At 62.0% G+C, this 93,978-nt stretch carries 88 protein-coding genes, 1 other RNA gene and 1 pseudogene (1 of these 90 only partly in view); 32 read left to right on the forward strand and 58 right to left on the reverse strand.

The window, feature by feature from the left end; genetic code table 11:
• Both VM94_RS21125 and prsT read right to left on the reverse strand, forming a co-directional pair.
• A pseudogene (locus VM94_RS21125) lies at nucleotides 1-1,398 on the reverse strand (hypothetical protein); the annotation flags it as partial.
• Between the two features lie 3 nt (nucleotides 1,399-1,401).
• Complete coding sequence (gene prsT, locus VM94_RS21130) at nucleotides 1,402-4,185, reverse strand: XrtA/PEP-CTERM system TPR-repeat protein PrsT (RefSeq protein ID WP_046685204.1); 2,784 nt, start codon at nucleotides 4,183-4,185, stop codon at nucleotides 1,402-1,404.
• 253 nt (nucleotides 4,186-4,438) lie between these two features.
• Between prsT and VM94_RS21135 the strand changes: the two genes are divergently transcribed.
• Nucleotides 4,439-5,755, forward strand: coding sequence for a nucleotide sugar dehydrogenase (locus VM94_RS21135; RefSeq protein WP_260687157.1), 1,317 nt, complete (start codon nucleotides 4,439-4,441; stop codon nucleotides 5,753-5,755).
• Nucleotides 5,755-6,978: an SDR family oxidoreductase gene (locus tag VM94_RS21140; RefSeq protein ID WP_046685206.1), complete on the forward strand. Its 1,224-nt coding sequence runs from the start codon at nucleotides 5,755-5,757 to the stop codon at nucleotides 6,976-6,978. The genes VM94_RS21135 and VM94_RS21140 overlap by 1 nt, the downstream gene beginning before the upstream one ends.
• Before the next feature lie 195 nt (nucleotides 6,979-7,173).
• Here VM94_RS21140 and VM94_RS21145 read toward each other — a convergent pair whose 3' ends face one another.
• Genes VM94_RS21145 through VM94_RS21155 form a run of 3 tightly spaced genes read right to left on the reverse strand, consistent with a single transcriptional unit; the run spans nucleotide 7,174 to nucleotide 11,815 of the window.
• Nucleotides 7,174-8,643, reverse strand: a complete 1,470-nt coding sequence (locus tag VM94_RS21145; protein WP_046685207.1) for a SpoVR family protein — start codon at nucleotides 8,641-8,643, stop codon at nucleotides 7,174-7,176.
• Complete coding sequence (locus VM94_RS21150) at nucleotides 8,640-9,857, reverse strand: DUF444 family protein (protein WP_082127831.1); 1,218 nt, start codon at nucleotides 9,855-9,857, stop codon at nucleotides 8,640-8,642. The genes VM94_RS21145 and VM94_RS21150 overlap by 4 nt, the downstream gene beginning before the upstream one ends.
• Before the next feature lie 2 nt (nucleotides 9,858-9,859).
• On the reverse strand, nucleotides 9,860-11,815 hold the full coding sequence (locus VM94_RS21155) for a prkA protein (protein WP_052755860.1): 1,956 nt from the start codon (nucleotides 11,813-11,815) through the stop codon (nucleotides 9,860-9,862).
• A gap of 254 nt (nucleotides 11,816-12,069) precedes the next feature.
• Between VM94_RS21155 and VM94_RS21160 the strand changes: the two genes are divergently transcribed.
• On the forward strand, nucleotides 12,070-13,251 hold the full coding sequence (locus VM94_RS21160) for a S1 family peptidase (protein ID WP_235432974.1): 1,182 nt from the start codon (nucleotides 12,070-12,072) through the stop codon (nucleotides 13,249-13,251).
• Between the two features lie 176 nt (nucleotides 13,252-13,427).
• On the forward strand, nucleotides 13,428-13,760 hold the full coding sequence (locus VM94_RS21165; RefSeq protein ID WP_138829080.1) for a hypothetical protein: 333 nt from the start codon (nucleotides 13,428-13,430) through the stop codon (nucleotides 13,758-13,760).
• 111 nt (nucleotides 13,761-13,871) lie between these two features.
• On the opposite strand, the gene VM94_RS21170 is transcribed toward VM94_RS21165, so the two are convergent.
• The 7 genes from VM94_RS21170 to VM94_RS21200 form a co-directional block, all read right to left on the reverse strand.
• Complete coding sequence (locus VM94_RS21170) at nucleotides 13,872-15,308, reverse strand: catalase (protein WP_046685210.1); 1,437 nt, start codon at nucleotides 15,306-15,308, stop codon at nucleotides 13,872-13,874.
• Between the two features lie 282 nt (nucleotides 15,309-15,590).
• Nucleotides 15,591-16,295 carry a tetratricopeptide repeat protein gene (locus VM94_RS21175; protein WP_046685589.1) on the reverse strand — a complete coding sequence of 235 codons (705 nt, stop codon included), beginning with the start codon at nucleotides 16,293-16,295 and terminating at the stop codon, nucleotides 15,591-15,593.
• 56 nt (nucleotides 16,296-16,351) lie between these two features.
• A complete protein-coding gene (locus VM94_RS21180; protein WP_046685211.1) occupies nucleotides 16,352-18,448 on the reverse strand; it encodes a bifunctional 2',3'-cyclic-nucleotide 2'-phosphodiesterase/3'-nucleotidase in 2,097 nt (698 codons plus the stop codon).
• Nucleotides 18,449-18,537: 89 nt separating this feature from the next.
• Nucleotides 18,538-18,987: a TlpA family protein disulfide reductase gene (locus tag VM94_RS21185; protein WP_046685212.1), complete on the reverse strand. Its 450-nt coding sequence runs from the start codon at nucleotides 18,985-18,987 to the stop codon at nucleotides 18,538-18,540.
• Complete coding sequence (locus tag VM94_RS21190) at nucleotides 18,984-19,451, reverse strand: DUF3299 domain-containing protein (protein ID WP_052755861.1); 468 nt, start codon at nucleotides 19,449-19,451, stop codon at nucleotides 18,984-18,986. The genes VM94_RS21185 and VM94_RS21190 overlap by 4 nt, the downstream gene beginning before the upstream one ends.
• A 10-nt stretch (nucleotides 19,452-19,461) precedes the next feature.
• Nucleotides 19,462-20,640, reverse strand: a complete 1,179-nt coding sequence (locus tag VM94_RS21195) for an FtsX-like permease family protein (protein WP_046685213.1) — start codon at nucleotides 20,638-20,640, stop codon at nucleotides 19,462-19,464.
• Entirely contained in the window at nucleotides 20,637-21,293 is a 657-nt protein-coding gene (locus tag VM94_RS21200) for an ABC transporter ATP-binding protein (RefSeq protein ID WP_046685214.1), read from the reverse strand. The genes VM94_RS21195 and VM94_RS21200 overlap by 4 nt, the downstream gene beginning before the upstream one ends.
• A gap of 137 nt (nucleotides 21,294-21,430) precedes the next feature.
• On the opposite strand from VM94_RS21200, the gene zigA reads away from it, so the two are divergent.
• Genes zigA through VM94_RS21220 form a run of 4 tightly spaced genes read left to right on the forward strand, consistent with a single transcriptional unit; the run spans nucleotide 21,431 to nucleotide 25,023 of the window.
• Nucleotides 21,431-22,657, forward strand: coding sequence for a zinc metallochaperone GTPase ZigA (zigA, locus tag VM94_RS21205; protein ID WP_046685215.1), 1,227 nt, complete (start codon nucleotides 21,431-21,433; stop codon nucleotides 22,655-22,657).
• Nucleotides 22,658-22,676: 19 nt separating this feature from the next.
• A complete protein-coding gene (locus VM94_RS21210; RefSeq protein WP_046685216.1) occupies nucleotides 22,677-23,675 on the forward strand; it encodes a CobW family GTP-binding protein in 999 nt (332 codons plus the stop codon).
• Nucleotides 23,672-24,460: a HoxN/HupN/NixA family nickel/cobalt transporter gene (locus VM94_RS21215; RefSeq protein ID WP_052755862.1), complete on the forward strand. Its 789-nt coding sequence runs from the start codon at nucleotides 23,672-23,674 to the stop codon at nucleotides 24,458-24,460. The genes VM94_RS21210 and VM94_RS21215 overlap by 4 nt, the downstream gene beginning before the upstream one ends.
• Nucleotides 24,461-24,504: 44 nt before the next feature.
• Nucleotides 24,505-25,023 carry a GNAT family N-acetyltransferase gene (locus tag VM94_RS21220; RefSeq protein WP_046685217.1) on the forward strand — a complete coding sequence of 173 codons (519 nt, stop codon included), beginning with the start codon at nucleotides 24,505-24,507 and terminating at the stop codon, nucleotides 25,021-25,023.
• Between the two features lie 6 nt (nucleotides 25,024-25,029).
• Here VM94_RS21220 and VM94_RS21225 read toward each other — a convergent pair whose 3' ends face one another.
• The 9 genes from VM94_RS21225 to VM94_RS21265 form a co-directional block, all read right to left on the reverse strand.
• On the reverse strand, nucleotides 25,030-25,455 hold the full coding sequence (locus VM94_RS21225) for a Fur family transcriptional regulator (protein WP_034787417.1): 426 nt from the start codon (nucleotides 25,453-25,455) through the stop codon (nucleotides 25,030-25,032).
• Between the two features lie 103 nt (nucleotides 25,456-25,558).
• The gene (locus VM94_RS29375) at nucleotides 25,559-26,899 is read right to left on the reverse strand and encodes an alpha/beta hydrolase (protein WP_046685218.1); all 1,341 of its coding nucleotides are present in this window, start codon (nucleotides 26,897-26,899) and stop codon (nucleotides 25,559-25,561) included.
• 108 nt (nucleotides 26,900-27,007) lie between these two features.
• Entirely contained in the window at nucleotides 27,008-27,886 is an 879-nt protein-coding gene (locus VM94_RS21235; protein ID WP_034748331.1) for a peptidase, read from the reverse strand.
• Nucleotides 27,887-27,977: 91 nt separating this feature from the next.
• Nucleotides 27,978-28,787, reverse strand: coding sequence for a transglutaminase family protein (locus tag VM94_RS21240; RefSeq protein ID WP_034748328.1), 810 nt, complete (start codon nucleotides 28,785-28,787; stop codon nucleotides 27,978-27,980).
• Nucleotides 28,787-29,731, reverse strand: coding sequence for an alpha-E domain-containing protein (locus VM94_RS21245; RefSeq protein WP_046685219.1), 945 nt, complete (start codon nucleotides 29,729-29,731; stop codon nucleotides 28,787-28,789). The genes VM94_RS21240 and VM94_RS21245 overlap by 1 nt, the downstream gene beginning before the upstream one ends.
• On the reverse strand, nucleotides 29,725-31,179 hold the full coding sequence (locus tag VM94_RS21250; RefSeq protein ID WP_046685220.1) for a circularly permuted type 2 ATP-grasp protein: 1,455 nt from the start codon (nucleotides 31,177-31,179) through the stop codon (nucleotides 29,725-29,727). The genes VM94_RS21245 and VM94_RS21250 overlap by 7 nt, the downstream gene beginning before the upstream one ends.
• Before the next feature lie 173 nt (nucleotides 31,180-31,352).
• Nucleotides 31,353-32,480 carry a sensor histidine kinase gene (locus VM94_RS21255; RefSeq protein WP_046685221.1) on the reverse strand — a complete coding sequence of 376 codons (1,128 nt, stop codon included), beginning with the start codon at nucleotides 32,478-32,480 and terminating at the stop codon, nucleotides 31,353-31,355.
• An 83-nt stretch (nucleotides 32,481-32,563) separates the two neighbouring features.
• Nucleotides 32,564-33,520: a hypothetical protein gene (locus VM94_RS21260; RefSeq protein WP_052755863.1), complete on the reverse strand. Its 957-nt coding sequence runs from the start codon at nucleotides 33,518-33,520 to the stop codon at nucleotides 32,564-32,566.
• Nucleotides 33,521-33,534: 14 nt separating this feature from the next.
• Nucleotides 33,535-35,745, reverse strand: a complete 2,211-nt coding sequence (locus VM94_RS21265) for a TonB-dependent receptor (protein ID WP_046685222.1) — start codon at nucleotides 35,743-35,745, stop codon at nucleotides 33,535-33,537.
• Between the two features lie 233 nt (nucleotides 35,746-35,978).
• Here VM94_RS21265 and VM94_RS21270 point away from each other — a divergent pair, with 233 nt between their 5' ends.
• From VM94_RS21270 to VM94_RS21280, 3 genes are all read left to right on the forward strand, one after another.
• On the forward strand, nucleotides 35,979-36,656 hold the full coding sequence (locus tag VM94_RS21270; protein ID WP_138829081.1) for a hypothetical protein: 678 nt from the start codon (nucleotides 35,979-35,981) through the stop codon (nucleotides 36,654-36,656).
• 302 nt (nucleotides 36,657-36,958) lie between these two features.
• Entirely contained in the window at nucleotides 36,959-37,912 is a 954-nt protein-coding gene (locus tag VM94_RS21275; RefSeq protein ID WP_046685224.1) for a 2-hydroxyacid dehydrogenase, read from the forward strand.
• 52 nt (nucleotides 37,913-37,964) lie between these two features.
• Nucleotides 37,965-39,149: a low temperature requirement protein A gene (locus VM94_RS21280; protein WP_409929625.1), complete on the forward strand. Its 1,185-nt coding sequence runs from the start codon at nucleotides 37,965-37,967 to the stop codon at nucleotides 39,147-39,149.
• Nucleotides 39,150-39,156: 7 nt separating this feature from the next.
• Here the strand turns inward: VM94_RS21280 and VM94_RS21285 are convergent, their stop codons facing one another.
• Nucleotides 39,157-39,687, reverse strand: coding sequence for a GNAT family N-acetyltransferase (locus VM94_RS21285; RefSeq protein WP_046685226.1), 531 nt, complete (start codon nucleotides 39,685-39,687; stop codon nucleotides 39,157-39,159).
• Nucleotides 39,688-39,778: 91 nt separating this feature from the next.
• Between VM94_RS21285 and VM94_RS21290 the strand changes: the two genes are divergently transcribed.
• A complete protein-coding gene (locus tag VM94_RS21290) occupies nucleotides 39,779-40,348 on the forward strand; it encodes a helix-turn-helix domain-containing protein (RefSeq protein WP_046685227.1) in 570 nt (189 codons plus the stop codon).
• Nucleotides 40,349-40,350: 2 nt separating this feature from the next.
• Here VM94_RS21290 and VM94_RS21295 read toward each other — a convergent pair whose 3' ends face one another.
• The gene (locus tag VM94_RS21295; protein WP_046685228.1) at nucleotides 40,351-41,247 is read right to left on the reverse strand and encodes a LysR family transcriptional regulator; all 897 of its coding nucleotides are present in this window, start codon (nucleotides 41,245-41,247) and stop codon (nucleotides 40,351-40,353) included.
• 63 nt (nucleotides 41,248-41,310) lie between these two features.
• On the opposite strand from VM94_RS21295, the gene VM94_RS21300 reads away from it, so the two are divergent.
• The 3 genes from VM94_RS21300 to VM94_RS21310 all read left to right on the forward strand — a co-directional run bounded on the left by VM94_RS21300 (nucleotide 41,311) and on the right by VM94_RS21310 (nucleotide 44,818).
• Nucleotides 41,311-42,807 (forward strand): MFS transporter, encoded by a 1,497-nt coding sequence (locus tag VM94_RS21300; protein WP_046685229.1) that lies wholly within the window; start codon nucleotides 41,311-41,313, stop codon nucleotides 42,805-42,807.
• Between the two features lie 92 nt (nucleotides 42,808-42,899).
• The gene (locus VM94_RS21305) at nucleotides 42,900-44,468 is read left to right on the forward strand and encodes an EAL domain-containing protein (protein ID WP_046685230.1); all 1,569 of its coding nucleotides are present in this window, start codon (nucleotides 42,900-42,902) and stop codon (nucleotides 44,466-44,468) included.
• The gene (locus VM94_RS21310) at nucleotides 44,465-44,818 is read left to right on the forward strand and encodes a hypothetical protein (RefSeq protein WP_046685231.1); all 354 of its coding nucleotides are present in this window, start codon (nucleotides 44,465-44,467) and stop codon (nucleotides 44,816-44,818) included. Before VM94_RS21305 ends, VM94_RS21310 begins: the two co-directional genes overlap by 4 nt.
• Before the next feature lie 3 nt (nucleotides 44,819-44,821).
• On the opposite strand, the gene VM94_RS21315 is transcribed toward VM94_RS21310, so the two are convergent.
• The 3 genes from VM94_RS21315 to VM94_RS21325 all read right to left on the reverse strand — a co-directional run bounded on the left by VM94_RS21315 (nucleotide 44,822) and on the right by VM94_RS21325 (nucleotide 48,661).
• A complete protein-coding gene (locus VM94_RS21315) occupies nucleotides 44,822-46,174 on the reverse strand; it encodes a serine hydrolase (protein ID WP_052755865.1) in 1,353 nt (450 codons plus the stop codon).
• Between the two features lie 125 nt (nucleotides 46,175-46,299).
• Complete coding sequence (locus VM94_RS21320; RefSeq protein ID WP_052755866.1) at nucleotides 46,300-47,667, reverse strand: serine hydrolase; 1,368 nt, start codon at nucleotides 47,665-47,667, stop codon at nucleotides 46,300-46,302.
• A 10-nt stretch (nucleotides 47,668-47,677) separates the two neighbouring features.
• Nucleotides 47,678-48,661: a VirK/YbjX family protein gene (locus VM94_RS21325; protein WP_052755867.1), complete on the reverse strand. Its 984-nt coding sequence runs from the start codon at nucleotides 48,659-48,661 to the stop codon at nucleotides 47,678-47,680.
• Between the two features lie 188 nt (nucleotides 48,662-48,849).
• Between VM94_RS21325 and VM94_RS21330 the strand changes: the two genes are divergently transcribed.
• Genes VM94_RS21330 through VM94_RS21345 form a run of 4 tightly spaced genes read left to right on the forward strand, consistent with a single transcriptional unit; the run spans nucleotide 48,850 to nucleotide 50,921 of the window.
• The gene (locus tag VM94_RS21330; RefSeq protein ID WP_046685232.1) at nucleotides 48,850-49,458 is read left to right on the forward strand and encodes a hypothetical protein; all 609 of its coding nucleotides are present in this window, start codon (nucleotides 48,850-48,852) and stop codon (nucleotides 49,456-49,458) included.
• 30 nt (nucleotides 49,459-49,488) lie between these two features.
• Complete coding sequence (locus tag VM94_RS21335; protein ID WP_046685233.1) at nucleotides 49,489-49,923, forward strand: DUF1801 domain-containing protein; 435 nt, start codon at nucleotides 49,489-49,491, stop codon at nucleotides 49,921-49,923.
• Nucleotides 49,920-50,471, forward strand: coding sequence for a hypothetical protein (locus VM94_RS21340; RefSeq protein ID WP_046685234.1), 552 nt, complete (start codon nucleotides 49,920-49,922; stop codon nucleotides 50,469-50,471). Before VM94_RS21335 ends, VM94_RS21340 begins: the two co-directional genes overlap by 4 nt.
• Before the next feature lie 21 nt (nucleotides 50,472-50,492).
• A complete protein-coding gene (locus VM94_RS21345; protein ID WP_160309313.1) occupies nucleotides 50,493-50,921 on the forward strand; it encodes a GNAT family N-acetyltransferase in 429 nt (142 codons plus the stop codon).
• Between the two features lie 44 nt (nucleotides 50,922-50,965).
• Here the strand turns inward: VM94_RS21345 and VM94_RS21350 are convergent, their stop codons facing one another.
• The gene (locus tag VM94_RS21350; protein ID WP_235432975.1) at nucleotides 50,966-51,988 is read right to left on the reverse strand and encodes a DNA-binding protein; all 1,023 of its coding nucleotides are present in this window, start codon (nucleotides 51,986-51,988) and stop codon (nucleotides 50,966-50,968) included.
• Nucleotides 51,989-52,209: 221 nt separating this feature from the next.
• On the opposite strand from VM94_RS21350, the gene VM94_RS21355 reads away from it, so the two are divergent.
• On the forward strand, nucleotides 52,210-53,229 hold the full coding sequence (locus VM94_RS21355; RefSeq protein ID WP_046685236.1) for a tyrosine-type recombinase/integrase: 1,020 nt from the start codon (nucleotides 52,210-52,212) through the stop codon (nucleotides 53,227-53,229).
• A gap of 598 nt (nucleotides 53,230-53,827) precedes the next feature.
• Here VM94_RS21355 and VM94_RS21360 read toward each other — a convergent pair.
• From VM94_RS21360 to VM94_RS21380, 5 genes are all read right to left on the reverse strand, one after another.
• Nucleotides 53,828-54,130 (reverse strand): hypothetical protein, encoded by a 303-nt coding sequence (locus VM94_RS21360; RefSeq protein WP_046685237.1) that lies wholly within the window; start codon nucleotides 54,128-54,130, stop codon nucleotides 53,828-53,830.
• A 94-nt stretch (nucleotides 54,131-54,224) separates the two neighbouring features.
• Complete coding sequence (locus tag VM94_RS21365) at nucleotides 54,225-55,229, reverse strand: alpha/beta fold hydrolase (RefSeq protein WP_052755869.1); 1,005 nt, start codon at nucleotides 55,227-55,229, stop codon at nucleotides 54,225-54,227.
• Nucleotides 55,230-55,396: 167 nt separating this feature from the next.
• Entirely contained in the window at nucleotides 55,397-55,849 is a 453-nt protein-coding gene (locus tag VM94_RS21370) for a PaaI family thioesterase (RefSeq protein WP_046685238.1), read from the reverse strand.
• A 33-nt stretch (nucleotides 55,850-55,882) separates the two neighbouring features.
• Nucleotides 55,883-56,374, reverse strand: coding sequence for a MarR family winged helix-turn-helix transcriptional regulator (locus VM94_RS21375; protein WP_052755870.1), 492 nt, complete (start codon nucleotides 56,372-56,374; stop codon nucleotides 55,883-55,885).
• Between the two features lie 45 nt (nucleotides 56,375-56,419).
• The gene (locus tag VM94_RS21380) at nucleotides 56,420-57,595 is read right to left on the reverse strand and encodes a citrate synthase family protein (RefSeq protein WP_046685239.1); all 1,176 of its coding nucleotides are present in this window, start codon (nucleotides 57,593-57,595) and stop codon (nucleotides 56,420-56,422) included.
• A 91-nt stretch (nucleotides 57,596-57,686) separates the two neighbouring features.
• Here VM94_RS21380 and VM94_RS21385 point away from each other — a divergent pair, with 91 nt between their 5' ends.
• Nucleotides 57,687-58,229 carry a GNAT family N-acetyltransferase gene (locus VM94_RS21385; protein WP_046685240.1) on the forward strand — a complete coding sequence of 181 codons (543 nt, stop codon included), beginning with the start codon at nucleotides 57,687-57,689 and terminating at the stop codon, nucleotides 58,227-58,229.
• Nucleotides 58,230-58,251: 22 nt separating this feature from the next.
• Nucleotides 58,252-59,304 (forward strand): NAD(P)/FAD-dependent oxidoreductase, encoded by a 1,053-nt coding sequence (locus tag VM94_RS21390; protein ID WP_046685241.1) that lies wholly within the window; start codon nucleotides 58,252-58,254, stop codon nucleotides 59,302-59,304.
• A gap of 17 nt (nucleotides 59,305-59,321) precedes the next feature.
• Here the strand turns inward: VM94_RS21390 and VM94_RS21395 are convergent, their stop codons facing one another.
• The 3 genes from VM94_RS21395 to VM94_RS21400 form a co-directional block, all read right to left on the reverse strand.
• Nucleotides 59,322-59,834, reverse strand: coding sequence for a hypothetical protein (locus VM94_RS21395; protein ID WP_235432976.1), 513 nt, complete (start codon nucleotides 59,832-59,834; stop codon nucleotides 59,322-59,324).
• Nucleotides 59,785-60,402: a hypothetical protein gene (locus VM94_RS28330; RefSeq protein WP_138829082.1), complete on the reverse strand. Its 618-nt coding sequence runs from the start codon at nucleotides 60,400-60,402 to the stop codon at nucleotides 59,785-59,787. Before VM94_RS28330 ends, VM94_RS21395 begins: the two co-directional genes overlap by 50 nt.
• Before the next feature lie 198 nt (nucleotides 60,403-60,600).
• The gene (locus VM94_RS21400) at nucleotides 60,601-61,482 is read right to left on the reverse strand and encodes a LysR family transcriptional regulator (protein ID WP_046685600.1); all 882 of its coding nucleotides are present in this window, start codon (nucleotides 61,480-61,482) and stop codon (nucleotides 60,601-60,603) included.
• 97 nt (nucleotides 61,483-61,579) lie between these two features.
• On the opposite strand from VM94_RS21400, the gene VM94_RS27420 reads away from it, so the two are divergent.
• On the forward strand, nucleotides 61,580-62,164 hold the full coding sequence (locus tag VM94_RS27420; RefSeq protein ID WP_052755871.1) for a GNAT family N-acetyltransferase: 585 nt from the start codon (nucleotides 61,580-61,582) through the stop codon (nucleotides 62,162-62,164).
• Nucleotides 62,165-62,291: 127 nt separating this feature from the next.
• A complete protein-coding gene (locus VM94_RS21410) occupies nucleotides 62,292-63,776 on the forward strand; it encodes an MFS transporter (RefSeq protein WP_409929626.1) in 1,485 nt (494 codons plus the stop codon).
• A gap of 4 nt (nucleotides 63,777-63,780) precedes the next feature.
• Here VM94_RS21410 and VM94_RS21415 read toward each other — a convergent pair whose 3' ends face one another.
• The 3 genes from VM94_RS21415 to VM94_RS21425 all read right to left on the reverse strand — a co-directional run bounded on the left by VM94_RS21415 (nucleotide 63,781) and on the right by VM94_RS21425 (nucleotide 68,696).
• The gene (locus VM94_RS21415) at nucleotides 63,781-64,833 is read right to left on the reverse strand and encodes an alpha/beta fold hydrolase (protein ID WP_200899247.1); all 1,053 of its coding nucleotides are present in this window, start codon (nucleotides 64,831-64,833) and stop codon (nucleotides 63,781-63,783) included.
• Nucleotides 64,834-64,861: 28 nt separating this feature from the next.
• A complete protein-coding gene (locus tag VM94_RS21420) occupies nucleotides 64,862-66,307 on the reverse strand; it encodes an alpha/beta fold hydrolase (RefSeq protein ID WP_046685243.1) in 1,446 nt (481 codons plus the stop codon).
• An 85-nt stretch (nucleotides 66,308-66,392) separates the two neighbouring features.
• Nucleotides 66,393-68,696, reverse strand: coding sequence for a heavy metal translocating P-type ATPase (locus VM94_RS21425; RefSeq protein WP_046685244.1), 2,304 nt, complete (start codon nucleotides 68,694-68,696; stop codon nucleotides 66,393-66,395).
• A 98-nt stretch (nucleotides 68,697-68,794) separates the two neighbouring features.
• On the opposite strand from VM94_RS21425, the gene cadR reads away from it, so the two are divergent.
• On the forward strand, nucleotides 68,795-69,226 hold the full coding sequence (gene cadR / locus VM94_RS21430; protein ID WP_034748257.1) for a Cd(II)/Pb(II)-responsive transcriptional regulator: 432 nt from the start codon (nucleotides 68,795-68,797) through the stop codon (nucleotides 69,224-69,226).
• An 11-nt stretch (nucleotides 69,227-69,237) separates the two neighbouring features.
• Nucleotides 69,238-70,344 (forward strand): hypothetical protein, encoded by a 1,107-nt coding sequence (locus VM94_RS21435; protein WP_046685245.1) that lies wholly within the window; start codon nucleotides 69,238-69,240, stop codon nucleotides 70,342-70,344.
• On the opposite strand, the gene VM94_RS21440 is transcribed toward VM94_RS21435, so the two are convergent.
• The 7 genes from VM94_RS21440 to VM94_RS21470 all read right to left on the reverse strand — a co-directional run bounded on the left by VM94_RS21440 (nucleotide 70,338) and on the right by VM94_RS21470 (nucleotide 75,339).
• Nucleotides 70,338-71,891, reverse strand: a complete 1,554-nt coding sequence (locus VM94_RS21440) for a methyl-accepting chemotaxis protein (RefSeq protein WP_235432977.1) — start codon at nucleotides 71,889-71,891, stop codon at nucleotides 70,338-70,340. The two genes, VM94_RS21435 and VM94_RS21440, sit on opposite strands and share 7 nt — an antisense overlap.
• A gap of 84 nt (nucleotides 71,892-71,975) precedes the next feature.
• Nucleotides 71,976-72,443: a cache domain-containing protein gene (locus VM94_RS21445; RefSeq protein ID WP_082127837.1), complete on the reverse strand. Its 468-nt coding sequence runs from the start codon at nucleotides 72,441-72,443 to the stop codon at nucleotides 71,976-71,978.
• A 237-nt stretch (nucleotides 72,444-72,680) separates the two neighbouring features.
• Nucleotides 72,681-73,118, reverse strand: a complete 438-nt coding sequence (locus VM94_RS21450; protein WP_046685247.1) for a hypothetical protein — start codon at nucleotides 73,116-73,118, stop codon at nucleotides 72,681-72,683.
• Between the two features lie 13 nt (nucleotides 73,119-73,131).
• Nucleotides 73,132-73,518, reverse strand: a complete 387-nt coding sequence (locus VM94_RS21455; RefSeq protein WP_046685248.1) for a hypothetical protein — start codon at nucleotides 73,516-73,518, stop codon at nucleotides 73,132-73,134.
• Nucleotides 73,519-73,629: 111 nt separating this feature from the next.
• Nucleotides 73,630-74,181, reverse strand: coding sequence for a DUF4142 domain-containing protein (locus tag VM94_RS21460; protein WP_052755872.1), 552 nt, complete (start codon nucleotides 74,179-74,181; stop codon nucleotides 73,630-73,632).
• A gap of 100 nt (nucleotides 74,182-74,281) precedes the next feature.
• A complete protein-coding gene (locus VM94_RS21465) occupies nucleotides 74,282-74,935 on the reverse strand; it encodes an SMI1/KNR4 family protein (RefSeq protein ID WP_046685249.1) in 654 nt (217 codons plus the stop codon).
• Nucleotides 74,932-75,339 carry a MerR family transcriptional regulator gene (locus VM94_RS21470; RefSeq protein WP_046685250.1) on the reverse strand — a complete coding sequence of 136 codons (408 nt, stop codon included), beginning with the start codon at nucleotides 75,337-75,339 and terminating at the stop codon, nucleotides 74,932-74,934. The genes VM94_RS21465 and VM94_RS21470 overlap by 4 nt, the downstream gene beginning before the upstream one ends.
• Before the next feature lie 70 nt (nucleotides 75,340-75,409).
• Here VM94_RS21470 and VM94_RS21475 point away from each other — a divergent pair, with 70 nt between their 5' ends.
• Nucleotides 75,410-76,204: an SDR family NAD(P)-dependent oxidoreductase gene (locus VM94_RS21475; RefSeq protein ID WP_046685251.1), complete on the forward strand. Its 795-nt coding sequence runs from the start codon at nucleotides 75,410-75,412 to the stop codon at nucleotides 76,202-76,204.
• Between the two features lie 3 nt (nucleotides 76,205-76,207).
• Here VM94_RS21475 and VM94_RS21480 read toward each other — a convergent pair whose 3' ends face one another.
• Nucleotides 76,208-77,509, reverse strand: a complete 1,302-nt coding sequence (locus VM94_RS21480; RefSeq protein WP_046685252.1) for an NRAMP family divalent metal transporter — start codon at nucleotides 77,507-77,509, stop codon at nucleotides 76,208-76,210.
• 64 nt (nucleotides 77,510-77,573) lie between these two features.
• Nucleotides 77,574-78,470, reverse strand: a complete 897-nt coding sequence (locus VM94_RS21485; protein WP_046685253.1) for a LysR family transcriptional regulator — start codon at nucleotides 78,468-78,470, stop codon at nucleotides 77,574-77,576.
• A 101-nt stretch (nucleotides 78,471-78,571) separates the two neighbouring features.
• Between VM94_RS21485 and VM94_RS21490 the strand changes: the two genes are divergently transcribed.
• Nucleotides 78,572-80,011 carry an amidase gene (locus tag VM94_RS21490; protein ID WP_046685254.1) on the forward strand — a complete coding sequence of 480 codons (1,440 nt, stop codon included), beginning with the start codon at nucleotides 78,572-78,574 and terminating at the stop codon, nucleotides 80,009-80,011.
• A gap of 113 nt (nucleotides 80,012-80,124) precedes the next feature.
• Here VM94_RS21490 and VM94_RS21495 read toward each other — a convergent pair whose 3' ends face one another.
• Nucleotides 80,125-80,553: a DUF2061 domain-containing protein gene (locus VM94_RS21495; protein WP_052755873.1), complete on the reverse strand. Its 429-nt coding sequence runs from the start codon at nucleotides 80,551-80,553 to the stop codon at nucleotides 80,125-80,127.
• Between the two features lie 124 nt (nucleotides 80,554-80,677).
• Between VM94_RS21495 and VM94_RS21500 the strand changes: the two genes are divergently transcribed.
• Nucleotides 80,678-80,857 carry a hypothetical protein gene (locus VM94_RS21500; RefSeq protein ID WP_046685255.1) on the forward strand — a complete coding sequence of 60 codons (180 nt, stop codon included), beginning with the start codon at nucleotides 80,678-80,680 and terminating at the stop codon, nucleotides 80,855-80,857.
• A gap of 36 nt (nucleotides 80,858-80,893) precedes the next feature.
• Here VM94_RS21500 and VM94_RS21505 read toward each other — a convergent pair whose 3' ends face one another.
• Complete coding sequence (locus tag VM94_RS21505; RefSeq protein WP_235432978.1) at nucleotides 80,894-82,249, reverse strand: chitinase; 1,356 nt, start codon at nucleotides 82,247-82,249, stop codon at nucleotides 80,894-80,896.
• Nucleotides 82,250-82,599: 350 nt separating this feature from the next.
• Between VM94_RS21505 and VM94_RS29195 the strand changes: the two genes are divergently transcribed.
• Nucleotides 82,600-82,959 (forward strand): hypothetical protein, encoded by a 360-nt coding sequence (locus VM94_RS29195; protein ID WP_235432979.1) that lies wholly within the window; start codon nucleotides 82,600-82,602, stop codon nucleotides 82,957-82,959.
• Nucleotides 82,946-83,539, forward strand: coding sequence for an NAD(P)H-binding protein (locus VM94_RS21510; RefSeq protein ID WP_235432980.1), 594 nt, complete (start codon nucleotides 82,946-82,948; stop codon nucleotides 83,537-83,539). The genes VM94_RS29195 and VM94_RS21510 overlap by 14 nt, the downstream gene beginning before the upstream one ends.
• Nucleotides 83,540-83,673: 134 nt before the next feature.
• On the opposite strand, the gene VM94_RS21515 is transcribed toward VM94_RS21510, so the two are convergent.
• The 9 genes from VM94_RS21515 to VM94_RS21530 all read right to left on the reverse strand — a co-directional run bounded on the left by VM94_RS21515 (nucleotide 83,674) and on the right by VM94_RS21530 (nucleotide 93,857).
• The gene (locus tag VM94_RS21515; RefSeq protein WP_046685256.1) at nucleotides 83,674-83,979 is read right to left on the reverse strand and encodes a cyclic-phosphate processing receiver domain-containing protein; all 306 of its coding nucleotides are present in this window, start codon (nucleotides 83,977-83,979) and stop codon (nucleotides 83,674-83,676) included.
• A gap of 1,049 nt (nucleotides 83,980-85,028) precedes the next feature.
• Nucleotides 85,029-85,715, reverse strand: a complete 687-nt coding sequence (locus VM94_RS28335) for a hypothetical protein (protein ID WP_138829084.1) — start codon at nucleotides 85,713-85,715, stop codon at nucleotides 85,029-85,031.
• Nucleotides 85,678-86,136, reverse strand: coding sequence for a Mov34/MPN/PAD-1 family protein (locus VM94_RS29420; protein WP_082127838.1), 459 nt, complete (start codon nucleotides 86,134-86,136; stop codon nucleotides 85,678-85,680). The genes VM94_RS28335 and VM94_RS29420 overlap by 38 nt, the downstream gene beginning before the upstream one ends.
• Complete coding sequence (locus tag VM94_RS27895; protein WP_082127839.1) at nucleotides 86,133-87,827, reverse strand: ThiF family adenylyltransferase; 1,695 nt, start codon at nucleotides 87,825-87,827, stop codon at nucleotides 86,133-86,135. The genes VM94_RS29420 and VM94_RS27895 overlap by 4 nt, the downstream gene beginning before the upstream one ends.
• Nucleotides 87,827-88,969 carry a CBASS cGAMP synthase gene (locus VM94_RS27900; protein WP_082127840.1) on the reverse strand — a complete coding sequence of 381 codons (1,143 nt, stop codon included), beginning with the start codon at nucleotides 88,967-88,969 and terminating at the stop codon, nucleotides 87,827-87,829. The genes VM94_RS27895 and VM94_RS27900 overlap by 1 nt, the downstream gene beginning before the upstream one ends.
• A complete protein-coding gene (locus tag VM94_RS27905; protein WP_082127841.1) occupies nucleotides 88,963-89,988 on the reverse strand; it encodes a CBASS cGAMP-activated phospholipase in 1,026 nt (341 codons plus the stop codon). Before VM94_RS27905 ends, VM94_RS27900 begins: the two co-directional genes overlap by 7 nt.
• 236 nt (nucleotides 89,989-90,224) lie before the next feature.
• Nucleotides 90,225-90,818, reverse strand: coding sequence for a hypothetical protein (locus tag VM94_RS28340; protein ID WP_138829085.1), 594 nt, complete (start codon nucleotides 90,816-90,818; stop codon nucleotides 90,225-90,227).
• On the reverse strand, nucleotides 90,815-91,306 hold the full coding sequence (locus VM94_RS28345) for a hypothetical protein (protein WP_138829086.1): 492 nt from the start codon (nucleotides 91,304-91,306) through the stop codon (nucleotides 90,815-90,817). The genes VM94_RS28340 and VM94_RS28345 overlap by 4 nt, the downstream gene beginning before the upstream one ends.
• Nucleotides 91,307-91,508: 202 nt before the next feature.
• Complete coding sequence (locus VM94_RS21530; RefSeq protein ID WP_221937627.1) at nucleotides 91,509-93,857, reverse strand: AAA family ATPase; 2,349 nt, start codon at nucleotides 93,855-93,857, stop codon at nucleotides 91,509-91,511.
• Nucleotides 93,858-93,881: 24 nt separating this feature from the next.
• Between VM94_RS21530 and ssrA the strand changes: the two genes are divergently transcribed.
• Nucleotides 93,882-93,978, forward strand: a transfer-messenger RNA (tmRNA) gene (gene ssrA / locus VM94_RS29425); it runs 187 nt beyond the window's last position.

Consider the following 93,978-nt stretch of genomic DNA (forward strand, 5'->3'; position numbering starts at 1 on the left):
TCCGTTGCACAGCATCAGCATGGCCAGCAGCACGACCAATCCGGCCGGCAGCAGGGCCCGCGGTCCGGCCCAGTGCCAGCCTATCCAGGCGAGATTGCACGCCAGCATGGTCCACGCCATCATCGCCAGGCCCAGCCTGGCCGTTCCATTACCAGCCTTGCCGCCCGGCCACATTGCACCCGCCAGCAGCACGGCCGCCAGCAGGAACAGGAAATACGGGCCTTTCAGCCAGCCGGCCGTTTGCTGGCCTGCCCCTTCCGGCCACCAGGCGGCCAGCAAACCCTGCAGACACAGCGCGCATAGCAGGCTGGCCGGCGCCAGGCGCCACGGCAACGGTCGGGCCGCCAGCACGAAGCTGGCCGCAAGCAGGACGACGGCGGCGAGCAAGCCCCGGTAGCCGGCCAGGCTGAACATGTACACGAGCAGGATGGTGCCCAGGCCGGCCAGCAGCAGCCTCAACAAGAGTTTGCGCATGGACGGCTGGCCGAGCGGCTGCCTTGCCGCGCCGGGCGCCGTCCGCAGGGTTTGCCAGAATCCCAGCAGCATGGCCGCCGCCAGGGCCGCGTACAGGCCCCGTGAAAAGGTCGTGAACGCCGCGTGCAGGGCCAGGGCCAGCAGCAACATGGCCAGCGCCGCCTGCCAGCGGCTGCCGGCGCGCGCCAGCCACAGTGCGGCAAACGGCAGGCTCAGGGCCAGGTAACCGTCCAGCGCGGCGCCGCCCGTGTGCATGGCGGAAAACGGCGCCGTGATGCGGTAGTCGCTGGACAAGTTCGACAGGCCGGGAAACACGGCCCGTTCCCATAGCGCGAACAGCGACACCATGGCCAGCCCGGCCAGCATGCCCGGCAGCGCGTAGCGGCGCAGGGCGGAAGGGTCCGCGTCGCGCAGCAGCAGCGGCAACAGCAGCATGCTCCAGGCCCAGGCCTTGCCCAGCCGCAAGCTGTTGTAGGGGCTCAGGTAGTTATCCCAGGCATTCAAGTCGAGGGGCGCCAGCGGCAGGACGCCGCGCAGCAGCGCCGCCAGCCAGGCCAGGCTGCACAGCAGCAAACAGGCGCGGGCGGCGGGCGAGAGCCGCGCCGCTGCCGCTTGGGCCGTTCCGCCCAGGCGCCAATAGCCGCAAGCTACCGTCAGCAACAGCAGCACGTCGATTTCTTCGAGGAAGAACCAGCCCGTCCACGGTGCCAGGTCCAGCACGGGCAGCAGGGCGGGCACGCAAAACAGCCAGCTGGCGGGACGCCAGCACAGCAGCAGGAAATACGCGGGCAGCAGAGCGGCAAACAGCAGGCCGGGCCAGCCGTGACCCAGCGGATAGTGGCGCAAGGCCAGCACGCAGCCCGCGCCCGCCAGCAGGGCCAGCGGCCGCGCTGCCAGGCCGGGCATGGCAGCGTGCACAGCCATGACCTACAGCTGGGTCAGCAAGGCTTGCGCCTCGGCCCGTTGCGGAAAGTCCTTGTTGGCGGCCAGCAGTTGTTCCAGCTGCTTGCGCGCGCCGCCCTTGTCGCCCGATTTCGCCAGGGCCGCGCCCAGGTGGTACTGTACTTCGGGCGACTTCGGCGCCAGCGTCGCCGCCTTGCGCAGCAGGACCGTGGCGCGCTTGACGTCGCCTTGCTGCAGCACGATCCAGCCCAGGGTGTCGAGCACGGCGGGATTGTCGGGCGACAGCTTGAGGGCCTGCTCGGCAGTGGCCTGCGCACGCGGATCTTTTTCCTGCTGATACGCCCAGGCCAGGTCGTTCAGCGCCACCACGTTGTCCGTGTCCTTGGCAACAACATACTGGAAGTGCTCGATAGCGGCGCGGTATTGCTTGGCCGCCAGCCGGGTGCCCGCCAAGTAGGTGCGCGTCGGCAAGTCTTCCGGATGCTCCTTCAGCCAGGTGGCCATGCGCGCATCGGCTTCGCGCTCTTGCCCGGCCGCCTGCAAGGCGCGGTACAGCTGCACCTGCAAGGGGCCGATGGGGCTGATGCCGAAGGCGTGCTGGTACAGCTTGACAGCTTGCTGCGGCTGCTTTTGCTCCATCAGCACGTCGCCCTCGAGCTTGTAGCCGGCCGCTAGTTTCGGCTGCTGCTCCTGCACTTGCCGCGCCACGGCCAGCGCCTCGCGCTGCCGGTTCAGGGTCAGCAGCATGGCCACTTCGACCACGTGCGCTTCGAGCAGGGTCGGGTCAAGCACTTGCGCCCGCTTGACGGCTTGCAGCGCATTATGGTGGTCGCCCAGCGCCAGGTGCAGGCTGGCGATGCGCATCTGCAAGGGCGCGGATGTGGTCTGTATGCTGGCCAGCTTATTGTAGCTGTCGAGCGCGGCCGGCGCCTGGCCCGCGCTGTACTCCACCTGGGCACGTAGGGCCAGCGCATCGGCGTCGCCCGGATGGCCCGTCTGCAAGGTGCGCGCCAGTTCCAGCGCCTTGTCGGGCGCGCCCGTCTTCAGGTAAAAATTACTCAGCAGCAGGGCCGGCGCAACGGCGTCGGGATTGTCGCGGTGGGCCCGCTCCAGCCAGCGCCGCGCCTCGTCCGTCTTGCCTTGCGACGCGGCCAGCTTGGCCAGCGCCGCGCCCAGGTCGGCATTTTTCGGCGCCTTCGTCAGCGCCTTTTCGAAACGCTGTTTCGCCTGCTCCGGCTTTTTCTCGGCCAGGTCGATCTGCGCCAGATTGTTCAAGGCGGGTAAATACACGGGGTCCATGCTCAATGCTTGCTCGAAACTGGCGCGCGCGGCAGGCAAGTCGCGCAGGGCCAGGTAGACACCGCCTTTCAGGTTCAGCAGCAAGGGATTCGTGCCTTTCTGCTGTTCTTCCATCATCTTGACGCTGGCCAGGGCCTTGTCGTTCTGCTTGTTGCGCAGCAAGGTCATCACCAGCATGGTGCCCGCTTGCGGCGTGCTCTTGTCGAGCATGCTGGCGCGCTCCAGTTCATTGATGGCGCGGCTGTTTTCGCCCATGCCCAGGCGGCTGATGCCCAGCGCCGCGTGCAGTCTGGCCGTGTCCGGCGCCAAGGTGCTGGCCTGTTCGAAATACGCCGTCGCCTTGTCGTAGCGGCGCGCGCGCAAGTGGGCTTCGCCGGCCAGCGACAGCAATTCCACATCTTCCGGGAAGGCGGCCAGCATCGGTTGCAGCAACTCGATGGCGGCGTCGGTCTTGCCACGCATCAATTCGATCGAGGCCATCATCTTGACGGCATACAGATGCCTGGGATACACGGCCAGGAAGCGCCGCAAATAGTTTTCCGCCTGGGGCGGCGAGCCGAGCGCCAGCTGCACGGCGCCGGCGAGCAGGATGGACGGCATGTGGTCGGGCGCCGCCTTGAGCACCAGTTGCAAGGCTTGCAAGGCCGCCTTGTTCTTGCCTTGGCGAAAATCGAGCAGCGCCTGGGCTTGCAGCAGGCCCAGGCTGTTGGGCGCCGTCTTGCGCGCCGTGGCCAGTTGCGCACCCGCTTCCGCGTAGCGGTTTTCCACGATGTCGAGGTTGGCCAGGTCGATATGCGCCTGGGTATTGTCCGGTTTTATCTTGAGAATCTGCATGTAGGCCAGCCGCGCCGCCGCGTTCTTGCCTTGCAGGCGCAGCAGGTCGCCCTGCAGGCGCAAGGCGTCGAGGTTGGCGGGTGCGCTTTTCAAGGCTTGCGCCAGCAGCAGCTCGGCCGCCGGCACCTGGTGGTCGAGCGCCGACAGGCGCGCCAAGCCCAGCAAGGCCTCGACCTGGTCGGGATGGGCTTCCAACAAGCGCGAGTACAGGGCGCGCGCCTCGTCCTGGCGCCCCAGGGCCAGCAGGGCGTCGCCGCGCAGGGCCAGCACGCTGGCGGGCTGCGCCGCATCGTTGGCGATTTCGGCCAGCACCTTGTCGAATTGGCCCAGCATCAGCCAGGACTTGCCCAGCAGTGGCATCACTTGCTGCGATGCGAGACCCAGCGACTTTGCCTTGCGCAATTCTTTCTCGGCCGATAGCGCTTCGCCCGTGTCGATATAGATGCTGCCCAGCAGCAAGCGCGCGGCCGCGTTGTCCGGTTCCTTTTGCAGCAGGTTCTTCAACTGGATGATGGCGGCCCGCGCTTCGCCTTTCTGCCGGTACTGCTGCGCGTCGGCCAGCAGAGTCTCGCTGCTCTGCGTGCCGTGGCAAGCCGTCAGCAGGGGCAGCAGCAGGGTGCAGCACAGCGCGGCGGCCGGCAGGCTGGGGAAAGGGCGGGGCAGGGAACGGGCCATGGAAGTCTCCGGTAGCGGCGTGCGTGGACGATGAGCCGATTCGCGATGGGCGACGGACATGGCCTAGCTTAAAAAGATGGCCGCCGCTCTCATTGATTGCGCTCAACAAGCGGCCGATTGTCCGCGCGCATGCTGGCCGCCGCCCCGTGTTTCTTGTTCCCGCTCAAGAATGGCCAAACCGACAACCGTAGAATTTCCCGGACGGCGATGCGCAGGCCGCAACCATTCGGAGCACAGGCATATGGACAGCAAGGTGAATAGCAATGTGAAGAGCAATGTGATTGGCAAGGGCGGCGTGGTGGCCGTGGTGGGGCTCGGTTACGTGGGCTTGCAACTGGCCGTGGCGTTCGGCATGCGCCAGCGCACGATCGGCTTTGATTTGTCGGCGCGCAAGGTGGAAAGCTACCGCAGCCATGTCGATCCCACGGGCGAAGTCAGCACGGAACAGCTGCGCGCGGCGCAATGGCTGAGCGTCGGCTGCGACCCGGCCGAGCTGCAACTGGCCGATTTCATCGTCGTGGCCGTGCCCACGCCCGTCGACAGCGCACACAATCCCGATTTCTCGGCCCTGGCCGGCGCCAGCGCGGCCGTCGGCCGCCACATGCGGCGCGGCGCCATCGTCATCTACGAGTCCACCGTGTATCCGGGCGCGACCGAGGAAATCTGCATCCCCATCCTCGAGCAGCATTCGGGCCTGCGCTGGAAGGAAGACTTTCATGTGGGCTTTTCACCCGAGCGCATCAACCCCGGCGACAAGGACCATACCCTGCACAGCATCCGCAAGGTGGTCTCGGGCGACGACGACGCCACCCTCGACAAGGTGGCCGCCCTGTACGAAGGCGTGGTCGAGGCCGGCGTGCACCGGGCGTCGAGCATCAAGGTGGCCGAGGCGGCCAAGGTGATCGAAAACACGCAGCGCGACCTGAACATCGCGCTGATGAACGAACTGGCCATCATCTTCGACCGCATCGGCATCGACACCCTGGAAGTGCTGCAGGCGGCCGGCACGAAATGGAATTTCCTGCCGTTCCGGCCCGGTCTGGTGGGCGGGCACTGCATCGGCGTCGACCCCTATTATTTGACGCACAAGGCGGAAATGCTGGGCTACCACCCGCACGTGATCCTGGCCGGGCGCCGCATCAACGATGGCATGGCCAAGTTCGTGGCGGAAAAGACCATCAAGGAAATGGTGCGGGCCGGCTTCAAATTGAAAGGTTCGCACGTCAACGTGCTGGGCCTGACGTTCAAGGAAAATTGCCCGGACCTGCGCAACTCGAAAGTGGTCGACATGATCCACGAACTGCAGTCGTACGGCGTGCAGGTGCACGTGCACGACCCCGTCGCCGATGGCCGCGAAGCGCTGGAAGAATACGGTTTATTGCTGGAAAGCTGGGAGCAGCTGCCGCAGGCCGAGGCCATCATCAGCGCCGTCTCGCACCAAGCCCTGCTGGCCCGCCCGCTGGCCGACTTCCAGGCCAAGGTGCTGGAAAACGGCTGCTTCATCGACATCAAATCGCATTTCGACCCCCGTCCGCTGGAGGATGGCGGCTTGCACGTGTGGCGGCTGTGATGGCGGCCGATACTTTCGATCATGCCGCAACCGCGGCGCGAGGCGCTTCCGCTGCCGGCGCGTACGCGCAAGCCTGCGCGCAACTGGCCAAGGAACCTCGGCGCTGGCTGGTGACGGGCGTGGCCGGCTTCATCGGCTCGCACCTGCTGGAAACCCTGCTGAACCTGGGGCAGGAAGTGCGTGGGCTCGACAATTTCATGACGGGCCACCGCCACAACCTGGAACAGGTGCGCGCCAGCGTGGGCGAGCAGGCGTGGCGGCGCTTCACCTTCATCGAAGGCGATATCCGCGATCCGCAGGCGTGTGCGCGCGCGTGCGGCGCGTCGGCGCAGGCCGCCAGCATTGGCGGCGGTGAGGCAGGCGGTGAAGCAGGCGCTACCGGTGGCATCGGCAGCGACGGCCTCGGCTTGGTCGGGCGCGGCCGTGCCGATGCGGGCGGCCCCGTCACCGATGCCGCCGTCGATTTTGTGCTGCACCAGGCGGCGCTCGGTTCCGTCTCGCGTTCGCTGGACGACCCGCTGCTGTGCCACGCCGTCAATGTCAGCGGCTTCCTGAACATGTTGGCCGCCGCGCGCGCCGCGGGCGTGCGGCGCTTCGTGTATGCGGCCTCGAGCGCCACGTATGGCGACCATCCGGCCTTGCCGAAAGTGGAACAGCACATCGGCGCGCCATTGTCGCCGTATGCCTTGAGTAAATATGTCAACGAACTGTATGCGCAGGTGTACGCACGTTGCTACGCCATGCAGACGGTGGGGCTGCGCTATTTTAATGTCTTCGGTCCGCGCCAGGACCCTCTGGGCGCCTACGCGGCCGTCATTCCCCGCTGGATTGCCGCCATGCTGGACAACCAGGCCGTGCACATCCACGGCGACGGCGCCACCAGTCGCGACTTCTGCTTCGTGCACAATGCCGTGCAAGCCAATATCCTCGCCGCCACCGGCACCGATCCGGCGGCCGTCAATCAGGTCTACAACGTGGCCGTCAATGCCCGCACGAGCCTGACCCAGTTGCACGCCACCATGCAGCAGATGCTGCTGGCCGCCCGCCCGCAGCACGTGCCGCTGGCGCCGCAATATGGCGAGTTCCGCGCCGGCGACGTGCGCCATTCGCAGGCGGACATCGCCAAGGCGGCCCGCCTGCTCGGCTATGTCCCCACGCACAACCTGGCGCAAGGCTTGCGGCAAACCATCGCCTGGTACGTGGCGCAGGCTGGCCGGGCGTAAGGTACAAGTCAGCCTGACGCGCAATATGCACTGGACCGGCGTAAGTACTAGCGCCTCAGGCGTGAGCGAGATACAAACGCGCCAGGCGTGCGATATACCGCTGGCCATGCGCGAGGTGCTGGCAGGCCGCCCGCTGCGGTGCGCACGCAGGCGGCCTGCGTAAATTCTGTGCAAGGGTTATGGAAGATTCTCCACTCAACGCCGCACGGGTGGCGCCGTCGGTGCAGGCGATGCGGGAGGCTCGGGCACGCCGTCGGCCTTGCTGCGCAGAACCCGCGGCGTGCCGCGAAAATCGGCCGTATGCAGGGTGACGGGGCGGCGCCAGACACGGGCGATGTAGGCCAGCACATGTTCCGCCCGCTCCAGGTCGAGGCCGCGGCCATCGCGCTGGTGATCGTGGCGCAGGACCAGGCTGCCGTCGTCGTTGAGCAGGGTGACGGCGATGCACGGCGCGCCATAGTTGTATTTGGGCGCCAGGATGGCTTCGCGGATGGCCAGCAAGTCGCGGCTGGCCATCCGCGTTTCGCCGTCGAGCCGGCTTTCATGCACGAACAGGCCCAGGCGATCAGCCAGTTCCCCGTCCAGATAGTTGCGTATGAAACTGCAGTCATCGTCGTCGCGGCAAATCTGGCGCGCCCGCGCCAGTCCTTCGCGTTCGATGATGTGTTCCCACATGCAAAAGCCCAGGTGATAAGGATTGACGGCCAGCGCCTGCTGGTGCTGGCCCGCGTAGGGGCGCACCACGTCCGAGTGCGACTTGATGGCGGAAAGATAAAGGGTCGGCGGCAGGAAGTCGGCTTCGCGCAGCAGCCGCGCATGCCAGTACGAGGCCCAGCCTTCGTTCATGATCTGGCAGGCATACACGGGATAGAAGTAAAACGACTCTTCGCGCACGGCCAGGAAAATGTCACGCTCCCAGTCGGCCAGCTCCGGCCCATGTTGCGCAATGAACCAGAGTAGATCGTATTCGGGCTGCGGCGGCACGAGCGGGCGCTGCGTCACGCGTGCCCGGTCCGCCTCATGCGCCGCCAGCGCGGCCGCTTCGCCGGGCAAGCGCCGGTAGCGCCGCGCGAAAGGATCGTTCGCGCTGGTCCCGTCTGGCGTGCCCGCCAAGCTCGCTGGCCCGGATGGCGCGGCATAGGACGGGCGGTGCAGCTCGGCATGGATGTCCACATGCTGTTCCAGCGCCAGTGCCGCATCGAGCACGGCTTCCACCTGCTCCTGCCCGTGGCGTTGCAGCGCCATTTCGAGACGCTGCGCCCGCGCCGCGCTTTGCTCCAGGATGTGCTGGCCCGCCATGGCGCCGAAACGCAGGAACAGCGCATTACGGCTGGCAAAGTCGGCATGGCCCAGCACGTGGGCTGTGACGAGGGTGTTTTCCGCCACGGAATTATGTTCGGCCATATAGGCATGGCAAGGGTCGCCAGGGAACATGACTTCGAATATATGCGAATTACCCATCTTTTGATGCACGAGCTGGTGGATGTAGCGCACGCCGAACGACCAGTGGCGCATGCGCACGGGCAAGCCGTAGATGGCGATCTCGGCCATGAAACTGTCCGGCACCATCTCGAACTCGACGGGAGCAAACTCCAGCCCCTGTTGCCGCGCCAGCGCTTCGATGCGTGCTGCGTAGCCGTCCAGGTTGACTGTATCAGGCGTCATGCGGTTTCCTCCGTATCGGCCGCCTCGTGCTGGAAAAAGGTGCGGATGGCCGCCCAGATATCGTCATTCCTGCTGAGGATACTGCTATGCAAGGGCAAGCCGCGCCGTTCCTGCTCGGCAAATAAGCTGTGCATTTCCGTTTCCAGGCTGCGCGGCACGCCGGGCACGGTTTCCATATAGCCCATATAGTTGAGCAAGGCGGCCAGTTCGCCTAGGGCCAGGCTGGCCGCTCCCCGGTCTTCGCTGAAATTCTCGCCATCGGAGGCATAGAACAGATAGGCGTTGTAGCGGCCCGGCGCGTAGTGTTCCTGCAGCAGGTCCCGGCTCAGGCGAAAGGCGGTGGAAGCCATGGTGCCGCCCATGCCGTTGACCTGGAAGAACTGGGCTTCGGAAAACTCCCAGGCCCGCGTCGTATGCGCGATAAAGCGCGTTTCCACGCGCGCATACCTGCGGCGCAAGCCCTGCAAGGCAAAGAAAAAGAAGGATTTGGCCAGCTTGCGCTCGGTCTGCGCCATGCTGGCCGACACGTCCAGCACGAAAAACACGACGGCATTCGTGCTGGGCCGGGGCTGTTGCACCACCTGGCGATAGCGCAAGTCATCATTGGTGAAGGGGACTGGCTGGGCTTGCAGGGCGCGCCGCTTGATCGCTTCCTTGACGGTGCGCCGGCGGTCCAGGCGCGAACGGGCGCCATGACGGTCCAGGCCGCTACGCACGAGCCGTACGTCGTCGATCGGCCCCAGGTGGCGCGGTTTCAGGTGCGGCAGCTCGAAGGCGTCCCACAGCCAGTCGAGTATGTCGTCGATGGCAAACTCGAGCAGCAGGCGCACTGCCCCTTCGCCATCGCCGCCTTCGCCTTGCTCCCCCGCTTCGCCTGTGGTGGCGGGGCGTGATGCGCGCAGGATGTCGCCGGGCTGGCCGTCACCCTGGCCCGCGCCCACGCTGTTGCGCGCGGGCGCCAGACGGAAATGCGCATGTTCGAGCAGGCGCATGGGCACTTGCACCGTGCGCTGCTGCGGCCCGCCGATCAGGTCGGGCGTGGCAATCAGTTCGGGCAAGTGCGCCTGCACGGCGTCGCGCACTTTCTGATTGTGGCGCAGCCAGTCGCGCGCACCGCGCGAAAATAGCCCGTACCAGGGCTGGGCCAGGGCCGGAGCGGATGATCCCGCTGGACCATCCTGCTTGCCGCTGCCTGGCGAGGTCGTGGCGGACATGGCTATTCCTGCGCCAGCAAGGTGGTCACGTAATTGAGCGCTTCGCGCGCACTGTGGGCGTCATAGCCATATTCGTCGACCAGGCGCTGTTCGACGGCGGAGATCCTGGCCCGCACGTCGTCGTCGGGGCGCTTGGCCGAGCCCACCAGCCGCAGCACGTCGCGCCGCTGCTCGAACAGATATTGCTGGATGGCGTCGTGCAATTGCGCATGGCTGCCCAGGCCAAACGCTTCGCCCCGTTTGAAGGCGCTCATGGCCTTGCGTACCACTTCTTGTCGGAAAGATTGCTTGCCCGAGTCGCTGATGTGGATTTTTTCTTCCACGGCGCGCAGGAAGCGCTCGTCGGGACGGCGCTCTTCGCTGGTGATGGGATCGCGGATCTGGCGGTTGTCGAGCATGGCTTCGACTTCATCGAGATATTTGTTCAGCAAGTCTTGCGCTTCCTGCTCGAACGACACGAACAGGGCCTTGTGCACGTCGGCCTTGACCCAGCGGTTATAGAAATCCTTGCGCGTGAGCACCAGGTAATCGACCCACTGGCGCTTGCGCCGCGGTTCGATGCGCGCATCGCTTTCGATGCCATCCTTCAGGGCCAGCAGCACGTCCATGGTGGACAGGCTGTTGCGCTGGGCGGAAATGATGGCGTGCGACAGGGCATTGATGACGAAACGGGGCGACACCCCTGACAGGCCCTCGTCGGGCGCCTTGTCGCGCTCGCGCAGGCGGCGGATATCGGCATGCTGCAAGTCGTCGACGTCTTCGTCCGCGTACACGCGCAGTTTCTTGACCAGCTCGGCTTCCTTGTCGTCGCCCTCCGGCAAGCGGCTGAGGATGGCAAACACGGCTGCCGCATGCAGCACGTGCGGATCGAGGTGCACGTCGCGGAAAGCGGGCGCGGCTGACTGGATCAGCTTGCGGTAGATGCGCGCCTCTTCGCGGTAGTTGAGCGTATACGGCACTTGCACGATGACCATGCGGTCGAGCAAGGCCTCGTTTTCGCTTTCTTGCAGGAATTTGCGAAATTCGGCCAGATTCGTGTGCGCGAGGATGGTTTCATCGAGGTAAATCAGGGGAAAGCGCGACACCTTGACATTCTTTTCCTGTGTCAGGGTCAGTAGTAGATAGAGGAATTCCCGCTTGACCTTGAGGATCTCGATCATTTCCAGCATGCCACGGCTGGCCGCATACACGGCGCCTGACCACGACCAGGCGCGCGGGTCGCCTTCGTCGCCGTACTGCGCCACTTTCGACAGGTCGACGGAACCCACCAGGTCGGCCAGGTCGGCCGTGGTGGGATCGTGCGGCGCATAGGTGCCGATGCCGCAGCGGCCCGCCTCGGACAGGTGGATGCGCTCGACGGGCATGCGCAGGAAGTCGCCCGCGTACTGTTCTTCCAGGCGGGCGCGGCAATGGGGACACAGTTCGCCGTGCAGCTCGGCATCATAGCTGGCGCGAAAGTCGGCGCGCATGCTGTGCGGCACCAGATGCAGCGGCGATTCGTGCACGGGACAGCCGGCGATGCCGTACAGTGCGCCTTCGCTGCTGTGGCTGTACTCTTCCAGCCCCCGCTTGAGCAGGATCACCATGGTCGACTTGCCGCCCGATGGCGGCCCCAGCAACAGCAGCATGCGCCGGCCCACTTCGGAGCCGGCGGCCGCTGCCTTGAAGTAGGCGGCGACCCGGTCGATCGCTTCGTCAATGCCGAACAGCTCGTCGTCGAACAGACGGCAGCGGAAGCGCCCGGCATCGTCCGTCTGGCCGTTCCAGCGCATCATGTCCCACAGGTACTGGTGCGCGCTGCGTGTCAGCAGAGCTGCGCGGCCGGGCAGGATTTGCTCGATGAAGTCGGCAAAACTGCCGCGCCAGGGACTGATGCGGTGTTTTTCCGCCCAGGCCGCCATACCGTGCACAAAATCGGCATGCTGGTCCGCAGGCGCGTCGTCGGGTTGGCGTGTCATACCAGGGCTCGTCATTGTTCCCCCATCCATACCGTTGCTGCCGTGAAGCAGGCCCAGTTCCAGCCTGCCAGTCAAGTATACGGCGTCGCCTCTGGCCGCACGCCTGATCTCGCTCAACCTTGACGATGGAACTATTTTTATCCTCGCTGCCGCCGTCGGGATAGGCCAGCCATGTGTCGGCGCGGTTCAATCCAGATCAATACCGGCCCGCGCGGCCCGTCCACACTGGTCTTGCGACGACCCACGAGGAGAACATGATGATAGGCAATGAGAATGGTTTCAGCGCCCCGCCAGGCGGCAGCGGCAGGGGACAAAGCGCGGACGATGAAGAGGCCGTCGGCCAATTTTCCGCCCCCGGCGAAGACGACAATACGATCGAGAGCGCGTCCGTCTCGGACGTGCCCGACGCCTTGAGCGGTGTCAGCATGGAATTGCTGGAAATCAAGCGCAGCATCGAAGACGGCATGCGCCAGTCCATCTCCCAGGTGGGCGGCGTGCGCGCGGCCGATGCCTTCAGCGACGGCGGCAATATCCAGGGCGTGTCCATCGGCCTGGGCGAGGGCGCCAGCGACAGCTCGTCCGGCGAACCGGGCTTGCCAGCCCTGACCCTGTACGTGGCCGAGCCCACTTCCGTGGACCGCGCCAAGGCCGCCATCGTGGGCGCCATGGGCGTGCGCGCCGTGTCCAGCGACAGGGTGCCCGTCAACATCGTCGTCACGGGCGTGATCGATGCGCAACCGCATCGTTTCCGCTTGCGCCCGGCGCCGGGCGGCGTGTCGGTCGGGCATTTCCGCATCACGGCCGGCACCATCGGCTGCCTGGCCGTGGGGCGCAGCGCGCCGCGCAACAGCCGCTTGATGATCCTTAGCAACAATCACGTGCTGGCCAATTCCAACGGCGGCGTCTTTAACGACTGCATCGTGCAGCCTGGCCCCATCGACGGCGGCCGCTGTCCGCAAGACCAGGTGGCCGTGCTCGAGCGCTTCGTGCCCATCAATTTCAGTGGCGGCGTCAATTTTGTCGATTGCGCCACGGGCTGGGCCTGGCCAGACCGCGTGCGTCCCGAACTGGTCTACCTGAGCGGTGGCGTGCCCGCGTACTTCCGCATCAGCAATGCGCTGGTGGCGCCCGCGTTGGGCATGATGGTCGGCAAGTCCGGCCGCACGACGCAATTGACGCAGGGCCGCATCACGGGCCTGGGCGCCACCATCAACGTCAATTACGGCGGCGGCAGGATCGCGTTGTTCCAGGATCAGATCGCCATCACGGGCGTGAGCGGGGCGTTCAGCGCGGGCGGCGATTCCGGTTCGTCCATCTGGACCTGGAACCAGCAGCGCAATCCCGTCGGCCTGCTGTTTGCCGGCGGCGGCAATATTACGTTTGCCAACCAGATGCGGCGGGTGGTGGTGGCGCTCGACATCAATTTGTACACCTGAACGCCGCGAGGACACGGCGTGGCGTTGGCGCCGCGCCGCCTCGTCCTTGTATAACGTTGTTTTTTGCACGATGATGATGGTATGAGGGGCCGCAGCCACGCATGGTTGTGCCCGGCGAAGGGTGCGGCGACGCCCGATGGCCGGGTGTATCATGGATGGCATCAGGAGGGTGTGTCATGTCAAACAGTAAATTCGCACAATCGCCTCATGGCGTCTTCGAGGACGCTGCCATGCCGTATTTGCCGGATGAGGCTACTGGACAGGGCATGGGGCAATATGCGCCTGCCGCGCCACCGGGCCGCCTGGAAGCGGCGAAGCGTCGTAACGAGCGGGCGCTGATGGCCATCGACGGCGTGGAAGGCGTCAGTTTGGGGCAGACGGCCGTGGGCAAGGATGCACTCGTCGTGTATCTGCGCGACTCGTCCGTCAAGCGGCGCGTGCCATCGCAGGTCGAAGGCTATCCGGTGGAAACGAGCATCACGGGCCAGATCGATATCCAGCGCTGGTAGGCGGGCGGGCCCGGCAGCTTGGCCGCCATGCCGCGGATCGCTGCGGAGGAAGGCCTGTTGCCAGGCCTTCCATGCAGTGTTTGAGCCTGCCTTACCTAGTTTGAGCCTGGCTTATTTGCTCAGGCGGCCGATCGCTTCGGCCACGCCCGCGCCATAGGCGGGGTCGCACAGGGTGCAGTTGCCGATGTGGCGTTGCTTGACCTGCTCCGAGGCGCCCGAGATGGCGCGCGCCGTGTTGTCGAACAAGGCTTGCTGCTGCGCCGCGGTCATCAGGCGGAACAGGGCGCGCGGCTGCGAATAGTAATCCTCGTCGACCCGGTGGTTCCAGTGGTCGGCCGCGCCTTCGATGCTCAATGGCGGCTCGCGGAAATCGGGCTGCTCTGCCCATTCCTGCTCGCTGTTCGGTTCATAGCCCAGGGTGCCGCCCATATTGCCGTCGACGCGCATCTGGCCGTCGCGGTGGTAGCTGTGGAACGGGCATTTCGGCGCATTGACGGGGATATGGCTGTGATTGACGCCGAGGCGGTAGCGCTGCGCGTCGCCATACGAGAATAAGCGGCCTTGCAACATCTTGTCCGGCGAAAAGCTGATGCCGGGCACCACGTTGGCCGGGTTGAAGGCTGCCTGTTCCACTTCCGCGAAGTGGTTGTCGGCATTGCGGTTCAGTTCCAGCACGCCCACTTCGATCAGTGGATAGTCGCCGTGCGGCCACACTTTCGACAGGTCGAACGGGTTGAGGTGATACGTGCCTGCCTCTTTTTCTGGCATGATCTGCACGTACAGGGTCCAGCGGGGGAAATCCTTGTTTTCGATGCTCTCGTACAGGTCGCGGTGCGAGCTTTCGCGGTCCTTGCCGACCAGTTCTTCAGCTTCGGCATCCGTCAGGTTTTGAATCCCTTGCTGGGTCTTGAAGGTGAACTTGACCCAGAAACGCTCGTTTTGCGCATTCAGGAAGCTGAAAGTGTGACTGCCGAAGCCATGCATGTGGCGGAAGCTGCGCGGCAAGCCACGGTCGCTCATCACCACCGTGACCTGGTGCAAGGCTTCGGGCAGCGAAGTCCAGAAATCCCAGTTGCTGTTGGCGCTGCGCAAGCCCGTGCGCGGGTCGCGCTTGATGGCGTGATTCAGATCGGGAAATTTCAAGGGGTCGCGCATGAAGAAGACGGGCGTATTGTTGCCGACCAGGTCCCAGTTGCCTTCTTCCGTGTAGAACTTCAGGGCGAAGCCGCGGATGTCGCGTTCCGCGTCCGCCGCGCCCCGTTCGCCGGCCACCGTGGAAAAGCGCGCGAACATCGGCGTTTTCTTGCCCACTTCGCCAAAGATTTTTGCCCGCGTGTAGCGCGTGATGTCATGCGTGACGGTAAACGTGCCGTGCGCGCCGGAACCTTTGGCATGCATGCGGCGCTCGGGGATGACTTCGCGGTCGAAGTGGGCCAGCTTTTCCAGGAACCACACATCTTGCAGCAGGGCGGGGCCGCGTGGACCGGCCGTCTGGATGTTCTGGTTGTCGGGAACAGGCGCGCCAAAGGCGGTGGTCAGCTTTTTCATTGGACTCTTTCTTTCATGGCTAGGCAGAGCAATGGACGCACCGGCGCTACTCAAACACTGGCTGGGTTGAATGAACACTCACCGGGGCTGGTCCAGAGTAAAATTTCTAAAATGCAAACCAGTGTAAACTTTTTTGTGCGGGATGGTTTGCCACGCCGCCCGAGCAAGCTCAGCCGGCGTCCTTGCATCATAAGCGCTGAATAGCTGTCGCTCCCGCACGCTTGCAAGTTGCAAGTATATAAAGTCAGGCTTCGATCACGCCACTGGCCTTTTGCCCAGTTTTTAAAACTTGTTCCAGTTGTTATGCCGGTGCTCCGTCGCTTCCTTCATCAGGTGGCTGGCGCGCAGCGCGTCGTCCGCTTGCACCGTCATGGCCAGTTCCTGGATGGCGGGCGGGTATTCGTGGTGGGCCGCTTCTTCCAGCAGCGCATGGCCCTTGGCCAGGTCGCGCGGCACGCCGCGGCCCTCGCGGTAGGCGTTGTAGAGCAAAAACATGGCATGCGGATTGCCCAGCTCGCTCGACTTGGCCAGCCAGTGCGCGGCGATCACGGGGTCTTGCGGCACGCCTTCGCCATTTGCCGCCAGCAGGCCCAGCATCAGGGCCCCCTTCGCATGGCCTTGCTGCGCCGCTTGCCGGTACCACAGCCAGGCCTGGCCGGGCGTGGCCGCGCGCAGCATCTGGCCCAGCTCGAATGCCGCTTCCGTGTCGCCGGCGCGGGCCGCCTGTTCGAACAGGCTCAAGGCATCGGCGCGGCGTTCGGGACGGGGCTGGTAAATCAGCGCCAGTTCGCGCTCGGCGACGGGCATGTCCTTGCTGGCCCAGCTGCGCACACGGCGCTCGGCCTGGTGGTCGCCCGCCTGGCGCGCATGCATGGCGACGGCTTCGATTTCGGCCGCCGTGGGCGGTGGCGACGACTGGCAGGCGGCCAGGATAGTGGCCAGGACAGGGGCCAGCACGACGGCAGGGAGGGAGAGTGCACGTTTCATATTGATCACCTTTCATCAAGACAGGCCGGAACCACCGCAGTCCCGGCCTGTGGACCTTATTTGCTCAGGTCGATGCGGTACTTGGCGAAACCGCTGGCGTCGAGGCCGCCTTCGGCCGCCACGTTGGCGATGCCGCTGCCTTGCGCCAGCGCCAGGTGGCCCGGTGCCGAGCGCAGGATCACGGGGCCGGCCGTGGCCGTCTTGACGAAGCTCCAGCTGCGCGCGCTGCCATTGGCCGCCAACCTCACCTTGCCGCCCTTGGTGCTGAGCGACGCCAGGTAGTTGCTGACCACGGCCTGGTTCGCATCGGGCGACTTGATGATGGTCTTGCTGCCGTCGATGCCAGGCACGGCGCCGCCGCCACCGGCGCGGTAGTCGTTGGTGGCGACGATGAAGTCATCGCCGTCGGCCACGGGCGCGCCCTTGTACGTGAGGTTGACGATGCGGCTGCCCGGCTTTTTCGTCACGTCGATCTGGTACGTCAGCGCATTGTTTTCCGCATAGAACACGTCATAGTTGTAGATCGTGCCATACGAGGGCACCAGGTCCTGCTCGGCCGTGGTGCTTGGGTCGATCTGGGCAAATTGCCTGGCCGACGTTTCCAGCCATGCCTTCAAGTCCGAGCCCTTGATTTTGACGGCTTGCAGGTTGTTATTGCTATACAAATACAAGTCGCCCGGATTGCGCACTTGCAAGCCGACCGGTGCGGCCGGCGTCGCGCCTGCGGCCACGTCCGTGAAGTCGGACGGTCCGTTGCGGCCCGCCTTGAATGGCGCGCTGCAGGAAATGACGGGGATATTCTTGTAGCTGGACAAGGTGGCGTCCGTGCTGGTGGCGATGAAATTCTTCACGTAGTCGAGCTGCGCCTGGTTGACCAGCTGGATGGCGCTCACGTCGCCCACCAGCGCGAAATAGGCCGACATCTCGAAATCCGTGCTGATGCCCAGCGGCTGCTTGGCGTAGGCGATGGTGGCCGCGTGCTCGTTGGCCACCAGCGGCGCGATGGCCGGGTCGGCTTTCACGAGGGTCGTGCCATCCGTGTACTTGAAGCCGCGCGATTCCACCGTCGTCTTGGCCGGCTGCACCACCCATTTTCCACCCTGATACACCATCGTCAGCTTGATGATGCCCAGGCGGCGGCCCCAGCTTTGCGCCATGACGGTCGGCACGCCATTGACGAAACCGTTGACGGCGTCGATCTTGGCGCTGGCGGGGAAAGCGGCAAACGAGGCGTCCAGCGCGGCCGCGCCTACTTCCTTGCCTTTCGGGAAGATCAGATGCGAGTGGCCGATCATCAGCGCGTCGATGCCCGTGGTGGTCAAATGATAGCTGCCGTTTTCCATCTTCGGGCTGTAGGCGCTCGTGTCCAGGCCGCCATGCGACAGGGCCACGACGAGGTCGGCGCCCTTGTTGCGCAATTCCGGCACGTACTGTTTTGCCGCTTCCTGCACGCCCGTCACGCTGACCTTGCCAGCGAGTACTTTCTGGTCCCATTCAAGGATTTGCGGCGGCACAAAGCTCAGCACGCCCACATTGATTTTGACGGTCAGCTTGCTGCCATCGGGCGCCGTGGCGGCGAAGTCGCGCGGCAGCACAGTGTAGGGCTGGAAGATGGGCTTGCCGCTGGACACGCCGACGACATTGCTCAGCACGGACGGGAAGGCGGGCGCGCCGCACGTGCCCGTCGGCTTGGCCACCCCGGGAATGCCGAAATCCGTATTGGTGATCTGGCTCAGGTAAGGCAAGCCGTAGTTGAATTCATGGTTGCCCATGCCGCCCGCGTCGTATTTCAGCGCGTTCATGGCTTTATGCACGGCCAGGGTGCCGGAGCACGGAACGGGCGCGGCCACGGCCTGCAGGTCGGCCAGCAAGGTGCCCTGGATGACGTCGCCATCGTCGAGCAGCACGTTGTTCGGATTTTCCGCGCGCGCCGCCTGGATCAGGGTCGACGTGCGCTCCAGGCCCAAGCTCGTGTCTTCGGCCAGCGCATAATAGTTATAGCTCAAGACATTCGAGTGGATATCGGTGGTTTCCAGCAATGCCACGGTGACCGTCGTGCCCTCGGGAATGGCCGGCGCCGTATTCGAACTGCCGTTGCAAGCAACGAGACCCGCACTTGCCAGCGCCGCCAGCATGACCCTATTTGTTTTCATTACCGCCCTCGGAAAGATTCAAAGGACGCGACTGTAACGCCGCCATGTGACGCGGCGATGACAGCCGTGCATGGCGCATGGATACAGGCTTACGCGCAGGTGGCCACGGCCTTGGCCAGCCAGGCCGCATCGACGGGGCCCAGGCGCCGCGTGCAGATTCGATGTTGAGAAGTCAGAATCACTGTGTACGGCAAGCCCTTGATTTGATTGCCAAAGGTGGGCAGCAAGGCGGGCGAGGCCAAGGCTTGGGGATAGCTGGCTGGGTGCAGCCGCAGGAACGCTTGCGCGGCCGCCCGCGTGTCGATGGCGATGCCGATGAAGGGCAAGCCGGGCTGGCGGGCGGCGTGGGCATGCAATATCGGCAGTTCCCGGAGGCAAGGCTGGCAGTTGCTGGCCCAGAAGTTCAGCACCACGGCCTGGCCCTGGAACTGGCCGAGCTTCAGGCGGCCATCGCCATCGAGCCGGGCCAAGTCGAAGGACAGCGGTGCGGCAGTTGCCTGGCCGGCCAGCAACAGCAATAGCGCCGGCCAGCGCGTCATTGCGGCACCACCGTGGCATCCGTCATGCGGTAATACAGGCCCATGGGGTCGCTGGCCAGCACTTTCAGCTTGCCTTGCACGATGAAGGGCGCATAGCTGAATTTCACGGCTGTGTGGCTTTTGATCTCCACCACGCCTTCCGGGCCGGCTGGCAGGCAAAATGGGCAGCTGGCCGAGGTGACTGTCAGCAGGAAGTGTTTCTGCTTTTGGCCCGGTTCCAAGGGCATCATGAAACCTTGCACTTTCACGTCCGTGTTGTCGAGTGCGCTGATTTCCGGCGTGTATTTCGGCACCATGCGGCCTTTTTTTGCCTTGACGGTGGTGGCCTGGCCCAGCAGTTTCCACGACACGACGCCGGGCAAGTCCGTCAACGGAGCGAAAAACGACGGTGGCTCGTCGGCGGGGGCGGCGCAGGCAGAGCCGGCCAGCAGCAGTCCCGCGCTCAAGATCATGATTTTCAACATTTTTTTCCTTTCAGGGGCGCGCCAGGGTGGCGGCGATATCGGTGCGGTAGGCGCGCGCGGCGGGAATGGCGGCGGCCAGCAAGCCGACCGCCACGGCGATGACGGGCAACCACGCTTCACCGGGCGCGACGCGCCACGCTTGCAGATTCAGTTGCTGCATCGATTCCAGCAAGCCAACACCGGCATGGCCCAGCAGCCAGCCCAGCGCCGCGCCCGTCAATGACAGCAGCAAGCCTTGCGCCAGCAGCAAACGCAGCAGTTTGGCGGGCGAGGCGCCCAGGGTGCGCAGGATGGCCAGGTCAGTCTTGCGCTCTTCCAGCGCGCCGTACAGGGCCACGAACAGCGACAGGGCCGCCACCAGCAGCACGCCGGCGGCAATTGCCCGCAACACATCGATGCCGACGCCCAGCAAATTGAACAGCCGTGCCGCCTCGAAAGCGGGCTGGGCCGCTTGCAGGCGCGGCTGGCCATTCACCCAGCGCGGCAGGCTGATGGCGGCCAGGGGCGAAGCGTATTGCACCAGCACTGCCGTCAGTTCGCGTTCAGGTGCGGCCGCCACCGGTTCATCGGGGTCCGTTTCGTGCACTTGCCACACGGAAGCGACAGGCGTGATGATCAATCGGTCGAGCACGGTGCCCGTGGGCATCAAAATACCCGTCACCGTGTAGGGGGCGTGGTCGTGCACTTCGCCGCCGGAAGCCAGCCCGTGCGAGCCGGCAAAGCGTGCGCCCACAGTGGCGCCCGTTTCGCGGGCCGCCTGGGCGCCGAACACGGCTTGCATCGGCTGCGTGAACAACTTGCCTTGCGCCAGGTGCCCGCCGTAATGGTCGAGCAGCGCCGTGGTGCTGCCGGCGATGCGAAAACCGTGGAAATTGTCGCCCAGCGCAAGCGGGATCGCCGATTGCACCAGCGGCTGCGCGGCCAGCGCCGCCAGCGCGCTCTCCGGGATGTTGCCGGTCGGAATATCGGCGTGATACACGGACGACAGGATCAGTTGCAAGGGCGAGCCTTTCGCGCCCACCACGAGGTCGATCCCTTGCGCATCGCGTTCGGCGTGTTCTTCCAGCTGGCTGGATACGCCGAGTATGAAGGTCATCATGGCGATGCCGATGGCCACCAGCAGCAGGTTCAGGCTGGACGCCAGCGGCTTGTGGCGCAGGGCGCGCCAGGCCAGGGTGGCCGCGTTCATGCAGTCACCCGCGTACCTGGCAGGCGCAGCACGAGCGCATCGGGCAAGGCGGCCAGCACCCTGGCGTCGTGGCTGGCAATCACCAGCGAGGCGCGGGCCTGCGCGGCCTGCCCGGCCAGCAGGTGCACGACGGCGGCGCAGGCGTCGTCGTCGAGGTTGGCCGTCGGTTCGTCCGCCAGTATCAGTTGCGGGCGCATGAAGAGCGCGCGCGCGATGGCGGTCCGTTGCCGCTGGCCGCCGCTCAAGGCATACGGATAGGCATCGAGCTTGCCAGCCAGGCCCAGCTGTCCCAGCAGGCTGGCAGCACGGGCCGGATCGGGCCGTTGGCCGCTGGCGTAGGCGGGCAGCAAGACATTATCGAGCACGTTCAAGCTTGGCACGAGCGCCAGTTGCTGGGGCAGCAAGCCGATGACGCGGCCGCGCCAGCTGTCGCGCTGGCGCGGTGTGAGGCCGGGCAGGGACGTGCCCGCCACGTCGAGGCGGCCCGCCTGGGGCGCCAGGATGCCCGCCAGCAAATGCAACAAGGTCGATTTGCCGGAGCCGGACGGCCCCAGCAGCAGCGCGTGCCGCCCGGCTGGCAAATGGAAGTCGGCGATGTCGAGCACGGGGCTGGCTCGATCATAGCCATAGGTCAGTGAGGCGAGGTGGAGCATGGAATTCTTTCGGGAGTCAGGCTGGCAAAGATTGCTGCACAAATGCAACTGAGCTGCATTATAATTCAAACGCAATAGACTTGCATTTAAAATCCAAGGTCCATTGTCTCCCTCAATTGCCCATCCGAAAGATACTCATGACCCAGCGCAAACTTCCCGTCACCGTTCTGTCCGGCTTTCTCGGCGCCGGCAAGACCACCTTGCTCAACCACATCTTGCGCAACCGCGAGGGCAAGCGCGTGGCCGTCATCGTCAACGACATGAGCGAAGTCAATATCGACGCCTCGCTTGTCAGGGATGGCGCCGCAGCGGCTGGCGCGGCCCTGTCGCGCACGGAAGAAAAACTCGTGGAAATGTCGAACGGCTGCATCTGCTGCACCCTGCGCGACGATCTGTTGCTGGAAGTGCGGCGCCTGGCCGCGGAAGACCGCTTCGATTACCTGTTGATCGAATCGACGGGCGTGGGCGAGCCGATGCCCGTCGCCGCCACCTTCGACTTCGAAGACGAGCACGGCGACAGCCTGAACGACGTGGCGCGCATCGACTGCATGGTCACCGTCGTCGACTGCGCCAACCTGCTCAACGATTTCCACAGCGAAGACAGCCTGGAGCAGCGCGGCGAGATCGCGGGCGAGGGCGACGACCGCCAGCTGGCAAACTTGCTCACGGAACAGATCGAGTTTGCCAATGTCATTGTCCTTAACAAGGTCGACATGGTCGATGCGGCCGAGCGCCTGCGCGTGCTGGCTGTCATCAAGGCCCTGAATCCCGGCGCGCGCATCATCGAAACCAACCAGTCCGTCGTGCCGCTCGATGCCATCCTGGGCACGAATCTGTTCGACCTGGAGCAGGCGGCCGCCATGCCGGGCTGGGCCCAGGAGCTGGCAGGCGTGCACACGCCGGAAACGGACACCTATGGCATCAGCAGCTTTGTTTACCGCGCGAAAGAGCCGTTCCATGCGCAGCGCCTGCACGACTACATTGCCCAGCCGATCAAGGGCGTGGTGCGCAGCAAGGGCTATTTCTGGCTGGCCAGCCGTCCCGAATGGGTGGCCAGCCTGTCCGGCGCGGGCAAGCTGATGAATATCGAACCCGTGGGCCTGTGGTGGGCGTCCGTGCCGAAGGAGCGCTGGCCAACGGATGCGGCCTCGCTGGCGGACGTTAAAGCGGGCTGGAGCGAGACGTATGGCGACCGCTACCAGGAGCTTGTCTTCATCGGCCAGGACATGGACCAGGCCGCCATCGAGGCGGACTTGAATAAATGTCAACTCAACTACACGGAAACGCGCCAGGGCATGGCCGCCTGGCGCAAGCTGCCCGACCCGTTCCCCCAATGGCAGCGCATGGAAGAACTCGAAGACTAACCAGCGAAAGGAAAGAAATATGACAGAACTGATCCCCGTTACCATCATCACGGGTTTTCTCGGCAGCGGGAAAACCACCTTGCTCAAGCGCATATTGCAGGGCGATCACGGCGTGCGCATCGCCGTGATCGAAAACGAATTCGCCGCCGAAAGCATCGACCATGGCTTGCTGGTGCAAGACAGCGACGAGCAGATCGTGGAAATGAACAATGGCTGCATCTGCTGCAGCGTGCGTGGCGATCTGATCCGCATCCTCGGTGAACTGCAGGCCAGGCGCGCGGCGGGAACCATTGCCTTCGACCACGTGATCATCGAAACGACGGGCCTGGCCGCGCCCGGGCCCGTGGCGCAAACCTTCTTTGCGGAACCGGCCGTCAGCGAGTACTACATGCTCGACGCCATTTTGACGGTGGTCGACGCACGCCATTCGCAGCAGCAATTGACGGCGCACAAGGAAGCGCAGGAGCAGGTGGGCTTTGCCGACCGCATCCTGCTGTCGAAGACGGACCTGGTCAGCAAGGACGAGCTGGCCGCGCTGCGCCAGCGCCTGGTCGCCATCAATGGCCGGGCCAGCATACAGAAAGTGAGCTTCGGCAATGTGCCGCTGCGCGACATCCTGAATATTCGCGGCTTTAATTTGAACGCCATCGTCGAGCTGGAGCCGGATTTCTTGGGGGAACTGGGCCACCGCCATGGCGACGGCGTGCAATCGTTCGTCTACCACCAGCCCCAGCCCCTCGATCTGCTGCAGGTGGAAAATTTCCTCGACGCCGTGGTGCAGTTGTTCGGCACCCAGCTGATGCGCTACAAGGGCATTTTGCACGTGGCCGACCTGGATTGCCGCGCCGTGTTCCAGGGCGTGCACATGCTGATGGGCTCGGAGCTGGGTGCGCCGTGGCGCGACGGCGAGACGCGCGCCAGCAAGATCATCTTTATCGGCCGCGACTTGCCGCAGGATATGCTGATCCGGGGCCTGGACCGTTGCGTGGTGGCCAGCGTAAGCGAGGCGCCGGCATGAGCGTGGAAGCGGGCTTGCCCGCCCTGGCGCTGATCTTTCTCCTTGGCATGCGCCATGGTCTGGAACCGGACCACCTGGCCGCCGTCGATGGATTGACCCTGCGCAGCCAGGCCGCCGCGCCGCGCTGGGCACCATGGATGGGGGCGCTGTTTGCGCTGGGGCATGGCGTCACCGTGCTGGCCATCGTGGCTGTGGCCGCCGTGGCGTCGCAGCAATTTACACCGTCGGAGGCCGTGTTCGGCTGGCTGGAATGGCTGCCCATCGCCTTGCTGCTGCTCATTGCCGCCATGAATGCGCGCAGCTTGCTGGCCGGCGCGCAACTGGCCGAGGTGCGCGGCCGGCTGCTGCCGCGGGCGCTGCGGAGTGCTTCGGGGCCGCTCGCCGCCATCCTCGTCGGCATGCTGTTCGCGCTCGTCTTCGACACGGCCCTGCAGGCTGCCGCCTGGGGCTATGCGGCCGTCGCGCTGGGCGGAATGCAGCCGGCCCTGCTGACCGGTCTGGTGTTTGCCGTGGGCATGGGCGTGACGGATACCTTCGATGGCTGGGTCACGGCAAAAGTCATGCGCACGGGCCAGGCAGAGATCGTGCGCGCGTTCCGGCGCCGCCTGGGCTGGCCCATCGTCGCCATCTGCGTGGCGATGGCCGGCACCATGGCAGCCGGCAAGCTTGACCCGGCGTGGAGCTTGCCGGAAAGCTGGACGGCGGCGCTGGGCGCGGCCATGGTATTGCTGATGGCGGCCCTGTACGGCTGGACCTTGCTGGGATTGCGCCGCGTGCGTGCCTGAGCTGGAGGCGTGGGTATAATGGAAAAAAACTGCCGGATTCCACCATGCCCGCACCCGAGATCGTCATCCGCCTGCTGACGCCAGCAGACACCCCCGCCTTTTGCGCGCTGCGCCTGCGCGCCATCCTCGATTCGCCCAGCTCGTTTTCCTCGTCGCGCGAGGATGAGCTGGCGCGCACGCCGCAAGAACATGCGCAGCGCATTGCCGGCGGCGCCTTTCTGCGCGGCTTTGGGGCCTTCGATGGCGAACGTCTCGTCGGTTTTGCCGGATTGCAGCGCGAAAGGATGCGCCAGTTGTCGCACAAGGCCCTGCTATGGGGCGTGTTCGTCGATGTGACGCAGCGGGGCAAGGGCGTGGCGCGGCGCCTCGTGAACGCCTGCATCGAACAGGCCGAGACGGACCCTGCCATCATGCAAGTGCACTTGAGCGTGAATGCGGAAAACAATGCCGCCTTGCGGCTGTATGAATCGCTGGGATTTATCGCCTATGGCACGGAGCCGCGCTCGATGCGCGTGGGCGAACTATTTTATGACGAGCATCACCTGGCCTTGCTGCTCAAGTGATACCCGCTATTTGCAGCGCGGGCACAAACCCTTGATCAGGTAATCGACTTCGCCGCCGCTGAAACCTTCCGGCAACAGCACGGGCGGCGGCAGCTTGACTTCGTTGAAACAGGTGACGTTCGCGCATTTGGTGCACTGGAAGTGCGCGTGCTCGTGCGCCTGGTGGCCGGCGCCCGCGCTGAAGCGCCACACCTGGTCGGCGCCCGCGATGCGGTGCACCAGTTCATTTTCCGTCAGCCATTCCAGTACCCGGTACAGGGTGACGGAATCGATATCGCTGTCCTGCGACAGCGCCTGCTGGATTTCATGGTGGGTCAGCGAACGGCTTTGCGCCATTAAAAAGTCGAGCACCTTCACGCGCGTCTTGGTGACGCGGGCGTTGGTGTTGCGGATCAGCGATTCGGCTTGCGGTGTAGAAGATGATGTCAACATGATAGGCCTGCTTGCGGGGGATCGGCTGGCGGCGTCATCGCCGTGCCTGTTGCCACCCTATGGGCCGTATCTTAGCATGCGTGCCGCTCCCGATGGAACGGCGTCACGGTTTGAACGTCCAATAGCGGCCGGCCGCCGTGTCGACGGGGTCGAGAAAGCGCTGGTCGGCGCGCGCATGGTTGCGTATCAGATAAAACATGTCGGACAGGGCGGAGCGCTTTTCCGCGAAATACGTGTGTTTCATGAAGCTCGTGTCGACCCCGGTGGCGTCGATGGTTTCCACGCCGGCCACGATCAGCATGCCGGCGCCGCTGTCGCCCGCGCGCGCATAGCCGTGCACGGCTTTCGAGGCGGCCAGCGCCAGGTCTTGCGACGAGGCATACAAGGTGACGGGGTTGCGCGCGCCGGCCAGTTTCGGCGCGATATCGTGCTTGAAGATGGCCGCGTCGATATCGGGTGCGGAGAGGATGATTTCCGTGATCTTTTGCGCCAGCTCCGGCTGCGCGGCCAGCAAGTCGGCCACGGCCCGCGCCAGGCCCCGGCTGCCCATGCTGTGGCCCACCAGATAGACTTGCGCCGCCTCCGTGCTGGCGAGAAAGTCGGCCAGGAAGGCCGTGATGTGGGGCGTGCTCCATTCGATATTGTTTTCATCGATGGTGTAGCCGGCCACTTCGCCACGCGACGGCCAGCTGTAGAACACGGGCGCGCCATCGAAACCGAGGTCGTAGGCCATCTGTCCCGTGCGCCGCGCCGCGTCTTCGAAACTCACGTTGTAGCCGTGCACGAAGACAAAGGCGCTTTTATCGGCCGAGGCGCGGATCTGGGTTTTGAGTGCGGCAAAGAAATTGTCGCGGTCCTGCACCTCGGCGGACAGCACCACCACGTGCTTGGCCGGGTCGTCGCGAAATTCCAGCCGCCACAGCGACGGCGATTCCAGCTGGCCCATGCGGTGGTCGCGGGGGATGCTGATGTCGCAGCTGCCATAGCTGAGCGGGCCATTGCCGCCCATGATGTTGCGTTCGCCGCTGAAGCGCTGGGCCGGCGGCTTGCCCACGTCGCGCTGGCGGTCCGTGGCGAAATATACTTTGACTACAGCATAATTCGACACGACGGCGCTTTTATCGGCCGGGGCGGGCGCGGCCTCCACGTCGGGTGCCTGGGGCAAAGGCCGCTGCACCGCATCGAGCAAGCCTTGCGCGGCAAACAGGGTTTCCATGTCGTCCGGCACTTTCGCGCTGGACAGGGCGGCCGACAGGGCCAGTTGCAGCTGGTTATTGGCAGGCTCGGCTTCCAGTGCGGCGATGGCGGCCAGGATGGCGGCGGCGCTGTCGAACTTGGCGATGGCCTGCTTGAGCCGCTCATAGTGGCTGGCGACGGTTTCGGGCGCATGGCCGGGCGCGCCATGCCCGATGGCCGCCACGACGGCGGAAGTGATCAAGTCCATGCGCTACCTGCCTTTCAGGTCAATCTGGATTAAATATCAACCCATATTGCCATAAAAGCACGCGAAAAGCGACTTGTCCAGCATCGCGCGCAGGCGGTGCGCGGCAGATCAATGCTGCTTGTCGTCGCTGAACTGCTGCGCCAACGATTGCAGCGGTGCCACGGTCAGGCCGCCGCGGCTCACGTGCTCGGGAATGGCCACGCGCACGGGCTTGCTGTGCATGTTGGCGGACGACAGCACGTTCGTCGTCGTCTCGGGCGCCGCGTTCCACACGGGATCGACGATGCCTTCGAACACCTGTTTCAATTGCTCGCCCCACGTGTCGCGGATCATGCGGAAATACTGGTTCTTTTCATCGATGGTGACAAAGCGCGTGACGGCAAGGCTGCCCGTCTCGTAGACGAGCAGGTCGAGCGGCAAGCCGACGGAAATGTTCGAGCGCAAGGTCGAATCCATGGAGATCAGCGCGCACTTGGCCGCCTCGTCCAGGCGCGTGAACGGATTGACGACCCGGTCGATGATGGGCTTGCCATATTTCGCTTCGCCGATCTGGAAATACGTGTTTTCATCATGCGATTCGATGAAATTGCCGGCCGAATACACCTGGAACAGGCGGCAGCGCTCGGCGCCTATCTGCCCGCCCAGAATGATGCTGACGTTGAAATCGATGCCGCAGTCGGCCAGGGCTTTCGCTTCGCGCAGGTGCACGGTGCGCACGGCTTCGCCCACGATACGGGCTGCATCGTACATGCTGGCCACGTTCCAGATGCTGCGCCCGTCCGCATCCACGTGTTCGGAAACAATCTGGCGGATCGCCTGCGAGATCGACAAATTGCCGGCCGTCATCAGGACCAGCATGCGGTCGCCCGGGTTTTCGAACACGCTCATCTTGCGGAAGGTGCCCACCTGGTCCACGCCGGCGTTGGTGCGGGAGTCGGACAGGAAGACCAGGCCTTCGTTCAGGCGCATGCCTATGCAATAAGTCATCGTCGTAAATCAAATCAAAAGGGGAAGCATTTTACACCAGCCGGGCCCGGCATACCGCCGGCAAGGCCCGGCCAGCCTCATTCCTGCCTGTTTACACGGGCACGATCTGCACATCGACTCTTAACGTTTCCGTGCCGCCACCCTGGCGCACGCCGCGCACGGGGGCCGCCGAATCGTAATCGCGCCCGATGGCCAGGCGGCAATACGCATCCGTCATCAGCCGCGCATGCGTGACGTCGATGCTGACCCAGCCCGCGAAATCCGTGTCTTCGGCCCACGCGTCGACCCAGGCATGGCTGGCCGCGTGCCCTGTCGTGCCCGGATCGATATAGCCGGACACATAGCGTGCCGGGATGCCCCAGGCGTGGCAGCAGGCGAGGAACAGGTGGGCGTGATCCTGGCACACGCCGCGTCCCAGGGCCAGCGCGTCGCCGGCCGTGGTGGTGACCATGGTGGCGCCGCTTTCATACGCGACCTTGCCGACGATGTGCTCGGCCAGGCGCAGCAGATGGCCCGTGCCCGCCGTCACGCTCCGGTCCGGCAGGCTGGCGGCCGCCAGGTCGAGAATGGCGGGATCGGCCTGCGTCAGCGGCGTCGGCATGGTAAACAGCAAGGGCGACAAGGTGTCGATCAGGTTCAGCCGTCCCTTGTGCGGGTAGATGGTTTCCACCACGCCATGCGCCACCAGGCTCAGGGAGTGATGGCTACCGTTAATCGTCAGCATGTGCGACAAGTTGCCGTAGGCATCCGTGTAGGCGTGGCACTGGCCCGGCGTCGTGATTTGCCAGGACAGGGCGCGCTGCTGCGGCTCGATACGCGGCGTCAGGTGCAGCTGCTGGATGGTGTAGGCCAGCGGCGCACTATAGGCGTAATGGGTTTCGTGGCGGATCGTGAGCTGCATCAGGCCGCCAAGGGAACAAGGAAGTCGCGGCTGACCCGGTTGCCCAGGTCATTGATGTTTTCTAGAAACTCCGTCAGGGTCAGATGCAAGCCCGCCTTCATGATGTCGTCGATATGGCCGAATTTCAGTTCCGCGTGCAATTTGCCGGCGAAGCGCTCCGTATCGGCCGAGACATCGTTGCGGATATGTTTCAGGTTTTCCACCACGTCATCCATGCAGGCCAGGAGCGACCTGGGCATGTCCCCGCGCAGCATCAGCAATTCCGCCACCCGTTCCGGGGTGATCACGTCGCGGTAGACCTTGCGGTAGATCTCGAAGCCCGAGACGGAGCGCAGCAGGGCCGCCCAGTAATAAAAGTCGCGCTGGGTGATGTCTTTCGACGTGTCGCGCGCGCCGTGGAACTTCACGTCGAGGATGCGCGCCGTGTTATCGGCCCGCTCGAGGAAGGTGCCCAGGCGAATGAAGTGGATGGCCTCGTCCTTGAGCATGGTGCCCAGGGTCACGCCGCGCGACAGGTGCGAGCGGTACTTGACCCACTCGAAGAACTGGCTGGGGTCCGTTTCCAGCAGATTGCTTTTCAAACGCTTCTGCATGTCGAGCCAGGTGGCGTTCTGGATTTCCCACACTTCCGTCGTCAAAGTCCCCCGCACGGCGCGGGCGTTTTCGCGCGCCCCCGTCAGGCAGGCGAGGATGGACGACGGGTTGTTCGGGTCGCGCACCATGAAGTCGAGCACGTCGCGCGTGTGGAAACGGCCATATTTGTGGTCGTACGCGCTTTGCAGCTCGGAAATACCCAGGGTGGCGCGCCAGCCTTGCTCCGCGTCCTGTTCGGACTGGGGCAGCATCGAGGTCTGCATATTGACGTCGAGCATGCGCGCCGTGTTTTCCGCCCGCTCCGTGTAGCGGGCCATCCAGAACAAATGATCGGCGGTGCGGCTCAGCATGTTTTCTCTCCTGCAAAAGCGGATGTGGCTTCCAGTACCCAGGTATCCTTGGTGCCGCCCCCTTGCGAGGAGTTGACCACCAGCGAACCTTCACCGAGTGCCACGCGGGTCAGGCCGCCGGGCACCATGGAAATCGTCTTGCCGGACAGCACGAACGGGCGCAAATCGATGTGGCGCGGGGCGATGCCGGCCTCGACATACGTGGGGCAGGCGGACAGGGCGAGTGTCGGCTGGGCGATGTAGCCGCCCGGATTGGCCAACAGGCGCTGGCGGAAATCCTCGATTTGCGCGGCGCTGGACGCCGGCCCCACCAGCATGCCGTAGCCGCCCGCGCCATGCACTTCCTTGACGACAAGTTGCGCCAGGTTCGCCAGCACGTAGGACAAATCGGCGCTCTTGCGGCACTGGTACGTGGGCACGTTATTCAATATCGGCTCTTGCGACAGATAAAACTTGATCATGTCGGGTACAAAAGGATAGATCGACTTGTCGTCGGCCACGCCCGTGCCGATGGCGTTCGCCAGGGTCACCCGGCCGGCGCGGTACACGGACAGCAGGCCCGGCACGCCCAGGGACGAGTCGGAACGGAAGGCCAGCGGGTCGAGGAAGTCGTCGTCCACACGGCGGTAGATCACGTCGACTCTCTTGGGGCCGCGCGTCGTGCGCATGTAGACGGAATTGTCGTTGACGAACAGATCCTTGCCTTCCACCAGTTCCACGCCCATCTGCTGGGCCAGGAAGGCGTGCTCGAAATAGGCGGAGTTGTACATGCCGGGCGTCATGACGACGACCGTGGGGTCATCGACGCCCATGGGCGCGACGGAGCGCAGGTTGTCGAGCAGCATGTCCGGGTAATGGTCGACGGGCGCGATGCGGTTGCGCGCGAACAGTTCCGGGAACAGCCGCATCATCATCTTGCGGTCTTCCAGCATGTAGGATACGCCGGACGGCACGCGCAGATTGTCTTCCAGCACATAGAATTCGCCCTGGCCCGCGCGCACGATGTCGACGCCGGCGATGTGGGCGTAAATGTCGGAGGCGACGGAAATGCCCTGCATTTCCGGGCGGTACTGGGCATTCTTGTAGATTTGCTCGGCAGGAATGATGCCCGCCTTGATGATGTTTTGCTCATGATAAATATCATGGATAAACATGTTCAAGGCTTGCACGCGCTGCACCAGGCCCGTCTGCATCTGCGCCCATTCGGCGGCGGGGATGATGCGGGGGATGGTGTCGAACGGAATCAGGCGTTCCGTGCCGGCATCGTCGCCGTAGACGGCGAACGTGATGCCGACCCGGCGGAACGTCAGGTCGGCCTCGGCCCGCTTGCGGGCGATGGTCTCGGGGGATTGCTGCTCCAGCCAGTTGCTGAATTCACGATAGTGTTCACGTACCTTGCTGTCCGTACCCACTTCATTTGCAGTCATTTCATTGAAAAAATTTGCCATGTTGTGATTTCCCTTGAGCCGTGTCTGACTATAGCTCAGCAGGAAGCGTGCCAATGCCGCACACCTGAAAGTGTGTAAAAAATGACCATTTTTGTGGCATAAATCCGTCATCCGCACCGTATTGGTGCGTTACTGCGCGGAAAGTGCCGGTGTTGGGGCAGGTAGCGGTGAGCTCAAGCGTCGGGCGTGACGAAGGGGCGGCAATCGATGGGCAGGTCGATGGTAAACGTGGTGCCCGTTTCCGGCGCGCTGTCGACCAGCGCGCTGCCGCCGTGGCTTTCCGCCACATTTTGCACGAAAGGCAGGCCGATGCCCCAGCCGGGCGCGCTGCCCTGGTGTTCGCGGCGCAGGTATTCGAAGATGCGCTCGGTCTGCTCCGGGGCGATAGTGCTGCCCGTGTTGTGCACGGTGAGTATCATGCGTTCGCGCAGGGTGTTGATGTGGATATGGATGGGGCCGTCGTCGCCGTACTTGAGGGCGTTGCCCACGAGGTTTTCCAAGGCGCGGCGCAGCGAATTCTCGCACCACCAGCCGGTGACGGACGCGCCCGTGACCTCGCACTTGCCCGGATGGCCCGTATTCACGCTGTCGGCCACCTGCCTTGCCAGCGGCAGGATATCGAAGCGATGCAAGACCAGCGGCAGCTTTTGCCCCCGGTGGTAGCTGAGCGTATCGAGCAATTCCTGGATCATCTCGTCGAGGCGCTTGCCGTGTTCGATGATTTTCGACGCCAGGGCCGGCACGTCGAGCTGCTGCGCTCGCCGCTGCAGCAGCTGGGCGCTGTTGAGCATGACGGAGAGGGGATTGCGCATATCGTGCGACAGGCCAGCGGCGATGCGCCGCTGGAAGCTTTCATGCATGGCCGTAAATTCCAGGATGGCTTCGCGGATGCCCGTATCGATCGAGGCATTGATCACCTTCCAGTCGCGGCGCCGCAGCGGCACGCCCGCGTCGAGGGCCGCATCGGCGAAACAGTCGCGGAAGATCTGGTATTCCTGGATCACCTGTTCCGGACCATAGCTGGTCATGCGCGCCCGTTCGTTGCCGTGCACGGCCGGTGCGTTGGTGTTACTGGTGGCATCGTCGCGCGGATAGCCTGGCGTCAGCGCTTCGGCCAGGTTATCGAAGAAGGCGGGCAAGGTGTTGATCAATATGGGTGTCAGCAAGGCGTCGGCGCCGCGCACCTTGGCACGCACCTCGTGTTCCCACTGCGTAAGCACGGCATCACGCATGCTGAAGATGCGCCGCGTGCGGGCGGGCATGTCCAGCACGTGCATTTTCTGGTCAGAGGCATAGGTCATCGCAGCTCTCCATCGACAGCACGGCACCCGCGCGGTGAAAAGCGGGAGGTACAGTATCCTCCAAATCGGCGTGCGGGTGGTGTTCAATTCGGCGCGTCGGCGCCTGTCATGACGGCGCTCAAATGACCGAGGGCTGTATCCCATTGCTCCAGCGAAAAGTTCTGCGGATCGTCATGGCCATTCGCATAGCCCGTATCGAGCACGGCGTGGAAGGCGGGGATCAGCCACGTGCCCTTGCGCACGCTGGCGGCGATGTACAGCAGGGCCAGCCGCTCGTATTGCGCGGGCGTAAAACCGGGATCGGGCGCCAGTCCATCGTTGCCCTTGCCGCCGCCGGGCACGGAGTTGCGCGGCTGCACCAGTTCCACGTGCAGGAACAGGCCCGTCAGCGACGGCTTGTCCTTTTCCAGCTTGCTGGCGTAGCTGGCCGTGCCGAAGTCGCGCACGGCCAGGGAGCCGCCCAGGCGGTTGACATAGACATGGCCTTTCGGGCCGCCGCCCAGCGCGGGATTGCGTAGATTGAAATCGTTGAAATCCCAGCTGGCGTCGTTGATGTGGCCGGGAATGGGCTCCAGCAGGAAATTCGGATAGCTGGTGTCGTGGATGACGAAATAGCGGGCCATGGGCGCGGCCAGCCGGCCCACGGCGCGCGACAATGGCGCATCGACGGCACCGCCCACGTCCGCCTCGCTGATCGATTGCTGCGCCAGCCACGCGCGCAGCTTGGCCGGCGCGATGCCCGTGCGCTGGCCGATGCGGGTGGCAAGAAACGCCGGCAGCGGCGCGCTGTCGCCCAGGCGCGCATACAATTTCACTGGACGCAGCAAACACGTGGCTTGCGCCCGCGCATCGCCCTGGAAGCCGCTTTTCCAGGCGGCATACGGGCAGGCCGCCTGCTTTTGGGCTGCGGCGGGCAGGGCAGTGGCGATCAGCAATAGCAGGGCAGGGATTCTCATGCGGGCATTGTCGCCGAAGCGCCGCTTGCGGCACAGGCGCACACGCGAAAAAAAGCTGCCCGAAGGCAGCTTTCGTGACGGCATGGACTGCCAGCTCTTTAAAATGCCACGCTACCCGAGACGACGAAGGTGCGCGGTGCGGCCAGCACCAGGCTGCCCGCGTCGAACGAAGAGACGGCCGAGGCCCAGTAGCTGCGGTCGGCCACGTTGTCGATGCGCGCGCGCAAGGTCACGTCATGGCCCGCCACCTGCGTCAGGTAACGGGCGCCGATGTCGACGCGGGTCCACGATGGCAATTGCTTGCTGTTGGCCAGATCCGCATACTGCGTCGACGTGTAGACGGTACGGGCGTTCAGGCTCAAGCCTGGCGCGTTGGGAACGTCCCATTCGCCACCCACGCTGAGCTGTGTCTTTGGCGCGCCGATGGCATTCTTGCCATTGTTGGCCGGCTTGTCCGTCTTGCGCTGTTCCGTATCGAGCCAGGTTAGGCCGCCCAGCAGGCGCACGCCCGCCATCGGCGTGCCGAAGACGGACAGTTCCAGGCCCTGGTTGCGCTGTTCGCCCGACAGGGTGGCGCGCGAGCCGACCACGGCCGGCAAAGGCTTGGCGGTGGAAAACAGGGCGGCGCTCATGCCCAGCCTGCCGCCGTCATACTTGATGCCGATTTCCTTCTGCTTCGATTTGTAGGGCGAGAAGACTTCGCCTTTGTTGCTCAGTGGCACGTCATTCTTGCCATCAAAATAGGTGCCGCTGGCAACGGGGCCCTTGACCAGCGCCTCGATGTAGTTGGCGTACAGCGACACGTTCTTGCTGGCCTTGTAGACGATGCCGGCCACGGGTGTCGTGGCGCTCTTGTCATAGCTGGAATATTGCACGGCCGTGCCGTAGGCATACGCGGCGTCGCGGATCTGCTGGCGGCGCAGGCCCACGGTCAGCAGCAGGCGGTCGTCGAGGAAGGCCATGGTATCGGCCACGGCGTAGCTGCTGAGGATGGTTTTTTGCGTCAGGCGCGGATCGCTCATCACGCCACCCGAGTTGGCGGACAGGGTGGGCGGCATGGCCACGTCCAACGGACGGTAGATATTCGTCGGCAAGCCCGCGTAGTCGCTGATCGCATACGCATTCTTCGCCTCGTTCCAATGGCCGGACCAGCTGGCCACCAGAGTGTGCCGGACGGCGCCCGTCGTGAGCTTGCCGCGGATGCCCAGCTCGCCCGTGCGGATTTCCTGCTTGCGCGCATTGTCGAAGCGGTACACGCTGGCATCGCCATTAAGCGAGGTCAACGTCGGTTGGGCCAGGCTGTTCGACTCCTTCGTCGAACGGCTGCCGAACGCGGCCCAGGCCACGACATCCTTGGCCAGGTCCACTTCGGCGCGCGCCGTGCCGAACACATCGTGTTCCTTCGAATAGCTCCACGGCTGGGCAAAGTTCTTCGACGCATCGGGCGCGCCCGGCAAGGCCGTCAGGCTGCCCGTGTTGATGGAAGGGCGCGGCGCCGTCAGATCGAAATTCTGGTAGCCGGCATCGGCCGACAGGCGGTAGCCGCGGCCGCGATAGTCGAGGCCGACGGAAAACATGCCCACGTCGTGGTCTTCGCGCTTGATGCTGGTCTCGCCCTGGCGCTTGGCGGCGTTCACGCGCACGCCAAATTCCTGGTTGTCGCCAAAGCGGCGCGCCACGTCGATGGCCGCATAGGCGTGGCCGCCCGATTCCACGCCCACCGTCAGTTCCGTCAACGGCGTGTTGCCGGCGCGCTTGGGCATCAGGTTGATGGCGCCGCCGATGCCGCTGCCGCCCGGCGCCGCGCCGTTGAGAAAGGCGCTGGCGCCACGGAACACTTCCACGCGCTCGAGCAATTCCGGCGAAACATATTGACGGGGCAGCACGCCGTACAGGCCGTTGTAGGCCACGTCGTCCGAATCGAGGGCGAAACCGCGGATGACATATACTTCCTGGAAATTGCCATAGCCGCGCGACATGCGCACGGCCGCATCGCTTTGCAGCAAGTCGCCCACGCTGCGCGCCTGCTGGTCGGCAATGAATTGCTGGGTATAACTGGTGCTGCCGAATGGCGAATCCATCATGTCCACGGACCCGAGGATACCCATGCGCCCGCCACGCGCCACCTGGCCACCCGCATACGCCTTCGACAAGCCTTCCGCCGACGCATCGGCCGAGGCATTGACGACAATGGTCGGCATGGTTTGCGCGCCGCTGTCTGCCGGAACGGTTTGGGCATGAGCGGCGGCGCTGGCCAGCAGGAATGCGGCCAGGGCGAACGGGGTAGGGACGAGGTGGAAGGAGCGCATGGTGTTATCTGGATATTAATGAGAATGATTATCATTATATTCCAGCGCGGCGACATGCGTGGGAAAGTGTGAGAAAGCGATCAAAAAGTCGCCATTTGTACAACAACCGGCAAGCCGCGGTACTGGAATCTGGCAGGAAAAGGGGCGTCAACCGATACCTTATGGATTTATTAATGCCTATGGTCAAGTTTCGCTAAAATGGGTTATCGCGCCCCGCGCCCACAGGAAACCGCATGCCATTGCTCCGCCATCTACAGTCCGCTTCCATGCGCATGCGGGAGGGCTTGAGCCTGAAGGGCGCGGCCGTCGTGCTGATCCTGGCCATGCACGTGCTGGGTCTTTATTTCCTGCTCCTGCCGCCGCGGCAACTCAAGCAATACACGGAAGTGGCTTTCATGACCCTGCTGCCGCCCCGGCCAACGCCGCAGGCGCCGCCGATGCCCTTGCCCATGCCGGTTCCCATGCCGCGTGCGCGTGGCGCTGTGCCGCCTGTCGCGCCGTCCGCCATCGTTGCGCCACCGGCCGTCGCAGCGGAAGCCATCACCGTTCCCGCCGAGGAGTTTCCTGCCGCACCCGCCACGGCGCCGTCCGTCGGAGACTTGCGCACGCGCGCCCGGCTGGCCGCAGGCGCCGCCGACAAGGCCTTGCGCGGCGAGCTCAAACAAGACAAGCCATGGCTGGCCACGGCCGAACTCAAGAGCGACAGCACCTTCCAGAAGCTGGTCGCCTCCGCCTGGCGCGGCGGCCCCGTCATCCGCGTGGAAGAATACCTGACGGCCGACGGCCGCCCCGTCACGCGCGTCGTCAGCGCTGGCGGGGCCACGTGCTTTGGCCTGGACGCCAACCCGGGCGCGGGCGCCGACCCGTTCAAGACGGGCGGCAAGGTCAAAAGAGTGCCTTGCCCGGGTTGATGCGGTCTGGCAATCTTCGTGGCGTCGCCCGTCGGCTTGCGCCCGTTGGGCCAAGCCGACCTACGTTTCAGATGTGTAGGTCAGATTAGCGCAGCGTAATCTGACAGGTTGCGCGGCGGCGCTTGTCGGCTTACGCCCGTTGGGCTAAGCCGACCTACGCATGATGCAAGCGTGATCCATGCCAGGCAAAGACCGCACGGCGTACAGGGTTTTAGGGGCTGTAACAGGGTATGCCATCCCCGGCGTGGCCTCAAATATGCTAAGTTGCGTCTGCAATTCATGTGACACGACCCAGGACGCCCATGCCACCCGAACTCCTCATTCTCGCTCCCAGCCCTTCGGCTGCCGTCAACGCGCAGCTGGAACAGCAATATAGTTGCAACCACGCCTGGCAAGTGCCGGCGGACGAACGCCACGCCTGGCTGGCCGAGCGCGCGCCGTCCATCCGCGCCGTCGTCACGACGGGCGCGCTGGGCTTGAACGCCACCGACATGGGTTTGCTGCCCGCGCTGGAAATCGTCGCCGTCAATGGCGTGGGCCTCGATGGCGTGGCGCTCGACGTGGCACGCGAACGGGGCATCGCCGTCACCACCACGCCGAACGTGCTGACGGACGACGTGGCCGACGCGGCGCTGGCCTTGCTGCTGGCCAGCGCGCGGCACATTGTGGCGCTCGACCGTTTCGTGCGCGACGGCGGCTGGGAGCGCCGCGAGGCCATCACCCCGGCATCTAGCCTGCGCGGCAAGACGGCCGGCATCTTCGGTTTCGGCCAGATCGGGCAAGCCATCGCGCTGCGCCTGGCCGCTTTCGGCATCCACGTCCGCTATTTCCAGCCGCGCGCCATTGCCGGCACCGACGTGCCGCGCGCCGAATCGCTGCTGGCCCTGGCGCAGGAAAGCGATTATCTGATCGTCTGCGCACCGGGCACGCCGGCCACGCGCAAGATCGTCGACCGCACCATTCTCGATGCGCTCGGTCCGCAAGGCACCCTGATCAACATCGCCCGTGGCGCGCTGATCGACGAAGACGCCATGATCGCCGCCTTGCAGGATGGCCACCTGGGCGCAGCCGGCCTCGACGTGTTTGCGGACGAACCGCGCGTACCAAACGCCTTGCGCGCCTTGCCCAACGTCGTGCTGACGCCCCACGTGGGCAGCCTGACCGTGGAAACGCGCCATGCGATGGGGCAACTGGTCGTCGATAACCTGGCCGCGCACTTTGCCGGCTTGCCCTTGTTGACACCCGTAAAGTTATAAAGTCCAGGATCAACCGTTTTAATCAAGCATGAATGAAAGAGTAGCTATGGAATTGACAAAATCGCTGTTGCGCACGCGCGGCGGGTTGGACAGCGGCAAGGTGGGCATGATCGAGCTGTTCTTCGATCTCGTGTTCGTGTTTGCCGTCACGCAGCTGTCGCACGGCTTGCTGGCCCACCTGAGCGCCATGGGCTGGCTGCAGACGGGCTTGCTGCTGATGGCCGTCTGGTGGGTGTGGATCTTTACGTCGTGGATCACCAACTGGCTCGACCCCGAACGCATACCCGTGCGCATCAGCCTGTTCGCGCTGATGCTGGGCGGCCTGATCATGTCGGCCTCGATTCCCGAAGCGTTCGGCACGCGGGGCCTGGCCTTTGCTGGCGCCTACGTCGCCATGCAGGTGGGGCGGCCCCTGTTTGCCTGGTGGGCCGTGCGCCATGAAGCGCTGTCGCGCCGCCGCAATTTCCAGCGCATTGCCCTGTGGGCGGTGTTGTCCGGCATCTTCTGGATCGCCGGCGGCGTCGCGTCGCCCGAGCAGCGCATCTTCTGGTGGATGCTGGCACTGGCGATTGACCTGGCCGGCCCCTGGATGCAGTTCGGCCTGCCTGGCCTGGGCCGCTCGACGACGGCCGACTGGGACGTCGATGGCAGCCACATGGCCGAGCGCTGCGGCCTGTTCGTCATCATCGCCCTCGGTGAATCCCTGCTGGTGACGGGCGCCACGTTCGCGGGCCTGGAATGGACGGCCGCCAACTGGCTGGGCTTCCTGTCGGCCCTGGTCGGCAGCATCGCCATGTGGTGGATTTATTTCGACACGGGCGCCGAGGCGGGCCACCACCGCATCGCCCACTCGAAAGACCCGGGCCGCATCGCCCGCAAGGCCTACACGTATATCCACGTGCTGATCGTGGGCGGCGTGATCGTCAGCGCCGTGGCCGATGAACTGGCCCTCGTGCATCCGGACGAAGCGAGCTTCGCCGGCATCAGCGCCTTGCTGGGCGGCCCGATCCTGTATTTGCTGGGCAATGCCCTGTTCAAATGGGTCAGCAGCGAGCGCGCCGCGCCGCCACTGTCGCATCTGCTGGGCATTTTGATCATCCTGGCGCTGATCCCGATGGCCTACGGCCGCCTGTATTCGCCGCTGACCCTGGCCTGCATCACCAGCTGCGTGCTGGTATTGGTGGCCGTGTGGGAACATATGGCGCTGCGCCGTCCGCCACCGGAGATCGATCCCTGATGCTTGCTTAGCCGGGCGGCGCGATGCCGTCCGGATCGCTGCGGGTATCGAGCTGCAGCTGCAAGAATGCCAGGTCCAGCCAGGCGCCGAACTTGGTGCCCACCTGGCGCATCAATCCCACTTCCTCGAAGCCCAGCTGCTTGTGCAGGGCGATCGAGCCGGCATTGCCCGCTTCGATGCCCGCCACCATCACGTGCTTGCCCAAGCCGCGCGCCCGCGCTATCAATTCCACCATCAAGGTCTTGCCGACGCCGGCGCCGCGACTGTCGGCGCGCACGTACACGGAATGCTCGACCGTATGCCGAAAACCCTCGAACGGGCGCCAGTCGCCAAACGAGGCGTAGCCAGCGACCTTTCCCTCCGCATCGATGGCGACGAGCACCGGGTAGCCGGCCCGTTGGCGGTCGGCCAGCCAGGCGGCGCGGTTGGCCGCATCGACCGTACGTTCATTCCAGATGGCCAGGGTATTGCTGACGGCATCGTTGTAGATGGCCAGTATGGCCTCGATATCGCCCGCATGGGCATCGCGTATCTGCATGTTGCTCTCCTCGTCAAGCGTCTACTATAATGGACAAATCATAGATTGCCGTCCACCGCTTGTCCAATAAAATCCAAATGGAAGCCAATACATGTCCACTAAACCAGACGAATTGAACCAGCGCATCGGCGCCAGGGTGCGCCTCGAGCGGGAAAACCTGGGCTGGTCGCTCACGGACCTGGCGGCCCGCTCGGGCGTGTCGCGCGCTATGGTGCACAAGGTGGAGCGGGGCGACTGCAGCCCCACGGCCACCTTGCTGGCGCGGCTGTCGGGCGCCTTCGACCTGAGCATGTCCGAGCTGATCGCCCGCGCCGAGATGCGGGCGGGGCGCTTGCTGCGCAAGACGGAACAACCGGTGTGGATCGACCCGCAGAGCGGTTATGTGCGGCGGCACGTGTCGCCCGCGTCCGACATGCCGCTCGACCTCGTGCATATTTCCTTGCCGCCGGGCGCCGTGGTGGCCATGCCGGCTGCCGCCTATGTGTCGCGGCGACAACTCATCTGGTCGCTCAGCGGCAGCCTCGTCTTCATCGAAGGAGAGACGCGCCACGTGCTGGATGAGGGCGACTGCCTGGAGCTGGGGCCGCCCACCGACTGCGTGTTCCGCAATGAAACGGCCACCGCCTGCACCTACGCCGTGGCAGTCTTGAAGAGCAACTGAGGTCAAGCCAGCGCCGCCGTGCGCAGCTGGGCAATGAAGGCGCGCGCGGCGGGCGCCTGTTCGTGGCGGCGGAAGGCCACGGCGATTTCCGAGCTGATCTGCGGCCCTGCGAGCTCGCGGAACACGACGCCCGGCAATTGCACGCTGGCCATCACGGAATGGGGTACGATGGCGCAACCGACGCCCAGCGACACTTCCGTCAGCACGGCCACCAGGCTACCCGGGCGCGACACCACCTGCGCCGCAAAGCCGCCGCGCCGGCTCACTTCCAACGTTCCCAATTCCTGTTCCGGCACGATGAACGCCTGCTGCGCCAGCGCGGCCGCCGCCGCCACATCAAACAACGCCATCGGGCTGTCCGCCTGCACGGCCAGCACGAAGCGATCGCGCAGCAAGACCACGCTGTCCAGTCCGTCCGGCAAGTGCAGGGGCGGGCGCACGAAGGCCAGGTCGACCCGGCCCTGGTCCAGCAAGCCGGGCAGGGCATCCATCGCGTATTCGCGCGCACCGATGTGAATGCCGGGGTGGCCGGCGCGAAAGCGGGCAAACTGGTCTTGCAGCACGCCGGAATACGCGGCCGAGGCCACGTAGCCGATTTCCAGCCGTCCCAGTTCGCCCCGTCCGGCCCGCCGCGCCACTTCCCGCGCCTGCGCCAGCTGCCCCAGCGCCCGCGTGGCTTCCAGCACGAACAATTCGCCGGCGGCCGTCAGGGACACGGCGCGCTTGCTGCGCTGGAACAGCCGCGTGCCCAGCAACTGCTCCGTTTCCTGCACCTGCTTGGTCAGGGCGGGCGGCGAAATACCGAGTTCCGCGGCGGCCCGCGCGAAGTGCAGGCTGTGCGCCACGGCCAGCACGCAGCGGAAGTGCCGCAGTTCCATCTCTTTGTCTGTATTCACCATGGGTAAATTATAAGGCGGCTGTCTTATAACAGGAAATAATACAAGCGTGCTTACAATCGGGACATGAAGAAACCCAACTGGACTTTATATACCTGCTCGGGCGTCTGCGCGCTGATCATGCTCGACACCAACGTCGTGGCCGTCTCCTTGCCGTCGATCGCCCGCTCGCTCAACGCCAGCTTCGTCGATGTGGAATGGGTGGTCAGCGCCTACATGCTGGCGTTCGCCTCGTTCCTGCTGCCGGCCGGCAGCATCGCCGACCGCCTGGGACGGCGCAGGGTCATGCTGTTCGGCCTGGCCGTGTTCGCGCTGGCGTCGCTGCTGTGCGGCCTGGCGTGGACGCCGTTCGTGCTCAACGTGGCGCGCGCCATCAAGGGACTCGGTGCCGCGCTGCTGCTGACCTCCGCCCTGGCCGTCATCGGCCACACGTTTCACGCGGAAAAGGAGAGGGCGCGCGCCTGGTCCGTGTGGGGCGCGGCCATGGGCGTGGCCATGACGGTGGCGCCGCTGCTGGGCGGCCTGATCACGAGCGCCATCAACTGGCGCTGGATTTTCTACCTGAACCTGCCCGTCGTCGCCATGTTGATGTGGCTGGTAGGCAAGCACGTGGATGAATCGAAAGATGCGTCCAACGCCAGTTTCGACCCGCTCGGCGCGGCATTATTCTCCGCCGGCCTGTTCGCCATCATCTGGGGCTTGATCGACGCCAGCGTGGCGGGCTGGTCCAGCCGCGCCACCGTGCTGCGCTTTGTCGCGGGCGCGGCGCTGCTGGCCGTCTTCATCGCGGTGGAACGGCGCCAGCGCGCGCCCATGGTCGATCTGTCGCTGTTTGGCCGGCGCGTGTTCGTTGGCGCCGTGCTGGGCATGTTCGGCTATGCGATCGCCGCGCAAGTGATGATGACCTTTTTGCCCCTGTATTTGCAGAACGCCTTCGGCTTTTCCGCCGTGCTGGCCGGCTGCGCCATGCTGCCGTTTGCCGTCGCCATGGTGGTGCTGTCCCGTCTGGCACCGCGCGCCATGCGTCATCTGGACGACCGCGGCATTCTGGTGACGGGCTTGCTGATCGTCGCTGTCGGCAACGTGGCCACGGCCCTGGCCGCCGCCAGCCTGCAGTATGGCTGGGTTGCGGTGGGCATGGTCGTTACGGGGGCGGGGGCGGGGTTGCTGAACGGCACGACGCAAAAAGCCATCCTTGCCTGCATTCCGCGCGAGCGCACGGGCATGGGCTCGGGCATCAGCACGACGACGCGCTTTGTCGGCATCGTGCTGGCCGTGGGCGCGCTGGGCGCCGTGCTGGCCATGCGCACGGCCGCCTCGTTCGACAAGCTGGCGTGGCTGCACGGCTTGAAGGCGTCGCCCGAAATGATAGGACGTATCGTTGCCGGCAATGCGGACGACGCCTTCGGCCAGCTGCCGCCCGCGATGCAGACCGTGGCGCAGGAAGCGGCGCGCCACGCCTTCATCGATGGCTTTGCCAGCGTGCTGTACCTGGCTGGCGCACTGGCGGCCGTGGTGGCGGCGCTCGTGTTCGTGCTGGCGCGGCCGCTGGAAAAAGTGTAACTGTTCAGCAATATCCGCGTGCGCAGCCTGCACTTGTAATATGATGCCATCGAGCAATACATAGCAATCATATAACTACCGCAGGTAATCACATGCGCAGAAAACGGATCATTATTACCAGCGTGCTGGTGGCAGTCATCGGCGTGGCCGCCCCCCTGAGCCTGGCCTTCTATCTGTCGTCCGTGCGCGCCGAGCAGGGCGAGCAGGAACGCCTGCGCCTGCTGGCCGGCTACGCGCTCGAGCGCGCCCACCGTTCGATCGCCTCGGCCAGCATGGCCCTGCGCAGCGCCGATGCGCTGGACCTGGCGCCGTGTTCGGAAGCGCATGTCCAGCAGTTGCGCCGCATCACCATCACCACGCGCAGCATTGACGATATCGGCTATGTGGAAAACGGCTTGCTCAAATGCACGTCCACCGGACTAGAGGAAGAACGCATCGCCGTCACGCCCGCCGACTTTACCCTGGACAATGGCATGGGCCTCGATTTCAACCTGCGCCCCGTCGTCAGCGGCGGCAAGCGCATGGTGGGGCTGTCCTACCGCGCCTATAAAGTGCTGATCGATCCCGTGCGCTTTTCCGACGTCATCGTCGACAACGATATCCAGATGGCCGTGGCCATCGGCAAGGGCGGCGTGCTCGACACCTTGCACCATCCGGACCCGGCACAGGTGCAGTCCCTGCTCGCCGGCCAGTCAGCGGCGGACAGCGTCATGCCGGACGACAGCATCCATGCGATCCTGTACCGCGATGGCTTGACGGCCGTCATGATCGAGCCGCGCAGCAAGCTCAGCGAGAGGCTGCGCCGCGAACAGTTGCTGCTCTTGCCGCTGGGCCTGTTGATGGCCGCCTTCATCGTCGGCATCGTCGTGTGGCTGTCGCGCCGCCGGCTGTCTCTGCGCGGCGAACTGGAAACGGCGGTCGAGCGGCGTGAATTCTTTGTCCACTATCAACCGATCATCGCGCTCGACACGGGCGTGTGCGTGGGTGCCGAGGCGCTGATACGCTGGCGCCGCCCCGACGGCAGCATGATACGCCCCGACCTGTTCATCCCCGTGGCCGAGGAGGCCGAACTGATACTGCCCATCACGGACCAGGTCATCGCTTGCGTGATTGCCGACATGCGCGCCGCGCTGCTGGCCGACCGCGAGCTGCACATCGCCATCAACTTGTGCGCCAGCGACATCGAAACGGGCCGGGTGCTCGACGTGCTGGAACGCGCGCTGGCCGGCACCGGCATCGAGGCGCAGCAGATCTGGCTGGAAGCGACGGAGCGGGGCTTCATCAACGTGGAAGCGGCCCGCGCCACCATCGAAAAGGCCAGGGCGCGCGGCCACGCGGTGGCCATCGACGACTTCGGCACCGGTTATTCCAGCCTGTCGAGCCTGCAAAACCTGCCGCTCGATGCCTTGAAAATCGACAAATCCTTCGTCGACACGATCGGCACGGACGCGGCCACCAGCAGCGTCACGCCGCACATCATCGCCATGGCCCGCACCTTGAACATGCTGATCGTGGCCGAAGGCATTGAAACGCAGCAGCAAGCCGATTATTTGTTGGAACGCAAGGTAGAATTCGGCCAGGGCTGGCTGTTTGCCAAAGCGCTGCCGGCTGCGGAATTCCTCACTTTTTACCGGGCGCGCCGCGCGCCATCGTCCACATGAAACAGCCACGCTTTCCCTATCCATTGCAGCCGCTGCGCGTACCGGGCGGCTGGCACATCACCGTCAATACCCTGTTCGAAGTGGAGCCTAGCCCCGATACCATGGAATGGTTCAGCAGCGCGCTGCTGCTGTGGGGCAGCTGCCGCGACAACGGTTACTGCTTCAATTCGCATTTTGAACCTGAGGACGATCCGCAGGGCGAATTCGTGCTGGAGATGGGCAAGGTGGAATACGACCGCCACGGCAAGATCGTCCAGGGCAGCGACGCCTTTCTCGGTGAATTTCGCACGCGCAGCAAGGCGGAATTTGTCGCGCGGGTCGAACAATTCATGCAAGACCCGGCAGCATGATTTTTACGGCTTGCGCGGCAAGACCACGTCCTGCCCGCCTTGTTTGAGCACGGCGCTGGCGATCTTGCCCGCGGCATCGCGTGTAAACGCCAGGTCCGCGTCGATGGCACGGAAGAAAAATTGGTCTTTCGCGCTGGCAAACAAGGGGGCGGATCCCATGCCCGTGCCGGCCGCTTCCAGGCCATTCTTGCCCAAGGTCACCGTCAACGTGAAATCCTTGTCCAATGGATACTCGCCCACGTACTCGGCCAGCGCGGCACGCGGCAGCGCGATGGCGGCCAGCGGCTTTTTCAACGGCGGCAAGGGCGTGCCGGGCAGCAGGGCGGACAAGCCCAGCGCGTCGATGGTGCGCGCCGTGTTCGTCAGCACCATCACGCCCCGCTTGCCGTCTGTTGTAAACGCCGCATAACTCGAGTAGCCGCCCGTCTGGCCGCTGTGCCAGGCGTAGGTCTGGCCCTGTTGCTGCTCCAGCAGCCAGGCCAGGCCGACTTTCGTATCGCTGTCGGGCGCCAGCGCACGCTGCGGCTGGATCGCCAGCGCATACGGGCGCAGCGGCTTGAACATATACGCTTGCAGGTAGGCGATCATGTCGCGCGCGCTCGAATACACGCCGCCGGCCGGCGCCACCACATTTAAATCCCAGGCGGGTGTCGGTTCGCCCGACAGCAAATGGCCGGGCGCCAGGCGCGCCAGCATGCCGTGCGTGGGTTTGTTTGAGGTGGAACGCATGCCCAGCGGCACGGCGATGCGCTTTTGCAGCAGCGCTTCATAGCTGGTGCCCGCCTGTGCCGCCAGGGCCGTGCCCAGCACGGCGTAGCCGATGTTCGAGTAGTCAAATGCCGTGCCCGGCGCATGCGGCAGGTGGTAGGCGGCAAGAAACTGCCGCTGTTTGGCTTCCGTGTAGTCAGCATACGGGTTGGCCGGATCCTTGGGCGCGAAGTTGTCTGGCAGGCGCGGCAGCGCGGAATAGTGCGTGGCCAGGTCGAGCACACTGATCGTCTTGCCGTCGAACGCAGGCACCGTATAGCCGGGCAATAATGCCGCCACCGGCTCGTCGAGTTTGACCTTGCCCTCGACGACGGCGTCGGCCAGCAGCAGGGCCGTCATGGTCTTGGTAACGGAACCGATCTGGTAGACGGTATCGGCGCCCGGCTTGACGCTCTTGCCTGCATGAACATGGCCAAAGCCGTACACGGCGCTGTCCTTGCCGTCGATGATGGCGATGACGATGCTCGGGTGCATGCCCGTGCGCGTGAGTTCCTCGGCGCGCTGGCGCACGGCGGCGTCCAGTACTGGCGCGGCCAGCGCGGCGCTGCCGAGCAGGCAAAGGGGAAGGAAAGTAAAAGCGGGTGTCATGGGGAACCTTGTCCTGGGTGGGCCGGATGCACGCCAGTGCCTGGGTAAGGTGTCTGGCATGTCAATTGCAGGATACGGCCGCAACATGAAGGTTGCCTGAGTTTTATGGCACTCTTGCCAGCATGCTAAGGCTTGCGTTTTCCCGGCAGGGCATGGCCGTTCTGGTGCAGGACGACGCCCGTGACGGCGCCTTGGGCGTCGCGCTGGAACACCAGCTGCGCCTCGACCACCTTGTAAAAGAAGGTGTCCTTCGCGCTGGCGTACACAGGTGCTTCAGGCTGGCCCGTGGCGCCCACCAGCAAGCCTTCCGGACCCTGGCGCACGCTGAGGACAAACGTGGGCGCCAGCGCATACTGGCCCGCATATTGCGCCAGTTCGGCCGGGGCGATGGCGATTTCCTTGGGCGCCGGGCCGTTCGGCGGCGGCAGGCTGCCGGGCAGCAGCACGCCCACACCCAGCCCATCGACGTCGCGCGCCGTGCTGCTCAGCACCACCACGCCCCGCTTGCCATCCAGGGTGTAGCCGGCAAAGCTGGCATAGCCGCCTGTCTGCCCGTTATGCCAGGCGAAAGGCCGGCCCTTGACCTGGTCCAGCATCCACGCCAGCCCGATCTTTTTCACGCCATCGCCTTCGCCGGCCAGCACCTGCTGCGGCCGCACGGCCAGTTGCTGCGCCGGACTGGTCGCCAGTATGTACGATTGCATGTAGGCAATCATGTCGCGCGCGCTGGAGCGCACGGCGCCGGCTCCCGCGATGGCCTGGAAATCCCAGTTCGCGGCCGGCTTGCCATCGGCCAGGTGACCCGGCGCCAGTCGCGCGCGCAGGGCGGGCGTGCCTGCCGTAAAAGTCGAGACCATGCCCAGCGGACGGAAAATGCGGGCTTGCAGCAGTTCCTCGTAAGACATGTTTGCCTGCGTGGCCAATGCCGTGCCCAGCAAGCCATACCCCAGGTTCGAGTATTCATAGGCGGCGCCGGGCGCGCGCGTCAAGGTATGGCCAGCCAAAAAGGTGCGCAACTGCGCCTCGCCATAGCCGGCGTAGGGATTGGCCATGTCCGCCGGCGCCAGGTTGGCGGGCAGGCGGGGCAAGCCGGAAAATTGCGTGGCCAGCTGGCCCACGGTGATTTGCCGGCCAGCCAGCGTGGGGATGGCGTAGCCGGGCAGCAGCTCGGCCACCGGCTGATCCAGCCGGGCCTTGCCCGCCACGACCGCGTCGGCCAGCAGCAGGCCCGTCATGGTTTTCGTCACGGAGCCGATTTCATACACGGTGTCGGCATCGGGTACGCCCGAGTCGCCTGGCCGCGCGCGGCCGAAGCCATACACGGCGCTGTCCTTGCCGTCGATCACGGCGATGACCAGGCTGGCATGCTTGCCGTCACGCACCAAGTTTTCCGCCCGCTCCCGCATGGTGGCGTCGAGCGTGGGGGCGGCCAGGGCCGCGGCGCCGGACAGGGACAGAATGGGCAACAGCAGAGTGCGCAGGCGTGGGGGCATCGTGGTTCCGTCAGGTCAATGATTGATGGGAAGACAGCATAGCATCTGCGCTGTAAAGATGACTGTTTTGGCAAGATGGCGGCGTTGCCATTGCCAGCAGCGCCGCCAGCTGCGCGCGCATGCCGTCGGCCATGCCATGTAGCAATTCGCCGCGCCGCCGCGCATCGGCGCGCTTTTTCGATGGCACGTCGGCCAGGTCGGGCGCCCGGTACGGCGCGCACGGCAAGTGATAATTGCCGTCGCGCATACGCAAGGCGTGCAACTCCTGCCACGCCAGGTCGTAGTCGGCGGCGATATGGCGCCGGCGCCGCGCATTCAGGGCGATGCGGTTGTCATTGCTGATCAAAAACAGGTTATTGCAGGCAAAAAAATCGCCGAAATCGCGCAAGGCCGTCACCATCAGGTTTTTCGGACGGCAACCGTGCAGCGCCCGCGTGGCTTCCTTGACGGCCAGCTTGCCCGCTTCCGAGCGCAAGCCTTGCAGCGCGCCCAGCTGCAGTGAGACGCCATCGGCGCGCGGCACGAATAAAAAGCTGGCCAGGTACAAAGGCTGGCCGTCGCGCGTCAGGCGCAGGCACAGTTCGCCTTCACGGTAGCTGTCGTGGATGGCCGTCAGCTGCAAGCGGTACAGCGCCCCGTCCTTGCCTTCGAAGGCGGCCAGCACCACAGGTCCGCACGCGGCACGCTCGACCAGCGCGCGGGCGCCGGCCTGCCACAGGAAGCGGTAGTGTCCTTCCAGCAAGGCCAAACGATCCGCGCAACCGAGCTGGCGCGAAGCGTAAGGACGGTAAATCTTGAAGCGCAGGCACGGGTGCAGCTGCGCCAGCGAGTTCAAGCCCGGCATGCTGCCGAGGAAGGCGTGCCAGCGCGTGCGCTGGCGGGGAAAGAAGAGGGCGCCCAGCGCCGCTTTCAGGCGGTGGCCGCTGGCGGGAGGCTGTGTCACTGCGGGCGTCACGGCGGCGCCGTGGCGCAAGGTTAAAGCGATGTCATTCATGGTTCTGCCGGAAAAGGGCAGGCGCTGCACAATGAGAGCCTTGCCAACATGAATGCTACGCGGGCCAGGTGAAGTTCATATTAAGAAGCTATCCCATGGGTATTTAGAGGATGGCAACTAAACATTTGCCTTCTGGCAATATAGACGGTTATGCTCGCCGCACCTTGATACGATGACTGACGCCTCTCATGAACCACCGCCATTTGCTTGCCATCCCCGTATTGCTCGCGACACTGGGCGTCCAGGCGCAAGACCGCACGGCTGATCCTTTGGCGCCCCTGGCGCAATGCATCAACCGCAGCCAGTTCCAGTTCAAGACGCAGGACCGCCTGCCGGCAGGCGCGACCACGCGCATCGTCAAGATGGCGGCGGGGGATAGGCAAATATCGACGGCCGATGGCTATCGGCTGATGCTGTTTCGCAAGAGCAGCTTGCCTTTCGTGAATCTGAAGATCGAACGCAGCGTCGAAGGCCAGTTCGCCGCCGACCGCGAGACCATCGTGGCGCAGATGCGGGAAATGGCCGCCAGGGGCAAGCTGCCGCAGAAACTGCCGCTGGAAACGGACGCGCGCGATGGCGTGGAAGTGCTAGGATTGAATAACGCCAGTATCGCGCAAGCGCAGGGCATCATCAGCTTGTATACACTGCTGCACGCCGCCAGCGGCACGGTCGCCACCGCCTACCTGCTGAACCAGCCGGCCGATCCGCGCGACTTTGCGACGGATGCGCAATACCAGGCGCTGCGCACACAATTGATTGCCTCGCTTGCCAGCTGCATGGCCGATCCTGCGCAGTAAGGCAAGCGCACAGGGAAGGAGATGTCAGCCATGAAAAAAGCGGAAGCGGGTGCGCGGCCCGGCGAGGATGCGCAAAACGCAGGGTCCGCCGCCAGCCAGATCGACTCGAAGATCGCCTCGCTGGGGGACTGGCGCGGCAAAACCCTGGCCAATGTGCGGGCGCTGATCCGCCAGGCGGACCCCGAGGTGGTCGAAGAAGTCAAATGGCGCGGCGTGCCCGTCTGGTCGCACGCGGGCATGATTTGCACGGGCGAAACCTATAAATTGGCCGTGAAACTCACCTTCGCCAAGGGCGCCGCCTTGCCCGATCCGGCCGGCCTGTTCAATGCCAGCCTGGACGGCAACACGCGCCGGGCCCTCGATATCCACGAAGGCGCGCATCTCGATGCCGCGGCGTTCAAGGCGCTGATACGCGCCGCCGTGGCCGCGAATACGGCGCCAAAACCAAAACGGACTTCTACTTGAGACATTATCTGTACATCTGGCACGACCCGGCCGAGCGCATGCTGGTCGCTTCCGGCATTGAATTCAAGGATGTTATCCCCGCGCTCGGCGAGGCTGACGGCATCGTGCTGCGCAAGGGCAGCGCCGGGACAATCAAAAAGCCTGCCGCCTTCCATACCTTGGCGCGGCAGCAACTGCCGGCCCTGGCGCTCGAAGACATGCATGCGTTGGGCAGCCACGCCTGGGCCGATTGGCAAGGCGCGCCGCCGGCTTCCCTCGATGCGGAAGTGGCCGCGACGCTCGACCACCGTGGCGCCCTCACGCCGCTACCAGCCCTGCAGGGCCGTTTTCTCGCCTTTGCCCACGACGACGGCTGGTATCTGAAACTGTTTTATGGCGAATGGAACGACGTGGCGGCCTTGCTCGCCGGCGCCATCCCGCCAAGTTTGGGCGCGCTCGACATGGCGGCACTGCAGCAGGGAGGCGACGGCTACTGGTTGCAGGACGGCACAGTCCAGGTGGAACTGAAAACCCACGCTATCGACAGCGTGCTGAATCGCCGCCTGTAACGAATGGACAGCGCGCCAGCCATGTGCCTGATTCGTCCTTTCGCCAGCGCGGACAAGGAATTCTGCACCGCCATCCTTGCCCTGGCCGGGCGCGACGCCTTCGGCCCTGTCGCCGGCAGCGCTACTTTTACGGCGACGACGCAGGGCGAAGCTATCCTCGTTGCCGAACGCGGCGGCATCGTCACCGGCTTTGCCGCCGCGTACACGGGCGATGCCCCCGACTATTTCCTGCACCACCTGTATGTGCACCCGGCGCACAGTGGCTCGGGCATCGGCGGGCAACTGCTGGCGGCCGTCGTGGCGTGCTTCGGTCCCCGCCTGAGCCTGAAAACGCAGCTGAGCAATACGGGCGCGCGGCGCTTTTATGCGCGCGCGGGCTGGGTCGAAGATGCGGCAGACAGCGGCGTGGACGCCATCGGCGCGTGGATACGGGTGCGCTACCGGCAGTAAGCGTCAGATTCAGCGAGGCGCGCAAGGCAGCCATATAGACAGGTTCAAACATCGCGCTTCTCCTTGCTATCCGAAAGCAGGGCCAGGCGCGCCGCCATGCCGGCATTTTTGCGCAGCAAGCCATCGCGTTCCAGCGCCAATGCTTCCATTTTCTGCTGCGATAGTTGCCCGTTCTCCGCCAGCATGTCGAGCTGCCGGTCTTGCGCGGCCAGCGCCACCTTGGCGTCGTTCAGCGCCAGCAGGGCCGTGTCCAGCTTGGCCAGCAGGGCGTCGGCCGAGGCGGCCGCCTGCAAGTATTGAAATTCAAACTGGTCGCGCTCGGGGCGCACGGTGGCCAGCGCTGCGCGGTCGGCGGCCGCTTCATCAGCCAGGCGCGTGTGTTCCGCCTGCAGTTGCGCCAGGCGCATGTCTTGCTGTACCAGGGTCGCTTGCTGGCCTTGCAAACGCTGCTGCAGCTGGGCGTTCTCCTGTTCCAGGCGGCTGATCCGCTGCTGCGCCTGGGTCCGCTCCTCGCTGCGCTGCGCGGCCGCCGCTTCCTGGTAATGGTCGAACTGCGAGCGCACTTGCGCCAGCTGGCGGTTCAGGGCCGCGATTTCCTTGCTCCGGTCGGCCAGGCGTTGCGTCAAGCCGGCGTTATCGCTGTGCAAGGTGGCCAGCGTGACGGCGCGAAAATGGTGTTCTTCCTTCAGTTGCGCCAGCGCGTGCTGCGTGGCGCGCAATTCCTGGGTGAGGGCGGTGCGCGCCTCCGCCAGTTTCAGCCGTTCCGTTTCCGTCTTTTTCAATTTTTCCAGCGCCGCGTCGAGTTCGGCGCGATTTTGCTGCATGCCCGTTTCCAGCTGCCGCGCCACGTCGCGCTGCTGCTTGTCATAGACGCCGCGCATCGCTTCCATCAGCTCGGCCGGCAAGCCCGATTCCGTTTTCACGGCGCCCGCGCCCTGGAACTCTTCCTTCCAGCGCTTGAGCAGGGGCGCGATGGTGCTCTTGCTGCCCGTGCTGCCCAGCGCTTCGCGCACGCTGTCGACCGTGGGATTACGCCCATCGGCAGCGACGATTTGGGCTGCTTTCATAACGTCAGAGTACAAAATGCCGGTGCGGGCCATAAAACCACCTATGAACGAAATTTAGTAACGTATTACATGATACGTAATAGTGAATAATATTACGACATATATCTTATGGATTTTTGAAAAATATAAGTCGCGATAAGATTGCTTATCGCGTGTTATGGGGGTGATTTGCATGCTATCCTGCGTATCTCCCAGTACAAAACCGCGATTTCGCCGCCGCCATGCCCGATTTGCCCCTCTCGAAACGCCGTGCCGCCGCGCCCAAAAGCACCGCCATCACCGCTGCGCCATTACACGGTGCCCTGATCGATGCCGAGCTGGCCGCGCGCCACCAGGCATTTCTCGCCGCCGCCACGTCGGATAACACGCGCCGCACCTACCGTTCCGCCATCCGCCATTTCCAGGCGTGGGGCGGGGCGCTGCCCGCAGACGAGCCCACCGTCATCCGCTACCTGATGGCGTATGCGGACAGCCTGAACGCCCGCACCCTGGCCCTGCGCCTGACGGCTTTGTCGCAATGGCATGTGTACCAGGGCTTTGCCGACCCGGCGTCCACGCCCACCGTGCGCAAGACCCTGGCCGGCATCGCCCGCCTGCACGGCAAGCCGAAAAAGAAGGCCAAGGCGCTGCCATTGGAAGACCTGGAACTGATCGTCGCCAAACTGGCCGCGCTGGGCACGCACAAGCCCTTGCGCGACAGCGCCTTACTGCAGCTGGGATTTTTTGGCGGCTTCCGCCGTAGCGAACTGGCGGGATTGACTGTGGAAGACGTGCGCTGGGAGCCGCAGGGCTTGGTGATCACCTTGCCCCGCTCGAAAACGGATCAACTGGGGGAGGGCATCGTCAAGGCGATTCCGTTCGGCGACGGCGTCTGCTGCCCGGCGACGGCCTTGCGCGCGTGGCTGGCCGCGGCGCACATCCGCAAGGGGCCGCTCTTGCGCACGGTGAACCAGTGGGGACACGTGGGCGCGAAGGGATTGCACGCGAGCAGCATCAACACGATCTTGGAAGCTTGTGCCAGGCTGGCGGCGCTCGATTACGTGCCGGAACTATCGAGCCACAGCCTGCGCCGCGGCATGGCCACCAGCGCGCACCGGGCCGGCGCTGATTTCCAGGCCATCAAGCGCCAGGGCGGCTGGCGCCACGACGGCACCGTGCATGGCTATATAGAAGAGGCGGACCGCTTCGAGGAAAATGCGGCCGGGAGTTTGTTGAAGGGGAAGAAGAAGCCGGCGGGGTGAGGATGCCCACAAAATATTGCGGTGGACCTTCAATAGGAATTGATGAAGGTCCGCTCGTCGCTCATGACGGATGCGCAGTCGCAAAATCGGTGTAGCCACCGAAGGGTTTGTTAAATGCCGCATCCTAGCTCTTGATGAGAAGAGCGATCAGTCTAATGCTCACGCTATTGATTTGTGCGTCTGCTTTCGTCCCAAAACAGTCTTCGACTTGACTGTCGCGACCAACAGAAGGCAGTCCGGGCGGACAAGTTGGCAACCGGAACGCCAAACAGGGAGTTGCGATTTATGAGCAAGCACAATCAAATCTTTGAGCCAACGGCTTCGGCGATACAGGCACGCTCTGAGCAACCAATGTTCCGACCATCTTTTTTTCTTTACAGTGGGACACGCAGTCTAAGGACAATTCTTGGTACGAAGGTTGTTTAAAAATAAATGAAGCAAGCAACATCCATATCCCCAGCGCTGCAATGAGCAGTTGAAAAATCAAAGTTCGCCAATTTAGTTTCAAGTTTTCGTCCTTTCAACTGCGACCTATTCTGTACTACTGAAAAAACTGGCAAGACAACGACCGCTTCTGGTCGGCAGCAGGCGGTGCAGGTCAGGCTTCCAGAGGCTTGCCATCGATGAGTACGCGAAATCGCTCACCTGAAAACCCTGCCCGGTGGCTACCGTAAATGGCCTTTCCGATAGACTCATACCATTTGGAATCGGTGGCCTCGACAGAAACGGTCATATCCGAATTTTCGGCGCCGATTTTCTCAAGAGCTTCCGCGACCTCACTTGTTGAGCGTAGTTTGACACCATTCAAGTCTACGCCGTCATTGTCGGAAATTCTCAATACAACTAGATTTTCCAAATCGATGCTCCAAAAATAAAAGTGGTGATGCTTCAGTTCTTGCATTGGCGAATGGCGGCAGATGGCCGGTTACCGTCGTTGCCAAGTTCCGTACCAAAGGAGGCATTCCGCGTTCAGGAAAAAGTGATGTCCGCGTGAGTTACTTGATCTGCGCAAGCACATCCAATACAGCCTGCACCACCGCATCGGGCTGGTCAGCTTGGATCACGTGCGAGGCGCCCGGGATGACCCGCTGCTTGCCCCTGGAAGACAGCGAGGCAATCTCCCGATGTATCTGTTCGTTTTCATCTTCGGTGGCTTTATTCATGGGGCTTTGCGGCTGGTCCGGTACCGCATACGGACTCACGCCACGCGTGAGCACCAGCAGCGGAAGGTCGCCGAACGGCTTGCGCAGGGCACGCAGCTGGTCGTCGCTCGTATCGATGGCGTTGTATTCGTCGACGCGCGCGCGCCAGTAGGAGGGTTTCTTCGTGATCGTTTGGACCGCTTTTCCCAGCACCGGCCCATAGAATGCAATCGTATCGCCGACACAATTATTCAGCGCTTCGCTACCTGGCTTGAACCCTTTTTTAGCTGCGGCCAAGCAATACGCGTCCTGCTGCTTCACCATGGCGTAGACCTGCTTGATCTTGCCAGCGGTTACCGTGTCCAATCTTGCCGTTTCGTTTTCTGTCTGCGGCTCCACCAGAACCAGACCTTTAATTTGGTCGGGATAACGGTAGGCATACACCTGCGCGTTGGCACCGCCAAGCGAATTTCCAACCAGCAGATACGGCGGCTTGATCCCGGCGGCAGCCAACGCCCCATGCAAATCCTCGACGGCGTTTGCGGAAGTGTTCGGGCGCGGCGCCGGGTCGCTGAAACCGAGTCCGGCGCGGTCGTACACGCAGGCGCGAGTATGCTTGGCGACTTCCGGCTGAACTTTGTACCACGACCACCCGCCATCACCGGATGGGGCGTCGAACACGACGGTAGTGGCTCCCTCACCGCTGCAGTACAGGTGCAGTTTGCGACCGCCGAGGTCGACGCGCAGTTGCGGTTTGGCGAATGCCGCATCGGTCGAGGATGTTGCTTCGGCGTGGCCAGACAGCGGAATGCTCATTGCCAGCATGAGTGAAATGTTGCCAATCCAGATCTTGTGCATCGTCATCCTTGGAGTTAAGGCCGCAGTGACATCGATTCACTGCCGAGTTTTATAGCCGCGCGAATGGCCGATATCGGATAGCCAGAATAGCGCAGTGTATGGTGCTGTTGCTCCTTTGGCAAGCAAGACGGGATGGCCGTCCGCTTCCGCACTGCTGCCGGGCCGTATCATGCGGCGGCTTGCTCCCGGGGACGGATGATCATGCAGGTGGCCGTCGCGTGCGCGTAGACTTTACCTGCCTCGTCGCGGATCGTGCCTTCGGAAATGACCAGGTTGCGTCCCGCGTTGATGACTTTGCCTTCCGCGTAGACCGTCACGTTGAAGGGCAGGGGACGGCACATCTTGATGTTCAGGTCCGTCGTGCCGTAACTTTCGCCGGCTGGCAAGACCGTGTGCGTGGCGCAACCCGTGACCGTGTCGAGCACGGTGGCGGCGAAACCGCCGTGCACGCCGCCCATGGGATTGGTGTGCGTTTCATTTGCCGTCGCCGTGAAGATGACACGGCCATGCTCCACCGTGTGCGCGTCCATGGGCATGGTCTTGGAAATGCCGGGCCGGGGAAACAGGCCTTGCGCGAAAGCCTGCATCAGTTGCAAGCCGGTCATGTCTTTCGGGTGCATGGGTAACTCCTGTGGTGGTGATGTGGGGATGGGTCAGACGTCCTGCGCAAAACGCAGGCGCGAGGCATGCAGCAGGAAGCGGGCGACGACGGCCAGTTCCTCCTCGCTGAAGCCTTGCTTCAGTTGTTGATTCAAACTGTCGAGCAGGGGCAGGGCAGCGGCCAGCACCTCGCCGCCCCTGGGCGACATGTGCAGGGTGCCGGCGCGCGCGTCCAACGCCGACTGGCCGCGCACGATCAGGCCGTTTTCTTCCATGCGCGCGACCAAGCCCGTGACGGCCGAGTTCTTCAGTTGCAGCGCCCGCCCCAAGTCCTTGAGCTGGCAGCCTTCCTCGCCCTTCAGGGCAAACAGGGCGACCACTTGCGTGCCGGAAAATCCCAGTTCGCTGGTGAAGACGGCGTCTGCCGAACGAAACAGATTCTGCCGCGCCAGGTTGAGCAGATTGAACAGGCGCGGCGAACGCTCGCCCAGCGGGCAGGCTGCGGCATCGGGGACGTCTGAAGCAGGAGAGGTATTGGTACGCATGCGAAGTATACTACTACGTATGCGTAATAAATCAAGCGTCGATTTCTAATCGCTCTGGTGGCGTCCGATATAGCGTGCGCGTGGACGGATCAGCGCCGCGCTGGCGGCTTGCTCGTTGGCATGCGCGATCCATCCGGCCGAACGGGCCAGCGCAAACACGCTCAATGCTGCGCCCGCGGGCCAGCCGAACGCCTGTTCCATGGCGGCCAGCGCCAGATCCGCATTCGGACGCGCACCGAGCAGTTCGCCCGCCGTGGCGCAGACGGACAGGATGGTGGCCACTTGCGGATGCGCGTGCGACAACGCTGCCAAACGGTCCAGCAGATAAGCGGCGCGCGGGTCGCCTCGCGGATACAGCGGGTGGCCAAAGCCGGCGAATTCCGGCGCGATGGTCTTGTAAAAAGCGCCGATGGCGTCCCTGGCGTCCGGCGCGGCCAGCGCCTGCGTCAACATACGCCGGGCCGCTGCGCTGCCGCCGCCGTGTCTGTCGCCGGACAAGGCAGCCAACCCTGCCCCCAGCGCGGCTGGCAGGCTGGCGCCCGTCGAGGCGACGCAGCGCACGGCAAAGGTCGACGCATTCAATTCATGGTCGGCCAGCAGCACGAGGGCCGCGCGCAGCAATTGCGTTTGTTCTGCGTCGGCTTGCCATGCCTGGGCCATCTGCCGGTGCAGCGGCAAGGCGGACGGGGCCGTCTGGAGCAGGGCGGCGGCCAACAATCGCATCAAGGCGGGGCCGGACTGCAGCATGTCAGCAGGCGCAGGCAGGGACGACAGCATGGCCATGGCCAGCATGGCGCGCGCCAGCGGCGGCGTATCTGGCACGCTGGCCAATCCCTGTGGCAGGGCAGGAGCATCTTGCTGGAAATAGTCGCCCGTGCAGTCGTCCCACAGCAGGCTGGCGGCCGCTTCCAAGGTCGCGTGCTGCGCCAGCGCCGTCGCATCGCAGCCGCGGTACAGCAGCCGGCCATCGAGAATGTGGGAAATCTGCGTCTCGAGCACGGGCAAGCCCCAGTACATGGCGGCCACGGCTGTCTGGCCGCCCCGCTTGGCGTCATTCTTGCGCGCCGCCAGGCGCAGCACGTCTTCCTGCGGATAGCGCTTGCGGCGCGAATCTCCATTGCTGACGGACGCCAGCAAGCCCCGGCTCACGTAGGAATACAGGGTGGGCAGGCTGACGCCCAGCAGGCGCGCCGCGTCGAGGGCGGATAAGTCGTTTTTCATGGCGGCGATTGTATCTGTATATTGATTCGTAGAATCAAGATTGACGGGCCGGGCAGCGCGTCACTAGACTCATGCCTTTCCTGGAGTTTCCATGAGTACACACATCATTCGCACCCTGCGCCCGGACGATGCCGCGCCCTTGCTGGCCTTCGAGCAAGCCAACCGGGCCTGGTTCGAGCGCCATATCAACCGGCGCCCGGACGATTTTTACAGCGTTGACGGCATCCAGGCGCACGTCGCGCAATTCCTGGACGAGCACGCACAGGGCCGCATGCACCCCTGCATCATCGTCGACGAACACGGACAATTGATCGGCCGCGCCAACCTCAAGGACATTGACCGGCAAGCGCAAACGGCCGAAGTCGGCTACCGCATCGGACAACAACAAGCGGGCAAGGGCCTGGCCACGGCCGCGCTGCGCTACTTGATCACCCTGGCGCAAGACGAATGGCGGCTGCAACGCCTGTGTGCCTACGCCATCGACGGCAATGCGGCATCGATCCGCGTGCTGGAACGTTGCGGTTTCGTGCAGGGTACGGCCGTGCCCGATATTGCCATCGTGGAAGGGAGCGTTGTCGATGGCCATGCCTATGCGCTGGATTTGCGGGCGGCTGGGGTAGACTCTGCCCTGTGATAAATAAACAAAGTTGTCAGATATGAATCATGTAAGACCCCAGCACATTATCGTCATCGGCGCCGGCATCGTCGGGGCGTCGCTCGCGTACCACCTGGCCAGCAAGGGTACAAAAGTCACCGTGGTCGAGGCGGGCGGCATCGCTTCCGGCGTGACGGGTACGTCGTTTGCGTGGATTAACACGTCCTGCGCCGGGCCAGACCCCATTGCGGCCCTGCGCGGTGGCGCCATCGCGGCCTGGCGCCAACTGGAAACGCAAGTGCCCGGCTTGACCGTGCGCTGGCATGGCGCCTTGTCATACGGCACGCAGGATGGGCGGGTGTCGCCCGAATCCATATTGCTGGACCGCTCGCGCATCGTCCAGCTTGAACCTCATCTGCGGCAGCCTCCGGAACAGGCCATCCACGAGCCGGAGCAGGGCGCGCTCGACGCCGTTGCCGCCACACACGCCATGCTGGCAGCGGCCAGGGCGCTGGGCGCGACCATCCGCACGCATACGCCCGTGTTGAGTTTTGCCGTCCAGAGTGCGAAGGTGACTGGCGTGGAAACGGCCGCTGGCCTCATCGAAGCGGACGTGGTCGTGCTGGCGGCAGGCACGGGAACTGCTACGCTGGCGCAGATGCTGGGCGCCAGCTTGCCCATCGACGCCTCGCCCGCCATTTTCATGCGCTACCAGGCGCCGCCCGGTTTGGTGCGCGGCATTATTTCCAGCCATGCAATAGAGGTGCGGCAAGACGAAGATGGCACCATGCTGGCGGCGGAAGACTATGTGGACGAGGCGCCGGAAAACCAGCCCGCCGTCATGGCGCTGCGCACGGCCAGCGCGATCCGCGATGAACTGAAAGGAGCTGAGTCCATCGCGCCAGAATTCGCCCGCGTCGGCCTGCGCCCGATGCCCTTTGACGGCGTGCCCATCGTCGGCTATTTGCCGCAGGTGGGCGGCGTGTACGTGTGCGCCATGCATCCTGGTGTGGTGCTGGCGGCCATCGTGGGTCAACTTGCCAGCGAGGAAATCGTCACTGGCAAGCCCGCGTCAGCCCTGGAGGCTTGCCGGCCCGCGCGCTTTCTGGCGTGATTGTGGCGTGCTGATCCCTACGGCACGGGCACGACAAATACGGGCAGGACGAACGGCACTTGCTCCTGCTCATCGCCGTCCTCCGACGGGGCCTGCATATAATGTTCGTTGCGCCAGTCCCCGTTCACCACGCGCTGGGCAATCAGCGCCATATCCTGCGTTTCGCGCAGTTCGCAGCGAAATGGCAGCCGCCCATGCGAGCGCGACACCAGGCTGAAGCGCAACTGCCGGCATTGCGCATCGTGCCAGCAATAGAACAGCATGTCCTCGCCTTTGACTGCGCTGCGGCGCGCCGCGATCACCTCACCAATGAACTCAACGATATCGGCCGCATGGATCTGCGGCGTTTCCTCGTCCGTGGGCGAAAAGCTCCACATATTGTTTATCGCTTCGTGATTGATATCGTCGGGATCAATGAGCACTTCATCATTTTGCGCCATTTCCAGCCATGCATTGACTGTTTTGCATTTCATCATTGCATTATGCATCCCATGTTTCAAAAGCCGTCCATACCGACCTCCATGCGCCATGCGGAAGTTTGGCCTGCATAGAAAGTGACAGTGCGCCTACACCCAAACAATCACCCGGTTGCCATTGTGCATTTTCCAAACTAAGCGCCCGTGCTCTTCCCACGTCGACATTTTTCATTTCAGTTGTGTCATAGCCGATTTCCAGTACTGGATGGAGCACTTTTCCATTGGCTGTCAAATATAAAGTACTAACATGAACCTTGGGTTTGTCAAAACGTTCGTAGAGCCTTGTTGCAGCGGATTTGAAACCCTGGCCAATGGCGATGCTGACGGTCGTTGGGCCATTGCAGCCCAGAAGCGAGGCAAGCGCCCAATAGTCATGATCAGCAGTGACAAGTCTGGTTAAACAGCGCTCTATCCATGCCGATTCATCAGTTCTGAATTCTTTCCAGTAAGGAGAAAACGAATTTTGCAGGTAGCCAACTTCGTGCATCGCCCCAACCAGGTTAATCTGCTTGTCCACGCAGCCTATATCTTGTAACAAATGGGCTGCGGCTGCGGCGACCGCATACTCGCCTTTGGCCATGGCTTTATCTTCGAGTTTTTTCAGTTTGGCGTTAATACTCATTATTTTCCTGGTATGGACGATGTCGCGCCTGTTTTGTCATTTCATGCGGCTGTTTTCATTAATTCAAGTTCAATCCATTCTGGATTGTGCCATACCTCGGCCTTTAACTCCGGCTCCTTGTCGTACCGGATCAGCTATCAAGGGCTGGCTTCTATTGAGCATTAAAACCCCAAGCATTTTTACATTGACTGTATACATTTACCCCCGCGGCCCATCCGCCAGCAACTCCGCCAACCTGATCGTCAGCCACAGACTCGTCTCGCTGAGTTTTTTGCCGTGAATCGATAGCCGCCGCACAGGCAGGCGCGACAAGGCCAGCGCAGGGCAGGGCACTTCCTGCAGATAGCCCTTGTAATTGTCGTAATTGGCGATGTTCAAGGGCAAAATCGCCCAACCCAATCCGTCCGCGACCATCTCGGCAATACTGTAAAAGCTGTCGGAAAACCAGACGGCCGGGCTGAACGCGTGTTCGCGGTTGAGTTCGGAATCCATGATCAGCTGGCGGTAGCGGGTCAGCTCGTTGCGGCTGACTTCCTGACCGTGCGCCATGGCGTGGCCTTTTGCCACGAACACGCCTTGCGCCACGCTGCCGATGTGCTGCTGTTCCAGCACGGGGGAGATGGGGCCGCGGTCGAAGTGGAAGGCCACGTCGGCTTGCTGCTGTTCCACGTATTGCGCCACTTCCGACGCCGTGGCGTTGAGCATCACCAGTTCCAGGGCCGGGTAGCGTGCCGCCAGTTCCTTCACCAAAGTGCCGATGGCCAGGTAGGGCAGGGCTTCGTCCAGGGCCAGGGTCAGCTGGGCTTCGGGCGCCTCGCTCAGCAGTTGGGCGCGCAGCTGCAATCGCTCGGCCTGGCGCAGCAGTTCGCACGCTTCCAGGTGCATCACCTTGCCCGCTTCCGTCAGCACGGCGCTGCGGCGCGAGCGGTCAAACAGTTCCACGCCGAATTCCGCTTCCAGCAGGCCGATCGAGGTGCTGACCACCGATTGCGCGCGGCCCAGCCGGCGCGCCGCGCCCGAGAAAGAACCGGCCGCGACGGCCGCTTCAAAGTAGCGCATTTGTTCCAAAGTCCATTGCATGGCATCCACCTATCTGTTTTACAGATGGATTTTAACTTGAATGCCATTCAGGGGCGACATAAAATGCTTTTACATTTTCAATAACACGAGATCCGCCATGAAAAACGCTCAAGCCAATTCCCCCGCCATCAGCTTCAGCTGGTGCCACGACGCCACCGCCGAAGATACCTTGTGCAAGCTCTACCTCGACAACGTCAGCGCAGACTATATCTCCCATTCGGAGCTGCAGGGCGAACGCGCCGATGCGCCCGGCAACTGGCGCGCGGACTTGCCTGAGGTCATACGCGGCGAAATCCGCGCCGCCCTGTCGCATGACTGGGCGCATGGCGATTCGACCCTGCTGGCTGTCGCCAGCGCCGGTGACGGCATCGTCGGCATGGCCCTCGTTTCCATCGACACGCGCCAGCGCGCCTCGAAATCGTTCGCCGCGCTCGATGACCTGGTCTTGCTGCCTTCCGTGCGCGGCAGCGGTATCGGCAGCCAGCTGGTGGAGTGGGTGGCAAGCGAGCTGCACAGCCACGGCATCGCCCGGCTGTTCCTCGAATGCGGCGCGCACAACCTGACGGCGCAAAAATTCTTCCAGGGCCGCGGCTTCAAGCAAGTGTCCGTCGTCATGCTGCGCGAACTCGACGTACCGGCAGTAACGGCTGCTGTGGATGACAAGGATGGCGACCGTGGCTGACGCCCGCCGCCCCCGACAAGCCCAGGCCCGTGGCAGCCTGGAACGTAAATATTTGCGCAGCACCCGCTTTATCCATACCGATAGTTGTTAAAAGTTACATAAAATCCATGAGTTGTTTATGCATCCAATGAAAAAATGGCTGACGCTGGCCATCGTCTCCAGCGCCTTGTTCCTCATCGTGGTCGACATGACCGTGCTCTACACCGCCTTGCCCGCGCTGACGCGCGACTTGCAGGCCACTTCCTCGCAAAAACTGTGGATCATCAACGTGTACGCGCTGGTCGTCTCCGGTCTGCTGCCCGGCCTCGGCACCCTCGGTGACCGTTTGAGCCACAAACCCGTTTTCCTTGCCGGCCTGGCCGTATTTGGCATCGCCTCGCTGTGCGCCGCGTTTTCGCCCGCAGCCGAATGGCTGATCTTTGCCCGCGTGCTGCTGGCCATCGGCGCCGCCTTGATGATGCCGGCCACCTTATCCATCATCCGCCTGACCTTTACGGATAACCGCGAGCGCTCGTTCGCCATCGGCGTGTGGGCGGCGATCGCCTCCGGTGGTGCCGCGTTTGGCCCCGTGCTCGGCGGTTTCCTGATGGAACACTACTGGTGGGGTTCCGTCTTCCTGATCAACGTGCCCATCGTGCTGCTGACCCTGGTGCTTGCCGCCGTCGTCCTGCCGAAACGGGCCGGTAACCGCGACAAGCCGTGGGACCTGGCCGGTTCCTTGCAAATCATGATGGGTCTGCTCGGTGGCGTGTATGCGATCAAGGAACTGGGCAAGTCGCAGCCGTCGTATGCGCTGGCTGCCGCCTCGTTCGCCGTGGGCGCCTTCTTCATGCTGAAATTCGTGCGCCGCCAGAAGCGGCAAGCCAAGCCGCTGATCGACTTCGCCCTGTTCCGCGAACTGCCGTTTTCCAGTGCCGTGGCCGCCGCCATGGTGGCGTCCGCCGCCCTGATCGGCATGGAACTGGCGCTGAGCCAGCACATGCAGCTGGTGCGTGAATTATCTCCGCTGGAAGCGGGTCTGCTGTTGTTGCCGCTGCCGCTGGCGTCCGTGTTTGCCGGGCCGCTGACGGGTTTCATGCTGCCGCGCGCCGACAAGGCCAAGGTGTTGTGGGGTTCGCTGCTGCTGTCCGGTATCGGCATGGCATCGTATCTGGTGCTGCACGACGCCGCCGTCTCGGCGCAAGTGGCCAGCCTGGTGATTCTGGGCCTGGGCCTGGGCGCCGTCATGACGGCCGCGTCCAGCGCCGTGATGCTGAACGTGGCGCCGCAGCAAGCCGGCATGGCCGCCTCGATCGAGGAAGTGTCGTACGAACTGGGCGCCGTGATCGGCGTGACGGTGCTGGGCACCATCCTGTCGGCCGTCTACAGCGCCACCCTGGTGATTCCGGAAAGCGCGGGCCTGTTGCCGAATGCCCATGACACCCTCGATGCGGCGCTGCTGGCTGCCGAGCAATTGCCGGCCGAACTGGGCCTGCAAGTGTCGGAACTGGCCCGCTCGGCTTTCGACAAGGCATTTATTGTCGTGCTGGCCACGGCTTCCGCCATCCTGATGGCGGCCGCGGCCACCATCCGCCATCTGCATCTGCGGGCGCGCCGGGCGATCTCGGTCTGATGGATCAGCGCTTGAGCAACGGCGCCACCTTGTCGCGCAAGACCGCCCACTGGGCGTCGAGCACGACCTGGTTGGGGTCGTGCCCTGCGCGTTTCACCACAGTAAAATCCTTGGCCGGCGCCGTGATGCTGTCAAAATATGTGCGCGCGATAGCGGGCGAGGTCAGCAAGTCCGCTTCGCCCATGATGAAAAACACGGGCAAGTCAAAGCGTGTGCCCAGTGCGGGCAGGTCGACCTTGGCGAACATGCCATCGCCGCGCAGGCCGATGAACTGGATGTACGAATAGTCATCGGCCGCCTCGGCATCGGCCAGCGCTTGCGGCGTGGCGTAGAACGGCGCCGGCTGCCACCAGTGTTTCGGCGGCGCATCCGTTGCCATTCCCTCATATTTGCGGTCGAAGCGGCGCAAGATGCCGAAGTTGCGCGGATCGCGCCATGGCGGCGCACCGAGCGCCGTCAGCTTGTCCACCGTGGCCGTATCGCCGGCCGCCTGCGCCAGCGCCATCACTTCCCGGTACATGCCCGTTTCATTGTCCCGCGCATTGACCACCTGCGCCGTGCCGATATACGCGTGGAACAGGTCGGGGCGCGCCTTGGCCATGTGCACGCCCAGTATCGATCCCCAGGAACTGCCCATCAAAATGACTTTCCGCTGGCCCAGATGCCGTTCGATATAGCGGGCCACGGCGATGCCGTCGTCGCGCATCTGTTCCACCGTCAAGGTCACGTCTTCCGTCGGCCGCTGTTTCGCATACGTCATGCCGGCGCCGCGCTGGTCCCACTGCACCAGGGTGTAGTGGCGTTCCCAGCCGGCGTAGATGGCGTCCGCAAAAGGACTGAGCGCGTTGCCGGGGCCGCCATGAATGAAGAGGATCACGGGATTGCCGCAGGCGGCGCCCGTGATGGTGATCCACTGCTCGATGCCATTGATGGGCACATAGCCTTGCTTGCGGATGGGCTGTGCGGGCGAGGCGCAGATGGACGGGAAGGCGGGCGGCGCCGCTTGCGCCATGCCGTAACAAGATAACAGCAGCAATGCCAGGCCTGTGATGCGCATTTCGTCCTCTTCTCAGTAGTTGGTGGAACTACAGCGTGCAATCCTGCGCCGGCTTGCCGGCAATAAAGCGGGTGCTGGCCTGTTCAAAACAGGCGGGCGCCGTCCATAAAATGAAATGCGGGGCGTTCTGCACGCTGGACAGGGCCACCTTGCCGGCCTTGCTTTGCGTCAGAGCCCGCACTTGCGCCTGCGCGCCCGCGTATGGCGTCTTCGGGTCCAGCGTTCCCTGCAGTACCAAAGTTGGCGGCATTTTCTCCGGCAAGACGCCGAAATAAGTGTCGCGCGGGTAGGTGGGCAAGCCGCCGCCCAGCAGGATGCGGGGCAGGGGACTGGTAAACAGCAAATCCGCCTCGTCGCGGGCGATGTCGGCAACCGTCCAGCCGGGGCGCAACGAGGGCTGCAGATTGTTTTCCGAATTGCTGATGATATTGACCAGCGGAATCGACAGCGGCGACTGGGGATAGCTGCCCAGGCTGGCGGCCGCGTCCGTCAACGTGGCGCGCACGGACGCCAGTTCCGCTTCGCCGCCCCGGTCCAGGTCTTGCAGCAGATACGGGATGCGGGCGCGCGGGGCTGGCACGTCAAGCATGCCGCCCAGGAAATTTTTCAGATTCTTGCCGGGAATTTGCGCCAGCAGGGCGGGATCGGCTTGCATTTTATCCAGCACGCGGCGGTACAGGGTTGCGGCCGGCTCGCCTAGTGCAGAGTGGCAAGCCGCATCCGCATCGCAGAGGGCCAGTACCTGCATGCCGACCGTGTTGACCACGTGCGAACGCTGGCTCAAGTCCCAGCGGGCATCCGTTTGCGGCGGCACCAAGGAGTCGAAGATGACGCCCTGGACGGGTAGCGGCCCCAGCTGCAAGGTGCGCAAGACCAGCTGCGTGCCATACGACACACTATATACATACACTGGCGGCTGTTTGCTTTTGGCCTTGCGTTCACCTTCGATCAAGGCTTGCAAGTCGCGCGCGGCCATCGTGATGGAAAACTGGCTCGCGTATTCCGGCATCAGGTTGATGCCGGCAAAGCAGCTTCCCCATTCGGCGCCAGCCAGGGCTCGGCCGCCGGGACTTTGTTCCGACTCTTCCGCCTTGCACAGGCGCGAAGAATGGCCCGTGCCCCGGTGGTCGGGAATCAGGAATTCAAAGCCGGGAAAGCTGCGGCGCAAGGTAGGCAGCAGGCTGTAGAACGCGGCGCCCGATTCGCCGGGACCGCCCGCCACCAGCCACAGAGTGCCTTTGGCCGGTTTGCCGGCAGGCACATCGGCGGCAAATTTACGCACGAAGACGTGCATGGCATCCGCGTCGCCGATGGCGCGGCCTTGCTCGTCATAACGTCCAGGCACGGTCAAGCCCGAGCACAGGCTGCCGGGGGCGGCCGTATCGGAACAGGGGGTGAAGTACATCGGTTCGGCATGCAGGGAGGAGCCAGCCAGCAGAGTGACCAGCAGGGTCAGGCGGGGAAGAAAGGTCATCGGCTACTTTGGCGGCGGTAGGGAACAGCCGACAAAGTAGCTTTTTTTACAGCAATTGTCCAGATGGAAATATCTTTGCGTGGGACTATGTTTGCTTGGTCTTGCGCAGCAAACGCAAGCCGTTCGCCACCACCAGCAGGCTGGCGCCCACGTCGGCGAACACGGCCATCCACAAGGTTGCCATGCTGGCCAGGGCCAGGCCGAAGAAGACGGCCTTGATGCCGATGGCAAAACTGATGTTTTGCACGAGGATGCTGCGCGTGCGCTGGCTCAGGCTGATGAATTCAGGTAATTTGCCCAGTTCGTCATCCATCAGGGCCACGTCCGCCGTTTCGATGGCCGTGTCGCTGCCGGCCGCGCCCATGGCAAAGCCGATGTCGGCCTGCGCCAGGGCCGGGGCGTCGTTGACGCCGTCACCGAGCATGGCCACCACGCCGAACTGCTGCTGCAAGGCCTTGATTTCATCGAGTTTGTTTTCCGGCAGCAACTCTGCCTTGACCAGGCTGACACCCACTTCGGCGCCGATGCGCTGCGCCGTCTGCGCATTGTCTCCCGTCAGCATCACGGTGGTGACACCCAGCGCATTCAATCTGGCGATGGCGGACGCCGCCGTCGGGCGCAGCACGTCGGCCACGGCGATCACGCCCAGCGCGCCGGCGGAGGTGGCCAGCACCATGGCCGTGTACGCCTGCTGTTCCAGGCCCGCCAGGATGGCTTGCAGTGCCGGCGTTAATACCTTCAATTCCGTCATCAGGCGGGCATTGCCCAGGTAATATGTCTGGCCAGCGATCATGCCTTGCACGCCGCGCCCATGCAGGGCGGCAAACTGGGACACGGGCAAGTGGCTGCCGGCCGGCGGACCGGCCTTGACGATGGCGGCGGCCAAGGGGTGGGCCGAATTGGCGTCCAGGCTGGCGGCCAGCAGCAGGATAGTGTCGCGGCTGCTGCCTTCCATGGCCACCACGTCCGTCACGGCCGGTTTGCCCATGGTCAAGGTGCCCGTCTTGTCGACGGCGATGGCCTTAATGCGATAACCCGTTTCCAGGAATTGCCCGCCTTTGACCAGAATGCCGCGCCGCGCGGCCGCCGTCAGGCCGCTGACGACGGTGACCGGCGTGGAAATGACGAGCGCACAAGGGCAGGCGATCACCAGCATCACCAGCGCTTTATACACCCAGGCCATGAACGGCTGGCCCAGCAGCAGCGGCGGCAGTACGGCCACTAAAATGGCGAAGACGACGACGGCCGGCGTGTAGTAGCGGGCGAAATTGTCGACAAAGCGCTGCGTGGGCGCCTGTTTTCCTTGCGTTTCCTCGATTACCTTGACGATCTTCGCCAAGGTGCTGTTGCCGCTGTTGGCCGTGACGGTGACGTCGAGCAAGCCCCGTTCATTGATGGTGCCCGCATACACGACGTCGCCCACGGACTTGTCCACCGGCATGCTTTCGCCCGTGATCGGCGCCTGGTTGACGGACGATTCGCCGCTTTGCACGATGCCATCGAGCGCGATGCGCTCGCCCGGCTTGACGCGCATCAAGGCGCCGATCGCCACCGTGGCGACGCTCACCTGGTTCCAGGCGCCGCTCGCGTCGGCAACAGTCGCCGTGTCGGGCGCCAGCTGCATCAGGCTGTGCACGGCATTGCGTGCGCGGTTCAGCGACAAACCTTCGATCAGTTCGGCAATGGCAAACAGGAAGATGACCATGGCCGCTTCCGGCCACTGGCCGATGGCGACGGCGCCGAAAACTGCCAGGCTCATCAGGAAATTGATGTTCAGGGTGAACGTTTTCAGGGCAATCCAGCCCTTTTTCAGGGTCGGCCAGCCCCCCGTGGCGATCGACAGCAGGGCCAGCGCGATGACGAGGGGCGAACTGTCTTCATGCGTGGTCCAGGCCAGCGCTTCGGCGGCTGCGGCAGCGAGGCCGGAGACGAGCAGCAAGCCTTTTTGCAGGCCGCTCAGCTTGCCCTCGTCCGGATCGCGCGCAACTGGCGCGTCCGCCTCCATGGGAATGGCCTGCATGCCGATGCCGTGCAGGGCCGCTTCCACCGTGGCCAGCGATGCCAGGGTGTGGTGCACGTCCAGCACGCGGTTCATCAGGTTGAAATCGAGGCCCACGACGCCTGCCATATTGCTTAGCTTGTTGCGGATCAGCCGCTCTTCCGTAGGGCAATCCATGTTGGCGATGCGGTATTTGGCAGTGCTGGCGCCGGCGATGGCCGTACTGGGCAGGGCTGGGCCAGCCGGGGCCGCAGGCGTAGACGAGCACGCATGCTGGCTGGAACAGCAACTGGCCGCCTTCGGCGCGTGCGCATGCTTGTGGTCATGGTCATGGTCATGCGCATGGTCATGCTTGTGTTCGTGGGTGTGGTCGTGGCTATCGTGCGGCATCGCATTCGTCCTTCCGGTTTCGTGTATGCTTCCATTAGAAACCCTGTAGCCGCTACAGGGTCAAGCGCAATTTGCATAAAGAATGAAAAGGGGATGCCATGCGTATCGGAGAACTGGCCAAACGGACAGATTGTGACGTGGAAACCGTGCGTTACTATGAAAAGGCGGGCTTGCTGCAGGAACCTGGCCGCAACAGCGCCGGCTACCGCGAGTACCGGGAAGAACACCAGGAACGGTTGCAATTCATCCGCCATTGCCGCTCCCTGCAGATCGGCTTGACGGATATCCGCGCCTTGCTGGAATTTAAGAACAACCCGGCCGAAGGCTGCCAGAGCGTCAATGAATTGCTTGACCACCATATCTTGCGCATTGCCGAGCAAATGGCGAATTTGCAAATATTGCAGCAGCAATTGGTGACCTTGCGCCACCAGTGCGACCAGCCGCAGCCTTCGCAAGACTGCGCGATCCTGCAAAACCTGTCCGAGGCGGCCAGCGGCCACGACTGCGCCTGCCATACGGAACTTCATTGAACGATTGCTGCATGCTGAAACTGAAACTGAAACTGAAGCTGATACCGAGACCTGGAAGAACTTTACTGGCCATATCCCTGCTGTCGCCGCTGAGCCATGCGGCCGATGTGCCTGCCGCAGCCGGCCACTACCTGACCCTGTACGCCGCGCCCGGCGTGCCGCAAGACGATGACCCGTATAGCTGGAGCACGGCTGGCGGCAAGCTACTGGCGAAAGGGGTGACGAAGGCGGACGGCCGCGCCTATGTCATGGGGGAGGAGGGCGAAGACACGTATATTCTGAAAACCGTCAGCATGCGCTGGCAGCTGAAGGTGCCAGCCGCATGCTGGCAGGGCGCGCCGGACGCGTTCCAGCAATGCATGCAACTGACCAGGACCACGAGCCGCCATGACGAGGAGCAGGATGCGCGCACGCTGGCGGAGCAGCAGAAAGAAGTCAAGATGCAGGCCAGGATCGCCGCCTACGCGGTGGCGGCCCGCGCCAACGACGATGCGCTGGCCTGGCTGGGCCGGCTGCCCCCGAGCTGGACGATAGAGAGTTATGGCACGCGCCTGCTGGGCAGCGGCGACAAGATTGCCGCGCAGATTGGCAATGCGCTCAAGGATGGCGGGCCAGATGCGCGCCAGTTCGTCTGCCGAGCGCCCGTTGACTACGGCTCCGTGCCGGACCAGGCCGCAGTCGAGGCGTGGATGGCATTGCCAAGCGACGTGCGCAAGGTACGCTCAGGTTCCGCCTGGGATGCGCTGGTGGCGGCCGGCGAAAAGGGCAACTGGATGGCCCGATTGGAACTGTATTACGCCTTGTCCAGCGTCAATGTCAGCGAATTGAGCCTGCTGGAACAGTACCGCATCGTGCAATTGATGGAATGGCTGCACAAGAAACAGGTCGGCGGGCTATATGGCTACTTCAGCGCCGGCATGCCTGTCACTCCCGGCAATTTGCCCAGCGCCACCTGGCGCAAGCAGGAGCAGGCCTCGCTGTATGCGGCCATGCTGGGCAGTTACGAGGATCAGAACAGTCGGGGCAGCGTCTTGCAGACGGACCCGGACCCCGCGCTGGCAGATGCCGGCAGGAAAATGCTGGCCTGCGCCAAGGCTGCGATGCCGGACCGTTACTGACGCGGCAGCAACGGCGGGCCGCCATCGCCCAGGCGGAAGGCGTCGACCACGCGCAATAAATCATGCGCCTGGTCCTGCATGCTTTGCGCGGCGGCGGCCGACTGTTCGACGAGGGCTGCATTACGCTGGGTCAATTCATCCATTTCCGTGATGGCATTGTTGACCTCTTCGATGCCCTTGCTCTGACGCTGGCTGGCCGCCGTGATGTCGTTCATGATTTCCGTCACCTGCTGGACGGAGGCGACAATATCGCCCATGGTGCGCCCGGCGCTGTCGGCCAGCTCGCTGCCCGTTTCTATCCTGGCCACGGAATCCTCGATCAGCTGCTTGATTTCGCGGGCCGCCGTGGCCGAACGCTGCGCCAGGCCACGCACCTCGGTGGCGACGACGGCAAAGCCGCGCCCCTGTTCGCCCGCGCGCGCCGCTTCCACGGCCGCGTTCAAGGCGAGGATATTCGTCTGGAATGCGATGCCGTCGATGACAGCGATGATGTCGACGATGCGCCCGGAACTGGCCTTGATCGAGCCCATCGTCTCGACCACCTGGCCCACGACGCGGCCGCCCTCGAGCGCCACGTTCGACGTCGACAGCACCATCTGGTTGGCCTGGTGCGCATGGCTGGCGTTTTCGCGCACGGTATCGGTCAAGGCATGCATGGATGACGCCGTTTCTTGCAAGGAATGGGCTTGCGACTCGGTGCGGGCCGACAAGTCTGCATTGCCCAGCGCGATTTCACTCGCTTCCACCGTGATGGTGGAGCCCGCCTGGCGTATGTCGCCCAATAACGTGTTCCAGTTTTTCAGCACGGTGGCCAAGGCCCGGGTCAGCTTGCCCACCTCGTCGTCGCCCTGGGCTTCGATATGCGTGGTCAGGTCGCCGGCGGCCAGGCTTTCAGCGGCGCGGCAGGCGTCGTCGATGGGCCCCACCACGGAACGCGCCACCCACGTGGCGATCAGGGCCAGCAAGGCAAAGCCGATGGCCATGGTGCCCAGCGACAACCAGCCGGCGCGCTGGCCCGCATTTTTTGTCTCCTGCAAGGCCTCGACCGTGTGGTGGTCGAGGTTGAGGAGCACCTGGCGCAGCTGCCCGCGTACTTGCTGGTAGTGTCCGGCGGCATTTTGCATCGCCGCCACGCCCGTATTCGGGTCCATGGACGCCAGGTCCAGCGCCTGCGCCACGCTGGCACGGTAGCGCTCGACACCGGGCAGCGCCTGGCCCGCTTCCGTGGCGGCGCCCGAGAATTTCTGCAGTTCCTTCAAGCCTTGCGCGATGGCGTTCAGCTGGCCATCCGTTTGCGCGCCGAACTGCTTGAACTGCTCGTCCGACAGGCTGGCCGCGATGGCGATCTTCGCGTACACGTCGGCGTGCACCTGGCCCAGGGCAATGGCTTGCTGGTTGGCCAGCCGCTCGGCCGTCAGGGTGACGTCTTTCAATTCGTGCATGCGCTGCTCGTTTTGCTGCATGGCGAAATAGGACAAGGCGCCCATGGCCAGCAGGCAAGCCAGCGCGACCACCGGGACGATCAACATCTTCTGTGCGATTTTCATTGCGGCCCATCTCGTTGAAAAATTCGTTAAGAAATTCGTTGACAGATCGGTGTGCCATCCCGGCGCTGGCGGCGCAGCGGCTGGCTACAGGTAGATGCCGCCGCAGACGACGGAATCGGCCAGCTTTTCGCAGTACATCACTTTCGGTTCAATTTTCTTGGTTTCCGGATTCGTGAATTTGTATTCCTGCCAGAACGTGCCCTTGCTCTTGGCCAAGTCGACCCGTTCCTTGACGAAGGCCTTGCCGTCGATATCCTTCAGCTCGATCAAGTTCTTGCCGACCATTTTCGGGTTGGCGCCATGCGCGGCAACCGTGCCGTCAAGTTTGTAGACGACCAGGTACAGGTCGTGCAGGATGAATTGCGGCGACTTGGCCGTGATCTCGCCATACGCCTTGGCGTCGCCGGCGCTCTTGATGTAGGCCACGCCTTTCTTGACCATGGCTTCCGCGTCGGCGCGCGTGGCGCCGCCTTCGGCAGCGCTGGCGATACAGGGCAGCGTCGCGGCGGCAAGCATGACCGACAGGCAGATGGCAGGGGCGAACTTGGGCATGAGAATCTCCTTCACATTGCGGCAGGGGAAACCGGCGGGGAACCGGTGCGGTGAGGCGGCGCCTACGAAGTGCCGACGGTTCATGGTAGCGCGATGCCAGCAGACATGCGCTGGTGCAACAGTATTTTTTTGAGTGGGGCGTTTTTGCAACGCTGCGTGCAAGCGGCCGCAATCGCGTTTACAGAGGGAAAGAGATTTTGCAGGCTATCGTGTCGATAGTGTGGTGTTGGCGCCGCGCTACCAGCTGGCCGGATCTTCCGCCGCCGCGCGCGCCAGGTCGTCGCGCCAGTCCTGCTGCGCCAGCCGGTAAATGTCCACGAAAAAGGCGCGCGGGTCGTCCATCTCGTCCCAGCGGGCGGGCAGGGCGTAGGTGCTCTCGGGGTCATGCTCGAGGATGGCCTGGAAATCGTAGGCGGGGTCTTGCAGCGCCTGCGCCAGCACGGCCACCAGCGCATGGCGGTGGCGGTAGCTCAGCTCCTTGTACTGCGATGTGATGTGGCGCCGTATCAGCGCCGCGCGCTGGACGGGGTCGTTCATGTCCCAGGTGTCCAGCTCCAAGCCCAGAGTGTGTTCGCGGTCGTACATGTCGAAGGGACCGAGGAAATGGTAGAGCGTAGGTTCATACGGCACGTCGACCCAGGGTCCGCGCAGCCCCTTTTGTTTCAGTTCTTGCATGGTCGCTCTCCGCTCACGCGCATACAGGCAGGGTCCAGCCTTCATCACCGAGGTCCGTCGGGTAGATGGCGCGGGTCTGGTTATCGCCCCAGCGCGCATGGTCGAGAATGCCGTCTTCGTGCATGTCCAGCACCCATTCCGTGCTTTCCAGCAAGGTGCCATCCTTGTGGTAGACGCGGAAGAAAGTGGACGTGCTCAGTGCGCGCACGATGTTCTGCGGCACGCCGTTGCCGTAGTGCGGCACATAGGTCTTGATCACGCACGTGCCCCGGTCGTTCCACTGCTGTGCATATACGGTGGCATTGCGCGCCGCGCTGACCTTGATGAAGAGCCAGCCTGCCAGCAGGAGGATGAGCAGGAAGGCGGCGGCGATCAGGCCGGTTTTCTTGAGTAGCTGCATGAGGTCATGGCATGGCCAAAAACGAAGTTGCCGCATTGTATGTCAAGAGCAGATATGCTTGCCGTACGGCACGTACAGCAAGCATATCCCCGCTAATTGCCGTCAACTTGGCTATTTCCCCACCGCCGAGTGCAAGGTATTGGCCATTTCCAGGTGATGTTGCAACGCTGGCAAGGTCTTCGCGGCGAAGGCCTTGATGTCGGGGTCGCTGGCCTTTTGGCTGGCGTCCGTAAACAGCTTCACGGCATCCTTGTGCGCCGCCACGCCGATGGTGGCCGCATATTCCTTGTCGAACTGCGGGCCTTCCAGGCGGCTCAGCTTGTCGATCTGCGCCTTGTGCTTGGCGCCAGGCTGGTCGCTGACCTCGATCTGCTTGCTGCTGGCCAGCTGTTTCAGTTCGTCAGCCACTTTCGTATGGTCCGTGACCATGGCATCGGCGAATGTCTTCACTTGCGCATTGGTGCTCTTGCTTTGCGCCACTTTACTAGCGGCAATTTCCGTGCTGCCCGCATCGGCGGCCTTGCTGAGGAATTGCTTGTCGTACGCGCCCGGCGCGGCAGCGGCGATGCTGTTGATGGCGATGCCGCTCAATAAGGCCACGGCGGCGCCGATGGCCACGCTTTTCAGGGAGGGCGTGCGGGAACTGGTGGTAGGGATAGGCATGACAAGTCCTTTCATGTGTAGTTTTTTCTGCAAGCTGATGACAATGTTAAGCCCGCAGCCTGCGCACACCCATAGGACAGTCGCGATTCTGCCCGTAGGACTAGTCCTGTTCGTTAGCGCACAATTCGACTTGTTTAAGGGCATACAAAGCGGCGATGCCGGCATCGCGGCGCCAGGCTGGCATGCCGATATCGAGCCACTGCGCCATCGCGTCCAGGTGCGATGGTTCCGAGACGCTGTGTTCGAGTTCATCGAGCACCGTGTCGCGGTCGATATACAGGCTGTCCAGCCAGGCGTCGAACGAGGGCGCCAGTTCCATCAGGCCGTGGGCGCGCTTGCCCGTCCAGTCCGGCAACTCCTGCACATAGGCCAGCACGCGGCCGCCGCCTTCTTCCGTCATATCCAGGTAGAGCATGGAATTGCCGCCATCGCGGGCGAACGGCAGGATGCGCACGGGCATGTCCGTATGCTTGCGCGCGGCGCGGATTTCGCCGACCAGTGTTTCATCGCAAAAATCGCCTTCATCCGCGCTGAAGAAGGTATTGAAGCCCATTTTTTCCACGCCGCCATTGCCGTCTGGCACATCAGTGGTGTAGTCAAAACAGGCGCCGTTGGCCACTTGCAAGAACGCCAGGAAGGCGCGCGGCAGGGACGCTTCCAGCAAGGCCTCGATGGCGGCGATCTGCCGCAGCGTGGGGGCGGGCTTGGCGCCCTCGATCGCCAGGTGGCGGTATTGCGTGTAATAGTTGCTCATTGATTATCCTGGTATTTATCCTTGTATATATGCACTGGCGCCACATCGTCGCAGCCCGTCTCCACCTTGGCCAGTGCATCGACGAGGCCGGCGCGCAGCACGGCCATCGAGCGGGCCTTGTCGTCGATCTGGGCAATTTTCGTTTCCAGCATAACTCGTTTGGTCTGCGCATCGAGCGCGTTTTCCTGCCAGACGGCAATCACGTCGGCGATTTCCTTCAAGGTAAAACCCAGCGCCTTGGCGTGGCCGATCAGCTCGATGCGCCGCAAGGCTTGCGCCGAATATTCCTTGTAGTTGTTCGTCAGGCCCGGCTGCGGCGCCTCGTCCAGCAGCCCCTGGCGCTCGTAAAAGCGGACCGTGTCCTTGCTGACGCCCGTCAGGCGGGTGATTTCTCCGATGCGCATCGATTCCCCTTGACCGTGGACTAAAGTCTACAGTTTACATTAAACGCTCCATCTACTCCACAACAATGCCATGACCGCCTTCAATTACACCAACCAGACCGTGCTGATCACGGGCGCCTCGTCCGGCATCGGCCGCGTCTTTGCGGAAACCCTGGCCGCGCGCGGCGCCCATTTGCTGCTGCTGGCCCGTTCCGGCACCGTGCTCGACAGCCTTGCCAAGGAACTTTCGCAGCGCCACGGCATCCGCGCACATGCGCTGGTGGCCGACCTGAGCCTGCCCGGCGCCGCTGCGCAAGCCCATGCGCAAGCTTGTGCGCTGGGCATGCCGCCCGACGTACTGATCAATAACGCGGGTTTCGCCACGCATGGCCGCTTCGAAAGCATCGACCTGGCGCGCCAGGCGGCCGAAGTGACCGTCAATTGCACGGCGCTCATGGAAATGACGCACTGCGTCTTGCCCCACATGCTGGCAAAAGGACGGGGCGCCATCATCAACGTGGCCTCCACGGCGGCCCTGCAGCCCGATCCCTACATGGCCGTGTATGGCGCCAGCAAGGCCTTCGTGCTGTCGTTCTCGGAGGCGCTGTGGGCGGAAAACCGCAGCCGCGGCGTGCGCGTGCTGGGCCTGTGCCCTGGCGCTACCGAGACGGCCTTCTTCGACGTGGTGGCCGCGCCGGAAGCGGCGGTGGGCAAGCGCATGGATCCGCAAGCCGTCGTCGATGAAGCGCTGCGCGCGCTGGACCAGGGCCGCAGCAGCCACGTGGCGGGCAGGCCGAACCGGCTGCTGGCCTGGCTGCCACGCTTGCTGCCACGCCAAACTGTGCTGGGCATCGTGGAAGGCATGCTCAAGCCGAAGACGGCCTAGGCATCAGAAGGCCATGGTAGCGAACATGGCCAGCACGGCCGTGGCCATGACGATGGTCGACAGCCAGCCCAGCGCCCGCAGGCGGCGCGAAATGGTAAGCGTTCCCATGATGGCGGTGCGCGACGCCATCACCATCATCAAGGCCATGATGGGCACGGAAATCACGCCATTGACGACGGCGCTCCAGTACAGGGCCTTGATGGGATCGAGCGGCGTGAAGCACAGGGCCGCGCCGATCACGGTGGCCGTGACGATGATGCCGTAGAACTTCTTGGCGGCCCGGGGCGCCAGTTCCAGGCTGTTTTTCCAGTGAAAGGCGCCCGCCATGGCATAGGCGGCCGAGCCGGCCAGCACGGGAATGGCCAGCAAGCCTGTGCCGATGATGCCCAGGCTGAACAGGGCAAAAGCGAACTCCCCGGCGATGGGGCGCAGGGCGGATGCGGCCTGGGCCGACGTATCAATATGCGTGATGCCTTGCGCGCCCAGGGTCACGGCCGTGGTCAGCATGATGAAAAACGCCACCAGGTTGGAAAAGCCCATGCCGATGGCCGTGTCCATCTTGATGCGCTGGAATTGCCGTGGCGCCTGTTCCGGCGCGCGGCGCAAGGCTTGTGCGCCAGCATCCGCCTGCAAGTCTTCCACTTCCTGCGATGCCTGCCAGAAAAACAAGTAGGGGCTGATCGTCGTGCCGAACACGGCCACGATCATGGTGACCGAGGCGGCCGACCAGGTGAAATGGGGCCAGACGGTGCGCAGCGCCACTTCGCGCCACGGAATGTGGATCGTCAGCACCGTGGCCACATAGGCCAGCAAGCCCAGGGTCAGCCATTTCAGGATGCGCACATATTGTTGATAGGGAATGAATACTTGCAGCAGCAGGGACAGCAAGCCGAAGCCCACTGCGTACAGGTGCGTGGGACCGCCGATGATCAGGGTGAGGGCATCGCCCATGGCGGCAACGTCGGCGGCGATATTGATGACATTGGCCAGCAGCAGCAAGCCGACGATGGCGTACAGCAGGGAACGGGGATAGTGGCGGCGGATATTCGTCGCCAGCCCGTGGCCGCTGACCCGGCCGATCTTGGCGCTGATGACCTGGATGCCCAGCATCAGTGGAAAGGTCAGGCACACGGTCCACAGCATGCCGAAGCCGAACTGGGCGCCCGCCTGCGAATACGTGGCGATGCCGCTGGGATCGTCATCGGCCGCACCCGTGATCAGGCCGGGGCCCAGCTTGCCCAGCCAGGTGTCGGATGGGGCTGCCTGCTGGCGGACGGCGTCCGCGCGGCCGCTGTCGGTGCGCATGCGTGGCTCCTGTGTCGTGAAGCGAGCAGCGTATCACAGGCGGGTGGGGTCTTTTACAGATAACTCACAGGGCCGCCATGATGCGCTCGCGCAACCAACGGTGCGCCGGGTCCAGGTGCATGCGCTCGTGCCAGACCATGGCCATCTCGTAGTCGGGCAGGCTGACGGGCGGCTCCCACATGCGCAAGCCGCCCAGCGCGTTTTTCAGCAGGCGCGAGGGCAGCAGGGCGACCATGTCGGACGTTGCCAGCAGGGGCGGAACGATAAGGAAATGCGGCACGGACAACACCACCTTGCGCGTTCGTCCCAGCAATTCCAGCGCCGTATCGACGTTGCTGCGGAAACCGCCGCCGTTGGGCGAGACGATGATGAATTCCAGCGCGCAAAATTGATCGAGGTCGGGCGGCGCTTGCAACTGCGGGTGGTCGCGGCGCCCCGCCAGCACGTAGTGCTCGCTAAACAGGGTGCGGTGGCGCAAGCCGGACGGCGCTTCTTCCTGCGCCAAAAAGCCCAGGTCGACCTGGCCGCTTTCCAGGTCTTGCGCCATGCGCACCGGCACGGCCTCGAACACGGCCATGCGCGACAACGGCGCCTGCGCGCGCAGGGACGGCAACATGGGCAACAGGATCGCATATTCGGTGGCGTCGGCCGCCGCCAGATTCCAGCGCACCTCGGCCGTGGCCGGCTCGAAGGCCTGTTCCGGCTGCAAAACTTGCTCCAGCTGGGCCAGCACGGCTTGCAAGGGCGCGAACAGAGCCAGCGCACGGGCCGTGGGCAGCATGCCGCGTGGACCGGGCAACAGCAGCGGATCGTCGAAGGCGGCGCGCAGCTTGCCCAACTGCACGCTGACGGAAGGCTGGCTCAGGTGCAGCCGCGCGGCCGCCCGCGTGACGTTGCGCTCGATCAACAGCGCGTTGAGAGTCAGCAGCAGGTTCAAGTCCAGCTTGCGCAAATTGTTCATGGCTATACCTTGTATATCAACTATTCATTTCCACTATGATAGCGCAAGCCCTACAGTGGTTCCTGTGATCCTCACTCTTCATCTATTACAGGAATAAACTGATGCAACTCCATGAATATACAAGCTTTGATGGTCTGGAACTGGCCCAGCTGCTGCGCGATGGCGCCGTTTCCGCCGTCGAATTGCACGATGCGGCCATGCGCGCCTGCGTCGTCGTCAACCCGCACATCAATGCCGTGGTCGAGCTGTGGCCGGCGGATGTGGCGGCCATTGACCACGCGGCGCAGTTCGCCGGCGTACCCTTCCTGATCAAGGACGTGGCCGTCACGATGGCGGGCCAGCGCAGCGAAGCGGGCAGCCGCCTGGGCTCTGGCCACGTCGCCGCGTTGGACTCGCACCTGATGACGCAGTTCCGCCAGGCGGGATTCGTCACCTTCGGCCGCACGAGTACGCCCGAAATGGCCTTTGCCACCACCACGGAACCCGTGCTGTACGGCGCCACGCGCAATCCCTGGAACGTGTCATTAAGTGCGGGCGGTTCCAGCGGCGGCGCGGCGGCGGCCGTGGCGGCCGGTATCGTACCGCTGGCCCATGCGACGGATGCGGCCGGTTCCATTCGCGTGCCGGCCGCCTCGACGGGCCTGTTCGGCTTGAAACCGAGCCGGGGACGAGTGTCGAACGGCCCGGCCATGGACGAAATTTTCAGTGGCCTGGGCGTGCAGCTGGGGGTGAGCCGCACGGTGCGTGACAGCGCCGCCTTGCTTGACGCGGTGCAAGGAATACTGCCGGGCGAGCCGTATGTGACGGCTGCGCCCGACCACAGCTGGCTGTCGCAAGTGAGCGTGGCGCCGGGCAAGCTGCGCATCGCCGTGCAGCGCGCCACCTGCAATGGCGCCCATCCCGTGCCTGCCATCGATGCCGCGCTCGATGCTACCGTGCGCTTGCTGGAAAGCCTGGGGCACCACGTGGAAGAAGTCCCGCCCGCGCTGGGCGTGTCGTGGGAAGCGTTCGTGCAGGCGAACGCCAGCATCTGGTGCGCGAACCTGGTGCCGTGGATAGACGCCTTGGCGCAGGAGAGCGGGCGCGCCGTGTCGCGCGACACCCTGGAAGCGGCGACCCTGGCTTGCTACCGCCATGGCAAGACGGTCTCGGCCGTCGATTTCGTGGCCGCCCTCGACGTGCGCAACACGGTCACGCGCCAGGCCGGCGCCTTGTTCGGCCGGTACGACGTGCTGCTGACGCCCACCATGCCGGATGTGCCGTGGCAGCTGGGGCGCTATGGCGAAAAGGAGGAAAAACTTGACGGTGTTGGCTGGACGGCGCGCCTGTTCGAGCATTCGCCGTACACGCCGCTGGCGAACGTGGCCGGCTTGCCGGCCATGTCCGTGCCGCTGGCGCAGTCCGCAGACGGATTGCCGATCGGCATGCAGTTCATGGCTGGCTATGCGAACGATGGGATCTTGCTGCGCCTGGCGGGACAGCTGGAGCGGGCGGCGCCGTGGGGGAAAAGGAGGCCTCACGTGTGGGCGGGCAATGTGTAGGCATGCTTTGCGGACGGCCTAAACCGGCCACCATACCGGCTTTGGCCAGCGGCAAGAAGCTGGGGTCGGACCTGCCGGGTCCGACCCCATTCCTTGTTCTTGGGTGAAAAATATCAGGTGGGTAGCGTCGCCAGCGGCGCCGCGCCTCGGCTTTCCAAACGGAAGCGGGCTCTTTCCCACAGCCGATCATGGAAGGGCAGGACGATCACGTTGCAGATCGGTTCGACCACGGCCAGCAAGCCGCCGAAGGCCATGGAACCCGTGGCCCAGTACATGACACTGAAAGCCACGCCCATGTGCAGTGCCGTCTGGCTGAGCTTTTCACCGGCCAGCGCGGCAAAGCCCAGGCGGCTGGCGGCGTAGCGGCGGCGTATCGCATGCCAGGCTTTTTCGTGCCATGGCAGCAAGGCAACGTTGATGACCGGCTCGATGATGGCTGCCAAGCCACCGAGTGCCAGGGAACCCGTCAGCAAATAGGCGAGGCCGAAGGCGATCGACGTGTGCGTGCAGACCTGGCTGAATGTTTTGATGGCTGTGAACAAGGGAGGCTCCTTTCTGTTGAATTCGCTTATCCTTGATTCAGATAGTAACGATTCTCATTTACAAAAGAAAGCAAAATATTTCAACTGGACTAATAGATTTAAGCTATGGGTTGAGAAATATCAATTGCCCCTGTTTTGGGGAGACATCGCGCTGCGCCGGGTCGACGCGACTGCCGCGCAAGTGGCCGGCTTGCTGGTGGCCACCATGGACGGCGTCAAGCACAGACAAGGGGGAGGGGAGGCGCTACGCCAGGGCATGGCGCTGCACATACGCTTGCTGGGCGCGGCCCTGCTGCGCATGTAAGCGGCAAAGCTCGCATGCGCATTGGGGCCAAGGCTGTTACGGCAAGGTTTTCAGCACGGTCTTCGTCGGCACGGAGAAATTATAGTTGTCGTGGCGGTCCCAGTTGATCGACCACGTCATGACGCCGCGGAAGTCCGGATACGCCTGAAGCGGCTTGATGGTGCCGCAGTTGAGCAAGCGCGTCAGGCAATTGAGGGCGTTGCTGACGTCGGCATTCGTCGTAAAACCCGAGCCGGCCGAGCTGCGCCCCGACGGCACGCCAAAGCCCACCTGGTCCGGACGCAGGCCGGCGAAGGTATTGCTGCCGTAATTAAACCCTTCGATCAGCATGCGCGCCGTGGCCACCAGCTGGTCGGCCGAGCCCGCCTTGATGGCGCCCGTCGCGTACGGCGTATAGATATCGCCATTGTTGTAATACTGCGGGTGCAGCACCGTCAGCTCGCTGCGCAGGGCGTTGATGATGGGAATATAGGCGCCCCAGATGCTGCCATAGCTCGTGTAACCCCCTTCCACATACACCCATTCCGGCGCCATCGACAGATAAAAACTGTTGCCGACCTTGGCTTTCAGGTTTTTCACGGCGATCGGCAGATAGGTCTGGATGGCCGCGCCTTGCGCCACGCCGTTTTCCAGGTCCAGGTCGATGCCGTCGAAACCATATTTGGTGATGATGGCGTACAGGCTGTTGGTGAAATTCGTCGCTTCGGCCGTGTTGCCGACGGAAACGGAGCCATTTTGCCCGCCCAGCGACAGGATGACTTTCTTGCCCTTGGCACGCTTGGCGGCCACGTCGGCGATGAATTGCGCTTCCGTGCCCGCACCCGGATCGATGGTCAGGCTGACATTGCCGCCGCCCGCGTTGTCGCCGAACGAGACGACGATCACGTCCCAATCGTCGCTGACTTGGCTGATCGGATAGGTGGCGCCGCTGGGGTTGGTGAAGTTGTGCCAGTAGCCGATCAGCGCGTGTTTCGCCAAGCCCGTGGGGGTAGGCGTCGGTGTTGGAGTAGGTACCGGAGTTGGCGTCGGTGTCGGGGTGGGAGTCGGCGTAGGTGTTGGGGTAGGCGTGGGAGTCGGTGTTGGGGTAGGAGTCGGCGTCGGCGTCGGCGTGCCACAGTCTCCCACCGCCGTCCAGGGCTGGCCGCTGCCGGCGCCGCCGCTGCTGGTCGACGGGTTATTGCCTTGCGTCCACCAGTTGGCCGTGTAATTGACGTTGTTGTAGCTGGCCTGGCCGCCACCGTTGTAGGCCGTGCCGCTGTTCCACGGCGCGTAGCAGGCGACCGCTTGCGTGGCGCCTGCCAGCAGCTGGCTGGCGCCTGCGCTGGATCCTTCGCTGCCTCCGCCGCAGGCTGCCAACGTTCCCCCGAAGAGGGTAATGATGAGGGTATTCATGACTGTCCGGTTCATTGCGTCTCCTTGTGTATTTTTTTGCCGGCCGGCTGGACACCGTCCGATTTTTCAGAGTGCAAGCATTGCAGGTGGTAGTCAACTGGTTTTATTCTTTGCGCAAAATCACAATACCAGTTGCCGCCTTACCCCAGACGATGGTCGATGCGTACCATACCAGTAGCTGTTTTCCAATGAGCTGGTATGGTGTCCGGAACGGCGGCGGGAGCAGGGCGGGGAAGGGAGGAGGAATCTCATAGCGGCTACGGCGTTGTTTCCTGGCGTAATACGGCACACGACACGCGACAGCTCCAGCAGCATCTGCGCCAAGGTCACGGCCTGATCATCGGAATTTAATGTTGAGATTTCTCATTGAAAATAATCTGCAAATAGCTGATTCCGTTGCTTATTTTGCTAATATCGCTGGCAGTGAAAGCTGGTTTCGGGTGGCAATTCAGCACGAGCCAATGCGATGGACCGGCACGCATCACGGGGTTTTGCTTTTTAAGCGCATGCGTTCCTTTCGTCAAAGAAAGCCTTTAACTTCCTGCTTGGCACCGTGCCGCGACGAAAGCGAGAAGATGAAAAAGATATTGATACTGGACGCAGGCGGCCAAGTAGCGTATTGGGTCATTCATGCCTTGGCGGGTCGTGAAGACATCGCCTTGACGTTGTTGTTGCGCAATCCCGGCAAACGGCAGCGTGCCGGCCGGTGACGTATTGGACCAGGCATTGTTGCGGCAAACTATGCCCGGTCACGACCTGATCTACGCCAATCTGGTCGGCGACGATATGGAAGACCAGGCCAACAGCATTATTGCCGCTATGCAGGTCTCGCATGTCGAGCGGCTAATTTTCGTACTGTCGATGGGCATCTACGATGAAGTTCCTGGCAAATTTGGCGAGTGGAACAATGCCAGGCTGGCGGAACACCTGAAACCATTCCGCCGCGCCGCCGACGCCATCGAAGCATCGGGCCTGGCATACATGATCGTGCGCCCAGCCTGGATGACGAACGAAGACGAAGTCGACTACGAACTGACGACACGCCATGCGCCATTCAAAGGCACCGTGGTGTCGCGCAAGAGCGTGGCAGACTTGATCGTCAGCATCATCGAAGCGCCAGAATTGCACCTGCACGCCAACCTGGGCGTGAACAAACCAAACACGGACGGGGACAAGCCGTATTTCATGTGGCTTGTTCAAGCGGCAGCGACAGAGGCAGCGCAGATAGGGGAAATCGCGTTTGCGATTGGGGCGTTGGTAAAATGGAGGTTTTCTCAAATCCAGCCATAACTTCGCATAATTTATATTATGTAAAACCACGTCCTAAGTTAGGGATGTTCATTTCGGGCGCCCTAACACTCTGATGTAATTTCAGTTATGGGGAAATAATAAGTGAAAAAATTGCTACCGCCAGGTCTTGGCCGTCAACTGACCTTACGCTCGATAGCCATCCGGCTGATCGCAGCAATTCCAGCCTCCATCTTCTGACGTGCTGAGCTGTTGGCCGAATGAACGAAGATAATTGGAGGATTAAAGCCGCGCAACGCGACCGCTTCCTCAATCCACAAGATAACGTCATACCCGGTGCCTCGTTCATCATCGCCAAGATCATGGTCGAGGCTGATCTCGACAACCGCACCGGAGGTCAATAGTGATACCGCCTCATCAGGCCAGTACACTCGAGTCCATCCTTCAGGCGTATTTCGCTCGTCGTCGAGGTAGACCTTCATTTCTTATACTCCGGAGATAGTGGCACGTGCCCCCGTCGTGATGATACCTTATGAGCCGCATTCACCGAACGTCACAGTCTCATTCCGCATCTTCAGTCGCGTGGCGATTGCCTGGATCTAAGGCCAATACCTTGGCATTGCCGGCGCGAGCGCATTCGCGGTCTCCCGATGCAAACAGGGCTACCTTGGAAAGGGCCAGCTTGCATCCGTTAACTGCCCGGCTGGCAATGCCTAATACGACTAGTATCCAGATTCTGGTCAGTTCAACCAGATGTTGGAACCTAAGCGGGTCAGTAATGCGTAGCGTCACTCGAAGATCGATTTTATGGCCGTCGATTCGACCACTTCGAAGGCTCGCGCTGCGGGCGGGGGCCTGTTCCATCTTTTTTTGGGGGCCTCGAGACGGACACGCCCTGCCCCCTAGCTCTTTGCGGCCTCGCCAAACGCCCCGGAAAGGCCTACGCCTTGGGCGCCATGAGTACTGTTGATAGAGGTGATGCGCCTTTAACCTCGCGTAGGGAATGGCGCCTCGGAATCCATGGATGCAACCGTCAGCGTGTTTTGTGATGCATCGGGTGATCATCCGGTATAGTGTTTTGGGATCCCCGCATCTTCGACTGGATGATCTTAAGCGGAAGCAGAGGCTCTCCAATTGCCTCCCGGCGCGCGCCCTCTCCTTCCTGAACAAAACCATTACTGGAGAGAATATTGATTCCGGCCGGTGCTCCATCATCCTCCTCAAGCAGCGTCAGAATCGATACGACAGCTTCGTCAGGAGCCATAAACAAACGGCCAATCTCAGTTGAATTGAGATTAAGTCCCCCTAGCTCATATCAGGCAAGCGCAGCCCTGTGATCGGCTGATCGTTATTGTCATATAACGTGCCACTGAACAGTTCTCCAAGTCGCAACACCTGAAGTTCGGTCTCGAATGGCACAAGTACCCGTTTGTAATACTGATCTTGATCTGGTGTCATTTGATAACAATTAACAGAGGTATGAGACTTATTGGAGTGAAGATGAACTTTGCAGTGGTGTACGTCCTACATATCATAATGTAATTCTCGGCACCACACTACGGATGTGGTGCCTGCTAGCCAAATCGGTGAGGAGACCTTTCATCCTATGTGACTTCACGCGCCATAACGGTATAGATCCACCGCGGGCGGTGGTTCCAGCCGTAGTGATATCGTTGACTGAACATTTAAACGACGTATCCCATGAAATTCTTACGCGCTTTACAACAGTACGGGAATCGGGATAAATCGGAGTAATGTTGAAATAACTTTTCAGATCTGCCACCTCCAACACAGTTCCCATCGCAACAATACCAGCCAGATTTTCGTAGGCGAAAACAATATCCCCGACAATCAACTGAGAAAGTGCTTGATCGTACGTGTCTACAGATGGGGACGGTGTGGCATATGCGAAGCCCTCGGCAAGCCAGTACGTGAAAGGGGTGACATTACGAATGTCTGGGTAATCGAGGCGGAAGCTGTCCAAGTCAGTGTTGAAAATAAAACAGCGCTCTGGTTGGAAATTTTGTATAGTCATAATAAAAATGAAAACTTTTTTCAACGTATATTCACATGCGGACAAGAAAAATTTAGAAGCAGCATGGCTTGTCGGATGTTGCGGAACTGGACCGGTCGTCACAAATTTCTGGGATGGCCTTGCAGATGAAAATGCCGGTGGCGATTCATTCCCTATCAGCTGCTTGAATAATTTCTCTTTCACCAACCCCCAACCATAACGAGCCATCCATACCGACAATCATAAAAACCATTGGTATTAACACACGATCGCTGATCTTCCTCCATTCAGACAGATCGATGTACGAGGGAGATGGGAAAGTCTCTGGATGAGTATGCCACTCTCCTAGGTAATCAATCTTAGAGTCGCTGTCTTGCCATCGTTTAATCGCAGTGTTTAGATGATATCTGTCACATCGAAAAAATCTGAACAAGGAACGACGATCTGCAGTCTGCGGACATGTGGCTTCTACAATGTGAAGATGATCCCCTCGCCTATACCCGAGAAGTATGCCTCCAGCTTCTGTCTTATGCATTGCATCCTGTCGAAAGCTCAGAATTGTCTCCATAACTGCCGGTTCAACTAAAATCCGAGCTAGATCTCGGAATGGATGAACCCATATCATTGGCTTCCGCACGCCTGGCACTCTTTCAGAGGAGATATGTTTTGATTTTTAACTATTTTTGCGTCTGTTTTTTCAATGTAACGGGTACGAAACCTTGGACTAGGATCTCCTTTCATCCAATCTATCACAGCGTCTGTCGCGAGCGATGCGGCATGCATTGGTGCCGACACTGCATATGGAGTAAAAGATCTACATCCAAAATTTTGTCGCTGCGGTGGACGCCTTATCGTAGGAAATCGCTCCTCTCGAAACCGATTTGTGTCTGGCAATCGTAAACAACGGAAACAGCCATGTCGTTTTGAATCTACGAAGAGCGACTGAACGCACTCACCGTTTCCCTTTATCCAAACATAAAGAACTGGTGGAACTTTTATCTTCTGCCTAAGATGATTTTCATTGATCATTTCGCTAACAGCTTCTTCGCCAGTTGCATCAATGATTAGATCTCCGGTGAAAAATTTAGAAGTAGCACGCACTGCTTGAGTTTGCACAGATATACGTACATACGGAAATTGTCTATAAATCTCTTGCCGTAATGCCTCTGCCTTGGATTTAAACAGAGCGGTCATTCCAAGATAGTGGCGACCAAGATTTTCAGCTCCGATCGTATCTGAATCGATTAATACAAGCTCACCACGGCAACCAGTCCCTGCACCAAGCCGGACAAGTGCTTGTACTAAGTAGCCACCGATAGCACCGCAACCGACAAGTGTAAGACGCTTTTCCTTTAAATCCTTGAAAACCAGGTTCCGGCTATGGATGAAATCTGCCCGAATATCAGTGATGTCGACGCGAAAAATTGGCTTCAAGCCTCCTTTCCGATGAAGATACTGCTTGAAACGTTTGGGTGCATCACGATATCCCAGCCGCATCATCTGATCTAGCTCAAATCCGAAACCGATCCAACCTTTTGGAGTATCTATCGCAAACGTCACAAATGCCGCATTAAGATATTCCTTCTCACGCTCCAGTACCCGTTGAATATTATTGTAAAGGGCGAAATCCCATTTTTTCAACCAAAAAAACAACTCTTTTATTGTGGCTGGCATAGCATCGTCCGGTAAGACAGGTCGACGCTCCGTACGAAATAACCAGCACTTGCACCGACTCGTTTTCGGCGGTGCGCATCCCAAAGTTGTCGCTAGTATTTGAACATCAGCATAGTTTGTCGCGATTACTGCTTTTCGTTCTGGGGCATCACCTACAAGATAGTATTCGCAGTATGCATTCTCACTTGACGTGGAGCACAAGACGACCGGCCACGGTGGGGATAATTGGCCGTATACCCAATGGGTAAGAAACTCGTCTTGAAAATCATCGGAACAATATTTCGGGTCCGACACAATTTTTTCGAGCACAGTAGTTGCTTGATCCAAACATTGTGCAACCGCTGTCGCAGGATCATAACGATCCAAGACTACAGAGCCAGGCGAAAAGTAGCACAACCCATTCAATACATCGACATGAGCCATAAGCGATGGTAAGAATGCGGGCTTCGATATCAACGTAATACGCGGGTAAGAAATAAAGTCCCAGTCATCTAGACAAACTTGCACACGGACAGTTCCGCTATTGCAATGAAGATCACCTTCAAAAATTCGACCTCCACCAGAAACATATTTAGTCGTGATGAACCCACGTGCGCTAAGCATTCGAAGCGTTTCGCCTAAGCGAATGGTCGTCGTGTCCATTAGCCAGCCTGCGTTGCCACAACAACAGGACGCGTAACTTGGCGAGCTTCGGTATTTCGAATGGCATCAGCGCTCGTATCCTGCTCAATCAGATTCTGATCATCTGGAATGCGTTGGCCAAACACTCGTCTTAGAGAGGCTATGGCGTTTGACTTCAACCCAATACTCCACGTCCTGGCTTGGAAAAGCGAGTTCTGAAGTTCCGTCGCCTTTTGGGCTGCAAACCCACGTCCCATCGGATCCAATCGATTGAAGTCTTCCAAACGATCATCGATTGCGACCTCACGAATATCAAAGCGGATCGCTGTTGCTAGATGCTCCGCTGCCTTTTCAATCGCGAGATCATCTCGACCGGGCTGGCGTTGGAATTTTTGCGAGATCGCAATCATTAGACAAACAGAACTTGGACCAGCATCCTCCCAGTGAAAATCGCGCCATGCCTTCATATATCGGCATACGTGCGCTAACTGGTCGCCATGCTCCGCAAGCCGATCTTTAAACCAGCGTGTTATAGCTTCCGGGTCGGACGGTTTCCACTCGCCCTTACGAGTTGCCAGCATGATCGTATCCATTTCCTCCCAAAGCTGCTCTTGTAAAAACTCCGCGCTATCTAATGCTATTCCCCGAGCGTTCAACACTGCTGCTTTATCTATAATTTGAACAAACTGATCGTCAGGCGCTGCATAAAGAGGTAAATCTATATGAGCCCATGATGCCACCTTTACTCGTATACAAGTATCTTTTCCTGGGGTTAAAACCCATTTTTCTTGATCACATAATATCAATAAAAGCTGTTCGACCAAGCTAAAATAAAGCTTCGCCATGGCATGCGGTGGGCCATTATCTTCCCATACAGTTACAGGCAAGTACACTCCGAAATCCCAGTCCATTTCCTGAGGAGGATACTGTGCAGGTTGTACACAAGTATCGTATGACCAAGATCCTTGTGTCCTGAAACGCGGCGTTACTCTTCGATTCATTCCCAAATGTGAAACTGTCGCCGCCTCGATTCCTCTCCTAAGATGATCACGGATCTTGTTCTTACAGCTCACCAAATACTCCCGCTGTTCGGCGGTTGGCCTCAACTGGTGACCAAATGCATGGCTGATTGGTTCAGCGAATAGTTTGTGCAATTTCAGCATACTTTAGACCCATCAAGGAGATTGGCATTCACGCCGTAAAAGAAGCACGGCGTGGCTGGTTTGTGCTTCAAGAAACTGAGGAAATATGGATCACCCAGGCAAGCCTTTGAGCGTTGGCTTGCCGACCCAAGTAATGCCTCACGGGCGGGCGCATCCGCTTTGTCGAGAGCAACTGCCTTGGCAGTTTCGTCAGTCAAGTTGTCATCAACATGGTAATAACGGTCCTTCGTCAAGCGATGACAGAGCATAAAGTCTGAGAGCGACTCTTGTACAGATATCGAAAGTCCAAACAACTTCTTTGGCATGTTGGACGGGTTCAATCCTCCCCAGTCGTAGGTTCCACCGGCACGGTTTCGTCGTGGATCAACAGTGAAGCGTGAAGACATGGTACCTATCGACATCAAATGAATATTCTCAATAGCCGAATTGAGGAAACAGTTAGCCTCATGAACAGCAAGAAGGCCAGGTGCATTAGCATACAAGCCCCCATCGACGTATTGATTGTTGTCGAACGTATATCGAGGAAAATACGATGGCGCAGCGCTCGTGGCCATAGCTATATCTACGATTCTATGTCTGTGGTCCCGCTTAAATGTTGGATGATGCGGAGTCTTGAACAGCACTGGCATGCCGTTTGTATAGCTAATACTGGGAATAATCACTGGGTGCAGACAAGATCCCAAGACGCGATCTCCGAATAAATCGTCCTCGGACAGCAGTTGCTTCAGCTCCTTTCCCGAATATGGAGCCCGTAGAATACCTTTCAGTGACCAGCGGCGCTTAAAAATGTTGCCACCATTTTCTTCGAAAAGTTTCACCATTTTTTTTGCGGGAATTTCCAATGCTAGCGCAAGTGCCAATATACCGCCAATCGAAGTTCCTGCGATCAAGTCAAAATGACGAGCGATTGGGCCGCCAATTTCGTCCTCAATATCGGCGAGAATTTTGGCTGTGTACAGACCTCGGTACCCCCCACCTGATAATGCTAGTACTTGAAAACGTTCTTGTTCTCTGCTCATCTAAGCGCCCATTTTTATTGATGGTTTGGGTATTTTGTCAAATTTTTTACTTCAACACAATAAAATAAGAAAAATTTTATTTTCATATTTTTCTTAAATTTCCATTTTCACCTTTAGGCGAAAAATTATCGCCTTTCTGGTTATCCTTTACTTGAATCTGGCCACCTTTTATCAAATTTCAGCATGGAAAAATTCTAAAAATATCACACTGCTAATTTTGGTAAGGCAGTAGGTCTTCATACTCGCTCAAGAACGAAGCGCCCGTAAGTATTTCGGCTGGTAAAGTAGTTTCCACTTAGAGTATCAATTGTCGTATTTCTATATTGCAAGATTGCCGACCCTGTATACGGACTACTCACGCTTGCATTGACTTGTTTTGGTTCCACTTGGTAGACATAATATAACAATGGTAGTCCAGACTCCGAATCCTTCTTAGGTTGAGCGATGAGCGTCTTGGAATGTGAGCCAGGCGATTCAACCTCCATGCTAATCTTCACGAAATCTTGCTTGATGGTAGCTTGTGACACAACTTCTCCTTTTTTTCCATCTACGACATAGTGAATTGTCATTCTCCATGTGCCTTGAAGATTTGGAAAAAAAATCGTGTTAAGGCGTGGAAACATCGACCATAACCACTTCCACCCAATGTGAAACATAAAAAGCAACACCAAACTTAAAGCAGCTGAGCCAGTCATTGCGATTTTCATATTTTTATAGAGGTGAGTTGCGTCGGATTGTTGAGTGGCAATTCCGACGATGACAGAAACCACAATACCATAGAAAACCGCAAATCCAGCGATAACGCGGTTAAGGGGAAGTAAAGTAATCATGAGGCTTTTTTAAAGTAGACTTCTTTTCCATGCTGAAATATCGCTATCCCCAAACTATTGCTAACGATACCGGTTGCACTAACTCCTGATAGCGCGGAGCCGAACAGTGCTGCAAAATAGCGGCCACCGAATAGTTTAGTCCGGTCAATTTCCATATCTGCCACAATAGGTGGTGAAAAATATTGGGCAACTAAAGTAATTTCAAAATTCGACGAAACAACATGAAATCCATCATGAAATTCGCTATAAACGGAAGAGATCTCGAGCAAACTATCAATAGTAGAGCAACGCTTCCAATTATCATTGGACAAGCGAATTGGAATGATCGGCAACATAGATGGGGTATCACAAACAATAATCCCCGCGCCAGAAAAGTCAGTTCCAGCACGGGCCTGCAATGCAGTTAAAATATTCACCAAATTCTCAATCATGTCCCTACCGTCCTTTTTTACTTCATTTCCACTCACCGGAGGGAAGCTCAATTTCATAAACCGTCATTTAATCGGATGATGGTCCACATTGTAGACGACTGCTCTCTTATTGCATCTACCAAACGCTCTATGCCGGCGACCTGCTCCAACATCACCTCGATCTGCTGCGCGGAATTCTGGCCATCAACAAGCTGCAGGGCAAGTTGCCGTCCGTTGTTGTATAAGCGCTTTGTAGCAAGGCGTGGCCAGGTTGCACGAGTCAGGTATTCCCACCCAATGCCGCTTGCGCCGCAAGGCAATCTGCGACGTAAGCCAGTTCTTGGTTGACCTCCTTCTCACGCTTTTGAAGTGCTGCCAAGCGTTGCTGCTGGGCCTGCTGGACGTCCACTGGCGCTTTATTCAGTTGCTTGATCTTGGCCGTGCAGGCCGCAATCTTCTGCCCTAAATCTGCAAGCAAGTTGCTACATGACAGTTGCTTCTTTTGCGTGAAAAGCTGGCATTCAAAAAGGCGAATCGCGTCGTAAATCTTGACGACCTCATTGCTCGTCTTAGAGTGAACAAAATTCAGGCTTCCTTCGTCAAAGGCATGATGCTCCTGGTTTTGGCCGCTCCAGTTCACCAAATCTTGTTTGATGAGGTCAAAGTGCGCTCGGTCATAGGCAATATGTGGCTCCACCAACGCGAAGGTTTTTTCCAGGCTCAGCTGCAGGTACATGCTTTTTTTTAACGCAGATTTCTTGAACTGCGCAGTCACAGAAACAGCATTTTCCAAACAATACTCCAATACCATTGACTCGAACCAGATGCGGCAATAGATCAAGGCCTGGCGAATGTCATACACGCCCAAAGCACGATGAACTTTTTCTTGGAAGCCCCCCGTATGGTCCACCATGACGATACCCTGGTTTGTGTAGCTGAGGACGGCGCTGCTGTGCTGGTCAGCCTGTGGATGCCGATCGGCGATGATGCAAAATCGCTCCCAGAATAGGCGATCATGCGTTGTGATAATCATCTGCGTCCGACGCAAGTACGAATCAGCAAAGAACAAGTCGATGATATTAGAACGGTGGTCACTGTCGATTGCATTGACGACGTCGTCAAACACGATCAATGGAAATTTGTTCTTCTCTGCCATCGCCAACAGCAAGGAAAGTCCAAGTACCCGCAAGTGCCCCTCACTCAGGATGGAGAAGGCATCCAACGAACTGCCATCTGCGTTCAATATTTTAATGCGATAGGTTTCACCCGTTTTCTCGAAACTTAGCGCATGGATGCATTCATGATTATCGTCATGATGATTGATCGCCTTATAATATTCGGCCGCCTTGCCTTCGATGCCGGCGATGCGCGATTTTTCCAGAAAAAGCTTATACCCCAACAAGTCCCGATAGAGGTTTCCATACTCCAGCTGCAACTGGTCGATGAGCGTATTGAGTCGCATATTGTCGGTATCGTTACCTTGCAGGCTGGCGCGCTGGCGCGTTAGTTCAACGAGCTGTCTGCGAATTTCTTTTAATGCGGTTAGTGATACCTTCTTTTCGTCAAAGAGCCCTCTAAGCACTTCAGCCGCTTCTTTGAGTTGTTTGGCTTCTTGTTTGAGGCGCCTCACCTGAACATCCACCTGCGCTATCTCATTTTGCTTCTTTCTGCAGACGTCAAAGTACGTCGCGATGTCTGCCTCATCTCTAGCCAGCAACTCGATCAACTTGGTGAGTACCTGCATCGCTGTCCCCGCCCTATCTGTCGCAGAATGGAAATCCATCAGGCTGGCCCGAAGGGATTCCAATGCCAGAGCACATGGTATGCCCAGGCGCAGGTTGCTATTGACCGCAGTGACTGTTGTGCCAATTGCCGAGGCTAACTGCGTCATGCACCACTCGATGCGCTGCTGTGAAGTCTTGAGCTGGTCAAGCACACTCAACATTGCCAGCTCGCGCCGAGCTTTTTCAAACGGATTGACGACCACGCGAGCCAACGGCGTCGAACAGGCCGGACAGTGTTCGCCTGCCCCCGCGTTCTCGATCGCCTGCAGGGCTTCGTAGACAGCGCGATAGTTGATGGCCATCACGTTCTTCAATAGGGCTACGTCAATCCTGGATTTTCGAGAGAGCAAGCGACGCGCAATCCGCACGGCACCGAGGATGCGCTTCATCGATGCAGCAAACGGCATTTCTGCGACCTTCAGCCGTTCAACCTTGTGGAGTTTGATTTCCGCCAGGCTAGTCAAACGTGTGTGCCTAGCGCGCACGGCAAATTGTTGGTCAACACGCAGGTTTAGACGTGTACATACGTCTTCGTTGAGTACAGAAACGGTATGCTTATGGTAGCGTCGGTGTTGGTGGAGCTCCTCTCTGGCAGCATCCAGGGTACGCACTGCCTCGCTTTGGCTTGGTTGCCGATGCGATGTGAGGTTGAAGTTCTCGGGCTTCACAAACCGCAAGATCACCTCCTGAAAATCCTCCAGTCCAAACAAGGTAGCAATCACATCGCTCTCGGCGCTACCTGTATCCTTCGAACCTAACAGGGAAAACTCCTGCAGACGGTTTCGATCGATGAAACAACTTGACCAAGTCAGGCTAGCAGGTACGCGATTGCGGTCTGTGCCCATAAGGTTCAGCTCGACCTTGCCTGCGCGCCTCGCAACGTATTGCTTAATCTTGGTCTTACGGCGGTCTGTGTAGTGGTTTAATGTACCCGGACACTGATTTAGGCGAGAATGCTCGCCATGG

Source organism: Janthinobacterium sp. KBS0711 (assembly GCF_000988085.1).
In the GTDB taxonomy this organism is placed as follows: domain Bacteria; phylum Pseudomonadota; class Gammaproteobacteria; order Burkholderiales; family Burkholderiaceae_D; genus Janthinobacterium; species Janthinobacterium lividum_E.

Bases quoted from the DNA above. Each gene is read 5' to 3' on its own strand.
- VM94_RS21295 (WP_046685228.1), bottom strand. From the start codon at position 41,247: ATGGTGAATACAGACAAAGAGATGGAACTGCGGCACTTCCGCTGCGTG.
- VM94_RS21170 (WP_046685210.1), bottom strand. From the start codon at position 15,308: ATGAAAAAGCTGACCACCGCCTTTGGCGCGCCTGTTCCCGACAACCAG.
- VM94_RS28345 (WP_138829086.1), bottom strand. From the start codon at position 91,306: ATGAAATTGAGCTTCCCTCCGGTGAGTGGAAATGAAGTAAAAAAGGAC.
- VM94_RS21425 (WP_046685244.1), bottom strand. From the start codon at position 68,696: ATGCCGCACGATAGCCACGACCACACCCACGAACACAAGCATGACCAT.
- VM94_RS21440 (WP_235432977.1), bottom strand. From the start codon at position 71,891: ATGAAAATCGCACAGAAGATGTTGATCGTCCCGGTGGTCGCGCTGGCT.
- VM94_RS21210 (WP_046685216.1), top strand. From the start codon at position 22,677: ATGACAGAACTGATCCCCGTTACCATCATCACGGGTTTTCTCGGCAGC.
- VM94_RS21150 (WP_082127831.1), bottom strand. From the start codon at position 9,857: ATGTCCGCCACGACCTCGCCAGGCAGCGGCAAGCAGGATGGTCCAGCG.
- VM94_RS21215 (WP_052755862.1), top strand. From the start codon at position 23,672: ATGAGCGTGGAAGCGGGCTTGCCCGCCCTGGCGCTGATCTTTCTCCTT.
- VM94_RS21330 (WP_046685232.1), top strand. From the start codon at position 48,850: ATGAACCACCGCCATTTGCTTGCCATCCCCGTATTGCTCGCGACACTG.
- VM94_RS21475 (WP_046685251.1), top strand. From the start codon at position 75,410: ATGACCGCCTTCAATTACACCAACCAGACCGTGCTGATCACGGGCGCC.
- VM94_RS21390 (WP_046685241.1), top strand. From the start codon at position 58,252: ATGAATCATGTAAGACCCCAGCACATTATCGTCATCGGCGCCGGCATC.
- VM94_RS27895 (WP_082127839.1), bottom strand. From the start codon at position 87,827: ATGGACACGACGACCATTCGCTTAGGCGAAACGCTTCGAATGCTTAGC.
- VM94_RS21505 (WP_235432978.1), bottom strand. From the start codon at position 82,249: ATGAATACCCTCATCATTACCCTCTTCGGGGGAACGTTGGCAGCCTGC.
- VM94_RS27900 (WP_082127840.1), bottom strand. From the start codon at position 88,969: ATGCTGAAATTGCACAAACTATTCGCTGAACCAATCAGCCATGCATTT.
- VM94_RS21315 (WP_052755865.1), bottom strand. From the start codon at position 46,174: ATGACACCCGCTTTTACTTTCCTTCCCCTTTGCCTGCTCGGCAGCGCC.
- VM94_RS21250 (WP_046685220.1), bottom strand. From the start codon at position 31,179: ATGGCAAATTTTTTCAATGAAATGACTGCAAATGAAGTGGGTACGGAC.
- VM94_RS21220 (WP_046685217.1), top strand. From the start codon at position 24,505: ATGCCCGCACCCGAGATCGTCATCCGCCTGCTGACGCCAGCAGACACC.
- VM94_RS21465 (WP_046685249.1), bottom strand. From the start codon at position 74,935: ATGAGCAACTATTACACGCAATACCGCCACCTGGCGATCGAGGGCGCC.
- VM94_RS21420 (WP_046685243.1), bottom strand. From the start codon at position 66,307: ATGACCTTTCTTCCCCGCCTGACCCTGCTGGTCACTCTGCTGGCTGGC.
- VM94_RS21320 (WP_052755866.1), bottom strand. From the start codon at position 47,667: ATGCCCCCACGCCTGCGCACTCTGCTGTTGCCCATTCTGTCCCTGTCC.
- VM94_RS21455 (WP_046685248.1), bottom strand. From the start codon at position 73,518: ATGCAGCTACTCAAGAAAACCGGCCTGATCGCCGCCGCCTTCCTGCTC.
- VM94_RS21385 (WP_046685240.1), top strand. From the start codon at position 57,687: ATGAGTACACACATCATTCGCACCCTGCGCCCGGACGATGCCGCGCCC.
- VM94_RS21195 (WP_046685213.1), bottom strand. From the start codon at position 20,640: ATGAACGCGGCCACCCTGGCCTGGCGCGCCCTGCGCCACAAGCCGCTG.
- VM94_RS21180 (WP_046685211.1), bottom strand. From the start codon at position 18,448: ATGAAAACAAATAGGGTCATGCTGGCGGCGCTGGCAAGTGCGGGTCTC.
- VM94_RS21395 (WP_235432976.1), bottom strand. From the start codon at position 59,834: ATGGCGCATGGAGGTCGGTATGGACGGCTTTTGAAACATGGGATGCAT.
- VM94_RS21350 (WP_235432975.1), bottom strand. From the start codon at position 51,988: ATGAAAGCAGCCCAAATCGTCGCTGCCGATGGGCGTAATCCCACGGTC.
- VM94_RS21460 (WP_052755872.1), bottom strand. From the start codon at position 74,181: ATGCCTATCCCTACCACCAGTTCCCGCACGCCCTCCCTGAAAAGCGTG.
- VM94_RS27420 (WP_052755871.1), top strand. From the start codon at position 61,580: ATGAAAAACGCTCAAGCCAATTCCCCCGCCATCAGCTTCAGCTGGTGC.
- VM94_RS29420 (WP_082127838.1), bottom strand. From the start codon at position 86,136: ATGATATGGGTTCATCCATTCCGAGATCTAGCTCGGATTTTAGTTGAA.
- VM94_RS21155 (WP_052755860.1), bottom strand. From the start codon at position 11,815: ATGACACGCCAACCCGACGACGCGCCTGCGGACCAGCATGCCGATTTT.
- VM94_RS21375 (WP_052755870.1), bottom strand. From the start codon at position 56,374: ATGCGTACCAATACCTCTCCTGCTTCAGACGTCCCCGATGCCGCAGCC.
- VM94_RS21445 (WP_082127837.1), bottom strand. From the start codon at position 72,443: ATGCCCAAGTTCGCCCCTGCCATCTGCCTGTCGGTCATGCTTGCCGCC.
- VM94_RS21200 (WP_046685214.1), bottom strand. From the start codon at position 21,293: ATGCTCCACCTCGCCTCACTGACCTATGGCTATGATCGAGCCAGCCCC.
- VM94_RS29195 (WP_235432979.1), top strand. From the start codon at position 82,600: ATGTTGAGATTTCTCATTGAAAATAATCTGCAAATAGCTGATTCCGTT.
- VM94_RS21360 (WP_046685237.1), bottom strand. From the start codon at position 54,130: ATGCAAGAACTGAAGCATCACCACTTTTATTTTTGGAGCATCGATTTG.
- VM94_RS21325 (WP_052755867.1), bottom strand. From the start codon at position 48,661: ATGAATGACATCGCTTTAACCTTGCGCCACGGCGCCGCCGTGACGCCC.
- VM94_RS21145 (WP_046685207.1), bottom strand. From the start codon at position 8,643: ATGACGCCTGATACAGTCAACCTGGACGGCTACGCAGCACGCATCGAA.
- VM94_RS21235 (WP_034748331.1), bottom strand. From the start codon at position 27,886: ATGACTTATTGCATAGGCATGCGCCTGAACGAAGGCCTGGTCTTCCTG.
- VM94_RS21400 (WP_046685600.1), bottom strand. From the start codon at position 61,482: ATGCAATGGACTTTGGAACAAATGCGCTACTTTGAAGCGGCCGTCGCG.
- VM94_RS21335 (WP_046685233.1), top strand. From the start codon at position 49,489: ATGAAAAAAGCGGAAGCGGGTGCGCGGCCCGGCGAGGATGCGCAAAAC.
- zigA (WP_046685215.1), top strand. From the start codon at position 21,431: ATGACCCAGCGCAAACTTCCCGTCACCGTTCTGTCCGGCTTTCTCGGC.
- VM94_RS21380 (WP_046685239.1), bottom strand. From the start codon at position 57,595: ATGAAAAACGACTTATCCGCCCTCGACGCGGCGCGCCTGCTGGGCGTC.
- VM94_RS21345 (WP_160309313.1), top strand. From the start codon at position 50,493: ATGTGCCTGATTCGTCCTTTCGCCAGCGCGGACAAGGAATTCTGCACC.
- VM94_RS21160 (WP_235432974.1), top strand. From the start codon at position 12,070: ATGATGATAGGCAATGAGAATGGTTTCAGCGCCCCGCCAGGCGGCAGC.
- VM94_RS21165 (WP_138829080.1), top strand. From the start codon at position 13,428: ATGTCAAACAGTAAATTCGCACAATCGCCTCATGGCGTCTTCGAGGAC.
- VM94_RS21470 (WP_046685250.1), bottom strand. From the start codon at position 75,339: ATGCGCATCGGAGAAATCACCCGCCTGACGGGCGTCAGCAAGGACACG.
- VM94_RS21480 (WP_046685252.1), bottom strand. From the start codon at position 77,509: ATGCGCACCGACAGCGGCCGCGCGGACGCCGTCCGCCAGCAGGCAGCC.
- VM94_RS21140 (WP_046685206.1), top strand. From the start codon at position 5,755: ATGGCGGCCGATACTTTCGATCATGCCGCAACCGCGGCGCGAGGCGCT.
- cadR (WP_034748257.1), top strand. From the start codon at position 68,795: ATGCGTATCGGAGAACTGGCCAAACGGACAGATTGTGACGTGGAAACC.
- VM94_RS21225 (WP_034787417.1), bottom strand. From the start codon at position 25,455: ATGTTGACATCATCTTCTACACCGCAAGCCGAATCGCTGATCCGCAAC.
- VM94_RS21240 (WP_034748328.1), bottom strand. From the start codon at position 28,787: ATGCAGCTCACGATCCGCCACGAAACCCATTACGCCTATAGTGCGCCG.
- VM94_RS21305 (WP_046685230.1), top strand. From the start codon at position 42,900: ATGCGCAGAAAACGGATCATTATTACCAGCGTGCTGGTGGCAGTCATC.
- VM94_RS21185 (WP_046685212.1), bottom strand. From the start codon at position 18,987: ATGACGCGCTGGCCGGCGCTATTGCTGTTGCTGGCCGGCCAGGCAACT.
- VM94_RS21485 (WP_046685253.1), bottom strand. From the start codon at position 78,470: ATGAACAATTTGCGCAAGCTGGACTTGAACCTGCTGCTGACTCTCAAC.
- VM94_RS21310 (WP_046685231.1), top strand. From the start codon at position 44,465: ATGAAACAGCCACGCTTTCCCTATCCATTGCAGCCGCTGCGCGTACCG.
- VM94_RS21450 (WP_046685247.1), bottom strand. From the start codon at position 73,118: ATGCAAGAACTGAAACAAAAGGGGCTGCGCGGACCCTGGGTCGACGTG.
- VM94_RS21285 (WP_046685226.1), bottom strand. From the start codon at position 39,687: ATGCAGATACGCGATGCCCATGCGGGCGATATCGAGGCCATACTGGCC.
- VM94_RS21245 (WP_046685219.1), bottom strand. From the start codon at position 29,731: ATGCTGAGCCGCACCGCCGATCATTTGTTCTGGATGGCCCGCTACACG.
- VM94_RS27905 (WP_082127841.1), bottom strand. From the start codon at position 89,988: ATGAGCAGAGAACAAGAACGTTTTCAAGTACTAGCATTATCAGGTGGG.
- VM94_RS21370 (WP_046685238.1), bottom strand. From the start codon at position 55,849: ATGCACCCGAAAGACATGACCGGCTTGCAACTGATGCAGGCTTTCGCG.
- VM94_RS21415 (WP_200899247.1), bottom strand. From the start codon at position 64,833: ATGCGCATCACAGGCCTGGCATTGCTGCTGTTATCTTGTTACGGCATG.
- VM94_RS21260 (WP_052755863.1), bottom strand. From the start codon at position 33,520: ATGCCGTCACGAAAGCTGCCTTCGGGCAGCTTTTTTTCGCGTGTGCGC.
- VM94_RS21290 (WP_046685227.1), top strand. From the start codon at position 39,779: ATGTCCACTAAACCAGACGAATTGAACCAGCGCATCGGCGCCAGGGTG.
- VM94_RS21410 (WP_409929626.1), top strand. From the start codon at position 62,292: ATGAAAAAATGGCTGACGCTGGCCATCGTCTCCAGCGCCTTGTTCCTC.
- VM94_RS21490 (WP_046685254.1), top strand. From the start codon at position 78,572: ATGCAACTCCATGAATATACAAGCTTTGATGGTCTGGAACTGGCCCAG.
- VM94_RS28330 (WP_138829082.1), bottom strand. From the start codon at position 60,402: ATGAGTATTAACGCCAAACTGAAAAAACTCGAAGATAAAGCCATGGCC.
- VM94_RS21365 (WP_052755869.1), bottom strand. From the start codon at position 55,229: ATGCACAAGATCTGGATTGGCAACATTTCACTCATGCTGGCAATGAGC.
- VM94_RS21190 (WP_052755861.1), bottom strand. From the start codon at position 19,451: ATGTTGAAAATCATGATCTTGAGCGCGGGACTGCTGCTGGCCGGCTCT.
- VM94_RS21300 (WP_046685229.1), top strand. From the start codon at position 41,311: ATGAAGAAACCCAACTGGACTTTATATACCTGCTCGGGCGTCTGCGCG.
- prsT (WP_046685204.1), bottom strand. From the start codon at position 4,185: ATGGCCCGTTCCCTGCCCCGCCCTTTCCCCAGCCTGCCGGCCGCCGCG.
- VM94_RS29375 (WP_046685218.1), bottom strand. From the start codon at position 26,899: ATGGACTTGATCACTTCCGCCGTCGTGGCGGCCATCGGGCATGGCGCG.
- VM94_RS21435 (WP_046685245.1), top strand. From the start codon at position 69,238: ATGCTGAAACTGAAACTGAAACTGAAGCTGATACCGAGACCTGGAAGA.
- VM94_RS21530 (WP_221937627.1), bottom strand. From the start codon at position 93,857: ATGGGCACAGACCGCAATCGCGTACCTGCTAGCCTGACTTGGTCAAGT.
- VM94_RS21515 (WP_046685256.1), bottom strand. From the start codon at position 83,979: ATGAAGGTCTACCTCGACGACGAGCGAAATACGCCTGAAGGATGGACT.
- VM94_RS28340 (WP_138829085.1), bottom strand. From the start codon at position 90,818: ATGATTACTTTACTTCCCCTTAACCGCGTTATCGCTGGATTTGCGGTT.
- VM94_RS21175 (WP_046685589.1), bottom strand. From the start codon at position 16,295: ATGAAACGTGCACTCTCCCTCCCTGCCGTCGTGCTGGCCCCTGTCCTG.
- VM94_RS21255 (WP_046685221.1), bottom strand. From the start codon at position 32,480: ATGACCTATGCCTCTGACCAGAAAATGCACGTGCTGGACATGCCCGCC.
- VM94_RS21275 (WP_046685224.1), top strand. From the start codon at position 36,959: ATGCCACCCGAACTCCTCATTCTCGCTCCCAGCCCTTCGGCTGCCGTC.
- VM94_RS21265 (WP_046685222.1), bottom strand. From the start codon at position 35,745: ATGCGCTCCTTCCACCTCGTCCCTACCCCGTTCGCCCTGGCCGCATTC.
- VM94_RS21355 (WP_046685236.1), top strand. From the start codon at position 52,210: ATGCCCGATTTGCCCCTCTCGAAACGCCGTGCCGCCGCGCCCAAAAGC.
- VM94_RS21270 (WP_138829081.1), top strand. From the start codon at position 35,979: ATGCCATTGCTCCGCCATCTACAGTCCGCTTCCATGCGCATGCGGGAG.